The sequence below is a fragment of the Spirosoma sordidisoli genome, from assembly GCF_004138325.1.
Classification (GTDB): domain Bacteria; phylum Bacteroidota; class Bacteroidia; order Cytophagales; family Spirosomataceae; genus Spirosoma; species Spirosoma sordidisoli.
Genome location: NZ_SBLB01000003.1, coordinates 401,934 through 517,276, shown reverse-complemented (window position 1 = coordinate 517,276; position 115,343 = coordinate 401,934). Strand labels below are relative to the sequence as shown.

Annotated in this window: 109 protein-coding genes, 3 tRNA genes and 1 pseudogene (2 of these 113 cut by a window edge); 62 read left to right on the top strand and 51 right to left on the bottom strand. The window is 57.6% G+C overall.

The genetic code is table 11. The annotated features are described in order from the left end of the window. The 3 genes in view from EQG79_RS14075 to EQG79_RS14065 are tightly spaced (at most 12 nt apart) and all read right to left on the bottom strand, a layout consistent with a single transcriptional unit that may run on beyond the window. Positions 1-1,091: the 5' portion of an HlyD family efflux transporter periplasmic adaptor subunit gene (locus EQG79_RS14075; protein ID WP_129602010.1), read on the bottom strand. 253 nt of this gene lie to the left of the window's left edge; the window shows 1,091 of its 1,344 coding nt (coding positions 1-1,091); the start codon lies at positions 1,089-1,091; its stop codon lies beyond the left edge, outside the window. An 11-nt stretch (positions 1,092-1,102) separates the two neighbouring features. After that, positions 1,103-3,403 (bottom strand): peptidase domain-containing ABC transporter, encoded by a 2,301-nt coding sequence (locus tag EQG79_RS14070; RefSeq protein ID WP_129602008.1) that lies wholly within the window; start codon positions 3,401-3,403, stop codon positions 1,103-1,105. A gap of 12 nt (positions 3,404-3,415) precedes the next feature. Further along, positions 3,416-5,035, bottom strand: coding sequence for a vitamin K epoxide reductase family protein (locus EQG79_RS14065; protein WP_129602006.1), 1,620 nt, complete (start codon positions 5,033-5,035; stop codon positions 3,416-3,418). Positions 5,036-5,705: 670 nt separating this feature from the next. Here EQG79_RS14065 and EQG79_RS14060 point away from each other — a divergent pair. The 4 genes from EQG79_RS14060 (at position 5,706) to EQG79_RS14040 (ending at position 10,625) form a co-directional block, all read left to right on the top strand. Then, positions 5,706-6,458: an acetylxylan esterase gene (locus EQG79_RS14060; RefSeq protein ID WP_129602001.1), complete on the top strand. Its 753-nt coding sequence runs from the start codon at positions 5,706-5,708 to the stop codon at positions 6,456-6,458. Between the two features lie 135 nt (positions 6,459-6,593). Next, on the top strand, positions 6,594-8,033 hold the full coding sequence (locus EQG79_RS14055; RefSeq protein ID WP_077920083.1) for a family 43 glycosylhydrolase: 1,440 nt from the start codon (positions 6,594-6,596) through the stop codon (positions 8,031-8,033). 338 nt (positions 8,034-8,371) lie between these two features. Next, positions 8,372-8,926: a YfiT family bacillithiol transferase gene (locus EQG79_RS14050; RefSeq protein ID WP_077919687.1), complete on the top strand. Its 555-nt coding sequence runs from the start codon at positions 8,372-8,374 to the stop codon at positions 8,924-8,926. A 310-nt stretch (positions 8,927-9,236) separates the two neighbouring features. Then, complete coding sequence (locus EQG79_RS14040) at positions 9,237-10,625, top strand: DUF4403 family protein (RefSeq protein WP_129601999.1); 1,389 nt, start codon at positions 9,237-9,239, stop codon at positions 10,623-10,625. Here EQG79_RS14040 and EQG79_RS14035 read toward each other — a convergent pair. The 3 genes from EQG79_RS14035 to EQG79_RS14025 form a co-directional block, all read right to left on the bottom strand. Then, positions 10,594-11,262, bottom strand: coding sequence for a DNA-3-methyladenine glycosylase family protein (locus EQG79_RS14035; RefSeq protein WP_129601997.1), 669 nt, complete (start codon positions 11,260-11,262; stop codon positions 10,594-10,596). The two genes, EQG79_RS14040 and EQG79_RS14035, sit on opposite strands and share 32 nt — an antisense overlap. A gap of 38 nt (positions 11,263-11,300) precedes the next feature. Then, positions 11,301-11,741 carry a DUF882 domain-containing protein gene (locus tag EQG79_RS14030; RefSeq protein WP_129601994.1) on the bottom strand — a complete coding sequence of 147 codons (441 nt, stop codon included), beginning with the start codon at positions 11,739-11,741 and terminating at the stop codon, positions 11,301-11,303. Between the two features lie 83 nt (positions 11,742-11,824). Next, on the bottom strand, positions 11,825-13,012 hold the full coding sequence (locus EQG79_RS14025; RefSeq protein ID WP_077919683.1) for a hypothetical protein: 1,188 nt from the start codon (positions 13,010-13,012) through the stop codon (positions 11,825-11,827). 130 nt (positions 13,013-13,142) lie between these two features. Between EQG79_RS14025 and corA the strand changes: the two genes are divergently transcribed. Continuing rightward, positions 13,143-14,240, top strand: a complete 1,098-nt coding sequence (gene corA, locus EQG79_RS14020) for a magnesium/cobalt transporter CorA (protein WP_129601992.1) — start codon at positions 13,143-13,145, stop codon at positions 14,238-14,240. Positions 14,241-14,258: 18 nt separating this feature from the next. Then, positions 14,259-16,724, top strand: coding sequence for a bifunctional UDP-N-acetylmuramoyl-tripeptide:D-alanyl-D-alanine ligase/alanine racemase (locus EQG79_RS14015; protein WP_129601990.1), 2,466 nt, complete (start codon positions 14,259-14,261; stop codon positions 16,722-16,724). An 81-nt stretch (positions 16,725-16,805) separates the two neighbouring features. On the opposite strand, the gene EQG79_RS14010 is transcribed toward EQG79_RS14015, so the two are convergent. Both EQG79_RS14010 and EQG79_RS14005 read right to left on the bottom strand, forming a co-directional pair. Next, positions 16,806-17,486 (bottom strand): hypothetical protein, encoded by a 681-nt coding sequence (locus tag EQG79_RS14010; RefSeq protein ID WP_129601988.1) that lies wholly within the window; start codon positions 17,484-17,486, stop codon positions 16,806-16,808. Positions 17,487-17,579: 93 nt separating this feature from the next. Continuing rightward, complete coding sequence (locus EQG79_RS14005; protein WP_165358891.1) at positions 17,580-18,782, bottom strand: THUMP-like domain-containing protein; 1,203 nt, start codon at positions 18,780-18,782, stop codon at positions 17,580-17,582. Between the two features lie 112 nt (positions 18,783-18,894). Between EQG79_RS14005 and EQG79_RS14000 the strand changes: the two genes are divergently transcribed. Both EQG79_RS14000 and EQG79_RS13995 read left to right on the top strand, forming a co-directional pair. Continuing rightward, complete coding sequence (locus EQG79_RS14000) at positions 18,895-20,502, top strand: SulP family inorganic anion transporter (RefSeq protein ID WP_129601984.1); 1,608 nt, start codon at positions 18,895-18,897, stop codon at positions 20,500-20,502. 223 nt (positions 20,503-20,725) lie between these two features. Next, positions 20,726-22,339 (top strand): catalase, encoded by a 1,614-nt coding sequence (locus tag EQG79_RS13995; RefSeq protein ID WP_077919677.1) that lies wholly within the window; start codon positions 20,726-20,728, stop codon positions 22,337-22,339. Between the two features lie 138 nt (positions 22,340-22,477). Here the strand turns inward: EQG79_RS13995 and EQG79_RS13990 are convergent. From EQG79_RS13990 to EQG79_RS13980, 3 genes are all read right to left on the bottom strand, one after another. After that, positions 22,478-22,555: transfer RNA gene (locus tag EQG79_RS13990), tRNA-Val, on the bottom strand. Positions 22,556-22,568: 13 nt separating this feature from the next. Further along, a complete protein-coding gene (locus EQG79_RS13985) occupies positions 22,569-23,897 on the bottom strand; it encodes an MFS transporter (RefSeq protein ID WP_077919676.1) in 1,329 nt (442 codons plus the stop codon). Between the two features lie 12 nt (positions 23,898-23,909). Then, positions 23,910-24,719, bottom strand: coding sequence for a tyrosine-protein phosphatase (locus EQG79_RS13980; protein WP_240699353.1), 810 nt, complete (start codon positions 24,717-24,719; stop codon positions 23,910-23,912). Positions 24,720-24,909: 190 nt separating this feature from the next. On the opposite strand from EQG79_RS13980, the gene EQG79_RS13975 reads away from it, so the two are divergent. From EQG79_RS13975 to EQG79_RS13965, 3 genes are read left to right on the top strand one after another with little or no spacing between them, the layout of a single operon-like run. Continuing rightward, entirely contained in the window at positions 24,910-25,734 is an 825-nt protein-coding gene (locus EQG79_RS13975) for a WecB/TagA/CpsF family glycosyltransferase (RefSeq protein ID WP_236648595.1), read from the top strand. Between the two features lie 49 nt (positions 25,735-25,783). Further along, entirely contained in the window at positions 25,784-26,758 is a 975-nt protein-coding gene (locus EQG79_RS13970; RefSeq protein ID WP_129601982.1) for a glycosyltransferase family protein, read from the top strand. 11 nt (positions 26,759-26,769) lie between these two features. Further along, positions 26,770-28,011 carry a glycosyltransferase family 4 protein gene (locus EQG79_RS13965; RefSeq protein WP_129601979.1) on the top strand — a complete coding sequence of 414 codons (1,242 nt, stop codon included), beginning with the start codon at positions 26,770-26,772 and terminating at the stop codon, positions 28,009-28,011. Here the strand turns inward: EQG79_RS13965 and EQG79_RS13960 are convergent. The 8 genes from EQG79_RS13960 to EQG79_RS13925 all read right to left on the bottom strand — a co-directional run bounded on the left by EQG79_RS13960 (position 27,964) and on the right by EQG79_RS13925 (position 37,148). Then, entirely contained in the window at positions 27,964-28,842 is an 879-nt protein-coding gene (locus EQG79_RS13960; protein ID WP_129601977.1) for a glycosyltransferase family 2 protein, read from the bottom strand. The two genes, EQG79_RS13965 and EQG79_RS13960, sit on opposite strands and share 48 nt — an antisense overlap. Further along, complete coding sequence (locus tag EQG79_RS13955) at positions 28,814-30,217, bottom strand: hypothetical protein (protein WP_129601976.1); 1,404 nt, start codon at positions 30,215-30,217, stop codon at positions 28,814-28,816. Before EQG79_RS13955 ends, EQG79_RS13960 begins: the two co-directional genes overlap by 29 nt. Further along, positions 30,210-30,854 (bottom strand): acyltransferase, encoded by a 645-nt coding sequence (locus tag EQG79_RS13950; protein ID WP_129601974.1) that lies wholly within the window; start codon positions 30,852-30,854, stop codon positions 30,210-30,212. Before EQG79_RS13950 ends, EQG79_RS13955 begins: the two co-directional genes overlap by 8 nt. After that, on the bottom strand, positions 30,832-32,202 hold the full coding sequence (locus tag EQG79_RS13945; protein WP_165358890.1) for an oligosaccharide flippase family protein: 1,371 nt from the start codon (positions 32,200-32,202) through the stop codon (positions 30,832-30,834). Before EQG79_RS13945 ends, EQG79_RS13950 begins: the two co-directional genes overlap by 23 nt. Positions 32,203-32,207: 5 nt before the next feature. Then, positions 32,208-32,876 (bottom strand): sugar transferase, encoded by a 669-nt coding sequence (locus EQG79_RS13940; RefSeq protein WP_077919669.1) that lies wholly within the window; start codon positions 32,874-32,876, stop codon positions 32,208-32,210. An 11-nt stretch (positions 32,877-32,887) separates the two neighbouring features. Then, positions 32,888-35,236, bottom strand: a complete 2,349-nt coding sequence (locus EQG79_RS13935) for a GumC family protein (protein ID WP_129601970.1) — start codon at positions 35,234-35,236, stop codon at positions 32,888-32,890. A 10-nt stretch (positions 35,237-35,246) separates the two neighbouring features. Beyond that, complete coding sequence (locus EQG79_RS13930; RefSeq protein WP_236648593.1) at positions 35,247-35,975, bottom strand: polysaccharide biosynthesis/export family protein; 729 nt, start codon at positions 35,973-35,975, stop codon at positions 35,247-35,249. A gap of 702 nt (positions 35,976-36,677) precedes the next feature. Next, positions 36,678-37,148 (bottom strand): hypothetical protein, encoded by a 471-nt coding sequence (locus EQG79_RS13925; RefSeq protein WP_129601968.1) that lies wholly within the window; start codon positions 37,146-37,148, stop codon positions 36,678-36,680. 112 nt (positions 37,149-37,260) lie between these two features. Here EQG79_RS13925 and EQG79_RS13920 point away from each other — a divergent pair, with 112 nt between their 5' ends. The 4 genes from EQG79_RS13920 (at position 37,261) to EQG79_RS13905 (ending at position 43,140) form a co-directional block, all read left to right on the top strand. Further along, positions 37,261-38,907, top strand: a complete 1,647-nt coding sequence (locus EQG79_RS13920; RefSeq protein ID WP_129601966.1) for a T9SS type A sorting domain-containing protein — start codon at positions 37,261-37,263, stop codon at positions 38,905-38,907. Between the two features lie 34 nt (positions 38,908-38,941). Continuing rightward, positions 38,942-40,984 carry a thioredoxin domain-containing protein gene (locus EQG79_RS13915; protein ID WP_129601964.1) on the top strand — a complete coding sequence of 681 codons (2,043 nt, stop codon included), beginning with the start codon at positions 38,942-38,944 and terminating at the stop codon, positions 40,982-40,984. A 188-nt stretch (positions 40,985-41,172) separates the two neighbouring features. Next, positions 41,173-42,057, top strand: coding sequence for a hypothetical protein (locus tag EQG79_RS13910; protein ID WP_077919663.1), 885 nt, complete (start codon positions 41,173-41,175; stop codon positions 42,055-42,057). Between the two features lie 174 nt (positions 42,058-42,231). Continuing rightward, positions 42,232-43,140, top strand: coding sequence for a hypothetical protein (locus tag EQG79_RS13905; RefSeq protein WP_129601962.1), 909 nt, complete (start codon positions 42,232-42,234; stop codon positions 43,138-43,140). Positions 43,141-43,149: 9 nt separating this feature from the next. Here EQG79_RS13905 and EQG79_RS13900 read toward each other — a convergent pair whose 3' ends face one another. Further along, positions 43,150-43,575 (bottom strand): secondary thiamine-phosphate synthase enzyme YjbQ, encoded by a 426-nt coding sequence (locus EQG79_RS13900; protein WP_077919661.1) that lies wholly within the window; start codon positions 43,573-43,575, stop codon positions 43,150-43,152. Positions 43,576-43,582: 7 nt separating this feature from the next. Continuing rightward, on the bottom strand, positions 43,583-44,173 hold the full coding sequence (ruvC, locus tag EQG79_RS13895; RefSeq protein WP_077919660.1) for a crossover junction endodeoxyribonuclease RuvC: 591 nt from the start codon (positions 44,171-44,173) through the stop codon (positions 43,583-43,585). 50 nt (positions 44,174-44,223) lie between these two features. Here ruvC and EQG79_RS13890 point away from each other — a divergent pair, with 50 nt between their 5' ends. From EQG79_RS13890 to EQG79_RS13855, 8 genes are all read left to right on the top strand, one after another. Further along, entirely contained in the window at positions 44,224-45,189 is a 966-nt protein-coding gene (locus EQG79_RS13890; RefSeq protein ID WP_077919659.1) for a lysylphosphatidylglycerol synthase domain-containing protein, read from the top strand. A 13-nt stretch (positions 45,190-45,202) separates the two neighbouring features. Beyond that, positions 45,203-46,321: a glycosyltransferase family 2 protein gene (locus tag EQG79_RS13885; RefSeq protein ID WP_129601960.1), complete on the top strand. Its 1,119-nt coding sequence runs from the start codon at positions 45,203-45,205 to the stop codon at positions 46,319-46,321. A 97-nt stretch (positions 46,322-46,418) separates the two neighbouring features. Further along, positions 46,419-47,066, top strand: a complete 648-nt coding sequence (locus EQG79_RS13880) for a polysaccharide deacetylase family protein (RefSeq protein WP_077919657.1) — start codon at positions 46,419-46,421, stop codon at positions 47,064-47,066. Continuing rightward, entirely contained in the window at positions 47,053-48,093 is a 1,041-nt protein-coding gene (locus EQG79_RS13875) for a glycosyltransferase family 2 protein (RefSeq protein ID WP_129601958.1), read from the top strand. The genes EQG79_RS13880 and EQG79_RS13875 overlap by 14 nt, the downstream gene beginning before the upstream one ends. Beyond that, a complete protein-coding gene (locus EQG79_RS13870) occupies positions 48,080-48,895 on the top strand; it encodes a TatD family hydrolase (RefSeq protein ID WP_129601956.1) in 816 nt (271 codons plus the stop codon). The genes EQG79_RS13875 and EQG79_RS13870 overlap by 14 nt, the downstream gene beginning before the upstream one ends. A gap of 492 nt (positions 48,896-49,387) precedes the next feature. After that, positions 49,388-50,488, top strand: coding sequence for an asparaginase (locus tag EQG79_RS13865; RefSeq protein WP_129601954.1), 1,101 nt, complete (start codon positions 49,388-49,390; stop codon positions 50,486-50,488). A 64-nt stretch (positions 50,489-50,552) separates the two neighbouring features. Next, positions 50,553-50,642 (top strand) — tRNA-Ser (locus EQG79_RS13860). A gap of 43 nt (positions 50,643-50,685) precedes the next feature. Continuing rightward, positions 50,686-50,772: transfer RNA gene (locus tag EQG79_RS13855), tRNA-Ser, on the top strand. 91 nt (positions 50,773-50,863) lie between these two features. On the opposite strand, the gene EQG79_RS13850 is transcribed toward EQG79_RS13855, so the two are convergent. Beyond that, a complete protein-coding gene (locus EQG79_RS13850; RefSeq protein WP_129601952.1) occupies positions 50,864-51,427 on the bottom strand; it encodes a helix-turn-helix domain-containing protein in 564 nt (187 codons plus the stop codon). A 107-nt stretch (positions 51,428-51,534) separates the two neighbouring features. Here EQG79_RS13850 and EQG79_RS13845 point away from each other — a divergent pair, with 107 nt between their 5' ends. The 33 genes and pseudogenes from EQG79_RS13845 (at position 51,535) to EQG79_RS13690 (ending at position 68,149) form a co-directional block, all read left to right on the top strand. Further along, positions 51,535-51,807, top strand: a complete 273-nt coding sequence (locus tag EQG79_RS13845; RefSeq protein WP_129601950.1) for a hypothetical protein — start codon at positions 51,535-51,537, stop codon at positions 51,805-51,807. Between the two features lie 11 nt (positions 51,808-51,818). Continuing rightward, entirely contained in the window at positions 51,819-52,109 is a 291-nt protein-coding gene (locus EQG79_RS13840; RefSeq protein ID WP_129601948.1) for a hypothetical protein, read from the top strand. After that, on the top strand, positions 52,096-52,380 hold the full coding sequence (locus tag EQG79_RS13835; RefSeq protein ID WP_129601946.1) for a hypothetical protein: 285 nt from the start codon (positions 52,096-52,098) through the stop codon (positions 52,378-52,380). The genes EQG79_RS13840 and EQG79_RS13835 overlap by 14 nt, the downstream gene beginning before the upstream one ends. Before the next feature lie 25 nt (positions 52,381-52,405). Continuing rightward, positions 52,406-52,618 carry a hypothetical protein gene (locus EQG79_RS13830; RefSeq protein ID WP_129601944.1) on the top strand — a complete coding sequence of 71 codons (213 nt, stop codon included), beginning with the start codon at positions 52,406-52,408 and terminating at the stop codon, positions 52,616-52,618. Continuing rightward, positions 52,619-53,017 carry a hypothetical protein gene (locus EQG79_RS13825; RefSeq protein WP_129601942.1) on the top strand — a complete coding sequence of 133 codons (399 nt, stop codon included), beginning with the start codon at positions 52,619-52,621 and terminating at the stop codon, positions 53,015-53,017. Beyond that, positions 53,017-54,072, top strand: coding sequence for a DNA-methyltransferase (locus EQG79_RS13820; RefSeq protein WP_129601940.1), 1,056 nt, complete (start codon positions 53,017-53,019; stop codon positions 54,070-54,072). The genes EQG79_RS13825 and EQG79_RS13820 overlap by 1 nt, the downstream gene beginning before the upstream one ends. A gap of 12 nt (positions 54,073-54,084) precedes the next feature. Beyond that, on the top strand, positions 54,085-54,699 hold the full coding sequence (locus EQG79_RS13815) for a hypothetical protein (RefSeq protein WP_129601938.1): 615 nt from the start codon (positions 54,085-54,087) through the stop codon (positions 54,697-54,699). Positions 54,700-54,718: 19 nt separating this feature from the next. Continuing rightward, a complete protein-coding gene (locus EQG79_RS13810; protein ID WP_129601936.1) occupies positions 54,719-55,255 on the top strand; it encodes a hypothetical protein in 537 nt (178 codons plus the stop codon). Between the two features lie 2 nt (positions 55,256-55,257). Beyond that, positions 55,258-55,902, top strand: coding sequence for a hypothetical protein (locus EQG79_RS13805; protein WP_129601933.1), 645 nt, complete (start codon positions 55,258-55,260; stop codon positions 55,900-55,902). Further along, positions 55,902-56,402 (top strand): Rad52/Rad22 family DNA repair protein, encoded by a 501-nt coding sequence (locus EQG79_RS13800; protein ID WP_129601931.1) that lies wholly within the window; start codon positions 55,902-55,904, stop codon positions 56,400-56,402. The genes EQG79_RS13805 and EQG79_RS13800 overlap by 1 nt, the downstream gene beginning before the upstream one ends. Further along, positions 56,399-56,725 carry a beta barrel domain-containing protein gene (locus EQG79_RS13795; RefSeq protein WP_129601930.1) on the top strand — a complete coding sequence of 109 codons (327 nt, stop codon included), beginning with the start codon at positions 56,399-56,401 and terminating at the stop codon, positions 56,723-56,725. Before EQG79_RS13800 ends, EQG79_RS13795 begins: the two co-directional genes overlap by 4 nt. Next, on the top strand, positions 56,722-57,636 hold the full coding sequence (locus tag EQG79_RS13790) for a hypothetical protein (protein ID WP_129601928.1): 915 nt from the start codon (positions 56,722-56,724) through the stop codon (positions 57,634-57,636). The genes EQG79_RS13795 and EQG79_RS13790 overlap by 4 nt, the downstream gene beginning before the upstream one ends. Beyond that, entirely contained in the window at positions 57,617-58,000 is a 384-nt protein-coding gene (locus EQG79_RS13785; RefSeq protein WP_129601926.1) for a hypothetical protein, read from the top strand. Before EQG79_RS13790 ends, EQG79_RS13785 begins: the two co-directional genes overlap by 20 nt. A 314-nt stretch (positions 58,001-58,314) precedes the next feature. Beyond that, positions 58,315-58,620 carry a hypothetical protein gene (locus EQG79_RS13780; protein WP_129601924.1) on the top strand — a complete coding sequence of 102 codons (306 nt, stop codon included), beginning with the start codon at positions 58,315-58,317 and terminating at the stop codon, positions 58,618-58,620. Positions 58,621-58,624: 4 nt separating this feature from the next. Continuing rightward, positions 58,625-58,831 (top strand): hypothetical protein, encoded by a 207-nt coding sequence (locus EQG79_RS13775; RefSeq protein WP_165358889.1) that lies wholly within the window; start codon positions 58,625-58,627, stop codon positions 58,829-58,831. Between the two features lie 12 nt (positions 58,832-58,843). After that, a complete protein-coding gene (locus tag EQG79_RS13770; RefSeq protein ID WP_129601920.1) occupies positions 58,844-59,395 on the top strand; it encodes a hypothetical protein in 552 nt (183 codons plus the stop codon). Positions 59,396-59,772: 377 nt separating this feature from the next. Beyond that, positions 59,773-60,477 carry a Rha family transcriptional regulator gene (locus EQG79_RS13765; RefSeq protein ID WP_165358888.1) on the top strand — a complete coding sequence of 235 codons (705 nt, stop codon included), beginning with the start codon at positions 59,773-59,775 and terminating at the stop codon, positions 60,475-60,477. Continuing rightward, positions 60,474-60,806, top strand: a complete 333-nt coding sequence (locus tag EQG79_RS13760; RefSeq protein WP_129601915.1) for a hypothetical protein — start codon at positions 60,474-60,476, stop codon at positions 60,804-60,806. Before EQG79_RS13765 ends, EQG79_RS13760 begins: the two co-directional genes overlap by 4 nt. Before the next feature lie 12 nt (positions 60,807-60,818). Next, the gene (locus tag EQG79_RS13755) at positions 60,819-61,253 is read left to right on the top strand and encodes a hypothetical protein (protein ID WP_129601913.1); all 435 of its coding nucleotides are present in this window, start codon (positions 60,819-60,821) and stop codon (positions 61,251-61,253) included. Further along, positions 61,214-61,504, top strand: a complete 291-nt coding sequence (locus EQG79_RS13750) for a hypothetical protein (protein ID WP_129601911.1) — start codon at positions 61,214-61,216, stop codon at positions 61,502-61,504. Before EQG79_RS13755 ends, EQG79_RS13750 begins: the two co-directional genes overlap by 40 nt. A 12-nt stretch (positions 61,505-61,516) precedes the next feature. Continuing rightward, positions 61,517-61,717, top strand: a pseudogene (locus EQG79_RS31620) (hypothetical protein); the annotation flags it as partial. A 369-nt stretch (positions 61,718-62,086) separates the two neighbouring features. Beyond that, on the top strand, positions 62,087-62,533 hold the full coding sequence (locus tag EQG79_RS31285; RefSeq protein WP_240699352.1) for a hypothetical protein: 447 nt from the start codon (positions 62,087-62,089) through the stop codon (positions 62,531-62,533). After that, positions 62,520-62,807 (top strand): hypothetical protein, encoded by a 288-nt coding sequence (locus tag EQG79_RS13740; protein WP_129601907.1) that lies wholly within the window; start codon positions 62,520-62,522, stop codon positions 62,805-62,807. The genes EQG79_RS31285 and EQG79_RS13740 overlap by 14 nt, the downstream gene beginning before the upstream one ends. 3 nt (positions 62,808-62,810) lie before the next feature. Then, positions 62,811-64,334: a replicative DNA helicase gene (locus tag EQG79_RS13735; RefSeq protein ID WP_129601905.1), complete on the top strand. Its 1,524-nt coding sequence runs from the start codon at positions 62,811-62,813 to the stop codon at positions 64,332-64,334. 14 nt (positions 64,335-64,348) lie between these two features. Continuing rightward, positions 64,349-64,813 (top strand): hypothetical protein, encoded by a 465-nt coding sequence (locus tag EQG79_RS13730; protein WP_129601903.1) that lies wholly within the window; start codon positions 64,349-64,351, stop codon positions 64,811-64,813. A gap of 3 nt (positions 64,814-64,816) precedes the next feature. Beyond that, entirely contained in the window at positions 64,817-65,989 is a 1,173-nt protein-coding gene (locus EQG79_RS13725; RefSeq protein WP_129601901.1) for a beta clamp domain-containing protein, read from the top strand. Between the two features lie 2 nt (positions 65,990-65,991). After that, positions 65,992-66,276, top strand: coding sequence for a hypothetical protein (locus EQG79_RS13720; protein ID WP_129601899.1), 285 nt, complete (start codon positions 65,992-65,994; stop codon positions 66,274-66,276). A 56-nt stretch (positions 66,277-66,332) separates the two neighbouring features. Beyond that, entirely contained in the window at positions 66,333-66,713 is a 381-nt protein-coding gene (locus tag EQG79_RS13715; protein WP_129601897.1) for a hypothetical protein, read from the top strand. A 39-nt stretch (positions 66,714-66,752) separates the two neighbouring features. Beyond that, positions 66,753-66,956 carry a hypothetical protein gene (locus EQG79_RS13710; protein WP_129601894.1) on the top strand — a complete coding sequence of 68 codons (204 nt, stop codon included), beginning with the start codon at positions 66,753-66,755 and terminating at the stop codon, positions 66,954-66,956. Then, the gene (locus EQG79_RS13705) at positions 66,956-67,288 is read left to right on the top strand and encodes a hypothetical protein (RefSeq protein ID WP_129601892.1); all 333 of its coding nucleotides are present in this window, start codon (positions 66,956-66,958) and stop codon (positions 67,286-67,288) included. The genes EQG79_RS13710 and EQG79_RS13705 overlap by 1 nt, the downstream gene beginning before the upstream one ends. 15 nt (positions 67,289-67,303) lie before the next feature. Further along, positions 67,304-67,525 (top strand): hypothetical protein, encoded by a 222-nt coding sequence (locus EQG79_RS13700; RefSeq protein ID WP_129601890.1) that lies wholly within the window; start codon positions 67,304-67,306, stop codon positions 67,523-67,525. Further along, positions 67,512-67,964 carry a DUF1064 domain-containing protein gene (locus EQG79_RS13695; protein WP_129601888.1) on the top strand — a complete coding sequence of 151 codons (453 nt, stop codon included), beginning with the start codon at positions 67,512-67,514 and terminating at the stop codon, positions 67,962-67,964. Before EQG79_RS13700 ends, EQG79_RS13695 begins: the two co-directional genes overlap by 14 nt. Next, positions 67,961-68,149, top strand: a complete 189-nt coding sequence (locus tag EQG79_RS13690; protein WP_129601886.1) for a hypothetical protein — start codon at positions 67,961-67,963, stop codon at positions 68,147-68,149. The genes EQG79_RS13695 and EQG79_RS13690 overlap by 4 nt, the downstream gene beginning before the upstream one ends. Here EQG79_RS13690 and EQG79_RS13685 read toward each other — a convergent pair. Further along, positions 68,146-68,400, bottom strand: coding sequence for a hypothetical protein (locus EQG79_RS13685; protein WP_129601884.1), 255 nt, complete (start codon positions 68,398-68,400; stop codon positions 68,146-68,148). The two genes, EQG79_RS13690 and EQG79_RS13685, sit on opposite strands and share 4 nt — an antisense overlap. Positions 68,401-68,485: 85 nt before the next feature. On the opposite strand from EQG79_RS13685, the gene EQG79_RS13680 reads away from it, so the two are divergent. The 4 genes from EQG79_RS13680 to EQG79_RS13670 all read left to right on the top strand — a co-directional run bounded on the left by EQG79_RS13680 (position 68,486) and on the right by EQG79_RS13670 (position 70,233). Beyond that, positions 68,486-69,181, top strand: coding sequence for a hypothetical protein (locus tag EQG79_RS13680; protein WP_129601882.1), 696 nt, complete (start codon positions 68,486-68,488; stop codon positions 69,179-69,181). Positions 69,182-69,253: 72 nt separating this feature from the next. Beyond that, positions 69,254-69,517 (top strand): hypothetical protein, encoded by a 264-nt coding sequence (locus tag EQG79_RS30985; protein WP_165358887.1) that lies wholly within the window; start codon positions 69,254-69,256, stop codon positions 69,515-69,517. Next, positions 69,504-69,920 carry an HNH endonuclease gene (locus EQG79_RS13675; RefSeq protein ID WP_165358886.1) on the top strand — a complete coding sequence of 139 codons (417 nt, stop codon included), beginning with the start codon at positions 69,504-69,506 and terminating at the stop codon, positions 69,918-69,920. The genes EQG79_RS30985 and EQG79_RS13675 overlap by 14 nt, the downstream gene beginning before the upstream one ends. Next, the gene (locus tag EQG79_RS13670) at positions 69,913-70,233 is read left to right on the top strand and encodes a hypothetical protein (protein ID WP_129601878.1); all 321 of its coding nucleotides are present in this window, start codon (positions 69,913-69,915) and stop codon (positions 70,231-70,233) included. The genes EQG79_RS13675 and EQG79_RS13670 overlap by 8 nt, the downstream gene beginning before the upstream one ends. Positions 70,234-70,451: 218 nt before the next feature. Here the strand turns inward: EQG79_RS13670 and EQG79_RS13665 are convergent, their stop codons facing one another. The 21 genes from EQG79_RS13665 to EQG79_RS13560 all read right to left on the bottom strand — a co-directional run bounded on the left by EQG79_RS13665 (position 70,452) and on the right by EQG79_RS13560 (position 94,982). Next, positions 70,452-72,872, bottom strand: a complete 2,421-nt coding sequence (locus EQG79_RS13665; protein WP_129601876.1) for a hypothetical protein — start codon at positions 72,870-72,872, stop codon at positions 70,452-70,454. Between the two features lie 107 nt (positions 72,873-72,979). Then, positions 72,980-73,921 carry a PDDEXK family nuclease gene (locus EQG79_RS13660; protein ID WP_129601874.1) on the bottom strand — a complete coding sequence of 314 codons (942 nt, stop codon included), beginning with the start codon at positions 73,919-73,921 and terminating at the stop codon, positions 72,980-72,982. A gap of 28 nt (positions 73,922-73,949) precedes the next feature. After that, entirely contained in the window at positions 73,950-74,600 is a 651-nt protein-coding gene (locus tag EQG79_RS13655) for a hypothetical protein (RefSeq protein WP_129601872.1), read from the bottom strand. Then, entirely contained in the window at positions 74,597-75,586 is a 990-nt protein-coding gene (locus tag EQG79_RS13650; protein WP_129601870.1) for a hypothetical protein, read from the bottom strand. Before EQG79_RS13650 ends, EQG79_RS13655 begins: the two co-directional genes overlap by 4 nt. A 93-nt stretch (positions 75,587-75,679) precedes the next feature. Further along, positions 75,680-77,206 carry a hypothetical protein gene (locus EQG79_RS13645; RefSeq protein WP_129601869.1) on the bottom strand — a complete coding sequence of 509 codons (1,527 nt, stop codon included), beginning with the start codon at positions 77,204-77,206 and terminating at the stop codon, positions 75,680-75,682. A gap of 66 nt (positions 77,207-77,272) precedes the next feature. Further along, the gene (locus EQG79_RS13640; protein WP_129601867.1) at positions 77,273-78,319 is read right to left on the bottom strand and encodes a hypothetical protein; all 1,047 of its coding nucleotides are present in this window, start codon (positions 78,317-78,319) and stop codon (positions 77,273-77,275) included. A gap of 99 nt (positions 78,320-78,418) precedes the next feature. Then, positions 78,419-80,428 carry a hypothetical protein gene (locus EQG79_RS13635; RefSeq protein WP_129601864.1) on the bottom strand — a complete coding sequence of 670 codons (2,010 nt, stop codon included), beginning with the start codon at positions 80,426-80,428 and terminating at the stop codon, positions 78,419-78,421. Further along, positions 80,428-81,030: a hypothetical protein gene (locus tag EQG79_RS13630; protein ID WP_129601863.1), complete on the bottom strand. Its 603-nt coding sequence runs from the start codon at positions 81,028-81,030 to the stop codon at positions 80,428-80,430. Before EQG79_RS13630 ends, EQG79_RS13635 begins: the two co-directional genes overlap by 1 nt. A gap of 54 nt (positions 81,031-81,084) precedes the next feature. Further along, positions 81,085-81,957, bottom strand: coding sequence for a glycosyltransferase family 9 protein (locus EQG79_RS13625; protein WP_129601861.1), 873 nt, complete (start codon positions 81,955-81,957; stop codon positions 81,085-81,087). Continuing rightward, complete coding sequence (locus EQG79_RS13620; protein WP_129601859.1) at positions 81,954-82,391, bottom strand: N-acetylmuramoyl-L-alanine amidase; 438 nt, start codon at positions 82,389-82,391, stop codon at positions 81,954-81,956. Before EQG79_RS13620 ends, EQG79_RS13625 begins: the two co-directional genes overlap by 4 nt. After that, a complete protein-coding gene (locus tag EQG79_RS13615) occupies positions 82,388-82,909 on the bottom strand; it encodes a hypothetical protein (protein WP_129601857.1) in 522 nt (173 codons plus the stop codon). Before EQG79_RS13615 ends, EQG79_RS13620 begins: the two co-directional genes overlap by 4 nt. Position 82,910: 1 nt before the next feature. Further along, entirely contained in the window at positions 82,911-83,300 is a 390-nt protein-coding gene (locus tag EQG79_RS13610; protein ID WP_129601855.1) for a hypothetical protein, read from the bottom strand. A 33-nt stretch (positions 83,301-83,333) separates the two neighbouring features. Beyond that, the gene (locus EQG79_RS13605) at positions 83,334-83,981 is read right to left on the bottom strand and encodes a hypothetical protein (protein WP_129601853.1); all 648 of its coding nucleotides are present in this window, start codon (positions 83,979-83,981) and stop codon (positions 83,334-83,336) included. Positions 83,982-83,987: 6 nt separating this feature from the next. Next, complete coding sequence (locus EQG79_RS13600) at positions 83,988-85,919, bottom strand: right-handed parallel beta-helix repeat-containing protein (RefSeq protein WP_129601851.1); 1,932 nt, start codon at positions 85,917-85,919, stop codon at positions 83,988-83,990. Positions 85,920-85,944: 25 nt separating this feature from the next. After that, complete coding sequence (locus EQG79_RS13595) at positions 85,945-86,364, bottom strand: hypothetical protein (RefSeq protein ID WP_129601849.1); 420 nt, start codon at positions 86,362-86,364, stop codon at positions 85,945-85,947. A 5-nt stretch (positions 86,365-86,369) separates the two neighbouring features. After that, a complete protein-coding gene (locus tag EQG79_RS13590; protein WP_129601847.1) occupies positions 86,370-86,843 on the bottom strand; it encodes a hypothetical protein in 474 nt (157 codons plus the stop codon). 2 nt (positions 86,844-86,845) lie between these two features. Further along, complete coding sequence (locus EQG79_RS31220) at positions 86,846-89,416, bottom strand: hypothetical protein (protein WP_206445587.1); 2,571 nt, start codon at positions 89,414-89,416, stop codon at positions 86,846-86,848. An 18-nt stretch (positions 89,417-89,434) separates the two neighbouring features. Beyond that, positions 89,435-91,360: a hypothetical protein gene (locus EQG79_RS13580; RefSeq protein WP_129601846.1), complete on the bottom strand. Its 1,926-nt coding sequence runs from the start codon at positions 91,358-91,360 to the stop codon at positions 89,435-89,437. A gap of 1 nt (position 91,361) precedes the next feature. After that, on the bottom strand, positions 91,362-93,941 hold the full coding sequence (locus EQG79_RS31215; protein WP_206445586.1) for a hypothetical protein: 2,580 nt from the start codon (positions 93,939-93,941) through the stop codon (positions 91,362-91,364). After that, complete coding sequence (locus EQG79_RS13565; RefSeq protein ID WP_129601844.1) at positions 93,919-94,110, bottom strand: hypothetical protein; 192 nt, start codon at positions 94,108-94,110, stop codon at positions 93,919-93,921. Before EQG79_RS13565 ends, EQG79_RS31215 begins: the two co-directional genes overlap by 23 nt. Further along, positions 94,107-94,982 carry a hypothetical protein gene (locus EQG79_RS13560; protein WP_129601842.1) on the bottom strand — a complete coding sequence of 292 codons (876 nt, stop codon included), beginning with the start codon at positions 94,980-94,982 and terminating at the stop codon, positions 94,107-94,109. Before EQG79_RS13560 ends, EQG79_RS13565 begins: the two co-directional genes overlap by 4 nt. Positions 94,983-95,142: 160 nt before the next feature. Between EQG79_RS13560 and EQG79_RS31615 the strand changes: the two genes are divergently transcribed. Then, complete coding sequence (locus EQG79_RS31615; RefSeq protein WP_129601840.1) at positions 95,143-95,424, top strand: helix-turn-helix domain-containing protein; 282 nt, start codon at positions 95,143-95,145, stop codon at positions 95,422-95,424. Positions 95,425-95,447: 23 nt separating this feature from the next. After that, positions 95,448-95,861: a helix-turn-helix domain-containing protein gene (locus tag EQG79_RS13550; protein WP_129601838.1), complete on the top strand. Its 414-nt coding sequence runs from the start codon at positions 95,448-95,450 to the stop codon at positions 95,859-95,861. 7 nt (positions 95,862-95,868) lie between these two features. Here EQG79_RS13550 and EQG79_RS13545 read toward each other — a convergent pair whose 3' ends face one another. The 7 genes from EQG79_RS13545 to EQG79_RS13515 form a co-directional block, all read right to left on the bottom strand. Continuing rightward, the gene (locus tag EQG79_RS13545) at positions 95,869-96,240 is read right to left on the bottom strand and encodes a hypothetical protein (RefSeq protein WP_129601837.1); all 372 of its coding nucleotides are present in this window, start codon (positions 96,238-96,240) and stop codon (positions 95,869-95,871) included. 62 nt (positions 96,241-96,302) lie between these two features. Further along, positions 96,303-103,940 (bottom strand): hypothetical protein, encoded by a 7,638-nt coding sequence (locus EQG79_RS13540; protein WP_129601835.1) that lies wholly within the window; start codon positions 103,938-103,940, stop codon positions 96,303-96,305. Then, positions 103,940-105,541: a hypothetical protein gene (locus tag EQG79_RS13535; protein WP_129601833.1), complete on the bottom strand. Its 1,602-nt coding sequence runs from the start codon at positions 105,539-105,541 to the stop codon at positions 103,940-103,942. The genes EQG79_RS13540 and EQG79_RS13535 overlap by 1 nt, the downstream gene beginning before the upstream one ends. A gap of 21 nt (positions 105,542-105,562) precedes the next feature. Then, the gene (locus EQG79_RS13530) at positions 105,563-108,907 is read right to left on the bottom strand and encodes a hypothetical protein (protein WP_129601830.1); all 3,345 of its coding nucleotides are present in this window, start codon (positions 108,905-108,907) and stop codon (positions 105,563-105,565) included. Between the two features lie 49 nt (positions 108,908-108,956). Then, positions 108,957-112,670, bottom strand: a complete 3,714-nt coding sequence (locus EQG79_RS13525) for a hypothetical protein (RefSeq protein ID WP_129601828.1) — start codon at positions 112,668-112,670, stop codon at positions 108,957-108,959. Then, on the bottom strand, positions 112,648-112,911 hold the full coding sequence (locus EQG79_RS13520; protein ID WP_129601826.1) for a hypothetical protein: 264 nt from the start codon (positions 112,909-112,911) through the stop codon (positions 112,648-112,650). The genes EQG79_RS13525 and EQG79_RS13520 overlap by 23 nt, the downstream gene beginning before the upstream one ends. Before the next feature lies 1 nt (position 112,912). Continuing rightward, positions 112,913-115,343, bottom strand: the 3' portion of a protein-coding gene (locus EQG79_RS13515) for a right-handed parallel beta-helix repeat-containing protein (RefSeq protein ID WP_129601824.1). 1,793 nt of this gene lie beyond the right edge of the window; only the last 2,431 of its 4,224 coding nucleotides appear in the window; its start codon lies beyond the right edge, outside the window; its stop codon occupies positions 112,913-112,915.

Sequence of the window (115,343 nt, the reverse complement as noted above, 5' to 3'; positions counted from 1 at the left end):
TGGCCAACCTCTACTTTACCGGTACCAGGGGCAGCTACTGTGACAACCCCCACAAACGGCTGCTGGATGGCCGGCAATATAGCAAACAGTGTATCTGCCGTACGAACCGGTTGATCCTGGTTCAATTGCTTAAGGAAAAGGACTCTGCCGTCAGCAGGGGCCGTGAGCAGGTAGGTATGTTGCCAGATCTGCAGGGCATTCTCAATGCTGCGAATGTGCTGGTCGATCTTGTCGCGGTGGGCACGGGTCTGCTGTAAAAACTGGTGGGTTAGTTCGGAGAGTTGCTGGTTTTTATCCGTCAGGGTCAGGCGGTTTTCGACAATAATTTTCCGGAAACTTTCCCGTTCTTTCTTCTTTTGCAGATAGCTGTTTTCCATAGCCAGAAACTCCAGCCGGGCGTATAGTTTTTGTCGATACAGGGACGCATTTATCTGGTAGGTCTGGTCGGCATTCGTGTACTCTTGCTCAATGAGGGCTAGCTGTCGCTCGTTGAGGTCAATGAGCTGCTGATAGTCACCAATTTGTTGACGCAGTGTACGCGCCTGCTGACCGTAATAGGCATCGGTGAGCAGGCGTTTATAGTCCCGGTAACTTTTCACAAGCTGATTATAGTCTTCCTGCACATCGCCCAGCGTTGTGTGGTCGGCCAGTAGGGGTAACGGAAGAGTTGGGTCGTTCAGAAACTGGCGGGCGTCGGTTATGAACCGCCGTAATGCCGGTACGTTTTCCAGCCGGGTCGTATTTTCAATCTCGGCCAGTAGCGCTCCCCGCTTCACCATCGCATTGTCATGAACCAGGAGTGCCGTTAAGCGTCCATTGGCTTTGGCCAGCAGTTTGAGCGGAGGGCGTTCCGTCGTGATCAGTACCGTGCCCTGAATAACGTCTGGGTAGTGGATTAGCCAGGCCCCGGCCAGTAACAAAATCAGCGCCCCCAGGAATACGGACGTACCCCATCGTACAATGGACGACGGGGGGTGAGCGAGTACTTCGCTCAGCGCGTCTGACCGTCCGGCGGCATCATAAGTGACCCGGGCTGGCGGTTCCGGGGGCCGGGTTGATGTCTTTGCTGCGGTTCGGGGCGATGGGATCATATGCGTTTGAATCAATTTCCTAATTCGAGTTGATTTCTGACCAGATGAAAGTAGCCCTCCCGTCGGGCGGTCAATTCGGCGTGCGTACCGATTTCGGCAATACGACCCTTATCCATCAGGATGATCTGGTCGGCATGCTTTACCGTACTGAGCCGGTGGGCTACAACAATGACGGTACGCCCGCGGAAAAAGTCGTTTAAATTTTCCTGTATAATCCGTTCATTATTAGCATCCAGCGCATTGGTTGCCTCGTCGAGGAAGATGTATTGGGGATTTTTATAGACCGCCCGGGCAATCAGAATCCGTTGTTTTTGGCCCTGACTAAGCCCGTTTCCTTCTGCCCCAATTTTTGTGCTCAGCCCCAGGGGGAGTGTGTCGATAAAATCCTGCAGATTCGCAATGCGCAGGGCATGGCTCACGTTTGCCGGATCGGGGTACTCGTCGCCAACCGCAATATTCCGTAGTATGGTATCCGAAAAGATGAATCCATCCTGCATGACAACACCGCACTCCCTGCGCCAGGCCCGATGACTGATCTGGCTAAGCCGTAGTCCCGAGGCATTACCCGGCCGGGCGTTGGGCGTGGGCGATGCTGGTCCCTGAGCCGAACGCGATCGGGTGGTATGGGGCAATGGTTCGCCAATCAACACCTCACCGGCGGTCGGATCATATACTTTCAGCAGCAGCTTTAGCAGCGTAGTTTTTCCGCTACCGCTCGATCCGACAATGGCCGTTATTTTTCCCGGCGGAATACGCAGGCTGACTCCCTGGAGAACAGGCCCGTTGCCGGCGCCGGGATAGCTATACGTCACATCCTGTAGCCGGATACCTCCCCGGGCAGGGAGGGTGGTTACCAGCGGTGTATCGACCGGTTCCTCATCCGCTAACTGGTGAATCTCATTGAGTCGCTCCAAACTGATCTGCGCTTCCTGCCAGGATTGAGCAAACCGGATCAGCTGCTCAATGGGGCTGTTGAGCTGACCAATGATATATTGTACGGACAGCATGCCACCTAAGGTCAGGTTGCCTTCAATAACGGCCTGAGCGGACAAAAAAGTAATGAATATGTTTTTTCCTTCGTGGATAAAAAACGCCCCGGCTTGCTGATACTGGCTCAGCGCCAGTGTTTTAATCTGCACCCGATGTTGCTTTAACTGTAGCTGCTCCCATTCCCACCGTTTGGATTTTTCGCAGTTGTGCAGCTTTATTTCCTGCATTCCCTGAATCAGTTGCACCAATGCCCCCTGGCTCCGCGCCGACATATCGAATAAGCGGTAATCGATTTTGCGGAGTTGCTTCATGAAGAGCTTTACCCAAAGGCCATACAAGACGCTGCCCACCAGGAAGACTAAGAAAATGGTCGAGTTATAGGCCGCCAGCAGCAGACCAAAAACCACCAGATTCAGGACCGAAAAAAGGGTTGACAGCGTCTGGCCCGTCAGGAAATTCTCAACCCGCTGGTGGTCGCCAACGCGCTGCATGATGTCACCCATCATCTTGACATCGAAGTAGGACATGGGGAGCTTCATCAGCTTGATGAAAAAATCGGAGAGCAGTTGCAGATTGATGCGCGCACTGACATGCAGCAGAATCCAGCTCCGGATAAAATCGACAGTGGTCCGCCCGGCAAACAGCGCCAGCTGGGCAAAAAGTACCAGATGAATGAAACCAATATTGTGGGTATTGATGCCAACATCGACAATTGACTGGGTCAGGAAAGGAAGGATTAGTTGCAGGCCACTACCAACCAGCATGCCGAGCACTAACTGAATCAACAGAGAACGATATGGCCAGAGGTACCCGTACAGACGGCTAAAACCCACGGCTCCGGTGCGCGGTTCGTCATCCAGATCGACCAGGGCGGGCGTGGGCTCGATCAACAGGGCTACACCCGTTGCTTTCTCCGAACGGTCAGTGCCGACCCATCCATCCAGGAACTCTTCTTCTGTCAGTTCGAGTAGATCCAGCGCCGGGTCGGCCACAAACACGCGCCGTGGCGAAGCCAGCCAGCCCAATCGGCTTTTCTGGGTTCGGTAGACAACGATGAAATGATTCTGCTGCCAATGTACAATACAGGGCAGCACAGCTTTGTAAAAAAGTTGGTCGAAGGAAATCTTTACCGCCATTGTCCGAAAACCAAGCGCTTCAGCTGTCTCACTTATACCCAGCAGTGAAACGCCTTCCCGGCTCATATCTATTTTCTCCCGCAGGGATTGCAGGCTGTACTGCCGGCCATAATAGCGGGCAACCATGCGGAGGCAGGCCGGCCCGCAATCCATTAGATCGTACTGGCGAAAGAAAGGAAAAGCCATTGGTTCTTTCGATTAGTGAGTCAGAACGCCGGATGTCTCGCAACGGCTTATGACGTACCGCAGATGCACCAGTAAGTCGTTGATTGTAAACAAGTCGGGCAGCAATCGCCCGTTAACGAAAACGGATGGTGTATATTCTATTTTGGTCCTGTCACACCAAGCCATGTGCTGGTGGTGGGCCCTGGCAGTGTCAATGGTGGGATCGGCGGGATAAGCTGCCTGCAGTAGCTCAAAATCCTTATAAGTATACCACGAGTGCAAAGCCTCCTGGAGAATGGGCTGCCCGCTTAGTCCAATTAAGTGCTGCGCTATGCGATTGGAGTCGGAGTACTCCGGCCGGGTATTGCCGGCAAACCGCTCGATAACCCGTACCTCGTCGGGGTAGATAGCCAGTATCTTCTCTAGTATAGCGTGCGCATCGGCACAGGGTACACAGAAGGGATTACTGACAACTGTAATCGTAACGGGCGCATCCTGATTTCCCAACACCAGTTCGGCCGGCATTGTCTCCATGGCAACTACGGGTTGGGCGTCCAGCAAGGTAACAAACAGCGTATCGCTGCGTTTGAACCGAGCCAGCGCCCGTTCGGTCAGCCGGATGGTTCGCGTATGCTCAAGAAGAGGCTTAACAAAAACCCAGGTCAGGCTCACCAGTAGAAAAGCAGCGGCTACCAGCGGCAGACTTGCTACCGAAACGCTGGTAAAGGCCGTCCCATAGCCATTGGCTACCCAGCCGTGCAGGCCGAAAGTAAGCCAAAGGGTGATCTGCACAATCAGACAAAGTGTACACCATTTACGCAGGACGAACGCCTGATAGCTCACCGAAAAAATCGTATAGGGCAGTGCAGCAGCGTTCAGCCACGCCAGTGTGCTCACCACCAGCGCCCCACCCCAGGCCATTGCCAATAGGCAGCTACCAAAATAAACAAGCCCAATCTCGGCCATGCTGAACCAGCCAAACAGTTTTCCCGCTGGTGAATTAACGACCTGATGACAATCCGTTTTGGGACTGATACCGCATAGTTTTTTCAGGTACGAAAAAGCACTCTGGCTGGCTTCTTCGGACCAGAGGGCGACACACACGAAAAGACCGGCCACGTTACCCGCAAACAGCGCTAACCAGGACCAGGAGGGAGCCTGTATGGCGATCAACATAGCCAGCAAGGTGAGGGCGGTATAAAAGAACGGGCGCCGATATGATGCCTGCACTTCTTGCCGATGCTTAGCCTCGTATTGGCTCTCTCCCGAGGTTTTGTTGGCTTCGGTCAGCAGGCTGATCCCCTGCCAGCGCCGACCAAACGTCGCGATGGGCTCGCGAACCAAACCCGCCTGGGGATGAAAATAGACAATCTCAGCTCCCTGAACCTGGGTCACTACCACGTACTCCACCTCGTCGTTGGTGTCCAGCTGGGCAATAAACGGATAACTGACTTCCAGCAGGTGGCTGTCTGACAGGCAAACGGCCATTGTTTCGATGCCCCATTCACTAAAGACGTCGGTTAAACTCGCCAGGCTCGGAAAGGCAGGATGCGACTCAAGCGCCTGGCGAACAGTTCGGCGTGTTACCCGTACGTTTAGCCCTTCCAGCAGGTGTTGGACTACCTTGATTATATGCTGTTGGTTCGTTTCCATGATGAAGTGTCAACGGTATTGTTAGTCTCCTAATGTCGTCGTGAGGAAGTGCAGCCATCCACGAAAAGCAGCTGGCTGGTCAGTACTGATACTCAGAATACATTTACACGCTTGGGCAGGGATGGATGCTGGCCGCCTGCTAACCATACGAGCACCAGCCTGAGCAACCTGTTCTGTCTGGCTTGAATCGGTATGAGCTGCGGCCACGGGACCGCTTTCTGTAAAGGCTCTTTTTGCGAAGAAGCCCATCCGTTAGCCTGCGTTTCGTTTTCATTGCCGTTTTCAGTGGAGGATGACTACAAAAGTAGACTCCGGCAAAAGTGACAGCAATGAGCGTACTGTTTCAATTATAGGCCTTATGACTAGGCAACATATACTAGTCACTGGCAGATGTCGCTCAATAGCGCAAGGGTGTATAATGGCCTTGCCTTTTGTTGAATGGATGCAGGATCAACCCTGGCTCACTCATTTTCACCGTATCCAAGCCCTGTCGGCACACCGTACTGATTTGCCAGGAGGCTATGCTGTGCGTACAGATTATCATCGTATTGTCAGATAGACTTTTATGATGCTTTAACCCGTCTTCGTTCTGGTCGATTCGCTTCACTAAGTAGGTTTGGCCAAACTACGCTTACTGTAGAAACACGGACCCTTACCCGAGAAATCTGCTATGAATGGACTACGCAACCCCTGGCTGCTGGGGGTAACTCTGGTCGCTTTATCCACCTGCCAACCCGGTGGCTTTACCGCCTTTGCGCAGGGACCGGGTCAGCGACTTCCGCTCCCGCCCATACCGATAAAAGGCGATACGACCCATACGCTATCCCGACACTTCATACCGGCCTCTGCCGCCCAAAAAACACCGGACGCTAGGGGCTTTATTCAGCGGTGGCTGATGCTGGAACCCGTGAAGAAAGATATCGCCCGAAATAATATATTCACCGACAACTACCTCAGAACCACGTTTTCGGCCGATAACTTCTCCAGCGATTATGCCACCGTTCCCCGGTCTGGCGAAACCGTAAAGATGGGAACTCAGGAACTAAGGTGGTACGCGCTGGACAGCAAGGCTTTCAACGTCAATTTATACCATTTTACCTACGCCCTTAACAAGCCCAAATACGGCATACTGGTCTGGCTGGTCACGGTCATCGATTGCCCCGAAGAAATGCAAAATGTCCGGATGGCGGCAGGCTGTAATTCCGGCAGCATGTGGTGGTTGAATGGTCAGGAAGCCCTGCTGCTTTCCGGCGACCGGGACATGATTGCCGATAATGGCACCTCGGCCCGACTAACGCTGAAGAAGGGACGAAACATCATCCGGGGAGCCGTCATAAACGGGCCGGGTATGGCTAATTTCTGCGTTCGCTTTTTGGACGAAAAAGGGACACCCGTGAAAAACTTCCGAATTGGATCCGAGTAATTGGCTAACTGATGGCATCCATTTTTTGTCATCCTGATAATGGAAGGATTTACTTTCTGAATTCCCAGAGACCCTTCCGTCGGTATGACAAAAGCCCTTCTGATAAAACCCCATGGTAGTAAAACGAACCGCTTCATGAAACGAATGCACGTAACTGGCCTGATAACCTTACTTGTCTTATTGATAACGCAAACCGTACTAGCCCAGATCGGAAGACCGTTTATCCACGATCCATCAACGATCGCTGCATGTGACGGTAAGTATTTCACCTTCGGCACCGGCGGTGGCGGGTTGATCTCTGACGATGGCTGGACCTGGTACGGTGGTGGGGTAAGGCCGGGTGGGGGAGCGGCCCCCGACGTTCTCAAAATTGGGGATCGTTACCTGGTTGTCTACGGAGCCACCGGTGGTTCTCCCAGCCACAAAGGCGCTATTCTGACCATGTGGAACAAGAGTCTGGACCCTAAATCCCCTGATTTCAAGTACTCCGAACCGATTGTGGTAGCGACCTCCGATGGCTACGAAGAGAACGACGCCATTGATCCCGGCCTGATGCTGGACCCGACTACCGGGCGACTATGGCTCACCTACGGTACCTATTTTGGCTATACCCGCCTGATTGAACTAGACCCCAAAACCGGGAAACTCAAGGCCGGGAACAAACCGGTAGATGTAGCCATCGTCTGCGAAGCCAGTACGCTCGTCTACCGCGACGGCTGGTACTACCTGCTGGCCACGCACGGCAGTTGCTGCGATGGGGCCAACTCGACCTACAATGTGGTAGTGGGTCGATCTAAAAAAATAACCGGCCCTTACCTCGATAACGTAGGCCGAAGTATGCTGGAAGGGGGCGGTAAACTGGTAGTGGCTACCCGGGGAGGGTTGATTGGCCCCGGGCATTTTGGCCACATCATACTGGAGCAAGGAGTTGAAAAAATGTCTCTCCATTACGAAGCCGATCTGGAGCAGGGTGGTCGAAGTGTGCTGGGCATACTGCCGGTGGTTTGGAAAGACGGGTGGCCGCTTGCCGGTGAAAAGTTTAGAGAAGGTACGTATGAAATCGAATCGGTCCGACGAGGCTATGGTCTCGAACTGGCCGTTGATTTCACCCGAATGCCCGTTGTACGCGGCTTTGGCCAGCCCAGCAACGACCCCATAAAGCCCGTTCCGGCCCAGCAATTAGCCGATGTCGTGAAAAACTGGCCAACCGGAGAGATCAAGGTAAGAATAGGCGACTATATGGCGCGCCCCCACCAGAAATGGACCATTACCGATGCGCCGGATACCACCGGCTATCTGGGTGGACCCTATTACAAGATCGTGCTGGCCGGAACCGATCGGGCCCTGGCGGCTACTGCCGATGCCGAACTAACAACGGTACCGGCGTTTACCGGTGCCCCTGAACAGTTGTGGCGAATCGATCAACTGACAGACGGCAGTTACCGGATAATGCCTAAGATCGTGCCAAATTCAAAAAAGAAGCTGGCGCTGGTCTCTTCGGGAGATAGCACCCCGACACTGGCGGAATTCGATGTCAACAGCGATAATTCCAAATGGAATTTTAGGGAACACTAAGCCCCAAAAAGTGACAGCCGGTTGTTGGTTTGGGGCCCGCCAGTTGCCGTCAGCAGGCACCGTGGCCGGGCTATTTTCTTCTACAGGCTGCAAAAACCTGTCAGCTTGTCCACATGGCTTGCCTCGTCTATCAATGTGACCGTGTGCAGTTCGTAACAAGTTGATCGTACGACCATGGTAATCCAGTGCTAGCAGATTGATAAACTCTGTTGCTACGAGCCTGCATAGACTATAGACAACTTTTGGGGTATTCTGGTTAATATGATGCGGTTTCCCGATAAAAAACGTACTTCACACCCCCAGATACATGTGTCGACCTAACCCAGTTCAATTTAAAAATGAATATCGGATCATCTACGCAGGATTTTAACGCGCTTCGGTACCCGATCGGTACATTTACCTTCGGCCAGTCCTACAGTACTGCCGAAACCAGCCAGCATATCGTCGGCCTCGACGAGTTACCCATAAAGCTAACCGAACTAGTGGGAAAGTGGGGCGACGACCGGCTCGATACGCCCTACCGCCCCGAAGGCTGGACTGTCCGTCAACTGGTACACCACGTGGCTGATAGCCACATGAACGGCTACATACGAACCAAGCTAGCCCTGACCGAAGCCAATCCAACCATAAAACCCTACGAAGAAGGCGATTGGGCCACGCTGCCCGACTCACGGCTCGATATCGCGCCGTCGCTGGTTATTCTGCGTAGTCTGCACCAGCGCTGGGTGGCTGTGCTGAGCCAGCTCGACGAAGCGGGTCTGGCCCGTACGTTTTACCATCCCGGCAGCGGCTATACCTACACCCTCGCCGAGCAGGCCGCTCATTACGCCTGGCATAGCGAGCACCACTACCAGCATATCAACCGACTCGCCGAGCGCAACGGCTGGAAATGATTTTTATGAATGATGAATGATGAATGATGAATGATGAATGATGAATGATATTGATCTCAATCGCGTTTATCGTTTATCATTCATCGTTACAATCGCGTTGTCATGCAGGAGCTGATCATACTACTTTTGTTGGGACTGGCACTGGGCTATCTGGGCTGGCGAGCTTACCGGTCGGTGGCGGTAAAACAGGCTGGTTGTGGTAAAGGATGCGGTTGCGAAACGGATTCGGCGCCTAAAGTACTTATTCGGAAATAAAGACTACTTTTTTAGTAGGCTAACATTTTGGCAATCCGATGGTTTGTTGTAGCAAATGAATGCTCAACGGATCATCGGATTTATTGTTTTTGCGCTGGCTTTTAGCCTTTCGGTTAGCTGTAACCGGGTTCGGTCCAAAGCGCCGGCCCAGCAGGATTTTGAACCAGCCATACCTGATCCTATTTCGTATGTGGCGGGAGATATTACCTTCCAGATCAAAGACCTCGAACGCAAGATCAACCAGTCGCTCAACCCGGTGCTGGTTACGGAAGAAACGTTTGAAGGCAAGAAAGGGGAGGCCTGGCGACTACGGGTCGAGCGGACCGGTCCGGTACAGATTCGGTATGACCGACAGCGGGTGTATCTGTCGGCTCCGCTGAAAGTCTGGTACAGCAACCCCATCGGTCTCCGCAAGCACCGGAAACGACGAACCCTGTGCGCGCTGTCGGTCAATTTTGCATCGCCCCTGACCGTTGGCGAAAACTGGCGATTGGCTACCCGCTCGCGCTTCGAGAATTACCAGTGGATACAGAAGCCTACGGTGCGGCTGCTGGGTATCAGGGTCAACATCACCAAACTGGCCGATACAATCCTGAACAAGCGCAAGGCCGAGATAGAACTCGCCATCGACAAAGCCGTTCATAACGAGCTGCGGCTCGATAAACACATCCGAAAAGTCTGGCGCGACGTACAGAAACCCCTCCGGATTACGCGCAAGCCCGAGGAGTTATGGCTGATACCGCGTCCGTTCAGTGTGGCCGCAGCCCCGGTTTATGGTAACCGGCAACGTATTACAGTGCCGTTGCAGATCGCCTTCCGGGTCGAAACGCGCGTTGGTCCCCGACCGGTTGAGCTTGAGCTGGAAAAGCTGCCCCGGCTGCAACGGCGCAACAAGCTGCCCGGCGCATCGCGGCTGCAGGTGCTTGCGTTTATTCCGTATGCCGATCTGAACCGGGTGCTGACCCGGAGTTTGCCCGAGCGCAAGCTGGATCTGGCCGGCGGAAATATTACCGTCAAGAACGCTACCGTATACGGCAACGGACGGTCGCTGATTTTGCGAACCGACGTGCGGGGTTCCGTCAACGGTACGCTTTACTTCCGGGGCCAGCCGGCCTACGACACCCTCAACAACACGCTCAAAGTAGAATACGTTGACTTCGACGTCGATACTAAGGAACGCATTTTTGCCACGGCCGACTGGCTTCTGCACGACCGTTTGCGCGATACCCTCCAGGCCGCCATGGTCGTTCCGCTCCGGACCCAGATCGATCAGATTCCGGGCAAGATCGAAACCGCTTTTGCGCGCAGCAAAGGGGGCGAGAAAACGGCACTGGATGTAGACCAGTTTCGTATGGTACCCCAGCGCATCGTAGTCCGGCCCGACGGGGTGCAGGTCCTGATCAGTGTGCAGTCTAAGGTGCAGGTGCTGGTGAAACGGCTGTAGGGTTCCACCGCCAGAGGTAGCGGCTAGCGGTGGTTCGGTAGGGTCGCCAGGCGTCGGCAATCTGGTGAATGACCTTGTAGAGCGCCCGGCCCGTCAGCCCCTCCGTCTGTTCGGGGTACGCCCGGATAACCCGCTGGCGGATAACCAGATCGTCGATCGGAAATACATCGGGCCGGTCCAGTACGAACATAAGCAGCATCTCTACTGTCCAGCGGCCCACGCCCCGGATCGGCAGCAGGTATTGAACGATCTCTTCATCGGTCATCGGGTCCAGGCGCGCCCGGTCAAACGCCAGTAGTTCGGCCTCTTCGGACTGACCCGCCCGGCTCAGCGAAAATTCCGCCACGCTTCGGAGGTAACTGATCTTCTGGGCCGACAGCCCTGCTCCGCGCAGCTCGTCGTTTGGTTTGGCCAGCAGCGCATCGGCATGCGGGTACCCGTCCGGAAAGAGCGCCCGAAACCGGGTGAAGATGGCGTCGGCGGCTTTTACCGAGATCTGCTGCGAAACGATGCTTTCCAGCAGCGCCAGATAAACGTCGTCGGCGTAGTCGCCAAAAATTTTCGGGCTCGGCGTTGCGGCAATGATCCGGGCCATTACCGGGTCCTGGGCGAGATGAAGAAGGGCGGGGTCAGCCATGAAAAGCAATCGTTAGGGCCGGTAAAGATAGGGCCCGGTTAGTAATCCCAATGCCGGTGTTTGCCCGATACGTCGAAGTGGACCATGCGGGGGGCCGACTTATGATAAAGTCCCAGTCCGCCTTGGCTGGCCGGGTTTGTCTGGTCCAGTTTGTCCAGCAGACGGGCTACGATCTGCACATCGGCATCGGTCCACTTCCCGTCCCGGTTGATGTCACCTACCCAAATATCGATAGCCAGACCCTGCTGATGACTGCTTTTTTTAGCTGACAGGGGCATCAGCCGGTTCAGCCAGGGGGGACGGTAGCCCGATATCAGCCAGTAACGGGGCTGGTACCCGGCTTTCCGGAGGGCGCTGGCCAGCAGCCGCTCTTTAGCCCGAACGCTGGGAGATAAGTGGGCGTAACTGATGGACAGGTAGGCCACTGCCAGAGCAGCAACGACACCGACCAGTAGGCCGGCAGCTTGTACAATACGCATGGTGAACAGGGGTGTGGATGAACGTAAACGCAGTTACCAGTATCGAATTTTAAAAACTGGAAGCTATGTAAGCAGAAAGGTTGTTAGGGTTCCTCGCGGGCGTATCGGGTCCGGAGTCGGCGGGCAACATCGCTGGCCAGTTCGTCGCGCATGCTGCGGTACAGTTCCCAGCGCGACGGGGGGAATGGGTTGGCCGACAGGAGACTGCTTCCGTTAAGGGCCCGGTTGTCGCCACTGAACGATTGCCACTCGGTTACCCAGCTGCGGGTCTCCCAGACGGTGTCGTGCCAGCGTTCGCGGCCGGTCTGGGTGTCGAGGGCGCGCAGCCGGAGGGCGAGTTCAGCGCTGATCTCCAGCCGGTAGGTAGTCAGCTTACCCGACACTTTTTCCATGATGTCGACGGTGGTGGAGTCGTTGATTTTTTTCTCACCCACTTTGTACTCCTGATTGCTGTAGACCGTTGTCGTCGATGAAGAACGGTTTTCATCGTAGGAGTCGTAGTCTGTCACCTGCATCTGAACCACCTCATGAATGAGATAGCCGTCGCCCGCGGTTTCGGTGGGCGGGTAAAGTCGTACCAGAGGGGCGGGGATGTCGTTCTGCCTGAGCTCGTTAAAAATAAGTTTTTCCAGCTCGGCGTTGTCAGACGAACTGATTTCATTCGTCGGGCTGAGGGGTTCGACGACCACGCGCAGGATGGCGAACGGGAACGCATCAGCGGCCTTGCCCCGGGCCTGTCGGTAATCAGGTACCCAGTCGAGGGCTTTCTTATAGTTTGCATACGCATCCCGGGCCGCGAGCCGGTTCTCTTCCCGGTAGGCGAAAGCTTCTTCGGCCAGCTCGTAGCGATCTTCGGCAGCCAGTTGCCGAACCTCGTTCTGGCGGTCGGCATACGAGGCCGGATACGCCGAAAGCCAGTCGGCGCAGCTGCGGCACCGGGCTGCGTTATCGGTCAGGGTCTGGAGCTGCTCATACTCAGCATGAACGGCTTCCCAGCGAAACGGACCGGGCTCGCCGGGGCGGGGTTTATCGGCCGCCGACAGGCGCTGGATCGTGGTCTGGTGTTGCCGGTAGGCTCGTTCAAAAGCCTCTTTCAGAACCAGCCCGGCCAGCCGATGGCCCCGTTTGCTCAGGCCGGGGTTCTGGTTGAGCCGGAACGAAGCACGCTGCACGGCCAGATCGAACTGGCCGTGACGAAGGGCCGTCTGGCCGCTGCTACAGGCGGTAACCAGACCGGCAAGAATAACGATGAGTAAGGAAGGGCGGTGCATGGTCGTAAACTACGAATTTGTGTTCATTTGACCACCTACCAGCCGACTTGGTTTATCTTTGGGTCGTAAAAAATAAGGCAGTCACGGAGACGAGTCCGAAACGCAGGGAATCACGCGTAAACGCCCCTTTATGTCGAAACACCGACGGTACCGTTCGGCCGAGAAAATGCTCGGTACATCGCCCGGTACGCTTACCTACGTAGGCGAAGAAATTCAGCATGCCACCCGCATCAAGCGCATCGACTATAACAGCACCGATTACCACGTCGACGATAATGCGCGGCTGAGCGCGTGCCGCCTGCCCGCCGAAGAGATTCCGCACATCACCTGGATCGACGTCGACGGCATTCATGAGCCAAAAGTGGTGCAGCGGCTGGGCGAGCAGTTTCAGCTGCACCCGCTGCTGCTCGAAGACGTGATGAACGTGGAGCAGAAGCCTAAGGTTGACCTCTACGACGATACGCAGGCTAACGAGAGTATTGTATACGTGACTCTCAAGATGCTGCACCACAACCGGCGGCAGCAGGAAATCGAAGCCGAACACATCAGTCTGGTGCTGGGGAAAAACTTCCTGATCACGTTTCAGGAAGAGCGATCGATGGATATTTTTCAGCCCGTCATCGAACGGATCAAGGCGTCGTCGGGTAAAACCCGGCGGAACGGTCCTGATTACCTGATGTATGCGCTCATGGACCTGATCGTTGACCACTACCTGGTCATTACCGAGCGGATCGGTGAAAAAATGGACGAGCTGGAAGATTATATCGTGCAGCAACGGGCCAACCAGCAGACGCTGGCTACGCTCTACCAGCTGAAACGGGAGCTGGCCTATATCCGGCGGGTGGTCAACCCGCTTCGCGACATGCTGGGCGTCCTGCTGCGCGAAGAGTCGGACCTGATTCAGCGATCGACTATGCCGTTCCTGCGCGACCTGGCCGACCACGTGAACCAGGTTATTGAAACCCTGGAGTCATACCGGGAGCAGATTGCGGGGCTGATGGATGTGTACTACTCCATTGTAAACAACCGCATGAACTCGGTCATGAAGACACTGACGATTATTTCGTCGATTTTTATTCCGCTGACGTTCATCGCCGGTATCTACGGCATGAACTTCGATAATATGCCTGAATTACGCACCCAGACCGGTTACTTCTGGACGCTGGCCGGTATGACCGCTATCGCCGTGGGCGAGGTGATCTACTTTAAGCGCCGGGGCTGGATGTAATCAGAAGGGCATCTGCTTATGACACCAACCCAACATTCCATCCGGCCCGTTTGGCTCACCGACTCCCGACAGCTCGCCGGCTCGGCCGACGAAGCCGTTTTCTTTGCCATCCGTGGAAGCCACCACGATGGGCACGATTACATCCATGATCTCTACCAGACCGGCGTTCGTCAGTTTGTCGTGGAGCGAGGGGCGCTCAGCCCTGACCGGCGGGCCGAACTGATCAACTACCCCGACGCGGAGTTTATCGAGGCCGACAGTAGCCTGCACCTGCTGCAAAAACTGGCGGCCGAACACCGGCGGCAGTTTCGGATTCCGGTGATCGGCATCACGGGTAGTAACGGCAAAACGATTGTGAAAGAATGGCTGGCTCAGTTGCTGGCCGACGAATACGTAATTGCCCGAAGCCCTAAAAGCTATAACTCGCAGCTGGGGGTACCACTGTCGGTACATGAACTCAACGAGCGGCATACGCTGGGCATCTTCGAAGCCGGTATCTCGCAGTCGCACGAGATGGCGGCCCTCGAAGCTATTATCCGGCCTACCCTGGGGATATTCACCAACATCGGTACCGCCCACGACGAGGGCTTCCGGACCCGCAAACAAAAAATAGCCGAGAAGCTACGGCTGTTTATTCACGCCAGCTCGCTGGTATATTGTGTCGACTACAGCGATGTCGATGAAGAAATCCGGCTCCTGCTCAAAGCGGTGAACCCCGATATGCGTTTCATGACCTGGTCGCTGACCGGCAAAGACGCGCTCTATCAGGCTACCCTTACCGCCGATCGGTTGCTGCTGACCGGCCCGGCGGGTTCGTATGAGTTGCGGATACCGTTCACCGATCCGGCTTCGGTCGAAAATCTGATTCACTGTCTGGTGACGATGCTGACCCTGCGCCGGTTCGATGGGGACGCCCTTCAGTTGCGACTGAACCGGCTGCGGCCCGTATCGATGCGGCTGGAGCAGAAAGAAGGCATCAATAATTGCGAACTGATCGACGACTCGTACAACAACGACGTGGCGGGGCTAACGCTGGCTCTTCGGTTTCTGAACCAGCAAAGCACGCGGAGCCGTCGGGTGGTTATCCTGTCGGACGTATTACAGTCGGGCCAGCCCGAGGAGGAACTTTACGAACAGGTGGCGGGGTTGATCCGGTCGGGCGAGGTGGCCTTGTTTGTGGGCATCGGGCCGGTCATGGGTCGCTACGCCCGGTTTTTTGCCGACAACAGCCTGTTTTACGAAACTACGGAGGAGTTTCTGACCCAGTTCCGGGTTGGTGACCTGCGCGATAGTACGGTGTTGGTGAAGGGCGCCCGGCCATTTTCGTTCGAGCGTATCGTAAACCGGCTGCAGCGGAAAGTCCACGGAACCCTGCTGGAAATCAATCTCGACTCGCTGACTCACAATCTTAACTACTACCGCGAGAAAGTAGGTGCCGATACCCGGATCATGGTTATGGTCAAAGCCTTCGCCTACGGAAGCGGAAGCGCCGAGGTAGCTCAGCTGCTCCAGTTTCATCGGGTCGACTACCTGGCCGTGGCCTATGCGGATGAGGGGGTGTCACTCCGCCAGAATGGCATTACCCTGCCGATCATGGTGATGAATCCTGCGCCCGAAACCTTTGCCACGCTACGTGAATATGGGCTGGAACCGGAAATGTACAGCCTGCGCCTGTTGCAGGAGTGGGTGCGGTTCTTGAAAGACAGATCGGGGGGCGTGCCGGCCCCATTATCCGTGCCCTCTATTCACCTCAAGGTCGATACGGGCATGCACCGGCTCGGTTTTCTGGAGAGCGAACTGCCCGGCGTCATCGACTACCTGCGCGAGCACCCCGAGCTGCGGGTGGCTACCGTATTCAGCCATCTGGTCGGGGCCGACGAGTCGCAGTTCAACGCCTTTTCGCAGCAGCAGTACGAAACCTTCCGGCGGTGTACCGACGCGCTCGAAGCCGGTCTGGGGTATATGCCCGTGCGGCATTTGCTGAATTCGGCCGGTATCGTTCGGTTTCCCGATTACAAACTGGATATGGTCCGGCTGGGCATTGGACTGTACGGGGTAGAAGCCAGCCACCTGGATACGGCCGCGCTTCGCCCCGTTGGCCGACTCAAAACGGTTATCAGCCAAATCAAAACCGTTCCGGCCGGTGAGTCCGTCGGATATAGTCGCCGGGGGGTGCTGAACCAGGAGGCCCGGATCGCCACCCTAGCCATTGGCTATGCCGATGGACTGGACAGGCGGCTGGGAAACGGCGTTGGGCAGATCGTGGTAAACGACACCCGATGCCCCATTGTCGGCAATGTATGCATGGATATGGTAATGATTGACGTGACCCGTGCATCGGCTTCGGAAGGTGATGAAGTAATTGTGTTTGGCCCCGAGCTACCCATCGGCGAACTGGCCCGCCAGATCGATACCATCCCGTACGAGTTGCTGACCGGCGTCAGCGAACGGGTAAAACGGGTATTTGTCAAGGAAGGAAACTAACGAAAGCCCCGGGGCAGTCATGCCGGAGCAGCGGTTTATTGACTGATTGAACCTGTTTGTCGGCCCCGGGGAATCCTGCGTTTAGTTGGTCTTTTTGGCCTTGACGGCTTCTACGTTTTTCTTGCGGTTCTCGAGTTCGGTAAGGGCGCTGGCCTGCTCGGTTTGGTTGGTCTCGATGTCTTTCTTAAGCTGTTCGAGCTCTTTGGCGTTTTCGTCCAGACGCTTCAGCAGGCGCTCTTTTTCTTTGGCGTTGGTTTCTATCTCGCGCTGGAGCCGCTCCCCGTTGCGGACCGATTTCTGGTGGTTCTTCTGGGCTTCGTCGAAACCCGTCTGCGCCAGCCGCACCTCCTGATCATACTGCGATCGGCTCGAAAACTCTTTCAGCAACGTCTCCGCGGCCGCATAAGCGGGATCGCCAGCCTTCACAAAGTTGCCGCTTCCCAGATCGAAAGCAGCAAAAATGGTAGCCGAGGTTCTGGACGATTTTACCGTGCTGGTCAGATTGATGGGTTCGGGCGAGATGGCAGAAATATCCGCATTGGGAACCCGGTACGTACCCCGCGACGCTGACAGGCGCCCATAGCTCTTCAGAAACGTTTCCCAGTCTTTCTCGATTTGTTTGCCATCACCCTGGAGAGTCAGGTAGAGGCCGCTTAGTTTGGCTTTGTCGACGGTGGTTTCGCCCGCATAGATGGTCTGGGCGCTCAGCCGGGGCCCCGACAGTGTGATCAGCAGCAGGGCGAGTAACAGGTTCTTTTTCATTGGATATACAATCAGTGGGATGATATGTGGTGGCATTACCAGCAGGTAAGCCTACATGCATACGGTTCCGGTGGTGAAAATGTTCCGCCGGGGTCAATTCGCTTTGCGGCATACAACCAAACGCTTGTCGCCGTTGAGGAGGGTGGTGGCAAACAGGTACTGATCCCCACCTTCCTGCAGGCTCAGTTTTTTGCGTAGTTCGGCAACCGTCTGCGGAAAATTACGGACGGTCAGGTTCGCTTTCAGCCTCGGCACAACGGCCTGCAACGCCTTACGCTCGGCCCGGATGTGCTGCTCAACCCTGAATATACGACCCGGGAAATCGGCACGCAGCGTATCGCTGGTATACAGATGCGAGTGAGGGGCCAGTTTGAGGAGGCCGAAACGGGAGGCCACCAGCCGAAAGGCGCCGGCTTTCAGTACAGCTGCGTTGGGCTCGTACAAATAGGCCTGTGGGTCACCAAACTGAACCTCGGCGGTGCGCTCTTCCTGTCGCCGAAAACAAATGTGTATAGTATTATCTGATAATAAGTTAACAGCGTTAACCTCGATCAGTGCTTGATCTATAGGCTGACGGTCGACGATGAACAACACTTCTTTTACCTCGCCCTGTAAGGCAACAATATGAACGGCCCGTACGCCCTGTGCCGGGCCACTTAGCTGCCGGATCGTAGCATCGATATCGATCAGGGGTGAGGTTTTCAGCAGGATAGTACTGGCTTTGGTCAGCAGGCCGGCCAGCACGTCTGGTTTCGACAGATCCGGCTCGCAGTCGGCCAGCCGAACTACTTTACCGCCCTGTTCGTCGCGCCGGTGCGGGTCGAGATACAGCCAGTCGGCGGGTTCGCTGAGGGTCTGTACAACCACCAGTCCATTACCCGTCTGCACCGTTACATTGGTCAGGCCAAGGGTCGCCAGATTGCTGGCAGCCAGTTCGGCCAGTTCTGGCTGCTGCTCTACGTATATGACCGTACGTAAGCGCTGCGCGAAGGCCCAGGTGTCAACGCCCATACCGCCCGTCAGATCGAGCAGCAACCCGCCCTGAACCAGCGACGCCTTGTACCGGGCGGTGGCTTCTGAGGAAGCCTGTTCAACCGATAGGGCGGGGGGAAATACCAGTTCGTCGGTCTCGTACCAGGTAGGCAGTTTATACCGGGCTTTCTGACGGGCACTCAGCTGAGCGGCCAGCTTTTTCAGGTCCAGACCGGCGGGATTGGGGCGCAGCAGGAGCGCACTGATATCATCGGTTCGGTGTTCGCGGATGAACTGCTGTTCTTTTTCAGAAAGTCTGGTCAAAATGTAAGTCAGGATAAGTAATTGAGTAATTTTAACCTCTTTAGACAACATGCAACGTTATAGGTGTAACTGGCATTGACCGACCAGCCAGCTCCCCGAATCCGCCCTTCTTATGCAACGAGTAAGTCCAGTTCGTACGCTCACGAACTACAAATCAGCCTGGCTGCGTCAGGATATTCCCGCCGGTCTGTCCGTCTTTCTGGTGGCGTTGCCACTCTGCCTGGGCATTGCACTGGCATCCGGAGCTCCTTTGTTTTCGGGCCTGGTGGCCGGGGTCATTGGCGGCATAGTGGTTGGTCTGCTCTCGGGCTCTGAGGTCAGCGTCAGTGGGCCGGCTGCCGGGCTGGCGGTTATCGTTGCCGATGCTATTGCAAAAATAGGGTCTTACGAAGCATTTCTGGTAGCGGTCGTACTGGCTGGTCTTTTCCAGCTGGTCCTGGGGCTGATTAAAGCCGGTCGGTTCAGCGGTTTTTTCCCGGATAGCGTCATCAAAGGAATGCTGGTGGCCATCGGTATCGTTATCATTCTGAAACAGATTCCACACGCCCTCGGCCGTGACAATGATTACGAGGGCGAGTTCGAGTTTCAGCAACTGGCCGATGGGGAAAATACCCTGTCAGAAATATACCGGGCTATAGAAACGGCCAGTCCGGGCGCGGTTGTCATCAGTCTGTCATCGCTGCTGTTCCTGATCGGCTGGGAGCGGATCGCCGGGCGCAGTACCCGAACGTTCTTCAAAAACTTTCCGTCGGCGCTGGTGGTGGTTATTATGGGCGTGATGCTGAACGAGTTTTTTCGGATTAGTGTACCGTCCTGGTACCTGGGCGACACGGCCCATCAGCACATGGTCCAGATCCCGACTATCGCTCCGGGAAAAAACTTTTTCTCGATCTTCGATTTTCCCGACCTGAGCGCGCTGAGCAACCCGAGCGTGTATGCTATCGCGGCTACCATCGCCCTGGTTGCGAGTCTGGAAACCCTGCTGAACCTCGAAGCGTCGGACCGGCTCGATGCCCAGAAACGGGTGTCGTCAACGAATCAGGAGCTGATTGCCCAGGGTGTCGGCAATATGGTGTCGGGGCTGATCGGCGGGTTGCCCATTACCTCGGTGGTCGTACGGTCGTCCGCTAACGTGTATGGAGGGGCCCGCACCCGGATATCGGCCGTGCTGCACGGGGTGCTGCTGCTGGTAGCGGTCTTTCTGGGTGGCCCGCTGCTGAACCTGGTGCCGTTGTCGTGCCTGGCCGCCGTGCTCATTATGGTTGGCTACAAGCTGGCCAAACCCACTATCTTCAGGAAGAGTTATAAAGATGGCTGGAGCCAGTTCATCCCCTTTATCGTGACGGTGCTGGGTATTGTCTTTACCGATCTGCTGAAGGGCATTGCACTCGGAACCGTTGTAGGCATTATCTACGTACTCTATACCAATTTTCAGTCTACCTTCCGGCTGGTGCGCGAGGGAAATCAGGTGCTCATCCTGGTCGAAAAAGACTTGTTTTTCTTGAGCAAGCCCCAGCTGAAAGAAGCGCTTGGGAGCCTGCGAACGGGCGACCAGGTTGTTGTCGACGGACAAAAGGCCGCGTTCATCGATCACGACATTTATAACATGCTGTATGACTTTCAGGATGTTGCTGCCGCGCAGGGCATTCAGTACGAGCTACGCGATGTGAACCTGAGCACCCGGCGCCGGCCGCGCGAGGAGGTACTGGTTAATCACTGAATCATTCCACTACACGTGCTGAACAAAACGCCCCGACTTGCGGAAAGTCGGGGCGTTTTGCTGGTGTCCGGTCAGCATAGCACCGCTGTATACCCCTCCGGCACGAAAATCTTGCCGGGTTTTGGGCTCTCTATCAGGACAATAGCTATAAAATTCGCAACTAGGTCAAACACCCTTTATAGTCTGGTGTTTTAATAGAGAGTAAAGTATAGCCTTTGAACCCATGGAAGCACAACATCAAAGCGGCAACGGTCATCCAACGAATGGTCAGTCAGCGCAGAACGGCAGCACCGATGATCAAACCCTGACAACCCGGCAGGGGCATCCCATCCGCGATAATCAGAATACCCGTACGGTCGGCAGCCGTGGACCAACTACGCTCGAGAACTACCAGTTTCTGGAAAAGATTACCCATTTTGACCGGGAGCGTATTCCGGAGCGGGTTGTTCACGCCCGGGGAGCGGGCGCCCATGGGTATTTCGAAGCCTACGGAACCGTTGGCGATGAGCCCGTTTCGACCTATACCCGGGCCAAACTGTTTCAGCAGAAAGGAAAGAAAACGCCTGTATTCGTACGTTTTTCGTCGGTGATCCACGGTGGTCATTCTCCCGAAACGCTGCGCGACCCCCGCGGTTTTGCTACCAAATTCTACACCGAAGACGGAAACTGGGATTTGGTGGGTAATAACCTGAAGGTGTTTTTCATCCGGGATGCTATGAAGTTCCCGGATCTGGTCCATGCTTTTAAGCCCGATCCTGTAACGAATCGGCAGGACGGCGAGCGTATCTTCGACTTCATCAGCAACACGCCGGAAGCGATGCACATGATCACGTTCCTGTTTTCGCCCTGGGGTATCCCGGCCAACTACCGGCAAATGCAGGGGTCGGGGGTGAACACCTACAAGTGGGTCAATGAAGCGGGTGAAGCCGTACTGGTTAAATACCACTGGGAGCCAAAACAGGGCATCAGAAACCTGACGCAGGAGCAGGCTGAACAGATTCAGGGTAAGAACTTCAACCACTCGACCCAGGACCTGTACGATGCGATCGAGCGGGGTGAATTTCCGGAATGGGAGTTCTGCGTGCAGATCATGAGCGACGACGAGCATCCCGAACTCGACTTCGACCCGCTGGACGATACCAAGCTCTGGCCAACCGACCAGTTCCCTTTCCTGCCGGTGGGGCGTATGGTGCTGGATCGAAACCCGGAGAATTACTTTGCCGAGGTCGAGCAGTCGGCCTTCGGAACCGGGGTGCTGGTCGACGGACTCGACTTCTCGGACGACAAGATGTTGCAGGGCCGGACGCTGTCGTATTCCGATACCCAGCGGTACCGGGTGGGCGCCAACTACCTGCAACTACCCATCAATGCGCCGAAGAAACGGGTGGCGACCAACCAGCGCGACGGACAGATGGCCTACCATGTTGATACGGCCCCGGGCCAGAACCCGCACGTCAACTACGAGCCTTCGTCGCTGGGTGGCTTAAAAGAATCAGCGACGGTTGGCCCGGATCATACGCCCTATGTAGCGGGAAACCTGGTGCGGCAGAAGATTGAACGCACCAACGACTTCAAACAGGCGGGTGAACGGTATCGCCTGTTCGAGGACTGGGAGCGCGATGACCTGATCAATAACCTGGTTGGAGCGCTCAAGCCGGCGCATAAGATCGTACAGGACAAGATGATCGAGCTGTTCACGAAATGTGATGAGGACTACGGCCGTCGGGTCGCCGAAGGACTTCGTGAACCCAACAATGGCCATGCCACCCCAACGGAGACGCAGGCCGAAGGCGTTCGTCAGGCCGCCGAAGAATCGCAGTCGGCCCAGCCTTATTAGATGATTAGAAGAACTTACAAACCAGGCCCGCGTACAATTCTGTACACGGGCCTGGTTCGTATCGTGGGCCCGCAGTTGGCTACTGGAGTCGCCAATGGAGTACAAAAAAACTCGAAAGCGGATTGCTCTCGAGTTCTCTGGTAGGAAGTAGCGGGCTCGAACCGCTGACCTCTGCTCTGTCAAAGCAGCGCTCTGAACCAACTGAGCTAACCTCCTTCGTGGAGCAAATTTACAAAAGTTCTGCTTTTTCTAATGAGCTCCGGTAGATTTTTTGCGACGGAATCCGCCACAGCAGCACTAACCCGATGACAAACAGCACCAATAGGGCCAGCACAGAATTTCGCATGCTGCCCGTTAGTTGTTCGATCAGGCCGTATAACAGCGTGCCCAGTACGATCGATGACTTTTCGGTAACGTCGTAGAAGCTGAAATAGGAAGCCGTATCGGTCGTGGCCGGAATTAGTTTGGAGTAGGTAGACCGCGAGAGCGACTGCACCCCGCCCATCACCAGGCCTACTACCGACGCCAGCGCGAAAAACTGCATTTCGGTCTGCACCGAATAGGCGGCTGCGCAGATACCGATCCAGATCACAACCGCTACCATCAGCGCATACGTATTCCCAATCCGCTCCGACAGTCGCGAGAACCCGTAAGCCCCCGGAATGGCAACCAGCTGGAGTAGCAGAATCAGGATAATCAGGCTCTGTCCTTCCATTTTTAGCTCGTCGCTGCCGAAGATGGTGGCTACATACATCACCGTCTGTACCCCCATGTTGTACACGAAGAAAGCCAGCAGAAACCGTTTCACCATCGGCAGCATCTGTAGTTCAGAAAATACCTTTCTCAACTCTTTAAATCCATTGAGCAGGTAGCTGCCGCCCGCCGACGGATTGGCCACAGCTTCTTTCCGGACACCGTCGGGCAGGCGGCTGAAGGGAATTTGCGCGAACCCGATCCACCACAGGCCAACGGTCAGGAAAGCCAGGCGGGACGCCATGCCTTCGGAAATATTGCCGAACCAGTCGCGCTTCAGGATAACGACCAGGTTGAGTATCATCAGTAACACACTGCCGATGTACCCCATCGAGAAGCCCCGGGCGCTGACCCGGTCATAGCGGTCTTCAGTGGCAATATCGGGGAGGTAGGAATTGTAGAAGACAATACTGCCACTCCAGCCAATCAGGCTCAGCCAGAAGCAGATAACGGCAAAGGTGGTGGTGTCCTGGGTGAAAAAATACAGTAGACTACAGCTAATGGCACCCGTGTAACAGAAACCTTTCATGAACGCTTTCTTCCGGCCGCTATAGTCGGCTATCGCCGTGCAGACCGGCGATAGCAGGGCGGTGAGCAGAAATGCGGCCGATACCGTATAGGAAAACAGCACCGAGTTTTTGATCGACATGCCCAGAAAATCGATGACCGGGCCACCGGCTTCGTTGAGTGCCGTTGCCGAAAAATAAACCGGGAAAATACTCGATACGATGACGAGCGAGTGAACAGAGTTGGCCCAGTCGTAGAATGTCCAGGCAGTGAGGGTTCGAGGATCGTTCTTTTGCATAGGGTGAGGTAGTCAGCAGAGTGATTCAGTGGGTGGGATGCTGGACAGCCCCAGCAGGCTCTGGTTGCGCAGCGGCTGTTGTCGAAGCTGCTCATAGTCGGCCGACGCAATGAGGGTAGGCAGTATAGCCAGATCGGATGGACGATGGGCGTCGGAGCCGATGAAGTCAACCCATTTTTGCCGGAGCATTCGCTGCGCCTGCGTCTTTACCCGTCTGCCATATCGCCCGGTCAGCGAGCCCCAGTTGAGCTGGAACAGGCACCCTTTCGACCGGAGTTCATCCAGCGTTTTCAGCTGGTCGTGGTAGTAGGTATACCGTTCCGGGTGGGCCAGCACCGGCTGATAGCCCTGAGCCAGCAGGTGAAACAGAATCTCGTTCAAAAAATGGGGCGCCGAGGCCCAGCCGGTTTCGAAGAGTACATACCGCTCCGGACCGAAGCTGAGCAGCTGATCGGCATGAAGCAGGTCGAGGAAAAGATCATCGACCAGATATTCGGCAGCCATATCGATGGTAAGCGGGAGCTGATGATCGGCAACCAGCTGGCGCAGAGAAGTCAGACCCGTCAGCAGGGTGTCCCGGGTGTTGGGGAACCAGTCCTGGCTGACATGGGGCGTTGTGATTACATGGCGGATCCCGCCGGCTGCCAGCTGCTGTAAACAGTCGAGCGCCTGCTCCGGCGTCGATACGCCATCGTCGACACCCGGTACCAGGTGCGAATGAATGTCGGTTTGCCAGAAACAGGTCGTTTCTGCAGGGACATCGCCCTGCCAGCCCGGAAACAGGGACCTGAACTGGCGTAGCAAGCTATGTAGAGAATTCATTACCTGAAGCTGGTGGATACGCAGCACTGACCATACAGTCTGTAAATGTACAGCTAAACCGGTACCAAACGACTTTCCCGGTCAGTCAGGCCAATCCGCAGGCCCGATGATCCGCGTCTCAGGGACAGGCGTTGTTACATCCGGTCTGGTTTTACGTCTGGTTAGTACAGGTGTAAACCAGGTACCGATCATGAAAGCTAACCTTACCCAGGTAATGCCAGCGCCCAGCCCCCGACATAAGGTCGTTGGCCTGACTATTACGGCCTGTGGATACGACCAGTTTATCGACCAGGTGATCGACGCGGCCCGGCATCGGGAGTCAGGATACGCCTGTTTCGCAAATGCCCACATGATCGTGGAAGCCGCCCGTAATCCAACGTTCAGGCAGGCGGTTAACCGGTCGACCTGGACGCTGGCCGATGGGGTACCGCTGACCTGGGCGCTTCGCTGGCTGTATGGAATCCGGCAGGAGCGGATCACGGGCCTCGACGTACTACCTACCTTATTTCGGGAGGCCGACCGGCATCAACTGGCCGTGTATATCTACGGATCCACCGGCGAGGTGCTGGCCATGTGCAACCGCTACTGTCTCCATCATCACCCTACGCTACGAATTGTCGGTATGTATTCACCGCCTTTCCGGCCGCTCAGCCCGGCCGAAGAAGCGCAGGTAACGACTCAGATCAGTTTGTCAGGGGCCCAGCTCGTTTTCGTGGCGTTGGGATGCCCCCGGCAGGAGGCCTGGATGGCGGCCCTGTCGGACCGTATACCGGCTGTCCTGCTTGGGATTGGTGGAGCGCTCCCGGTAACGGTTGGTTCGCAGAAACGGGCACCCCGCTGGATGCAGCGATCAGCCCTCGAATGGTTATATCGATTCATGCAGGAGCCGCGCCGGTTGTTTGCCCGCTACGCCGTTACCAACACCCTGTTTCTTTACTACCTGGCCCAACAGTGGTACCGGCAGCAACGGCCCCTCCCGGCTGATCCGGCTGAATTGACAGACAGCTACCTCTAGCCGACCAGTCTGTGCTGGTTGCCCTGTATTCCCCAGTGATCAATTACGTATGCCTGCCCCGATAATCTTATTCGCCTACAAGCGTGCTCACGAGCTTCAGCGAACGCTGACGGCTTTGCAGGCCAACCACCTGGCCCCCGCGAGTGATCTATACGTCTTCGTGGATGGTCCCAGACTGGATGGTCCCCGACTGGATGGTCCCCGACTGGATGGTCCCCGACGGACCGACGAAGCGGCCAAAGTAATGGCGGTACGCGCTCTGCTGGATGGCCTGAGCGGCTTTCGAACCATTCATCGGGTGTACAGTGATCACAATAAAGGCTGTGCCAACTCCATCATTGCCGGCGTTACGGAAGTACTCCGCAAGTACCCCTCAGCGATCGTGCTGGAAGATGATATCGTGACCAGTCCTAATTTTCTGGACTACATGAATCAATGTCTGACCCAGTACGCCGACACGCCTTCGGTTTTCTCGGTAGGCGGCTACACCTTTCCATTTCGGCAACCCGCCGACTATACCGACGATGTTTATTTCTTTGGCAGAACCTGCGCCTGGGGCTGGGGAATCTGGGCCGACCGCTGGCACCGGGTCGACTGGGAACTGACCGACTTCGATGCGTTCATGGCCGACCGGCGGGCCAGGCAGGCGTTCAACGCGGGCGGGACTGACCGGGTCCGGATGCTGCGCCGGGCGTATACCAAAGCCATCGACGCCTGGGATATACGGCTGTGTTACAGCGAATTCAAGGAAAAGGGGCTGACCGTATACCCGACCGTTTCGAAGACCCTGAACATCGGCGTCGACTCCATCGACTCAACCACCGAAGTCATTTTTGACCGGTATAAAACCCCGCTCGATGCGGGGCAGCAGCGCTACTTCCGGTTACCCGACCGGGCCGTACCTAATTGGTTCTATACCCGTCAGTTTCAACGGAAATTTAGTATACCGGTGCGTATCCTGAATAAAATCCGGACCTGGCTGACTATAAACCCTATTCGTCGAAATCGCCGGGTTACCAGCTAGTACCGAGATCCATGCGGATATTGCTCATCCATAATTACTACCAGCAGCCGGGCGGAGAAGACGCTGTTTTTGAACAGGAAACTGCTTTGCTCCGCGAAGTGGGCGTCACGGTAGAAACGCTCACCTTTACCAACGAAAGCTTTGACGGTACCCTGGTTCGTACCCTGCGCTCTGGAGCAAAGGCGCTGTATAATACGCAATCGGGCAAACGGCTCGATCAGGTGATCTCTCAGTTCAGGCCCGATCTGGTTCATATCCATAACCTGTTTTATACGGCTTCGGCGTCGGTGATTCGGGTGGCCCGCCAGCGTACGGTGCCGGTGGTGATGACGTTGCATAACTACCGGCTGGTGTGCGTGAGCGGACTGCTGATGCGGGAAGGCCGCATCCCCTGCGAAACCTGCCTGACCCGGACCGTTGCGCTGACGGGTATTCGTCACGCCTGCTTCCGCCAATCGTACCTGCAGTCGGCCCAACTATCGCTGACAACCCTGTTACACAAGCTGACAGGGGTCTGGCGAAGTGTCAATCGATTTGTCGTGCTGACGGAGTTTGCCCGTCAGAAAATACTTCAGTCATCGCTGAAACTGCGACCCGATCAGGTCGTGGTAAAGCCCAATTTCGTAGCCGATGTAGGCGCGGCTGATGTTGAGCAACGACAGGCTTTCTTTTTGTACATAGGCCGCCTGTCGGCCGAGAAGGGTGTTGCTGTGTTGCTCGACGCGGCACAGTCGCGACCCTTCCCGCTGCGTATTCTGGGCGATGGGCCGTTGGCAACGGAGGTGATCCGGGCGGCTGCCACTCATCCGACGATCGACTACCGGGGGTGGCAGTCGCGCACGGCGGTCATCGACGCGCTGAAGACCTGCCGGGCGCTGATCGTACCATCTGTCTGGTATGAAGGATTGCCTACGGTCTTGCTGGAAGCGTTTGCGGCCGGTACCCCCATTATCTGTTCTGACCAGGAGAACCTGAATCAGATCGTAACGGACGGCCAGACCGGGCTTCTGTTCAAAACAGGAGATAGCGACGACCTGATTCGGGCTGTCGGTCAGCTAGATACCCAACCGGAGCTGCGCCGGAAGCTAGCCCGGCATAGTCGTCTCGAGTACGCCCGTTACTCGAAAGAGGCAGCCCGCGAGGCCATAATCCGATTATATACCGATACCATTCAGTCGGCAGGAGGCAGAACGTCTGCGGAGTGGCTACCGCCGGAGCCGCCGGACCAGGTAGCCGCCCAGAATCCGGCCTAAGTCTGCCATCAGAAACAGGGGGACGTTGGGGGCATGGAGTCGGGCAAAGTGATACCGTATGCGTAGCTGTACCGGCGACCGCACCGAAAACAGGCTATCCCAGAACGAGCGCCATGACCTTGCCCTGTCCATCGACAGGCCGGTCGTTTCGGTATGTTCATATACCAGGCTGTTGACCGATACCCACAGCGGAAAGCCAGCCCGGCGTGCCCGAATCGAAAAATCAAGATCAGCGAGGTACTGCGGAAAATGGTGCGCATCGAAAAGCCCGACCGTCGAGATGACCGACCGATGGATCAGCATACCCCGACCCGGCAAGCTGTCGGAGTCAATGGCGTGCTGGTTCGTGGCTTTCAGCTGGCTAAGCTGGTTCCGGTACGTGGTTCGCGCCAGATCAGTGAACCGGGCTGTGAACCAGTTCAGCCGGGTTCCAGCGTAGAGGAGCTGATCGGGTTGATGGATATTCACGGATATGGAGCCTACCACACAGGGCTTATGGTTCTGCCAGGCATGTACCAGGCTGGTCAGGTAGTCGGGAGGCACCTGCGTATCGTCGTTGAGGGTTAACACAAAGGCGTCGGCATCGGCAGGCATCCGGTCGAGGGCGTACTGGATACCCAGATTCGTAGCGCCCGCCCACCAGAGCGAGCCGGTCCCCGAAAGTACAACCACCTCCGGAAACTCGGCCTGGATCATGGCTGACGTGCCATCAGTAGATCCATCGTCAACGACCACCACGGTAAAGTAGGCGTACGTCTGCCGGTACAGACTCGCCAGACACTGCTGGGTGTAGGCCTTCCGGTTATGTACGGGAATGATAATGTAGATCACGGCTGTAGTAAGCAGGAGACGGCTCGGCCGGGGAAACGGGCAACGCAAACCGGGGTAGTCGCGGGCTAACGAGCCGGATGAGGCCGTACAGGTAAAGCAAAACACACAGGCAACCCGCTGTTACGGAACTTTGTCCAAACACCGTCAGCACCAGTAAGGAGAAACTGACAATTTGCAGAACAAGGGTTGATTTCCGGCTGACCGTTAAGAGCGAATACGCCAGCGCACTGACGGCATAGCCGAAACCGGTAATAACCAGCAGGCCATAAAATCCGTACGCAAAGTATAACTCCGATGTCAGGCCTGTCCGGATGCCGAGGGTGTTACTGGCGTCGAATAACTTCATAAACGAAAAGGCACTATCCTTAGCCACCAGCGCTGATTTGTCGAAGCCCGCCAGTTTCAGCACCGAGGAGTTGATCAGTGAGCCCAGGGTGCTGGCTGTCAAATCATAGCCGGGTATCTCTCCCGGTCTAAACTCGTTAACGGCACGGATATATTCCCGAAACTCGACACCCAGCGGGAAGCCCTCGGTACCGGTAATCGACATGGACATATTGCCCAGGCGGAGGCTTTGCAGCACGGCGTACAGCAGCACGGCGCTGGCCAGCATGATTACCGACTTGAGATTGATTGCAACCCGACCCGCCAGCACTCTGTCGTAGGCGAAAATAGACAGCAGCGAAACGAGCAGAAACAGCCGTTTACTGTCGATCGTCATGATAAGTACCGCCCCAACTACGGCAACCAGCCAGGCAAACCGGGCGGCTTTGTGGTCAGCGCGCTGGAAGCGATCGTACAGCAGAACCGCCGACACGCAGTTGAAAAAGCCGTAGTTGTAAACATACCCGTAGTCGATCTCGTACATTTTATCCGTAAAGTCGCTTCCGGAAAGGATCGGGATATACCCTACGTGGTTAATGAAATCAGCGAACCAGAGCAGAGGGAAAAACAGGAGTGGGTACTCCAGCCATGTCAGGTCGTTAAAGAGGGGGCGGCCGGTTTGTTGAGCCGAAGCCGGTACCTGTTTGACAGGGGTCAGCTGGTCATGGACAAGCATACCCAGGCTCAGGCAACTGAGGAACAGGTTGTAAATAATACAGCCTTCGTCCATGGCGATGTAGTAGGGATTGACCGCGTAGTAGGTCAGGATTTTTACCTCGCCAACAAACAGCCAGCCTATCCATATGAGCAGGAACCCTTTCGTAAATCGATTCTTAAGATGAAAGACAACGAAGATGGGCACAACCAGGAGCGTATGGCTGAGCAGAGATGGGTATATGAAAGCCTCCCGGTAGCCAAATCCGAGTTGATACACAACGGGAGTCAGCTGGGCCATCAGGAAGCAGAGGACCATCAGCAGCAGCTTATTCATAGATCAATGGTACCTGTAGTGAACGGATGTGCCGGGCCGGGTTGCCCGCCCATAGCTCATAGGGCGGAACGTTCCGGGTCACCACCGCGCCGGCGCCGATAATGGCGTGATCACCGATGCAGACGCCTTTCAGAATGGTGACGTGCGCACCAATAAAAACCTGGTTTCCTATATGTACCGGAGCGGTACTGGCCAGGGCGTTATCGGCGCTGGTACCCCGCTGTCGGGCGTCGAGGCTATGAAAATCAGTATCATAAATCACGGTATTGCCCCCGATGCTGACATCGTTGCCAATGACGATAGACCGGTGGCACACCAGCGCTGTTCCGCTCATGCCAACGCGGTCGCCAATGCGGATTGTACCGCCCAGATCAGCAATGAACAAGCAGGGTTGCTGGCGGCCGATGCGGTTATGGTTCATGCCGTTGTTCAGCATCAGCGAATGCCCAATGGTCAGGCGGCAACCCTCGTTGATGTCAACGATCGGAATGCCGTAGCTTTTCAGGCCGGGCCCTATCGTGGCCCCGTTGATATAGAACCGCAATCGGGTCAGTTGCTGACCGCCCCAGCGCCTGACCCGCCGACGAACAAACCGGACAGCCCGGTAGCCGAGTCTAATGACTGAGAAGATCCGCATAAACAGAGGGCTGGGCTCGGTTATGAATAAAACGCCGGTACTGACCAACGCAGACGATCAGCAGAAAGCAGTTCCAGATTGTACCGGCAATTACCACACTGGCGGGTCCGGCCTGAGCATACCGAAACAGCAGGTAGTTGAGGGGTACATACAGGACGGCCCCAATCAGCGACGCCCGCACCAGCGGGCCAAGTTGCCCGGCTCCGTTGACGAAGTAGTTGTAGTTGCTCAGAAAAATAAAACTGATCACGTAGGCGGTTAGCCACCCGCACAGACCTACCGGAATCGGAATTTTGGGGCCAATCCAGAACGCAAACACGGGCTGGGCAACCACGAACATCAGCAGCGCGAGCGCAGCCATAGCCAGACTGAGCCGGTTAAGACGGCGCATGGTCTCCTGAATCCAGTCTATGTCCTGTTTAACGCAGGCATCGGTAAAAGCCGACCAGTAGGGGGTGATCACAATACCGTACAAAAAAGTCAGCAGGCTGAAGTACTTGTTGGCAATGCTGAACGGGGCCACGTGGCCGGAACCCAGAAAAAAGGAGATAAACAACCCTCCCGACGTGAATACGAGCACACTAATTAGCTGCAGAAAGAAAAACTGGCCGCTGACATTTAGCAGCTTACCGGTTAGTTCGAACCGGATATGGCGAAAAGCGGGGCGGACCCGGGCATACTGGGTACGGAAAAAATAGACCGACGCCAAAGCGAATACGAGCAGTGGTACGGTGTTGGAAATGTGAGCGATGAGTAGCAGAGAGGGCGTCGACATGACAGAAACCAGATAGATCAGCACGACGATTAGCGCATTGATCAGCAGCATGATGCGGGCTACGGTGGCGGTTCGCTGGTCGGCCAGGAGAATGGAATTGATCGGCTTCAGAACTAACTGAAGGCTGAAGCCGATCAACGTGTACGTAATAATAGCGTTGATGCGGGCGGGCTGATCGCTGGTGATGTGCAGCAGTGTGGTCCAGTCTACTAGCCCGGGCGCCAAACCAAACAGCAGGCATAAACCCAGTGCGCAAAGGGCTGAAAGAAAGTAAAGGGTGCTGATGTGCTCCCGGGCGCTGGTATCATCGCCATGATTGAAAAAGAGCACGAGGTTGTTGCGCAGGCCATTGCCGAAACTGACATCGACCAGGCTAAACCAGCTGGTCAGAAAGGTGATGGTCATCCAGATACCAAAATCATTGACGGGAATGTACTGAACCGTCAAAGTGACCGTAACGAAGCCGATCAGAACACTGGCTCCCTTTAGAAAAATGGATTCAATAATGTTTCGATACACCAGCAGACTACGGGTATCGATGCGGTTTATACGCTGGATGAAAAAGCGCTTCATCGACATCAGAACGCATCGGTATTACCCGTAAACATGGCCGCCAGCGTCTGTAGACAAATAGACACATCGAGCAGTGGAGAGGCTTTCTGGATGTAGAAGCGGTCGTAACGAACCCGATGCTTCATCATGAGCGGGTTCATTACCGCCCCCCGATAGCCACGAACCTGGGCCAGCCCGGTAATACCCGGTTTTAGGTCATACCGGCGAGCGTATCCGGGTAGCTTATACCAGTACTGGGCATCCAGTTCAATCGGGTGGGGGCGGGGACCTACCAAACTCATATTGCCCAGCAATACGTTCAGAAACTGGGGGATCTCGTCCAGATTGGTTCGGCGGAGCAATCGGCCCAAAGGCGTAACCCGCGGATCGTCGGGAGAGGCCTGCCGGAACGGATGGTTATGCCGGGGGGCAATGAACATAGTTCGGAATTTATAGCAGTGAAACTGACGCCCATTTCGACCCGACCGGATTTGCACAAACAGAGCCGGACCCGGTGAGGAGAGGATAACGGCAAGGCCAATGATGGGCATGAGCCAGCTCAGCACAAAGACGATTATGAACAAGCTGATCGTGAGGTCGAATACCCGTTTTCCCCAATAGCCAGACGAGCGGGTATCGGCGTCAGCAACGGCATGGCGCTTTCGGGAGTAGGTTTTTATCGTATCAGTAACCATGAAGATCGAGGTTAGGCATTGAGTTTAAACCGACTTAAGAATGTCTTTTTCTTCACCGCTTCGTACTGGTACCGGTCGCTGTTGTAGCCACCGTAGCTGTAGTAATTGGCGGCATCATTCCTGACCGCATTGAGTACGATGTTGAGTTTGTTAAATCGTTTTTCGCGGTACAGCGACTCCACCATCTTGAGGCAGTTTTTGGGGGTTACATCATGCCGGACGATGTAGAGGGTAGCGTCGGCAAAAGGGGCGATGAGCTGCGCGTCGGTAACCAGGCCGATAGGGGGCGCATCGATAAGGATATAGTCGAAATGCTGGCGCAAATCATGAATCAGCTTTTCGAGCCGGGGGCCTGCCAGCAGTTCCGAGGGGTTCGGAGGCAGGGTGCCGCTGGTGATGATCCAATAATTTTCGTTGTTGGGCAGCGGATTAACGATTTGTTCCAGGGTTGTTTCGCCGGTTAGGTAGTCGCTTAGACCCAGTCCGTTGGGGTAGTTAAGTGATTGGTGCAGGCGCGGTTTCCGTAGGTCCATCTCCAGAATGACCGTACGCAGGCCCATCAGTGCCAGACTGGCCCCCAGGTTGAGCGAGATGAACGACTTGCCTTCACCCGAAATACTAGAGGTGAACAGCAGTACCTGACTGCCACCCCGACTGTTTCGCAGGTAATTCAGGTTGGTGCGCAGGGTTCTGATCTGTTCAGCAATGACCGTTTTGCTGCGGGCGCCCACTACCAGCGCTTCTACCTGTTTCTTCCGGACAATCTCCCCAAGAATCGGAACCTGCGTCCCCTCCTCAACATCTGACCGGCGGATGACGCGGTTGTTGATGGCATCATATACCGAGAAGGCCAGTACGGGCAGCAGCAAGCCCGCCAAACCGAAAAGCAGATAGATCAGCTGCTGATTGGGTTTTACCGGTTTCGTATCCGTGCGGGCAACGTCAACAATACGCGAGTCAGAAATGACCGACGCGTAGGATACCGCGGTTTCTTCACGCTTGCGCAGCAGGTAGGTATACAACTCGTTCTTGATAGCCTGCTGACGGGTAATGTTCATCAACGTCCGTTCTTTGGCCGGAATCGTGCGGATGGTGCCTTCCAGTTTCCGGTTGTTGGCCTGAAACTGTTGCTGAGCGCTACTCAGCATATTCCGCATGGTGCTGACGTTTTCCGAAATGCTGGTTTTGAGGGATCGGAGCTGGCTGTTGACGGTCTGCATCAGGGGGTTCCGCTCCGAGGTGGTGCGGGCGAGGTGTTCGCGCTGGGTTTCCAGCTTGGTGAACGACTCAATCAGGGCCAGCAGGGTAGGGTCGGTAAGGCCCAGCGTGGCGGGGGTACCGCTGCGGTATTCGGGCTGGCTGTTGATGTAAGTTTCGATGTCGCGCAGGGCTTCGAGCTGAATAGTAACCTGGCTTAGGTTGGCGTCGTTCTGCTGGGCCGTTTCGAGAAATCCTTTGGCCTGCGTGCCCAGATCGGTAATGCCCTGCGACGATTTGTATTGTTCAACCCCTTTCTCAACCGTTTGTAGTTCGCCGGAAACCAGTTGCAGCCGGTCATCAATGAAATTAAGTGTATTGGACGCGACCCGGTTCTTATCCAGAATGGATGCTTCCGTATACACATCGATCAGGCGGTTCAGCAGAGCCTCTCCTTTCTGAGGAACCCCCGTTTCGATGGTCAGCATAATAACCGTCGATGCTTTGCTGGTCGGTTCGGCCTTCAGGAGTCGCAGCAGATCGGTAACTACCCGGGAGCGGGGGTTTACCTGCACCGAAATGGGTTCGGTACGAGCCGAAACCGGCTGGGGACAAAAAAAACGAAGTCGACCGTAAGGCGTCTGTACACTGGTATTCAGGGGATAGGTGTGGTCGTCGAGCTGAATGCTCGTTGCGTTCAGAAACGTAATCCTGAACGGTTCGTCGCGGTATAATTCGGCTGTGGGTTGTTCAACAATCAGCCGGACGGGTGTCCACTGGTATATTTCGCGCTGGCCGTAGGGCGTATCCTTAAAATAACTGATTTCCAGGTTGAGCTGCTGAACTACTTTGTCCATCAGGGTGTAGGACTTCAGAATTTCGATTTCGTTTTCGACTACTTTTTTGGGAGCGAAAATCTCCAGCTCTTTAAGGATGTTGTCAGAGTCGAGCCCTTTTTTTTCATCTTTAATGAGCAGGCTGGCCTGACTCCGGTAAACCGGTTGCTTGAACCGCAGGTAGATAAAGGCCACCAGGAGCATGAGGCTCACTGCAAGCGCGAACCAGTACCAGTGCCGCAGGTACCGCATCAGGTGCGCACGGAGGGCATTATCGGTATCCATAACCTGATACGGAACGTATGAATACGGAGCAGTTTTCGACATAACTGGTGGGTTAATAGCGACCGGTGAATATGATGGCGATGAAGGACAGGGCGCTCAATACCGCAGGTACCAGTAGGTAGAAGCGATCGGCATTGGCAACGCGGGCCTTGCCAGGCTCAACGTAGACGATATCATTGGGATGCAGATAATAATAGGGGGATCGGAACAGGTGGCGCTGGGTCAGATTGATGCGCGTGAAGGTTTTGCGGCCGTTTTCATCCCGAATTACCAGCACATTATCCCGACGTCCATAGATCGTAGCGTCGCCGGCCAGGCTCAGCGCTTCGATAATGGTTATCTGGTCGTTTGGAATCGTAAACAGCGAGGGACGAGCCACCTCGCCGAGTACCGAAATGCGGAAATTTTGATTTCTGACGTTGACAGTCGGCTCCTTGAGATAGGCGGTAAGCTTCTGCCGGATCAGCGCGCTGCACTCCGCAACCGTCAGCCCCGCTACCGGCACTGTACCGACGAGCGGTAACTCGATAGTGCCGGCAGGAGACACCAGGTAACCCGCCATCTCGGGCAGACCGGCTGGGGTGCCTGGCTGAGTACGCCCATTGTTTGTCTGCATGAGCGAGTAGGGGTTGAAGAAGCTACTGGCCTCCTGATTCAGGCTACTCACCTGTATAGCGAGCACATCGCCGGGCCCCAGCCGGGGAACGTAGGTTTCTGCCGCCTGGATAGCACTCTTTGCGCCCGAGTCATCCTGGAAATAAACGATTTGTTTGGGAGACACACAGCTGCTACACAACCAGACCAGACTGATAAGGCAAGCCGAAACCATACTCAGCCGAATAAAGCTATCTATTTGATTGGTCTGACTAAAAGGGTAAAACATTCTGTGAATGATAAGTAAGTAGGCAGTAATACACCATACATAGCTTCGTTAACTTTTTAGCCAGTAGAAACGGATTTGTTCTGGCTGGATAAGGTGGTAATGAACGACTTGCGTGATGCGTTATTCGGCGGATTGATAAAGTTGGCGGCTACAGAAATACAGGCCTTGCAAATGTTATACCAGTCGATTAAAATAGTTTGTTATGTTTCTCATCGCTGCAGCGTGTTTTGCTCAATTGGTGAGACGTTATTTTTAGACAGGGTAACTTTATAGATAGATCGTTTCTCGCTGGAAAAAAAATAGCAAAAGGCTTATCTAGAGATATAATTGGGTGTACGCCAGAAAGTTATTGCATAATGGTAGGTCGATGGATTTGCTTGCTTTGGAAGAATTATTGAAAAGAATACAAGTGATATATAATCTAAAGAGTAAGGTGGATTGAGGCAGAGAGGGATAAATAAAAAATAAGGCGTCGAACTATATTGAGTTCGACGCCTTATTTTTTGGGTGTTAATTGAGGGTAGATAGGGTGCCAGCTGGATAATTAAAAATGCGGCTGTTTTACAAAAATATATTTTAAAATATAGGATATATTATACCTTATAAAGTTGGTATAAATTCAAGATTAATATCGGCGTCTTTACCGTCGACAGGCGCTTTCTGGCGAAGAATTAATTTAGTTCGATTCAGCTCGACAATTGGGAAATTGCCGGTAAAGCCCGTTACAACAACATCGATAGACTTACCGTCGGGGGCCAGCGTCCAGGTTCCTCCGTTCACGACCGTATTGGATTGGTTGGGGTCCAGGGCGCGCACGGTACCGTTCGACCGGAACTGCATGTTCAAATTAAAGAGTACCTGGGTGGCCAGATTCAGTCGGCCAACGGTAATATTCTGGCCGTCTACCGTTGTCACACGGTTGGTACGCCAGTTATTGGCAACCAGCAGGTCGGCCTGCGCACCGGAAGGGGTGGTCCCTTCGTCATCCTGGCAAGCGGTCATTCCTGCGCTCAGCAGGCTGATTAGAACGATGAACCGAAGTAGTAGGGGAGAAACTTTGAACGTTTTCATGCTGATAAAATGAATAGGGCAGCGAAATGAAATAAACCTCTTCTTCCTATAGAACGAGTAAACGGGGCTGGCCTGGGGTTAAAATTCAGTAGTTTTGCTCAAAACTCAAGCAATGCGCGTCCGAATTGGCTTTTTCTTACTGTATGCTCTGTTCTGGGCGGGTACCAGTAGTCCGGCACGAGCCCAGCAGCAGTGTGCTGACCGGCTGACGTTCACGCCCGTTAGCCAGCCCAATCGGATTGAGTGGGACAAGTTTCCGGCCTTCTCCCTGCCGTTTCCCGTTATTTATGGCGGCCCACGCTTTGGCGACACCAAAGGCAGCCCGCTTCAACACGGCTTCAGTCATATCGATCAGATTGCCGACAGTGAATTTGGTACGGTGGTTCAGCCCCGGCAGCGGGCCATCGTCTATTACGGCGTAGCCAGTCTGGCCAATCAGCCCTGGAGCGAGATCGACAGCCCCTGGGCAAATGACCTGACGGCCTACCGGGCCAAGTGGAATCAGTGGCTGCTGGATGTGTCGGGTGGGCAGCGCAATGCGGCCGGTAAGTACGTCATTCTGGCCGACCGGCTGACGCTGGATGTGGAGCGTATTGCTGAAACCGATACCCGGATTCTTCGGCTTAAGCAAGACAGTCGGGTACCCGCGCAGTACCGCAATCTGTCCGATGCTGCCTTTGTAGCGGCCTACAGGCTGGCCATCCGGAATCTGTACGCCGAAGCCGCACGGTATCTGCGCCAGAACGCCGACCTGTCGGCCATTCAGGTTAGCAGCTATGCCGATACGCCCATCCTGAATACCTACCTGAATGTGCCGACTTTCAGCTGGTCTGACTGGACAACCAACCTGAGCCGGGTCAACTTCCTGGTCAAAGATTCGACCGAACAGCGGGTCGGTGGACCCTTTTATGAGCAGCTTACTACGCTCTCGCCATCGGCGTATTATTTTTACGATTATCCCAACGCGCTGGCTCCGGATTACCTGGCTTATCTGCTCTTCCATGTAGAGGTCAACCGCGCCTGGAGCAACAAGCCGGTAGTGCCCTGGGTCTGGCTGCGCTACCACGATACGTCGAACAGCCCGATGCAGTTTATTCAGCCCTTTATGGCCGAAGCAACCGCCATCTTTCCGTTTTTCTCCGGTGCGGCCGGGTTGTGGCTTTGGGAAAATCCATCGCTCGAGCGTACCAGAACCGATACCTACGCGGCCTACGAGCATTTTACCCATGGCCTCTACCGGTTGTCGCGCTTTGCTGACCAGTTTCAGGGGAATTATGAACTGGTCATCGAGACCCCCGCCCGCGACCTGATGGACCGGCAGCAACCAGTTTGGCGCGGGGTAGTGAAAAACAACACCATACTGATTGCAGCCCAGAATCCCTATGCTACCGACGGAGCCAAAACCAGCCTGACCGTACGCTATAAAAACACCTGGCAGCGCACCATCGAACTGACGGGCCGCGACGTCTATCTGTGCCGCTTCGATATGGGGGTGGTCACGGCCGGCGAGCCGGTTGCGCCTGCGGTCGAGGTGTTCCCGAACCCGACCGCCACGGAACTAACCGTTCTGCTGAGTCAAACACCCGCTGCCGCTACGGAGTTGGTACTACAGACCACCGCTGGCCGGATAGTAAGCCGGCAGCCAGTGCGGACCGCCCGCGAAACGATGAATGTAGCGGCCCTGCCCGCGGGTCTGTATGTTTTACGGATTACCAATGAATCGGGTAGTCAAACCCGAAAGGTGATCATCACCCGATAACCGGCGGAAGTGACCGACCGCTTCGCCCAACGCTATGCCGAATCAACTTCAGTACGAAACCAGTCCTTACCTGCTGCAGCACGCCAACAACCCGGTCGACTGGTATCCGTGGGGTGAAGAGGCCCTCAATCGGGCGCGCGACGAAGACAAACCCATTATTGTCAGCATCGGCTATTCGGCCTGCCACTGGTGCCATGTCATGGAGCGCGAATCGTTCGAGAAAGAGGTTGTGGCCCGGGTCATGAACGAGAACTTTATCTGCATCAAGGTCGATCGAGAAGAACGCCCTGATGTCGACGCTATTTATATGGACGCCGTCCAGGCAATGGGTGTACAGGGTGGGTGGCCCCTGAACGTGTTCCTGATGCCCGACGCCAAACCGTTTTACGGGGTAACCTACCTGCCTCCCCAGAACTGGGTCAACCTGCTGGGGAACATCAGCGACGCCTTCGCCGAACACCGCGACGATCTGGCCAGATCGGCCGAGGGCTTTGCCACCGAACTCAATCTGTCCGACGCTGAACGGTATGGGTTGAAAGAGGCTGACCCCCTCTTTGCGCCCGAAACCCTCGACGGATTTTACCGGAAAGTGGCCGTTAAAGCCGACGATGAAAAAGGGGGTATGCGCCGGGCACCCAAGTTTCCGATGCCCAGCATATGGCGGTTTCTGCTGCGTTACTACGCCGTTTCGGGCAACGAAGGAGCCTTGCGCCAGACTACCCTCACCCTCGATCGAATGGCGCTGGGCGGCATATACGATCAGCTGGGGGGCGGTTTTGCCCGCTACTCGACGGATGGCGAATGGTTTGCGCCCCACTTCGAGAAAATGCTGTATGACAACGGGCAGTTACTGACGTTGTATGCCGAAGCCTACAGCCTGACCAAAAAGCCACTCTACAAACATATCGTTTACCAGACCATCGCCTTCGCCCAGCGCGAACTGCTTAGTCCAGAGGGCGGCTTCTACTCAGCGCTCGATGCCGACAGCGAAGGGGTAGAGGGGAAATTCTACACATTTACCCCGGCCGAGCTGCGCGAAACGCTGGGGACCGATTACAGCTGGTTTGCCGATCTGTACACCAGCACAGACGACGGAAACTGGGAGCACGGCCGCTCGATTCTGCACCGCACCGAAACCGACGATGCCTTTGCCGAACGTATGGGCTGGTCGATGGCCGATCTGAATGTGCGGCTGGATGCGGCCCACATCCGACTGATGCGGCTGCGCGACGAGCGCGTCCGTCCCGGTCTGGACGATAAAATCCTGTGTTCCTGGAACGGGCTGATGCTGAAAGGGATGGCAACTGCCTATCGCGTATTTGGCGAACCTGAGTTTCTGACGCTGGCGCTTCGGCTGGCCTTTTTCCTGCTCAGAAACATGCGCGACGCCCGCAATGGTCGGCTCTGGCACACGTACAAGAACGGCCGCGCCCGACAGGCTGGTTTTCTGGACGATTACGCGGCCGTGATCGACGGGCTCCTGGCTCTCTATCAGGCCACGTTTACCGAAAGCTGGCTGCAGGAGGCCGATCAGCTGACCCAGTATGTGCTGACCAACTTTGTAGACGGCAATCAGACCGATGGCGCTGATGATCTTCTCTATTTCACCGACAAAAATGGCGAAGAGCTTATTGCCCGCCGTAAAGAGCTGTTCGATAACGTGATTCCGTCGTCGAACTCGATGATGGCCGAAAACCTGTACACGCTCAGTCTGTTGCTGGATCGCCCCGCTTACGCCGACCGGTCGGATCGCATGCTGGGACGTGTTCAGCCGTTGGTACAGCAGAACGCCGATTACCTGACCAACTGGGCCGCGCTGTTCGCCCTCCGCACCAAACCGACCGCCGAAGTGGCCATTGTCGGCCCCGATGCTGACCGATTTCGGGCCGAGCTGGACGCGGCTTTCTATCCAAACAAAGTCCTCTGCGGTACCACCGGCCGAAGCGAGCTGCCTCTTCTGCACCAGCGTGGGCCGGTAGATGACCAGACCACCGTTTATGTCTGTTACAACCGCGCCTGTCAGTTACCCGTTACATCGATCGATGCGGTATGGGGGCTGCTGCATCAGGTACAATAACTACCAACAGGTAAGTATACCGGTCAGTAAATCAGGTAAATAAACTGATTTTTATCATGGCATACCGTTTCAGCAAGTAAGTACATTCGGCTGGTAATCAGATCAAAGAGAGCTACATGAAGCGTTCCTGGGAACGATAGGGTAGCTTCTCACGGGTCCCATTACCTGTTTAGAACCGTCCTACAAGTATGAACACTACCATGATTTCCAGGCCTATTAAACGCTATCTGGGCTTTTTGCTGCTGCTGGGCTGGCTGGGCTGCACCGACCATCGCGATTCAGGCGTATCGCCTGGGTCGGCCGCTGTTCGGTTACGGGTCAAAACACTGACGCTGGATCTTCCCGATGGGCTGGCTAAAGTCAGCGCGTTCAGTTACGACCCCCAGGGGCGGCTGAGTGCCATTAAGACCTACCAGTCGCCCGACAGTACCGTCTCGGATGTCGAGTACAGCAGGTATCAATATGACAGTCAGAACCGGCTAGTCCAGTTGCGGCATGAGGTAGTCAGGCGGACCGATACGGGTAAGCCCAATCCCGTAGAGCAATACACCTATACTTACAATGGGCTGGGCCAGGCCGAACAACTGGCTTACCTGAATGGGTTTACGCTGACGCTTAATTACAATGCGGTTGGTCAATTGATCAGCAGCCAGCGGGAGTATACATTCCGGAGTTTTCGGCTAACGGGGGCCGACTCGTTTACTTACACTGGAAATAACGTGACAGAAGTAAACAGCAGCCGCTTCTTCACTACAACCACACGCTCAACCAGATCGTACCGATACGACGATAAGATCAATCCGTTTTATGGTGTCTTTATCATTCCGGCTCCCTACCCGGAAGGGTTTGCCGACCCCGTAATAAAGCCCACGATCAACACGTATTTTGGCGGGCTCGATAATCTGCTCAATTTAAACCAGAACAACGTCGTCAGCGAAACTTCGACCTTTAGCGGAACCCTGAACTACGAGTATCAGTACAATGCCAATAATCTGCCCATATTACGTCGGGTTGTGAATCCGAACAATGGGCAGGTGCTGGAAACGCTGCGATTCGACTATGAAACCTACTAGATTGATTCGTCCAGGTACCGGTGGTTAGTACTTATGGGGCATGATGAGCTAAAAATACCTAAAGAGGTATGCGAGATCTGCCCTGACGTATAGCTAGCGAGCGGTAATAAGTGACTATTTAATACCGGTTACCTTTCTGCTTCCTATAACTTTCTTTACTCTTCTAAACCAACCATGAAAACACATGAACTACTCAGCTATTTAGTCCTGCCACTCCTGGTAGGCTGGCTGGCCGCCTGCAATGATCATGTTAATCCGTCTACACTGCCCGGTTCGGCACCTGGGCGGTTGCGGGTTAAAACCATTACACGGGAATCGCCCAATAACCCAACTTCGGTTAGTGCGTTTCAGTACGATGGGCAGGGACGGCTGGTACTGATTGTCGGCTATTTTTTGCCCGATAGCAGTGCGGCACCGGTCGAAAATACGGTTTATCAGTATAATGCCCAGAACCAGCTTACCCAGGTTCAGCGGACCACTGTCAGGCGGGGAAGCGGGTCTGAGACCTATACTCTGAACTACAACGGAGCCGGGCAGGTATCCGGACTCGTGCACCAGCCATCCACGTTCAGCCTGGGACTGAGCTATCTGCCAAACGGCCAACCAAGCGGTTATTCCAAAGGTATATCGGTGGGAGGCCTGAGTTTCAACGGCGGGGGTGGATTCACCTTTACCGGCTTCAACCTGACGCAGACCACGGAAAATTATAATGTAATTCGGTTAGGAGGGCCTTCTATCCCGGTTGCTTCCCGGTCTTCCAGCACAAACTACGCCTACGACGACAAAATCAATCCATTCTACGGGGTGTTTATTATTCCTGCACCAGGCCTGTTTGGACCTTCGCCTGTTTCGGGATCGTTTGGACCCTACTATACCTTATACGGAGGAGTCGATAATCAGTTGAACCTGAGTCAGAATAACCCGACCCGCAAACAGGAAAACGTAACAAGTTCATCATTCGTTGGGGACATACAAACAACCTACACGTACACCTACAACCCATCATACCAGCCCATCAGCCGGGTGTCAACCGTTAGCAGTGCCATAACCGAAACGCTGACTTACACCTACGAATTGTACTAAAAGGCACCGCTACCCGCCCCAGGCAGTCAGAACCAGGGAACGGGAACCACCATAATCACGGTGCTCACCCAGGTATATACCCTGCCAGGTGCCCAGATTTAACCGCCCGTTCGTGATCGGAATCAGGACCGAATGGCCCAGCAGCGCGGCTTTCAGGTGAGCGGGCATGTCGTCAGCGCCTTCGTAGTTGTGCCGGAAGTAAGGCGCATTTTCGGGGACAGTCCGGTTGAAAAAACTTTCGAAATCCTGCCTGACGGTGGGGTCAGCGTTTTCGTTGACGGTCAGGCTGGCCGAGGTATGCTGGATGAAGACCTGCAGCATACCCTGGTTCAGCTGCCCGAGTTCGGCGGCAAACTCGCGTTCAATGATGCGGGTAATCAGGTGGAAGCCGCGCGGAAAGGCGGGTAATGATATAGTCCGTTGAAACGTAGCCATACAGTTGCTACATAATGCGCTCCGAGTTCTCGCTGACGAAGGCGCCCCAGGCCCCTTTTTTGTTTTTCTTGCCCGGCGCTACGGGTAAGGCGTTCTCGTGAAAATGATGGCAGACGGCAATGGCCAGCGCGTCGGTAGCGTCGAAGAACTGGGGGTTCAACTCTTCCTTGAGCAGGTGGCCGACCATATGGGATACCTGGTCTTTGCTGGCATTCCCGTTTCCTGTTACCGACTGTTTGATGCGCCGGGGAGCGTACTCGACAATCGGAATATTGCGCGACAGAGCAGCCGCCATAACGACCCCCTGCGCCCGGCCCAGCTTCAACATGGCCTGTACGTTCTTGCCAAAAAAGGGATCCTCAATGGCCATCTCGTCGGGCTTGTGTTCTTCAATAAGCCGAATGATGGTTTCGTATAGTTTCTGAAGCTTCAGCTGGTAGGTACTATATTTGCTCAACTGAACAACGCCATACTGAATCATCCGCATGACGCCCCCCTGCACCGAAATGATGCCGTAACCGGCCACCTGGGTACCGGGATCAATGCCTAGAATGATCTTCTCGGGCAGTACAGTGGCATTTTTTGCGGTGATGATCATAACAGGTGTCGGCGTTGTGCGTTTCACAAAGTAACGTCTTCTTATACGTTTTGTCGCTTAAACCATCTAAAAAAATCGTACTGGGGCTAAAAATCGCCATCCTGGCTGGTCTTTTAGCCTACATAGTCCATGTTTTGAAGCGACAACCGTTCGACTGGAGTCTGATCCGCACCTCCTGGCAATCGGTTGAGGAACCGGGCTGGTGGGCGGCCGGTCTGCTGCTGCTCATTCCGGTCAACTGGGGACTGGAAGCGCTGAAGTGGCAGATTCTGCTCCGGCGGGTTGAGCCAGCCAGTTTCTGGGCTGCCTACCGGGGCGTGCTGGCGGGGGTTACGCTCGGCTTTGCGTTGCCGATGCAGCTGGGCGATACGGCCGGGCGGGTGTTGTCATTACAGACCGTACAACGGGGCGAAGCGGTCGGTGCTGCGCTGGTGTCGGGCGGTATGCAGTTCTATGTTGCGCTTATCTTTGGCGCGTTTGCCTGGGCACATCATATTCAGCTGGTTCCCAACCGGGCCAATGCCGCCGGGCAGGCTCTGCTGGTCGTGCTGCTGGGTCTGGTGGGGCTGGGCGTGGTATTCGGGCTGGTTCGGTCCCGGCTGCTCGGGTGGCTGGCGCGCCGGGCTGCGCTACGCCGGTGGGCCCGGTACTGGGCCGTAGCCGGACAGTATACTGACCAGGAAATCGGCCTGGCGCTGGGTGTGGCTGCGCTGCGCTATCTGGTTTTTTCGGTGCAGTTTTTTCTGGCGCTACGGCTGGTGGGACTCACGTTACCGGCCCCCATAGCGACGTCAGGCATCGGGGTCGTTTACCTGGTCAAAACCATTACCCCGGCTTTTAACCTGCTCAGTGATCTGGGCGTTCGGGAGGCTGCGTCGCTCTGGACGTTTGCGCCGTTCGAGGCTGCAGCGCCGGTACTGGTTACAGCAACGCTCACCCTGTGGGTGGCTAATCTGCTTGTGCCCGTGCTGGTCGGTCTGATCTGGGTCTGGAAACTAAAATGGTCTGTCTCCTAAACATATCCCATCTGTGCTTGTTTTACTCGCTGCCAGTGCCACCTATGCCTGTTTTGCCCTGCTGCTCTGGCTGACCTGGCTACGGATTCCCCTGCTCGCGCCAGCGGCTTTGCCCATTACAGGCCCCCGCATCACCGTCATTATTCCGGTCCGGAACGAGGAGGAGAACATCGGGCGTCTGCTCGATGATCTGGATCGGCAAACCTACCGGAGCTTTGAGGTCATCGTAGCCGACGATGCGTCTGTCGATGGTACGCGCGATCGGGTACAGGCGTATGCATCGGCGGCTACCTATCCGCTCCGTCTGTTGTCCCTGATTGATAACGGGTCGGCATCGCCCAAGAAGCGGGCCATTCGTCAGAGTATCGAACAGGCCACCGGCGAGCTGATCATGACTACCGATGGCGATTGTCGGGTAGGGCCCGACTGGCTGGCTGCCTATGCCGCTTTTTACGAACAGACGCGGGCAAAAATGCTATTCGGTCCAGTCACCTTTACAACGGATACGCGCCTTTTTGACTCTCTTCAAACAGTTGAGTTTTCGAGTTTGATCGGGTCGGGCGCCTGCACCCTGGCCCTGGGGCAGCCTACCATGTGCAATGGGGCTAACCTCTGTTACGAGAAACAGGTCTTCTACGAGGTGGGCGGGTTTGCGGGTGTCGATCATCTGGCTTCCGGAGATGACGAGTTTCTGATGCACAAGATTGCTGCCCGGTATGCGAAGGGGGTGCGGTTTCTGAAAAGCCAGGCCGCCATTGTGCAGACTAACCCCCACCGATCGTGGCGGGCGTTTTATAACCAGCGCAAACGCTGGGCCAGTAAGTGGCAGGCCTACAACAGCCTGATTCCGACGCTGCTGGCCGTCTGTGTGTTTATCTGGAATGTAACCCCGGTCGTAGCCGTTGTCGGCTGGTTACTCAATTTTTTAAACGCAAATACGACTTTACTCGTTGTAGGGCTGAAGGTCGTAACCGAGTTTTTGTTTTTACGGGAGGTTCTTGTTTTTTTGCAAAAAAGGAGGTCAGTACTGTACATCCCGCTGACACAACTGGTGTACCCATTCTACGTAGTTTTTTTCGGGCTGGCTGCGCAGGGAAAAGGCTATCGATGGAAAGGCAGAGATCTGAACTAGCAGTTTGCGGTATCCGGTTTACGGTGGACTGACGAATAGGTAATAACGGGGCTAGTCCCTCAAACCGGGTACTGTTCACCACAAACCGAACACTATTTTGTCTTTCTTCCTGCACAAGTCAAACTTTTTACTTCGAACGATTTACCCCGAATTCTGGTGGAAAATCGACGAACCGGCCGAGCCAACCATCTACCTTACGTTTGATGACGGACCCATTCCCGATGTGACGGAATTCGTACTCGAGCAGCTCGACAAGTATGCCGCCCAGGCCACGTTTTTCTGCATCGGGGATAACGTCAGAAAGCACCGCGACATTTTGTATCAGGTGCTGGAGGGCGGCCACATGGTCGGGAATCATACCTACAACCACCTCAACGGCTGGAAGACAGACGATGCGGTCTATCTGGAAAATATTCAAAAATGCCAGGAGCAGCTCGGTGTCGAAACTGACCTGTTTCGGCCACCCTATGGCCGCATCAAGAAGACGCAGGTTGCCCAGGTCATGGAGAACTATTCCGTGATCATGTGGGATGTGCTGACCGGTGATTTTGACCAGAGCCAGCCAGCCGACGTATGTCTGCGCAAAACCATTCAGTATACCGAACCGGGCTCCATTGTCGTTTTTCATGACAGCCTGAAAGCCTGGCCAACGATGCGCTACGTGCTGCCCCGGATGTTGGCCCATTTTGCCGATCGGGGCTTCAGTTTCCGGGCTGTTCCGCAACCCGTTTATGCTGGCTACTGACCCTGATCCTGTACCCTACCCGGCAGCTTCTGCCAGACCCAAGCTAGCTATTCTCATTGCAGCCCGCGACGAGGAAGCCGTCATTCCCGCTTGTTTACAGGCTATTTCCCAGCTTCAGTATCCAGCCGGAACCGTTACTGTACTGGTCGGAAACGATCAGTCGTCAGACCAGACGGCTGCGCTGGTTCAGGCCTTTGCCGCCCGCCAGTCAACCCTTGAACTGATCAACATCGAGGCATCCGTTGCCGGCCTGCGCGGAAAGGCCAATGTGCTGGCTCAGCTGGCCCGACACTCGACGGCCGACCGGCTGTTTTTTACGGACGCCGATACGCAGGTGCCCCCCGGCTGGCTCGAGGGCATGAGCCTTGCCTTTACCAGGTCGGTAGGCATCGTAACAGGAGTGACGCTCCCCGATGGCCCCCGTCTGTTTCATAAGCTGCAAACCATTGACTGGCTATATAACCTGACCCTGACCCACTGGCTGAGCTACGCTGGCCTGCCCGTTACGGCCATGGGCAATAATATGGCTGTGAGTCGGGAGGCCTACGAGGCTGTTGGGGGGTATGAAGGCCTGCCGTTTTCGGTGGCCGAAGATTTCGCCCTGTTTCAGGCCATTGTGAAAAAAGGGTTCAACTTCCGCAATCTGCTGGACGAACGAGTGCTGGCCACGACAAAACCGGTCGACACATTCCGGGATTTTCTGCACCAGCGAAAACGGTGGATGCGGGGGGCGTCAGCGCTGCCTGGCTGGATGGTGGCCTTACTGTATGCACAATACCTGACGCTGCCGCTGCTTGGTTTGCTGTTCTGGCTGTCGCCCGGCGTGGCGGTGGGGCTGTACATAACCCGGCTTTTCGTGCAGACAGCGGTGCTTTCGTTTGGATTGAGCCGCCTGCGCCGAACCCACTTATGGCCCTATGCGTTGCTGTTTGACGTATACCAACTCCTGATTGGGCCGTTGTCGGTCGTTTTTTACTGGCTGCCGACGCGCATCAACTGGAAGAACCGATTTTATGACGCTTATTGATACCCACGCCCACATTTACGACCCGCAGTTTAACCCGGAAGCCGGTGGCGTTGACGAGATGCTGACTCAGGCTACCTCACAGCAGGTAAGCCAGATATGGATGCCCAACTGCGCCCGGGAAACCGTGGCGGGACTGATGGCCCTGGCCGAACAATACCCCGACCGATGCCTGCCGATGATGGGCCTGCATCCGGCCTACGTCAACGACACCGTCGATGACGAGCTGGCTTCGGTTGCCGCCTTACTCAACCAGCACGCATTCATGGCCGTGGGGGAGATAGGGCTTGATTTTTACTGGGACATGACATACGTCGACCAGCAGTTTATGGCTTTCGAAACACAGCTGCGCTGGGCCGCCGATCAGCAGTTGCCGGTGTCGATGCATACCCGGTCCGGTCACGATCGCAACGCCTTTGCCGAAGCAGCTGACCTGATCGAACGGCTGGCGCTGCCCGGTCTGACGGGTATTTTCCATTGCTTTGTCGGTACCCTCGACGAAGCCCGGCGCGCTACTGAGATGGGTTTCAAGCTCGGTATCGGCGGGGTGGCTACGTTTAAAAACGGAGGCCTGGATAAGGTTCTGCCCCATATCGGCCTGGAACATATCGTTCTTGAAACCGACAGTCCTTACCTGGCGCCCGTACCATACCGCGGAAAACGCAACGAACCCGCCTACATCCGGCTCATTGCGCAGCGCGTTGCCGATCTGATGCAGATCAGCATCGATGATGTTGCCCGCCATACCACCGTCAATGCCCAGGCGCTGCTCCCCGCTCTTTACGCCAACCTTCTGCCAAACTGAGAGCAGACAGGAGAGCTACCGGTCGTTGGCCGCCAAGCCAGTTAGGGCTTGTGCTGCCAACGTCTGCTTTAGGAAACGTCACCAGTAATCCGCTGCTGGTGACCAGCTGCTGCCCAGGTACCTGGCAAATACATCGGCAAAAACGGCATCCAGTCGCATACGAAACGAGTCAGACTGAAGCGGTATGGTAGTTTTTCTGAGTTTGAAAAATGATCAGGTGCTGGGGTAGGTTTCGCACAAAGCCGACAGTCACCTCCCGGACGTCGCCGGCATGGTCGAATCCTAACCCAGGCCCATAGTTTACCCGGAAGAAAGGCAACAACTAGCAAGCCTATTTCAGGAGTATTTTGATTTTTGCTAACTTCAATCTGTATCCAAACCTCGGGCAGGCTGCCTGTTGCCCGCTCAACATTAAGCAGGTGACGGATGAACCTTGCCAGCCTGTATGTCGGTTCGATTGCGCTATATGAACGCTTCTTCGCATCTTTGGCGATGACTTATAAAACTGTACGTCTATCTCCGAGTGTAGATCGGAGCGCCGATATGCCGAACCGGTCGGTATTGGTAATTTATACGGGTGGTACGTTTGGCATGGTATACGATCGGAAAGCCAGCCAGCTCATCCCCTTCGATTTTGAGCAGGTGCTCGATCGCGTACCCGAACTGAACCGGCTCGATTTTGACATCACGATCGTGACGCTGCATCAGATCATTGACTCGTCGAACATGACGCCGGCAGTCTGGGTTGAACTGGCGCAGCTGATCGAGACAAACTATAAGGACTACGACAGTTTTGTGGTACTACACGGTACCGATACGATGTCCTATACGGCTTCGGCGCTCAGTTTCATGCTGGTCGGTCTGAACAAACCGGTAATCCTGACCGGGGCTCAGCTACCCATTGGGGTGGCCCGTTCCGACGCCCGGGAAAACTTTCTGACGGCGCTCGAGATTGCATCGGCCCAGGAAGATGGTGAGCCGCTGGTGCCGGAAGTCTGCGTGTATTTTAACTCGTTTCTGCTCCGCGGCAACCGATCTACCAAGCGGGAAAGTGTGCAGTTCAACGCCTTTGTATCGGAAAACTATCCCCATCTGGCCACTGCCGGTGTCAGTATTGATTACAATCGACCCTATATCCGGTCGTATCAGGCCCATGAGTCGCTGAAAATCCGGACGGTGCTCGATCCGAACGTAACCATTCTAAAACTCTTTCCGGGCATCACCCAACCCGTTGTCGAATCCATCGTGAACATACCCGGTTTGCGGGGCATCGTGCTCGAAACATTCGGGGCGGGGAATGCCCCAACCGACATCTGGTTTCTGGACACACTCAAAGCGGCCGTAGAGCGGGGTGTGCTGGTATTCAACGTGTCGCAGTGCGAAGGGGGTAGGGTAACCCAGGGTCGTTACCAGACCAGCCAGCAGCTGCAGCAGATCGGCGTGGTTAGCGGAGCCGACATAACGACCGAGGCTGCGATCACTAAATTGATGGTACTGCTGGGTCGTGAACACGGTTCGGATGCCGAAGCCATAAGCCGCCTTCGGACGTTACTGGCGCAACCCATCAGCGGAGAAATGAGCGACGATCATTGATTTTTTTAGGGTCAGATCTTGCGTCATTACGCGCTAACATGCATCTTTGCACTCCCAAACGAATAGAGAGCTGCCGGAGTGGTCGAACGGGTCTGATTCGAAATCAGAAGTACTCGCAAGGGTACCGGGGGTTCGAATCCCTCGCTCTCTGCCAAAGACCACAGAAATCAGCAGGCCCGCTTGCTGATTTTGTATTTAGAGAGGTGTCCGAGTGGTTGAAGGAGCACGCCTGGAAAGTGTGTATGCGGGTAACCGTATCGAGAGTTCGAATCTCTTCCTCTCTGCCTATGTGCAGAAATACCCGCTAACAATCAGCACGTTAGCGGGTATTCGTTTTTTCAGGTATAAGCTGGTTATAATCAGCCCGGCTCTGGGCTAGTCCAGACTCATCCGTTCGACGATCTCCTGCACGGTGACGCCAACTGTCTCGGCGTACTTCTCAATGTGCGAGGGGCTGATCTGGTTGTCGTCGCGCTCAATCTTGGAGATCGCCTGCTTGGTGATGCCGATCCGGTTAGCCGCGTCGGTCTGGCTGTAACCCTTGAGCAGCCGCTTCTCTTTGAGCCACGCTCCCAGGCTCATACCCGGCTCCCCCGAGGGCAGCACCCGCATGGACGCGGGCTGGGTAGCCGGAAAGAAATAGACGACCGGCGTTTCGGTCGCCACGCATATGGCCTGTATCTCCTGGGCGGTGAGGCTGTGCGCCCCCCGCTCACTCTGACGAATGACATCCACCGACAGACCCGTCAGGTCGGCAAAGCCGGCGAAGTCCAGCTTGCGCTTGAGCCGCAGGTTCTGCAGCAGGGTGCCCCGCAGCCGGTCGTCGGGCGAGGCTGGTTTACGGTATCGCCTGACCGTTTCCGAGCCAGTGGCTTGACTTGTATTATCAGCCGGTTCGCTGGTGGTCTTGTCGTGAGGAGGAGAGAGGTCTTCGTTCATTATTTTTTTCTATTCTGGTTGACAGCAGTTGACACAATGTAATAATTAAATGTTACATTTGAGTATCCGTTTGAGTAAGCGGCAAAGTAAACACCAATCCAGAATATATGAAAGGCATCCCCCTACCCGCCGAGGAGATTGACCGGCTCAAGGTGCGTCTGGGCAAGACCAGACGGGGTATTACTGGCGTGTCCCGGCTGGGAAAAGTCACCAGAAAAACCATCCATCGCACCTTAAATGGTGAGCCGGCGAAAGACGACACCGTTAAAAAAATATATGACGGTCTTCTCCTATTAGAGACAGTAGAAGCCAACGAGGTTTCGCTTAGACTCTCACGGCTAAAAAAAATAAGTCCGCAGTCAACTTCTGTCAACCTATAATCCTGTACTCTATGAACGCCACAAACCCGTTTCCATCCATCAACCTATCGCTTTCCATTGTCCGTGGCCCGGCCACCAGCAGCCAGACTGAGCTGGTCTTACTGGCCCTGCAGGCCTACCAGCGGGAGCTGCTATGCACCGCCGAGAAGAACCTTCACGATCCCGCCTACCACGCCGAGCTGCTGCGGGAGATGGACCACGTCGCTGACCTCATCAGCCAGGTCCACATTGAGATATTCGCTGTCATTGGTCAGCTGGCTGCCAGCCAGGGCATCCTACCCGTGTGCCATGAACAGCAATAGCCTGATCGTATTAAGCCCCCAGCAGGCGGAAGCGATGCTGGGGGCGTCGGTTGACCGCATCATTGCCGAGTACAACCAGAAGCTGATCGAAGCCCAGAGCCGGGAGCGTTGGATCACCCTGGATGAACTCGCCAGACGGATGAGTCTGTCCGAGCCGGTGGTCCGGCGGTGGCCCCTGCCCCGCTACGAAGAGGGGGCCAAGATCGTGCGTATCAAATGGGGCGACGCCCTGGATTATGTCGCCAGCAAATCCCGCATCAATAAAAAGTAATCGTCAACTTAAATCAACCCGCACAATGAAGACTACAAGAAACGATCTCGTTACACCTGTCCGTGTCAACACACAAACCTATGGCGGCCTGACCAAGCGAGAGTACTTCGCAGCCGCAGCCCTGCAGGGGCTACTAGCCAACCCGGAACACGCACACATAGAGTTCGAGGCATTTACTGCGGACGCCGTGAGACTGGCCGATAAACTTATAGATTCTCTCAATCAAAAAATTAATTAAATGGTATCTACTTTTTTTGAGGATGCGGTTGATACCGCCCTCTTCGATGCTGGTCTGCTGGATCAGATCGAAGCAAAGGCCAGACAAGTTAACCTCACTAACCTGCAGGTGACTCGCCTTGACTTCACCCGATCACCCTTCGGGTTGTTTGTCCGCTACCGTATCCACGGCACCACGTATGGCTACCCGACCGGCGTAGACGACGACGGGGATATTGAGTACGGCGAGATTGAGGTAGACCAGGAAGCCCCCATCTGCCTGCCCACTAACCTGACCGTTGACGAAGCCGCCCGGCGGGTTGCTCACCTGATCATCCACGCCCACATAGGGGCCGAGGAGAAGGACACCAACGACCGCGACATCCTGGACACCGAACGCTATCTCATGCACTTTCAGTAATGCAGATAAATATTATTCATAAAGTAGATGCAAAGGCTGGGTTCGCTATGCTGCCAGACAATAGCGTTGACTGCATCGTCACCTCGCCACCCTACTTCGGACTGCGCTCGTACTTGGATGATGACGACCCCGATAAGCACATGGAGATCGGCCTTGAAGAGTCGCCGGCCCAGTATATCGCCCGGATGGTTGATGTATTCCGGGAAGCCCGGCGCGTACTCAAGAAGACAGGGACGTGCTGGATAAACATCGGCGACTCCTATGCCAACGATGGCAAGTGGGGTGGACACACAGGAGGGAAACATGCCAAAGCTCTACATGACTCTCCCATCGGACGCAATAAACGATACACCGGACTCAAACCAAAAGACCTGATGATGATTCCACACCGGCTGGCGATAGCCCTGCAGGATGACGGGTGGTGGGTCAGACAGGATATTGTGTGGCACAAAAAGAACCCGATGCCTGAGTCGGTGACCGACCGTTGCACGAAAGCCCATGAGTACATCTTCCTGCTGTCAAAGTCAGCTAAGTATTACTTCGACCATGAAGCTATCAAAGAGCCGGCGGTGGTAGGGGCGAACGGCTCTGTGTTTCACACGGGTAAAACAGGCATCCATCAACTGGGCCGGGCCAGTGTCAAGCCCCGAGCCTCTGGCAATAAGAGTCACAAGTATGTCTCTGTCCATGAGCAATTAGATACGGAAGAACACAGAACAAAATCGGGTCTGCTTAAAATATCTGATGTTGCCTATGAAAAACGCAACAGGCGTTCGGTGTGGTCTGTATCCACGAAAGGATTTGCTGATGCTCACTTCGCTGTCTTCCCGGTAGAATTGATCAAGCCCTGTATTATGGCGGGATGTCCTGCGGGCGGTGTAGTGGTAGACCCCTTTATGGGAAGCGGCAGCACGGCGATTGCCGCCCGGCTGACCAAGCGAAATTACATTGGCTTCGATCTCAAGCAGGCCTATGTAGACATGGCCGACGCCCGGATACTGAAAACCCTGGGCCCGATTGATCACGCAATTAAACCTAGAGTATTAACCCTTTAAACATTCCTTTCCATGCGTCAACTTTTGGCAACCCTCTCTTACGGAAGCCCGTCTGCCTGGCCTGCCCCTGCCTACGCCCTGGCCACAGCCCTGTGGCAGCAGACCGAAACCCTCTACGGTGATCTGCATATGGCCGACGACCCACTCCTGACGGCTATCGTAGACTTCGCCGACACGCCCCGCTACATGGATGCGTCCATGACGGCTATCGACTGCATGAACGCCCTGATCCACCTGACCCATCCCGATGGCATCTGCTGTCTGCTGCTGATGGGTGACGCCGGCAAGGTCAACACCTGCGATCAGTTGGGCTTCACGATCCACTTCATTGATTGTCAGCAGAAAGCGTACCGAGTCTGGATGGAGCGCACCCGCCGGCTGTGCGCCATGATTCAGGTGGCCCAACATAACTACACGGCAGCGGTATCCAACTGGCTGGATCAGGATGATGCGCCCCTGCACGGTGACCTGCTGCGCTGTAGTCTGCAGATGCAGCGGCTGCTTAGTCTGGGTAGCCGGTGGCTGGACGACGAGCAGATCGACGCCGACTACTACGTGGCGTACCTGCAGCGGCTGACCCAGCAGTACGGGGAGCCCAGAAGTATCGGCGATCTTATTGAGATGTAGTCAACCTATATCAACTACTATGAAAACGATACAGGTAAGTGATGAGTTGTTCGACACGCTCAAAGAGATCGCCCAGGCGGTCGCCACGCAGAGCAACAGGGGCACAGCCACGCCCTATCTGTTCCAGATACAGACCGACGAAAAGGTTTGGGTGCCCAACCTGAACGGCGACCATCAGGTGATCGTAAGCCTTGATGATCATACGGAAGTTGGCCCTTTCGACCATAAGACAGTGGCTAAGCTGGCCAAAGAGAATGGCGTCAAGCGGCCCGACTGGTATAAAGACTTGAGAACTGGATGGTCGGTGTACGAATCCGACAGTGAAGAGTGGCTGGAAAAGGTGGGTTGTCTGCGGGATTCGTATTCAATCAAGCACAAGTATCAGAACGCCTTCTTCACTGAGGCTGGGTGTAAAGCCCACATCAAAGCCAACCACTACCACTACGACAACCCCCGCGATTACCTCAACCACGCCTTCCGCAACCCAGAGATGGCCGCCGTCTTCGCGTTGCTGGCCGCTATCAACGAGCAAGTTTCTCAACCACAAACCCCCTGATCATGGAAGCACAAACCATAGCCCCGACCGAAACCCTGCATACCCAAGATAGACAGCACAGAAACGAACGGTCGCTGGCAAACTATTCGAGTTTCCTGGCCGACATTAAATCACAGCTCGCCAAAGGTGAGTGGGTATCCCTGCCGATAGATGTGGTTCACGAAATCTATGGCGTCTCGAAGTCAACCCTTCGGGTGATGGCCGAACGCAAGTGGATCATCCGGCGAAAGATAAAGGGCGGCACATTCCTGTACATGCGAACCAGAGAGCTTGACCGGCTGACCCCGCAGGTTCTCCGGTTGGTAGTCAACAATCACCTGCTGGCTATTAATGAGCGTCATGTAATTAAAAAGAATCTGACCCTGCCGGCAGATGCTGCCGAGACACCGCCTGTCGAGCCCGTTGCTGAGTCGCCACAAGCCCAGCCGGATACGCCTATAGAGGAGCCAGCCGAAAAGCCTGCGCTGGAAGCCTACTTCGTCATGGTGCTGCCCGTCAACCGGGTTATCAATCAGGTGTTCCGGGAGTACGACAAGGCTGTATCCTGGATAGAGAAGAAAGGTTCTGTCAACACAGACTACGCGATCTGCCAGATGAAAGAGTTCGTATCAACAACCCTAACGTTAAACCGAAAGCCAATCCAGTAATGAAAGAACTAAATGTATTGTCAGCACCGATCACGTCAACAGAAATTGAATGGCGGGTGCAGAGCCAGACCAAAGATGCCCAGAAGATTATCGTCGTCCCTTACATCACGAACCGATGTGTGATGCAACGCTTCGATGATCAGTTCGGATGGGAACGCTGGCACAATGAAATCAAAGAGGTAGACGGGGGCTTCCTGTGTACCATCAGCGTCGTGCTGGATGGTGGCGAGATCGTCCGCAAGACGGATGGTGCCAGCCGCACCGGGATCGAGCCCATCAAGGGTGGTATCAGCGATGCCATGAAGCGATGCGCCGTGCAGTTCGGGCTGGGTCGTGGCCTCTATGACTTTCCGAAAGTATTCATAGAAACCAAAGACAAATACATTCCAAACTGGGCCATGCCGCTGCTGGACAAGATGGTTGATAAGATCAATGCCGGCGGCACCGTGCGCGAAGTAGTCGTACTCAAAGAAGAACACGCCAAACAACAACCAAAATGAAAAAGGGAGACATCGTATTTGTATCGGGCATTGTCAAGGACGGACTCAAGGCCATCCCCATTGACAACGTCGGCCCCAAGTATATCACGCTGACCATCGGCAGTCGGCTGGTCAAGTTTTACATCGACACACTGTATCAGGTCACCAAGTACTCGGCCACGTACCGCATCTACACCACGGAGCAGGCCTACTACGATGAGGCAGAGAGAAACACATTGACCTCGGCCATTGCAAACAAAGCCACTCAACGGGGCCGGACCAATCAGTTGCCATTAGAATCCCTGCGTACCATCAACAGCATCTTAGACAGCGTCACCCCATGAGCACCGTCAAATTGAATCTCTTCGCCGACTGGGCGCACTATCTGAATCAGGTAGACAACCGGCAGGCCCACCCGTGGGAACCCCGCACCTTTTCGTATCCCGACCCCTTCGGACCCCAGCAACTCAGAGACTTGGGTAAGCTGCTGCTCAATGGCTGGTCAGCCGAGTACGCCCTGCGCATCACGCCCGTTGTCAACGACGATCAGTACCTGAAATCGTCCCTGCACTGGACGTTCCCCCAGGCCTACTACGCTGTGCTGTTTACGTCCCGAGCCCTCTTGATGGTGCGGGGCTACTACGTCAGCAGTGAGGGGTTGATCGCAAAACGTATAGCCTCGTTCGTTCAGCGCAGCTACTACCCCGTCTCGCTGGGTGTGTATGTGGGTGGCTTTCCATCCAACTACCCGGCCCACAGCTTCCGGACCAGCCGGCTGCAGCGGGCCGAAAAGCAGGACGAAGTGGTCGAACTCTACCGCCAGTGCAGAGGGGTGCAGTTTAAACGGCGGGTCAGCGACATCCAGAGTAACCCAAAGATTGCGCTGCGCAACCAGCTGTCAGGTACATTGTTCAATCTCAACACCATGCCCGATGCAGAGAAGAAGCAGGTGAGCAAGGGGCTGAACCACACCACCTTCTTCGACGTGCTGGCCCGCCTGCGCATCTCATCGACGGAGCGCAGCCTGGAAGAATGGGTCCATAACGAGGGGCTGGACATCAAAGCCTTTCATGCCGACCTGGTTTCCATCGTGGAGAAGATCAACCGGGTTCACGAAGCCTACGTGCTGGCCGCTGTAGGGCATGAGAACTACGAGCGTATCGTCAGCGACCTGCCCAGCTACCTGCGCGACAGCTTCGTCCGGGACAGAACAATAAGCACCTGTCAAACTATCTATGAACGCGAATCTATTTGAATCCCAACTTCGGGTGATCCTGCTGGGTCCAGTGTTGACTTGGTCTAGCGAGGGTGACGAGCCGGTGAGTCTGGTTCGCACCAACATACTGCACACCGCCCTTTGGAAAGCCGAGCGCGATGATGATGGTAGCCTGATTACGGCAGGGCAGGAGCTGCTGATGCAAATGCTATGGAACTCCAACAACGACAAATGGAGAAGCCGTCAGTTCTTCCGAGTCAACAACCTGTTCGCGCAGCATAATCCAAAAGACCACCGCGTATTCATACGCCCCACCCGTCAGTCGGGGGTATCTACCATCTACGTGCTGGCCCGATTCGGCTGGGAGTGGGTGGGTATCAAAGCCAACATAATCCAGACATAGCCATGACGACAGCACGATTAGCGTACACCAGCACCCAGAAGGCGCGTAAGGAATACCCTTGCAACGCCTGCGAGTGGGTTTCTTTATGCCCACCAGAGGCGTTTGAGTTTGTTTCGTTCGCCGACCGGCGACTACTGGTAAAGTTTCTGCGCCATAATAAGGGCAGGATACTGCCAGGGGATATGTACCAGCGGCAAACTCATTCGGTGGACGGCGAACTCTTTACCATCTGTGTCCATCCGGATGTAGACAGAATTGCCAAAGAGCATGAGATGTATCCAGTAGACAGAGGATAAGTTTAAACCAGCACACCCATGACCGCCGATGAACTCAGCGAACTCGCCCCAGGCACCAGCCTCTACATTCCGGGGGCGACCGACGTAACGCACTGGATACTCGACCGACGGGTATTGGGCCGTGACTACTACACGGTCCTGTTCCCCGACGGTGACGACGGTAAGCCCATCACCAAGAAGCCGCACTACCTGCACCTGATTGATCTGCTGGAAGCGCAGACGGAAGAGGTGGTAGCCTGGCAGATGGTGCGGGATGAGGTGATCAAGAATTTGGAGACGATCAATAAACGAATCGAACTACTAACCAACCAAGCCAATGAATAGCACAATGAAAACTATACGGCGGATCGGCATTGTCCTGGCCGCCCTGCTGGTGTCTATCCCGATACCGTACCTGTTCTTTTCCTTTATCCAGTGGAACCCAGATGTATCCACATGGCACAGGGTCACGCGATTCTTTTTTCTGATCTTCGTCTTTATAGACCTGGTCATTACGGTATCCGTTTACATAGCAATCAAAGAGCGTAAATTTTAACCAACCAATAATATGTACCAGAATATGATGACAGTCAACACAGGCTCAGTAAAAGCGTATTCGGATGAGCCATCCCCAAAGCAATCACCATCCACGCCATCAGTATCCCCGGAGGATGTGTGCAAACTCGGCTTTGTTTACCTGTTTGAGTCGGTCAATCCCGAGGATGTAAAGCGAATCATGCTTACCGAACAGGGCATGGCCCAGTATCCACACGCCCTGGCCCGAGAAACCTCAAAGAACCTCGCCGTCGTTGTCTTTGGTGTAGCCAAGATCGTATTCAAAAGCATACTCACAGGGAATAGGGATGCTACATTTGGCGGCTTACAAATGGTAACCTGCGAGGAGGTAGCTGGCGTGGTGGGGATGTTTCATGGCGATGTGTATCAGGAACTACACAGCCTCACGGACATGGGGGTTCTCCACCAGATTTCGGTTCATTCTGAGCGCGAGCAAGTAGGGGTGGAGCTGTTCTTCTTCCCGCACCAGCACGCCATATTCCCTGACGAGAAGTGGTTCGCCCAGCTTAAAGCCGAAGCAAGGGTTGAGGGTAAGCCGTATTAAATAGTAAACTTTTGTCAACTAGTTTGGAACTATCTTTTCGGGCCGGTTTGTTGAGTGGGTAAGGGTTATTACAAGTTGACGCTCAAGAGGAATGTATTCTATGGTAAAGCCCACTGTCCCTGATGGTGGGCTTACTTAACGTCCTCGTCAACTTTTATCAACGTAACAGTTGCCCCCGCATCGACTGGCACTCGATGGTACATAGACAGCAGGACATTAAGAGGTAACCCCTCCAATGGTATGTAGACGGTCGCTGTCCCGTCTTGCGTCGCCAACGCAACATACCATTGGAGGGGTTACCTCTTTTATTTATCAACACGATGAAGTCCACAGCACCACAACCAGCAGGCCAGTCATCTACTGGCCCGGTTCGCACAATGAACAGCTTGGAAATAGCCGAGCTAACCGGAAAGATTCACAAGAACGTTATCCGAGACATTAGAACCATGCTGCGTCAGCTAAAGGCAGCAGCAGCGGACGGCTCAACTTTGAGCTTTCATTGTGAATCAGGGTTTTATGTTAGCGAACAGGGAAAGCAACTACCCTTGTATTGGCTGGACAAGAACACGACAATAACCCTTCTGTCGGGTTACGACGTAGTGGCCCGGCACAAGATCATCCAGCGTTGGCAACAACTCGAAGAGGAGCGAAGCCAGGTATCAGAAAGCCCAGAGGTAAAGCAGCTGTTGGTCTTTACCCAGCGACCCAAGCAGATCGCCAACAGCAAAGAAGTGAACAGCTACAACTTCTCGCAGGGTGGAAAGGATCAGGCTATCGCCTACAACCGGGCCAACTGTTTCCACCACACCGGCAAGACCCCGCACGAAATACTCCACTGGGCCAAAACAAAAGGCGTACCGTCCAAGCACCGCACCTCGGCCAAAGAAGTCATCCGTACATTCAAGCCAGCTGTGGCCTCCTCAATGGCTCTCGCCGACGACTTCTGTAAGACTGGCCGGATCGGCATTGACGAGGCCTCAATCATCTGTAAGACCCACGCTCTGCCACTGTTTCAGAAGATGCAGGAGCTGGGCATCACCGAGGCTCCAAAGCCAGTACCACAACTTAAACAAGCACGATGATGGCTACCGCTGAGAAATCAAAAAATCCCCTGCAACTTTTTATTGACCCGAGCCAGTTAAAGGAACTCTCGCTGGTTGAGTTGAAAATACTGGAAGAGTATGTTGACGGTCAACTGGATCGGTACTATCAGAAAAGTAAGCAACAAGAAATCATGCCGAACGCGGCCAGCCACGCCCTTGATGTCATGGACTTATTCGAGGTGGCTTCCGAAGTGATCGGCGATGCGTATCAGGAAAAGATTCGCACGTATGTCAGTGTCAAGATGCCGGACGGAAGAGATGCCGTCGAGACATACATACCCGAAGAGGGAGAAGAGACACCTTTTTAATCAGCCAACTCCATGAATGACTACCAAAGGTTCTTCCAGATTCTCAAAGAGAATGAAGCGATCATAAGAGAAGAAGAGAAGCTATCAGCCGAAGAACGTTTCCATTCTTTCGACATTCACAAAAAGGTCTGCTCTTCATTTCATCTGTGCTTTAGGTCGGGCGATATGATCTACAGTCATGGCCCTTATGAACTCTTTAGACTGGACACCGAAGACATCCAGTATCTGGTCAACAAGTACCAGTCCAAACTGGTCGAAGAGTTCCTCGGGGAGATGGACAGGATCAAAGAGAAGTACGGGTCGGTAGGCGTTACCGATGTGTCTGCCCCGCCACCCCTGATCGTATCGCCACCACCGCCCCCCATCCCCAGACAACCCGATTCACCCACCGAAGCCCCACTACAACGATGGCTACGTCAACTAAAGTCAACCTTCCGGATAAGCTGAGCCGGTTCGTCATTGCCAACGCTGGAAGACCGGATGCCACCTCGCTGCACATGGCGACGTACTCGGCCCTGTTGTACTTCGTCATCCGCGAGGTGGGCTCCACCTTTGATGTGGACAGCATGGAGCTACGAGTTGTCGCTGGCTTGCGATCTGCCGACGAGATGACCCTTACCCTGGACTACCTGACGAAAGCGTCTCACATCGCCTACAGCAAGCTGCCTCACAACAAGCTGCGCATCACCATCCTTTAATTAGTTAACGCCATGAACAAGGGCTTATTCATTCCACAGGAGATTTTAACCAACGATGCACTGAGTATGACTGAGCGCGTTGTCCTCTCGCAGATTGCGTACCGGGCCGCTGGTAATGGCGGGGTATGTTGTGACACAAATGCGATGCTGGCCCAGCAAACCGGCGTCGTACACAGTAGCTCCATTAGTCGAATCATTAACGACCTCAAAGAGTACGGCCTGATCAGTATTAACCAGCCCGATAACGCCCGCCACATTGAGGTGGAGCCGTCCATAGCAGTTCTGTTTTATGCGGACGATCAGCAACCCGAACCCCTGCAGATGTCTGTCGCAGCCTCGCCGGCAAATGCCGTTTCTACCATGACGGGAAGTGGACTACCCTTAACAAATAGATTACCCCCCCCTAAACAATTTGTTAAGGGGGGTAATAACAAAATGTTAAGGGTAAACCCTAATCTAAATGTTAAGGGGGGTAATCTAAATGTTATGGAACCCTTAACAAATTGTTTACCCGCATATATAAGGAATATAAAAAGTATAAAAAGAAAAAAAAGAGTAGTAGTACAAGAGGTAGATAATAAGATGGAGACATACCCGCAGGTTAGTCCGTCTGCTGCTGCTGCTGCTGCTCTTGTCAACCCAAGTCAATCTCACTATCAACCCGGCGACGTGCCGGCGTTTGTTAGTCAGCACCGGGAAGCCATAGCAACCGATCCGTTTGCGGTAGCCGAAGGGGAGTGGTGCCGGATCAGCGGACTCCCCTGTACCAGAGAGCAGCTTTACAAACTACTGGCAATCCTGTTTCGGGGCGAGAAAGCCGACCTGTTTTTCAAAAAGTTTAAAGCCCCATTCACCGACTTTGTGGACTGCTTCGTCAACGAACGCGCGATCAACAACACCTTCAAAGACCGATCACAGGTCTTTCGATTCTTCAACCTCTACGCGACCGACAAGCAGGTTGAGCTGGTAAAAGCCAGCCAGCCCAGCTATTCGCACCGCATCGACTTTGGCAGCTATGAATACAAGTGAGCCCCAGCCAACCCCCGATCTCTCCGAGACGCACCTGATGATGCTCCACACCAGACGGGTAACCTACTCCGATCTGCAGCAGTGGCAGGAAGTATGCAACCGACGGGAAGAAGCGGGCCTCTATAACTTCCCGCCACCGCCCTGGGCGTACCAACCCTACGGGCTACTCAAGCCAACACCGGACATGCACTTTGACTACGCTACCGTCCGCGCTACCATCACCGACGAAGATATGCAGGAGCAACTGCTGCTGCTCCACTACAGTAGCTACTAACCTATGACCAACTACCTGATCGACAAAATTCCACCCCAGGATAGCGACAGCGAACTATCCCTGCTGGGTAGTCTGCTGGATAAGCCGGCCCGGCTCTTCGATGTACGGGCCATACTGGATGAGGGAGCCGTCTTCTACAAGGAAGACCATCAGCATCTCTACCGCATCCTGCTGGCTATCGCTGATGAGGGCAAGACCATACGGCCCATCACCATCATCCAGCATCTGAGATCATCCGGCACTGACGCGCTGCTGCACCGGCTGCCACCCCTCGACCAGCTGGCCAACCGGGCAATTGGTCTGGCCCACATGGAAACGGCCATCCATCTGCGTGAGCTATACGTCAAGCGCATCGCCATCTCCCAGGCGGCCGAGCTAATCCGGGACGCCTACAACAACGAGTCATTTGATGCTATCATCCAGAAGGCCAAAGACCTGACCACGGCGGTAACCAGCGGCACAGCATCCCGCCACGTCAGGGGGATGAGCAAAGTGATCGACAGCACCCTGGCTCACATCGAAGCCGCTGCCAATAGCCCTACCGGATTGTCCGGCGTAAGCTCCGGATCGGATAAGCTCAACCGGATTACAGGGGGGTGGCAGAGTAGCGACTCGGTGGGGTTTGCCGGTCGGCCCGGCGCAGGCAAGACACTGGTGCTGCTCAACCTGGCCAAAGAAGCCGCCATTGCAGGGACACCGACAAGTTTCTTCTCGCTGGAAATTTCCGCCGAGCAGTGTACCAACCGGCTCATCTCGTCTATCTGCGGGATTCCATACGGTGCGCTCATCAAAGGGCGACACAAAGATCATTCGTTCTCCGCCGAAGACTGGAAAGCGATACGAGAAGCCGGTGACTACCTGCGGACGCTGCCCATCTACTTCGATGAGAGTGGCAGCACGGACATCAACGACATCATCTACTCGGCTTACGATATGCAGCAGCAGTTTGGGTGCGGCCTTACGGTACTCGACTACCTGCAAAAAGCCGGCGACCGAAAGGTGAAGGGCAGCAAAGCCTACGAGGTTGTCTCTTCTGTCAGCGGAAAAATTAAAGACGCTAACCTCAAGATGAAGTCTCCGTGGCTCTGGGGGTCGCAGCTATCCAGAGGTATTGAAAGCCGCGACAACAAACGACCACAGCTTGAAGACCTTCGGGAGTCGGGCAAGATTGAAGAGGATGCTACCATCATCGTTGGGCTATACCGGGACGACTACTACAAACTGCGCCGGGCAACCGAAGATGTCAAGAAAGGGGCCATGTTCGTGCCACCCATCTTCGACTACGAGTTCGAGATGGACTTTCTCAAATACCGAAATGGTGAGCCTGGCGTAGCCAAACTATGGTGCGATGTAAGGACTGGTCAGTTCGCCGACGAGCCACCCCTGATCCCCGTCAAGCCCGAAGAGCGCGAACTAAACCCGGCCGCCCACCGGCCTAAGTGGGTGCAGCAGTACCCGGCGAATGGCGCATTGTCTTTCCCCGATATAGCCCGTCAGTTAGCCCCTGAAAACGATACCCCATTTTAAACCAACCAACCCCTATGGATTACATCAAACAACTCACCGAGTTACAGCAGCAGATCGGCTATAAGCCGGGCAACAACGAACCCGTCGCCTTCCTGGGTTTACTGGGCGAGGTCGGCGAGGTGGCCGCCGAAGCGGACGTATCAGCCAGAAATGAATTGATCAGCGAGGTAGAGGGGCTATCCATGCTCGAACGGGAGATATACCAAAAGAAGCACATGCTCAGATTCTATGCCGCCGAAGTTGACGCCCTCAAGAAACAGGTTAGAAAGGATCGTGCGTATAGCAACGGACTGGTCGTTGAGATAGCCAACGAAGAGGATTTTAAACTTGAGCTGGCCGATGTGTTCTACTACCTCAACGCCATCGCGTCCTGCATGGGCATGACCCTGAACGATCTGGCCAAACTCTCCTACGAGAAGGTGATGGCCAAGCGGGCGACCATCGGCCCCGAGATACTGTCCAACCCCGAAAGCAACTAGCCCATGCCGATCGCAATCCAGACACAGTGCCTGACCATCAACTCCGAGAAGCTGCGCTCCGCGCTGGTGCCATTCTCCAAGATCATCAAAGACAACCCGGCCATCCCCGTCCACGCATCCGTGCTCATCCAGGTGGATGGCTTTGCCGACACCTACATCCAGATCGTCGGGGCCAGCGACATCATGCGCCGGGTCGTGCAGCTACCCATTGACGAGACAGACTCTCAGGACGCCTTCGCCTGCTGCATCGAATACCACCCGCTGGTGCGTGTGCTGGCGTCGATGACCAGCCAGCCCATCACCATCGACTACGACGGCACCTCGGCCAAACTAACCAGTCTCCACGGCACCGTAACCCTGCCGGCCTATCCCGCCCGTGACTTCACCAATCCCAATACGGTGGATCGGGAGTCGCTGACCTTCACCGTGCCGGCGGACATGACCTATGCGCTGGGCGAAGCCATCAAACGCGCCAAAGCCTACACCATCAACGATGCCCTGCGGCCCGAGTTCTCCGGTGTCTGGCTCTCGCCCGACCCCGAGAGTGGCGGCTGCCGCGTGGATGCGGTCAACACGGAGATTTGCTACTACGAATACGTGGACAGCATCGAAGTGCCTGGCACGTTCCTGATACCGGGCTACGCCCTGCCCGCCTTGATGCCCCTGCTCAAGTGGGAGATGGAAGTCGTTATTCAGGTGGGTAAGTGGATTCACTTCGAGGCCGGTGGCGAGACGATCTCCGTTCGTCAGATGGAACATTCTCCCTACAACCCAACGCAGATATGGGATTATTTCTACGCCAACCAGGAGAACGACATCACGATGGTCGGCAGTAAAGACCTGCTGGAAAATATGCTGCTGCGGATCAAGACGCTGCCGGCGGATCACCACGACGGCGACCACATCGTCGCCTGGGAGAACCAGAAGGACATGACCTATCACTACTCCGACTACCACGCCGAAGAGATCATGCCCGTCACCTACGAGGGGCCGCTCAACAGCCGGCCCAAAGGGTTCCGGGCCAGTCGTCTGCTGGCTGCTCTGTCCGCCTTCGAGGGCGAGGTGCAGCTACAGACCCAGAGCGATGCGCCCGGCCGCGCTGTGTTCATCACCTTTTCCAAACCAAAAACCAAGACGATGGCGATGATCATGCCTATCGTATTAACCGGACGATGACCATGCACAAGCAAATTAACCTCCTTGAAATCGTTGTGGGATTCCTGCAAATAAACCCGCTGATTATTTCCTTTTCCCGGTATCACCTACAAGTTGTGCTACTACAGATAGACAACACTGTACCGAACGATCAGGGGCTTCCCGAAGAAACCAGATGGCAGATACTCCATATGCATTGGTATCTTAACCGATCGTCATGGCAGTCGGTGATTGCCGACTTCTACGTGATGGGCCGCTACTTTAGCTGGCGAAAAAACAAAGCAAACGGTGACGATTTGCCCTTTTGAAACGAGTATATTTGATACTGAGTCAACCTTTGTAAACCAGATAACCAACCAACACAATGCCGATTATAACCAACATCAATCCCGAGCATCGAACCATCTGTCAGATCGCCAGCTTCGGGTCGAACGACATTCTCATCGGACGATCCGGATCAAAGTCGCAGGGGTTCTATGACAGCATCAACCTCATGCAGGCCACTGAGGAAGAGATGAAGCAGGTCAACGAAGCCGGACTGCTGGATGTAACAACTCCGCAGCTTAATGACATGATGGATCAACGAGATATGATTCACATTCGCTTTGAGACGAAAGAGTCGTTGGCTAAAGTGATTCGACAACTCACCGAGATACACGACGATATGCCCGATGGGTATGTATCCAAATACAGAACGTTCACCATGACGCTTGAGCAGCCATCTGGCTCATCGGATAAAGAGTAGCAATCAATCGAACCAGTTACCATTTAACCAATCAACACAATGCCAGCGAATCAGTTAGAACTCCCCATCAAGGGCGAAGCCCAGGTCCGCCCCGTTAATTTCCAGCAGCCGCGTATGGTTAATCCGCGCATCTCCTGCCGGCTCACCGGCTCCATCTGCGACCGCGACATCGAAGCGTCCATCTCCGCGCTGTTTGACAAGTACGGCTACAACCTCGCCAACGTTTTAAACACCCTGCTCTAATGGCCCTGAAAACGTATAGTCTTCGCCCGTACATCATCTCGTCCGGTGACAATGCCAACACCTTCGATGTAGATGCAACGCGAAAGAAAGTGCTTGGCGAATTGATAGAGATTGAGTCCAATGACTTTCTCAACAACCCCGTGGCGGACGACGTTGACGAGGAGAATCACTGGTATATGGATACTTTATCAGAACGGGTGTTGACCGCCATAGATACGTGGAAGCCAACCTCAACCGCCGAACAGGTACTGGCTGCCTTTTATCTTGGCGCAACGCTCGAAAGAGTTACTTCCATACTCAAAGCCTTTATCGCTGAACAGCAGTCAACTTAAATCAACGCACACACCATGACCGGGTTTGTTTATCTCTTCTGCTCCTCATCGGCGGGGCTGTTCGTACTCTTCTTCCTGCTGGGTGTCGCCTACGCCCTGATGGCCGCCCTGTTCTGGATGGCTTACGACGACTGTAAGTTGCCTCGTCAGACTGCGTCGGCCCTGTTCTGGCCCGCGCTGGTACTCTCCGACTTCGTCACCCTGATCATCAGGCCACGTAACCATGAGCGAGGATAGAGAAACCTACACACCCCAGCAGTATCAGGATTACCTGCGCCAGCAAACCACTGGCGCAGGTAAGAAAACCAAGTACGGCAATACGCACATCAAACGCGAGGGGCACACCTACGACAGTATATCCGAGCACCGCTACAAGGGTAAACTGGACATGCAGGTTCTGGCCGGTGAGATCGCCAGCTATGATACGCACGTCGTTATGCCCTTGATCGCCGAAGGTGGGGGGCTCGTAGGCTACTACGAGCTAGACTACCTGGTGTACTTTCACGATGGACATCAGGAATGGCACGATGTCAAGACGCCAGTGGGTGCCAAGAACCTTCTGTTCCAGTGGAAAGCCCGTCACGCCAAAGCGCAGTACGGTGTCACTATCGTCCTGATCGACAGCAAAACCATGCAACCCATGCAGCCCACTAAAAAGACACGCAAAAAGAAATGACCAGCAAGCAACGCGCCGTCCATGCCTACCGGCAGATGACCGGCTTCAAATCCCCCGAGACGTTCGGCGGTCAGCCCAGAGACTACATCATCCGCTGTATTCAACACGCCATCGACAGCCACGTAGCCGACCGGCAGGTTAACGCTTCGACCTACATTCATCCGTCAACCGGCCGACCCGCTTAACGATACCCCCGCCAGATTAGCAGCAGCAGCCCCGTTGCCAATGCCGTGCCTGTCACCCACACATGCCAGGTGTAGAGGAAATTGTATGCCGTGGTCGGGCTCAGGTTGTAGGCGATAGCATGGGTGATCGGGAAGAGGATCAGCAGCGTGGCCGCCGACAGGATGATGCGGTAGGGCAGGGACAGATTCATGGCCGGAAGGGTTTCGGCCGCAAAGAAAGTAACCAGTTTAATCAATCGCCAACATGCCATACCAGCGAGGACCACCCCATCCGCACGTATCAACTTTTGTCAAGTGTCTATTTCAAATCAAACCAAACAATCAAACAACCAAATCGTGAAACAACTCATTCTTATTCTCGCTCTCCTGTTTGCTTTCTCCTGCGAAAAAGCCAACGAACCCAAGTCTAAGCCCGATTACAAGCGACCTAAAACTAAGTCGGAACTGTTGCAGGCCGTCGCCGATGGTCGCGCCGTGAAGGTTGACCTTAGTGCCAAGACAACTACCAACAAGTCGGCCCGTCCCGCCCAGGAACTCCCTGCCGAAATCGTTGGCAGCTGGCGGTTTGTTGATTGGTATGCTACCGAGGAATATATCTACACCCCCGGATACGCCAAAAACAAGGCCCAGTATAAGTCGATGTTTCCGTTAAGCTGCATGTTCGACTTTGTCTATTTGAGCATCCAGCCGCCCGTAGACGGCCGGTACTACATTTCGCACATGACGTTGTGCTCTGAGCCGGGGAGCTATATTGACCCGGTGTGTGGCGACTCCGGACTTCGGCGCATGGTACTGCCCAGTCAGCAAAGCCCCATCAGCCATATCTATAACACCATCCCCGGCTCTCCGAACCTCACCTACCGGACCAACAACAACCATGATCCGGCCTGTGGGTTGTACGGTATTACGGTCTATATTTTTTATGGCCCCAACAATCAGCCGACAATGTACTGGGTACACGAAAACGGGCCAACGAACAGCATCATGGTTGCCTACTTTGAACCAGGCACACCGCCGGGCGGTTGGTATTAATCGTCAACTGTAATCAACCTGCGACGGGCCGGTCATCTTTTTTGCCGGCCCGTCGTTTTAACCACCCATCCCATGCACCTTGAATTTAACGGACTCGAAGGCTTCATGCTCTTCATCGTTCTATGCACCATAGCCGGGGTTGTCTGTCTGGCTATACTCTACGCGGGCCTGTCGGCCATAGCCCGGCTTCTGCTGTGGTCACTTGACGGGCCAGTCACCCGTATCATCTCATACGCCGGCCTGTATCACACACTGGTTCGCTATGCCAGACTGCGCATCAGACACCGGCACCGGGCTAGAAACAAGAACCACTACAAAGACTATGGCAATCGGTAAAGCCCTGCGACAGAAGGTGTATCAAAAGTGTGGCGGACGGTGTGGGTACTGCGGAGAGTCCATTAAGGAAAACGGGTTTCAGGTGGATCACATTATCTCCCAGCGAAACTTCCTGACCCATATCGTCAACAAGTGGCAGGTGCCAGACTACTTACTACACCTGACTACGGACGATGTTAACCACATTGACAACCTGATGCCCGCCTGTAGGGTCTGCAACAACTGGAAGAGTACCAACCCTATTGAGTTCTTTCGATCTGAAATCCAAGATCAGATCAAGCGGGTTAACAGCTATAGCTCAAACTACAGGATGGCAAAGCGGTACGGCCTTGTCGAAGAAACACCAAAGCCTATCGTCTTTTATTTTGAAACAATCACAGTAAACCAACCAACCAATGACTAAACTAACCAACTGGCGCGAAGTGCGCGACCTGCTGAATACCATCACCGACGACAACATACTTGACAGCCCCATCCACTGGGAGAAGGGAGAGTCGGGCGGAAATACCGTTGTGTCAGTAACAAAGGCAGACTGGTATCTGGACGAAGAAGGCTATCAGGAAGCCGAAGGGTGGGATGAAGAGATTAGTGGGCCACTTCCGGAGAAGCCGGCCATCTATGCGGGCACCCCGTTCATTGACCTTGAGACTTCATCGTTCCCCGGCGTTCCTTCTAAAGACGAACAAACCAACGCCGACCGGGCGAGAAACGGATGATATGAGACGAACAGAACTAGTGCCGTACCGGGTAACCTATTGCGACTACTGCGGTAAGGAAATAACAGACGGTTCGCACACTATAGTAACCACGCTGGCGGGGGATGAATTGCATCTTCACGATGCATACGTAGAAGACGAAAACGAAAACCCGCTCCCTAATTGCGCGAAAAAGGCATTGGCTGAACGATATAAATTTCCTTCGCCTACCTACGAATTTAGCGGGCGTCCACTGGCACCACCTCCGGCTGCGGATTAGCCATCTCTTCCTGGGCCGTCAGGCGCATGGCGTCGCGCTTGACGGCTACCTGGTTGCCCACGTCGAACTTGTCGGCGTCGTGCTGCAGCTTGCCTTCCTGACGCATTGCCTCGAACTCCTGTTTGAGCTTTTCCACTTCCAGCTTCCACTGCCCGGTGATGTTGGCCACCTCTATCGGAGCCTGCGCCCTGGCCTTTGCCGCTTCGGCCATCGCCTGCTGGTTCTCCGCCTGCATCTGCTTGATCTGCCCTTCCATCCGCTCGTAAGCCGATAGCCCGTCTCTGACGATGCTGAGTACCTTGTAGGGGTTATCCGCGTAGTACATGGAGATGATCTCTCTCAGGCCGACCTGACCGCTCGACATGCCCTGCTGGGCGACGTTCATCAAAAACTCCTTATCCCTGGCGGCCTTCATCGAATCCGACAGGTAGATGCCGTAGTCGTAGCTGTTTATCTCCTCGGCCAGCCGCAAGGTCTTCACACCCCCCTCGCCCAGCAGGATGCGCTTGCGACCCTGCCCCGCCCAGACATACTTGCCTAGGTTGACCATCACCTCAAGGCCTTCCCGCACAAACTCGGAATGAGCCGCAAAGTGCCGCTGCGAAATCAGCGTACCCTGCAGCTTGGCCATCTGCGTCTGGCCCAGTGCCTCGCGGTTGGCGAAGAGTCCTTTCATGGCCGGCGTCACCCCAGTCATGTTGTCGTACATATCCCGCAGCGTGGCGGCCAGGTTGAGCAGGTGAACCACGTTGTCGTTCAGACTCAGATCAACGGTGGTCATGTGCTTGTAGCTTTCCTTCGTGGGAGCCCCTGACGTGCGCTGGCTGTTGATCACCAGCACCCCGATCTCGTTGGCTTCGATGAGCATCTGGTCCACGCTTGACCCTTCCGGCACCTCGCTGGCGTCGATCACCAGTGTCTTCATGCCCGACAGGGCGACGAGCTTGCGGAGCTTGGTCATAATGTTGGTGTGCAGCTCGTAGAGCGGAACACCTTTGGTGACCAGACTCTGGCCCGGCTGGAAGTGGGCGATGATGGGATACTTCACATTGGCCCGCTCCCCCTGCCGTCTGATCTGCCCCGGCGCGGGGCGTCGGTAGATCAGGTGCTCACCGCCCAGCCGCACCGACTCCCACAGTTCGACGATGGGAATGGTGTGGATCGCCCGCCCCTGCGCCTTCTGCACCTCGGCCTCTTCGTCGGTCAGCCGGGTATAGAGTACCCGCTCGGCCTCGTCAAGCTGCCGCTTTCTGAACTTTTTGACCTGCTCGTCGCTGAGCTCCAACCCGTCCAGGGTCAGGGCGAACTTGAGAAAGCGCACCAGCTTAACGTAGATACGGCTTTCGAGCAGGGCCGGCGTGTCGCCATTGCTCACGTAGGGCAGGGCGTTTCGCAGCGACCAGCTCGTCTGGGCTTTGGGCCCGGCTACCGCAGCCGGCTGATCCTTCATGCCGTTTTCCAGCCAGCTCTTAAACGCCTTGAGCGTGTCTACCTCTTCCATGTAGCCGCCGTACTGGGCCACGCACTGGGTCGCCGGCAGCATCCGGAAGATACCCCAGCCGTCGGCCTGGTCCGCCTTCTCAATCTCGGCCGGTCCCAGCCAGGCGACTTCGTTGCCCGTCAGCCGGTCCACCCGGAGCTTGCCGTTCTCAATGCGTATCTCCATCATCTCGGCGTTGACCACGCCGAGATCATCGAAGCAGTTGGCCAGGATGCGTTCGAGCCGCGTCTCCTCGCTGGCGGCCTTGAGCATGTCGTAGGTCACCGACGCGATCTCTTCCTTCTCCGTCAGGGGGGCCATGACTTCGTCTTCGTTATCGGGCACGAAGATCGACGGGTCGGTCAGGCCCGGCTGCAGGTCGGTGCCGGTCGCCTGGCTGGCCTGCTGGGCAGCGGCCCGCAGAAAGCCTTCGGCTCCCATCTGGGCTACTTTATCCAGTGCCCGCTCGGAGACTTCGGGGTTGAGGATGTCCACGCTGTAGCGCAGTGGCGACTCGGCCAGGATACCGGCCAGCACCCCCAGGTTGGTCGAATAGAAGTCGGCGGCCTGTAGCTGCGAGAGGCCCGCCTGTCCGAAGGGAGCCAGGATGTCGGCGTGGTCGGCCTCGTCGGGCGTACCGTTGACGCGCTTGTAGTTTTTGAGGGGGTTCCGCGCAAAGGGGCCGGTGCCGTTGGTGTCGTTGCGATACAGCCAGCGCGAGGAGAGCCAGTCGTGGAGCCGCTTGAAGAGGGCGTCCAGCTTTCGCTCGTACTCGGCCGAGCCGGGCTTTCCTTCGGGCACCACCAGCAGGGGGTAGTCACCGAAGTCATTGGCTTTGTCCGACGCGACGGTCTGGTAGGGGTTCTGGTAGGGGGTGATAACCGATGGGTTTGGCTGCATGGCGAAGGGGGGAGAAAAAAAGATGCCGGCGGCAGGCAGCGTCGCTGCTACCGTCCGGCATCGGCCAACCAACCCTGGGCGCAGGGATACCCACGCCCAGGGTACTCTTATGCGTTAATCGGTGTGGATGAAGCCAGACGCGACAGGTAGGCAGCCTGCGGCTCGGCTCCGGTAAGGATGCTGATCGCCTTGTCGAAGTCGCTGGGCGGGATGGCTCCCGTACCCGTACCTGATCCCGTGCCCGACTCGGTCGTCGCCAGATCGAACAGCAGCCAGATCGACGACGGCTGCAACGCTTTGGCTCCCTGCAGACCATCCCGTCCGCCGATGAAGCCCGCATTGGCCAGGTCAATGTGTTCGTAAGCCACCAGCGAGATGACCTTGTAGGTCTTACCCGTAGCAACCTGCGCCGTGGTGTACGAGCCGGCCGGCATGATGTCTTTCAGGGTCGGGCCGGTAGCGAACTCGGCGCGTTGCTCGGTGATGACCGTCTCGTCGGTGAAGCCGTCGCCTTTGGTGACCGTGAAGCCAAGCCCCGGCTTGAGCGAGGTGAGCCGCACCTTCGTTGAGCTGGCCCCTTCCGATGCGGTGACGATCCGTTTGGGGTCGCGGTTGATCTCGGCGATGATCTTGGCCGCTACGTTGGCAGCGGTGGTGTTGGTCGTGCCCAGATCGACGCTGTAGTCTTCCCGGTAGGGGTACTCCTGGCGGCCTTCGTGGCGGAAGAGCGAGAGCGAGATCAGCCCACCCGTTGCCATTGCCACGGCCTGGATGTCTACCACGCGGGCGACGGAGGTAGCCGAGGTGGTCACCACGACGCTATCCTCTTCGATGTCTTTGTACTTAAAGCGCAGCTTGTTGCCCAGCTCGTCGGTAGCCACGACCACACCCCGCGTCAGGGCGATGGAGCTGGCTGCTCCCGTGCCCAGGATGATGGCTCGGTCAGGTTTTACCGCCGGGTCAAGGGCTGGTATGAGCAGGTCTGTGCCGTCGTAGACGAGCGATCCGGGTATCTGCGGCCCGTGGGCGAACTCTGTGATATTGGCCATAGCGGTAAGAAAAACTGGTGTGGTTTATTTAAGTCTGGGTTTGCGCCTGACGCTGCCAGGCGGGTGTGTTGTCCTGTTGGTGCATGAGCCACTGCACGGCCCGCTGGATGATCTGCTGCTGCTGCAGTGGCCCCACGCCCGTCCACAGATCGTCCGGCTTATTTGCTCCGTCCGGCTGGGCGGGTTCGACCACGAACGAAACGCGCCAGGACGAAGGCGGTGACTCGCTCAGCAGGGTGACCTGCAGGGCCGGCTCACTGCCCGGCTGCACATTGGGCTGCCCCATCACGTAGAGCGGCTGGGCGTCGGTCGCCCGCCCGAAGGGGTTGCGCATCGTGCGGGCCAGCGCGTCGCGGCTGACGGGCCGTACCGCCACGAACGTACCCGCCGAACCCGTCTGGGGGTCTTTCCAGCGGCACTCTATCGACAGGAGCCGGACGAGCCCCTTGAACTTATCCGCGCTCATGTCGATCACCGTGCCCTCACCCGTCACAATCCGGGTGATGAGTCCCAATGATTCGCGGCTTTCGCCGTTGCTCTCCGCTGCCGACAGCTCCTGCCGGAGCCAGTCGCGCTGCGCCTGCTGCAAGGCCATGTCGATCTCTTCCTGGTTGTACCAGGGGCGTCCTTCCTGCGAGAGAAAGAACGTGATCCGATCATGGGCTTCCATCCAGGTCATGCTGCCAGGGCTTTTTCGAGTAGTTCAGCAACCAGTGCGTTCTCCGACAGCATCGCTACGGCCGTGCTTTCCGAGTTGCCCAGAAACATCTGTCCGAAGTAGTAGCCCTGCTTGCGCTCTCCCTCGGCGGTACGCTGGTAGGAGATGTGCGATTTATCTTTACCCCGCTTGAATAGGTCGTTGACGTTGACGCCCGTTGACCCACCGCCCAGCTTCGAGGCATCCCCGACACTCGTGGTAACCGTATCGACGGGTGGTGCCTGCCGGCGCAGGGGGGTGGTGCTGGCGAAGTGTCTGCCGTTGCGCAGCTTGAGGTCGGTGAACAGACTACCATCGCCCATGAGTTTGGCCCGCATGGCTTCTTCCGTCGTCGCCAGAAACTGGTCGTTGTAGGTGTACTGCCCGTCGCGGTGGATGATGAATCCGGCCTCAAGACCTTTGGCGACCTCGATCTGCACCTCCTGATCTTCGGCGTCCAGCAGATCGCGGACCCGCTTGGTGTCTTCTTTGATCTTACGCAGCACGAAGTATTTTACCTCGGTATCCAGCCGTCCTTCCATCCGGCCAAATCCCAACACACGGGCCAGGCTCTGCATCATCTCGGTGGACAATCCTTCGACCTTGCCGTATAGCTCAGCGACGAGCAGGTGATGGCTGATGCCATCTTCGGCCAGCAGCCGGCTGTCGATAATCTCAATCTGCACACCGGGGGGCAGCTTCGAGGGTATCATCGACTGCGCCTTCTGCAGTGTCTCTAAGTTGTGGGCGTGGTGCGGCAGGTCGATGTCGATCTTGATGACACCACCGTCGCCGATTTCAAGGTCTACTTCCTCAAATTCGCCCGTGGCTGTCCGGCGTCCGTCGGTGTAGTACCACCGCTGGTCAACGCCATCTTCGCCGGGAGCCATGAACGCCCCCAGGCTGCACGGGGCGAACCGTTTGATTTGGGGGTTTAAACTCTTTCGTCTGAGCTGAACTTCGTGCATTGTCGTACTGGATTTGGGTTGGTTAAATACGGGGCCGACACTGGCCGGCATCGGCCCCGCTATGCGTCGTCAACTTGCGTTGACTATAGTTGACTATCGGTACACCAGCAACCGGGCGAACTCGGTTGGGTTGGTAACGATCAGCATCTTCTGGCTGAGCAGATGGAACTGCTCGGCATCCCGCGAGGTGCCCACCAGGTTAGCATACTCCGACAGCCCATCCGCCGAGGCTTTCGACAGATTGTTGGACAGGTAGCCGGTCACGCCCTGGATGTGGCTGAACACCAGCGAACGGTTGATCTGCTGGCCGTTGACCGTCTTACCCTTCGAGAAGAAGCGGATGTTGGTCTTGCCGTTCGACATCATCCCAATCGGCATGAAGTACATATCGAACGACTCGGCGTTGAGAGCAACCCCGTTGTAGTTGATCATGCGCGATTTGGCGGTGATGTCGCCCATGCTGTTGTTACGCACGAACTTGATCTTGCCCATGCCGCCAATGATCCACTCCGAAAAGCGAAGGCCGACAACGACTTTGCCTTCTGAGTCTGGCGTGCGCCACACCTGAACGCCCGAGCTGGCCTGTAACTCGGCCATCACGTCCTGGAAGACGGCGTCCGCCCCGATGCCACCCATCACGACCATTTCCAGGAAGTCCTGGTTGTTCCAGTGGGCCGACATATAGGTGATGATATTCTTCACCTTGTTACGGATAGACGATAGCGAATCCTTCGGGTCGTAGCATTTGGTGTACGCGCCGTCGAGCTGAGCAATAAGCCCATCACCCATCATCACCTTCTTCGAGCCGTTGGTTTCGTTGATGTTGAAAATCTCGCCCGTCTCAAAGTTGATGTTGCTCTGACCGTAAATGTGATCCAGTTCACAGTGCCGCTGGTGGAAGTCGAGCAGCGAGGTTGTTGGGCTCCGCAGGAACTCGGGCAGCCAGCCCCGGTAGGTTTTCGTGCGTCCACCCGAGTTTGGTATCTCGCGGGTCGTCTCGAAGATCGTTACTTCCGAGAGGGCGTCGCCCGTCAGGTCGGCGTCGTGGCGGTGAGTAGACATCGCCTGCTTGTACTTGTCGCCCGTCCCGTAGTACATCGGGTGGCCCATGTGGGAGCCCTCCTCGTAGTTGGCCGTCTGGTAGTTGGCCGCCCGGTTGCGCTCGAAAAGCCACGACGGAGCTTCGTGTTCCGTGTTGTTGCCCACGATCCGACCCCGGTAGCGGACGATACCGTTGGCGCGGGGAGAGCCGTTGGTCTGCAGGTGTAACAGGGTCCGGCCGTCTTCGAGCCGCAGCTTGGCCCCGGCGCGGAGCCAGCCTTCGGTCAGGTCTACCTCAATGTCGTTGCCAACCTTCGGTGTACCCACGATGCCGTCGATGTAGATGGGCTTTTCGGGTAGGTTGTAGACCTCCCAGCTCACCTGGTTGCTACCCAGCACCTCTTCGCCCTGCGACTCGGGATAGATACCCTGGAAGAGCGTCGTCAGAGCCAGGTTGTTGGAAGCAAACCGGCTGACGATAAACTCCTGCAGCATCTGCGGCTGCCGGGCGAGGGCCAGTCCCAGGAAGGGCAGGTCCAGTGTGCCGGCCCCGAACTGTTGCTTGATAATCTTTGCCATATTCTGTTAGATAAAAAGTGGTGTGGATAGAAAGCCCTCACACGGTAGCCCCGAGGCCACATTGGTTTAGTTGTTCGAGAAAAAGTCTTCGTCGCTTTTGGCGATCTGGCTACCCTGCTGGGGTGCGCCGTAGCCTGAGCCTACGTTCAGTGTCGTGTTTTCCAGACTCCGGTACGCCGACGACTCCCCGCGCTTGAGCAGGGCGGCTTCGTAGCGTTTGGTGTACTGCTCCCGCAGCTTGGGGTGGTAGCGCAGGGCTACGTCCAGCAGGGCGTCGGCGTTTTCTTTTCCGTACAGCGTCTGGGCCAGCTCACCCGAGAAGATGAACCGCTTGATCTCGTCGCGCACCCGCTGCGGATACGCCTGCCCGTCCGGGCTTTTGGCTCCGTCGATGTGCTGCTCGATGGCGGCAATCTGCTGACGGGCCTGCTGCTCGGCCTGCTGCTGCTGCTGACGGGCCTGGGTCACGATCTGGTCGCGCTGCTGCGTCCGCTCCTGGCGGTAGTACCGCTCGGCTTCTTCGAGCCGTCCGCTGTCTTCGAGTTCGAGGAGTTTATTCTCCACGAAGTCCGGGCCGTTGACCACCGGGTCACGGAAGCGGGCCGCGATCTCGGCCCTGAGAAAGTCTTTGCCCGTCAGGGCGAGGTGGCTGTTGAGTTGTCCCAGTTCGTCGGGCATCACCTGCACCTGACTGGCGGTGTACTGATCAACCGCCCGCTCCCAGGCCTCCGGGTCGGCGGGTAATTCGTTCAGACCCAGCCGCTGGGCCAGCCGGCTCAGTACGGGGTTGGCGTCTACCGGGGCCGGTGGGGTAGTCGTTGGCGTGGCGGGCGCAGCCGGAGCTGCCGGAGCTGCGGGGTCTTCCCACTCGTCACCCCATCCGTCGGCCGGTGGTGTGGCAGGCTGGGCCGGATCGGCGGGCGGTGTTGCCGGAGCCGGTAGGGTAGTCGTTGGCGTGGCGGGTGCAGCCGGCGCGGCTGGCGGTGTTGCCGGAGCGGGTGCCGGACTGGCTGGGGCCGCCTGTCCACCGGGGGTTGCCGGGGCTTCTGCCGGCAGGTCGTTGGAGAAGAAGTCCTCGGGCGTCTGGGAAAGCGTGGATGCAGTTGCCGTCATGGCGAATCAGTTTTGGGATTGTTGGCTCCCAAAAGTAGTCGGCACCCGCCCCGCGAATGTTGACAGCCCCCCTGTCAAATGTGCGTTGACAAGGGTTGACTACGCCACCCGGCGCATCTGCTCACGCATCCGGCGTATGCCGTCGAGCCGGGAACCCGATTCGCCGTTCAGGCCGGTGTCCTGCAGACCCGTCATCCTGGCCAGCAGGGGCGAGTAGCCCGTGCCGATCTTGAGGCCGAAGCCTTTGGCGTCGGCTTCCGTGCGGATGGGGTGGTCCTTGATGATGTCTTCGGCGTGCAGGGCCAGGTGAGCGGCCGAAGCCACGTCGTCGTTGGTGGACCGGAAGTTTTTGAAGCTGTCCAGGATGCGCTCGAAGTAGCAGCGGCTGGCACCGCCCGCGTCGAACCAGTCCTGGGCCAGCATCTGCTGGTGGGGGATCGTCCGCTCGTCGTTGCGGATACCCATCTTGCCGTTTACCCAGATCACCTGATCCTGCAGGTTGTTGCGCTGCAGAAAGTCGGGCAGAAACTTGTCGTTGTTTTCGATGATGGCTTTGCCGTTGGTGAACCAGAGGGCTTTGTGGAGTTCGCGGGCGAAGACGTGCCGGTCGTGGCGGTCTTCGTAGTAGGCCACGAACAGATCGTTCTCAAACTGCTTATCCACCTTGCGCCGTTTGATGACGATACTCTGCAGCGAGTCGTCGTCGCTCACCTCTTCCCGCTCTTTGTCCAGGTACACGTCATCGACGCCGAGAATGTCCAGGCCGGGCAGGTCACGGCGGGGAAAGCCGTCGCGGTAAAAGTGCCACGACCCATTGGGGTCTTCGGTGAAGTCCACCCGGATGTGATTACCCAGTACGTCGTTGACCCAGTCCAGCCTACCCCGGATGATCCAGTGTTCGGTGGGCCACTGGCGCAGAAAGAACACCTGCTCCTGGATGATGTGGGCTGGGTAGCGGCTGCGCACGGGCGGGTTGAAGCACTCCTCGGGCGTGAGGGGGTTCTCCTGCATTTTGCCATAGTAGCCCATCACGTCGCCGACGTTGAGCAGCGCATCCCGCTCGGCCCGATACTCGGCTTCGGCCGCCTTGATGTCGGAGACGCCCGTAAAATAATCAAAGTAGGGGGGGGCTACCCAGCCCGCGCTGACAAACAGCCGACCCCAGCCCCGCACGTCGGCCTGTTTCCAGAGCGTCTTATAATCTTTCGATTCGTTACTGATGGCATCCGACGTGCCACCCGCCAGCAGGGAGCCGTGCTTGTCGAGGCCTTCGCGCAGCGCATCTTCGGTAGCGATCACGCAGGCCATCGCGTTGCGGTACTTGCCGATCTCATCCAGGAGTACCCGCTTGAGGTTTCTACCCCGCAGGCCGCCGGGGTTTTTATCCAGCTCCCGAAAGATAATGGTGTTACGCTCCACGTAGCCCGTCAACTGACCGTCGGCGTCGTAGACCGCTTCGCCATTCGACAGCTCGCCCTCTTTTTCCGTGTAGAGGGTGTCGTGCTTAAAATAGCTGGGCAGCGAGTTGTACGCCCCCTGAAAAATGCGCTGCCCTTCTTCCCGGCTTATCTTGCTGTCGTAGCCAATCGCTACGTGGCTGGCCGTATCGAAGCAGAAGTCGTGCAGAAACACCCCGCAGTGGGTGATGTAGGACCAGTGTTTGCGTCGCCCTTTGGTGACGATGCCGTCTCTGGCCATCGAATACGCCTGGGCTTCGAGGCTGTATATCCAGTTGAAGATGCGGTGGTCGGAGTCCGAATACAAGGGTGCCATCCGCTTCCGGCCCCGCTTCTTGTCCTTGATCTCAACCTTGACGAAGTTGAGGTAGAAGTAGTAGGCCGGGGTGAAGTACTTCGGCGTCTCGCCCTCGGCTTCGTAGGTCCATCCGTATTTGCAGCGGTAGAGCTGCGTCTGCCACCAGATCGCCCGCTCGGTGCCTACCTCACCTTCCTCGGGCGGGTCGGGAATGGGAGCCTGCAGGACGGGCCGATACTTGACCTGCACACTGTCAGGATGGGTCAGGTAGTCGCGCTCGACCGGGCGTATCCTGTCGTATTTGCTGGGCAGGCCAGCCTTTTGTTTTTCCCGTTCGAGACGACGCGACTTCATTATTTCCAGGGGTTGATGGGTTCGCCGGGGGCGGGTAGCTCGGTGGCAACGAACCGCTGGCCGGGCTGTATCCAGCCGATGGCTTCGAGGAACTTGCGCTCCACGGTAGCCATCCGGCTTTTCTGGCCTTCTTTGGTGAGCAGCTTGCTCAGCAGGGCCACCGTGTTCTGGCTGCCGCCCATGCCGTACTCCTCTTCCAGCACCGACCGGCTGGCGTACTGGTCGTAGCGCAGCAGCAGAAACCAGATGACGTACCGCGCTGCCTTCTCGTTGTCGTTACCCAGACTGCGGGTGTTGACGCCGTGATCTTTCCTGGGATGGCCCTTCTGCCAGGCGCGGCTGGCCGAGTAAAGCACCCATTCACTTTCCAGCTGGTACTCCGCCACGGCGATGTCGTGCAGCAGCTGCCGCCTTTTGTGGAACTGCAGCCGCAGCAGCACGGTACTGCCGGCCTCTTCGGCCAGGTAGGCCAGTAGCTGGGAGAGTTCACTTTCCCGGTGTTCGAGAAAGGCGATCCGCTCGGAGAGAAACGTCAGCGCATCGCGCTGATCGTCGTCGGCGAGAGCGGGTTTGGGTACTGGCTGGGGGAGCACGTCGGTCATGGTCGTGATGGTTGGCTCCCGAAAGATACAACAGTTGACAAAAGTTGACAAGTCCTACTGTTGCAGGGCAACCTGCCGCGCCGACACCGCCGGCCTGGTGATGCTGACCGTGCGCTGCAGCACCGTCTCCACCGGGATGCTGTGCAGAGCCGAGCAGCCCAGGTCGTCGCACGGTTTTCGCCAGCCCCGGTCACCGCGCCAGGCGCAGGGCGAACAGGACGCAGAGGGAATCACCCCCTGCACGTCGGTATGGGAAAAGACCTGCAGCGGACTCAGCTGCGCCATCACCGCGACGGTCGGTGTGCCCAGCAGCCCGGCCGCGTGGGCGAGGCCCGAGTCGTTGGCCACCACCGCAGCCGCGTGTTCGAGGCATCCCATCACCCAGGACGGGTGCATCCCGAACCACCAGCTGGCACCCGTATGCTGAAAGGGAGCCATCTTCTCTTCGTTGCTGTCGAGTACCACTACATGAAAGCCCGCTTCGCCCAGCCGGATCGCCAGCCGGACCCAGTGCATCAGCGGCCACGCCCTGGACGAATACGCCGAGAAGGGCGACAGCACCACGTAGGGCGACAGGCTCGGTTCCAGCACAAACGGCAGCTCGGTATGGTAGCGGGGGCGAGCCGGCCGCACCCCCTCAATAACGTACTGGCGGCCGAGGTTGGTGCAGTAGTGCTGCTTTCTGGACTGGGCGTAGTGGAGCTGCGCGTCGTAGCCCTCGTTCATGTCCGGACCCATTGGCTGGTTATCCAGATGAGGAGCCAGCACCAGGTTGGGATGGGAGAACGACGCCAGCCAGCTGGGGTGTCTGGTGTGAAAGACAACGGTGTTGCCCTCGCCCCCCTGATCGGCGAGTCCGCAGGCTGCGTACAGGCCCGACACCGAATCGCCGAGGCCACCGGCCGACACGTAACAGGGGAAGTTCATAGCAACTCGGGGGCGTGTTTGGTCAGAAAGTCGCGCACCGAGAACGACGGGCAGGACTTGTAGCCCGGCTTACCCGGCACCAGGAAGTCGCGGTGCCCCACGATCCGGGCAGCAGGGTACTTCTCTTTGTACTCCCGAAGCAGCCGGAGCTGCGTAGCGATCTGAGCCGGCGTCCGGTTATCAACCGCCACTCCGTTCTTGTTGACCCCGCCGATATAGGAGATGTGGATGGATCGGGCGTTGTGGTTCTTTACGCCGTTGGTCACCACCTCGTCTTCGGCCAACCGCACGGCTTCGCCGTCGGCCTTGATGAGTATATGGTAGCCAACCTGTTTCCAGCCGAGGCCGGTCTTCCACCAGTTCTTAATCGCGTCGATGGTCTGGCTCTGCGGACCAGCGGTGCAGTGGAGTACGATATGATCAATCTGTCTCATGGGTGTGGTTGTCTATGGGTGGAGTCTTTCAGCATTGCCTTGATGGAATCCAGGTCGCGCCGGGTGGTGTCCATCTTGTTCATTATCTCCTCTTGGTTGGAGAGGGATTCGGCCTGCCGCGCACTGTTCTGGCTGATCTCGTAGATCACGTACTCGATCAGCAGGCCAGCCCCCAGGATGACGGCCCCCACCAGCAGGGAGCCCACCACAAAGCGGACCCGCTCTTCCAGGGTCATCGGCTGGCGCATGTAAAGGGTTAGTCCGGTTACGCTGAGCCACAGTAGCGACACGACCATCGCGGCCTCCGCCCAGGGTAGCAGGGGCGGGGCGCGGAAGATACTCAGCGACACCCCCAGCAGCGACACCGACAGCAGGGCCGTGCCCGCCCGGACAGTCCAGGGAAAGCGCATCTCGCGGCCGGGCTCGTCGCCCATCATGCCGACCAGTACAGCGAGGCCGACGGCACCCAGCAGGGCACCGATGGCTGTAATTACGGAGAGGAGGTGTAAGGTGTCCATGTCAGTTCGGCGGTGTGTTGTTGGTTTTACCCGGAAAGAGTCGCTTGATCTCGCCGATCAGTTCGGTGAATACGACCTTGACGATCTCAGAAAATTTCATGTCGCGCAATTCGCCCAGCTTCTTCTCCACGATGGAGACGAGCAGGCTGCTGAACAGACTCAGCAGGAACGCAATGGGCATCCCCATCCAGAGCGGCAGCTTGAAGCCCCACAGGGCCGGGGCCGTCAGGGCCATGCCGATGCAGAAGCCCGAGAATAGCTCCTTCGCGCTGGCCACGAACGTCAGAGCCTCGCCCCGGAACAGCCGAACCAGCGCACCCACGAAGGCGCATAGCACAATCAGTACGTCCAGGTACAGGGGTATCCTGGTTATCAGCAGTTCCTCTCTCACAGGTTGAAGTGGTTTTGCACATGGCGTTGAGGGTTAGTCGGGTCTGGCCAGTTTACGTTCGACGCGACGCGCCTTGCGGTCGCAGCTGCAGAAGAGCCAGTGGTGGCAGTCTTTGAGCGACTGCTGGGCTTCGAGCAGGGCGGCTACCTGCCCCCGGTAGATCGACACGCCCCGCTCGTTGGCGTCCCTGGTGTCGCGCAGAAAGCGGTATTCCAGGGCCATGCGGGTCAGGCCCGCCTGCCGCGCCGAATCATACACCGAATACCCACTCCCCGTCAGCCGGGCAATGGCGGTCGCCAGGGCTGGCTCGGTGGGGTAGATCGGACTGGCGGACGAGTCGAGGCCCGTGTCGCGCAGGATTTTCCAGACCGTATCCACGCGGGCCGGGCCCGGTAGCCAGGCGACCTTGATCTTGATGTTGCGCTTCTCGGCTTTCCACGCGCTGTCGGTGCGGGCGTAGTCGGCTTTCGCCAGGGAGATCGTTCGCCCCTTGACGAGCGTGTCTTTGGCCAGCGATACAACCGAGCGGGCCAGGCTGTCGCTGCGGTCCTGCTGGGCGGTGAGCTTTTGCCCGTTGCGGTTGCACTGGTAGGTGGCCAGCATGACCCAGACCAGCAGGGCGAGGCCGATGACGATGGGGTTTTTAGCCACCCACAGGCCGATGCGTTTGAGAATGAGCATATGCGTTTAGCTTAACGTTACCGATTTGAGTGTGCCGCCCTTGTTGTAGTACAGCTTTACGCTACCATCGCTGGTGTTGTCAACCAGCCGCCATGACTTGTCGGGGATGTCGGTCGTGGACGGTGCGCCCGCTTTTTCCAGAACGGAAGGAATCATATTCCCGCCAGCCCGTACAAAGTCGGACCCGACTTCCAGGTTGGGCTTGGTGACTGACGAGTCGTAGATGAGCGTACCCGTGGGTGTTGACGAGCTAAGTGCCAGCGTCGTGACCGGCGTTGACTGAACGGTCTTGATGTAAAACACCCCAACCTCCATATAGCTGTCAACCACGGCGTACAGGGTAGTGGAGTTGTCGGCGTTCTGGTAGGCGACAACTTTACCGGGTGCCCCGTTGTCGCCCTGGCAGATTGCGTTTGCTATGAACGCATCCCGCTGCCCGACGTTTATCGTCAGTACCTTTTTGGCGTTGCTTGAGTAGCCCCCCAGCGCGACCTCTACAATACTGCCGTCGTAGCTGGCCCCCGATGAGCCGGGCAGCGTGAGGATGGGAGCGTACTGAACGCCTGACCCTGTCGTTACCGCCGACAGTTTCAGGTCACTCACCGTCATGGCTCCGATGTTTGTTCTGGCCTGGACTTTCTGCCCGCTTGACAGGGATTGACTAGCCCCATACGCCACCAGGTTGGTGCCGTCTCCGTTGGGCAATATGTCCGCCAACGCCTGTCGCTTCTGAATATTCCCGAAGACCTTGTGGTTGGTGACCGTATTGGTCAGGTTGTAGGCTCTGGTGTTGGTCAGGTTCAGGCTTGGGAACGAGTCAATGATATTGTCTGTGGACAAAAAGCCATTGACATTGTTGGCATAGATAGCATCCCCTTTGTTTTTGAGAATATTGTCCGTAACAAAGACATTCTCAAGCGTACCCCCGTCGCCATTGATGGCGATGTTGGTGTTGGTGGGGTTGGCTGAGTAGTCAACGATCTGGTTCTGCGAGATGAGTACATCGTAGAACTGGCTGCCGGCCCCCATCTGCAGGATGATGCCGTAGTTGGTGTACGACTCTATGCTGTTCTGCTGGATAAACAAGTCAACCGTCTGCGCCCCAGGGGCCAGCGTCATGTTAAAAGCAACGCCATTCTCTACTCCGTTGTGAGGCAGGAATTTGTTTTTATAGACCATCAAGCCACCGGATGAGCGGTAGAAAATCGAAGCCAGGCTGTTGCCGCAGAACTTATTCTTCTCAATGATGCTATCCCCGCCGTCCGGGTGTGGCTGATTCTCTACCCAGACCCCATACCGCCCCGCCAGAAACCTGTTGTTTTTGATGGTCTGGAAGGCCGCGTTGTGCAGGTGGATACTCTGCTGGCAGTTCAGGAAAAAGCAGTTGTCAATGACGGAATAGCTATTGCCACCTGTCACGTACATGCCGCCGGTATTCAGGCCATAGCTGGGCGGTGACACCATGAACACGTCGCGCAGGCAGGTCTGGTTCAGCGTGTCGATCACAAAGCAATACGCATCATCTTCCGCCAACGCAAACACGCTCCGGTTGCTGTCGCCGAAGATGGTCAGCGAATTATTGATCAGCACGTTGGCGATGTAGATGTCCGGTCCGCCCGGCACGTAGAGGCTTCGTCCGGTGGCAATGCAGTAGTTGACGGCCTTCTGTACCTGGCTGGTGGCATTTTGCCCCGACGGCACGGTAATGTAGTCGCGCAGGTTGACGGCCTGCTGCACCCTGGCCCGCCATAGCCCTGACCCCTTTCCCGTTGCGCCCAGGGTCAGCACACCATCCGGAGAGCCGCTTGCCCCCTGGTCATACGTGTAGGCCCGACCCGAGGCCAGCATGGCGCGATTGACCAACCCCTTATAGGCCGACAGGGCGGTTTCGTCGTCAAGTATGTGGTAACCCCTTAGTTGTTTCGTGTGAACTCCCATCGGTTTGGTTGCGTAGTGGTGAGGATTAGGCCGCCGGGTAGGCGCGGTACGAGACGATCAGCACGTCGTCGGTGTCGAGCGGATAACCCAGCACCGTCGGGTTGACGTACAGACTGTCGCCGGCCGCCATGTTGGCCAGGGTGCGGGCGGTCGCGCCCGAGTCGGCCGAGAAATAAAACGCGCCGGTCTTGACGCCGTCGCCCACGACACCGCTGCTGTCACCCCCGTTCACGTTGATGACGGGCAGGGAAAGGGGTTTGTGGGCCAGGGTGCTGTTGGTGGCTTTGGCCGCGTCCAGCGTGGCGACGATGGCCGGGTAGCGCACCGTGCGCTGGACGTTGTTTTTCAGAAAGTCACCGACGGTGCCGGCGGCTGGGCTGACCAGCTCACTGGCGGGCAGGAGGGCCGATACGGCCTGGGCGATTTGTTTACCACGGACGGGCATGGGCTCTATGGTTTTAAGGTGAGTGTATCGTCGGGGTCGAGTGTACAGAATCCCGAGTAGGTCAGCGTCGGCGGAGCGATGGTGTACTCGTCGCTACCCAGCAGCACCCCGTTGAGGTAGAGCGACCGGCGCGGCTCTTCGTTGACCAGCGCAAAGCTGGTCTGGCCCACCGTGGAGATGGGGATGTCCACGGGTTCAAGCACCCCGCCCGAACCGCCCACGACACCGGCTGTCGTCCAGTCCTGGCTGTCGAGGTAGCGGTACTGCAATGTGCCGCTCTGCACCCGCAGCTGCACCCGCAGGCCCAGCCCGTCCACCAGATCGGGCAGGGGGGTGGGGCCGGGGCCATCCGGCAGGGGCGGGTCGGTGGTCAGAAAGCGCAGGTCGGAAATGCCCAGCCCCAGCTGCTCGGCCAGGGCGTAGAGCTGACCCATGAGTTCCGCCTTCGAGGGCTCAATGGTAATCGTGGAGGTGTCCATAGTTAGTTGCCTGGGTTGATGGGTCCGACGTAGTCGAGTTGCATGGTTTCGTTGCCCACGCGGGTCACGCGGGGTACGGGGTTTCCGATGCATATTTGCACGAACACACCCGTCTGCTGCCACCGCTGGTTGGTGCTGACCGTGATGGCGTAGGTGCGGGTAACCCCGTCGCCGACGACCGTAAAGGGAATCTGGTTCAGGTCGATGTCGCTGGCCGTATCGCCCGGCCGGCGGAAGAACAAACACAGGTTGGTCAGGCCGGTAACTTTGCCCCGCACGTAGATGGTCGAATAGTCGCTGGCCTTCCACGCCCCTTTGGGTGACCAGAACCGGCCGAAGCCGATATTGCTCTCAAGGGGGTGGCCGTTGTTTCTGATCTTGCCAATCGTGCAGGTGTACTTGCCATCCACGAATTTGGCCGGGCAGCTGGTGCCGTACCAGTTGTTGGCCTTGCCGGGGCCGAACGTCCAGCCGAAGGGCAGCGGGTTGATGTTGGTTGCCTTGCGCCACGCCCTAAACTCATTGAGGTTGCCGACGTAGACGTAGCCCGTAAACCCGTAGCAGTAGGGCAGATCGCCCATCACGCTGGTCATGTTGGCGTTGATGTAGCTGCTGGCGTTGGTGTCGGCATTGCCCCAGCGACCCTGAAACTGTTTACCCCGGAAGCCGGTGCTGTAGGGGGTGACGATGAATACCCCTTCGTTGCCGGCCCCGTTGAGCGATCCGATCCAGTGCTCGGTGCCGAAGAACTCGCCCGTGTCGGTCTGGTTATCCTGTCCACCCCCTTCGGTGGGCGATACCGTCGTGATCTCCTGCAGGTTGCCGTCTGTCAGCGGGGCATTGCCCGTGTACAACAAATGCCGCCACAGGTCACCGATGGTGTAGCAGAAGATAAACTCTTGGTCGCGGCCCTCGAAGAGCATCTGCACGTCGTCGCGGAAGTTCTCGAAGATCGTATAGTAGCGCAGGACCGGCCCTTCCAGCCACCACCAGGCGTGTATCTTGCACTTACCCAGGATGCCCGACATCGCCCACTGGTAGGGCTGGGTGACGGTATGGATGTATTCAACGCCGTTGACAGTACGCCGTTCGTAGTGCAGAATCGGGCTTCTATCCAGAGCCCCCCGGCTGCCCCCCTGTACGGGGTTCCAGCCCGTGTCGTCGGAGCGCATGGAACTGTTCTGCTCGTTTTCGTAGTAGGGGTTTGGGCTCAGGCCCGTCTGCTGATTGACGGGTCCGCCATCGGGGAATCCGTAGATCGAAAAGCCGCCCGACCGCCCGGTATCGGGGGAGAGTACGCCCTCGAAGATGGAGCTGTCCTGGAAGCTGGTGTTGACCCAGTTGGGGCCATTGGCTTTGCGGAGCGTCTTGAGGCTGGCTCCCACGGCCCGGCCGAAGCCGGCGACGATGGTGCCGTTACTGAGGTACTGCTCGGTGTTGCCGGTCGGCCACGACTGGTACTGGTTGGCACCGGGCGCAAAGGGTGCGTAAGCCAGCAGCGAAGCCACCGTCGGCCCCTCCACAAAGCCACCCGCCGGCAGCGGCAGCTGACCCGATCCGCTACCTGTACCCGATCCGGATGCACTGCCCGAGCCCGACGAGGTGCCCGACGCGCTACCCGAGCCGGTTCCGCTCCCCGTGCCGGAACCCGTACCCGAACCACTACCGGCCCCCACGCCCGCCACCAGCAACGGCGTGGGGGTAGAGGTGTTGGTGGCCAGGTGTTCCAGAGAGTATGTCTGGCCGGACTGGTTTCTAAACGTGAGCCGCACCCTGACGTTGACCGGGATTGGCCGGAACTGGTAGTCCTGGGTGTAGGCTCCCTGGCCCTGCACTTGTCCGGCGGGGTAGAAGACGCCCGAGAACAGCAGGGGGTTATTCTCGTTGTTGAGCGTCATGGCGATGCCATCGGTGCGTTCAATCATCATCTGCACCGGCCCCGGCGAGGCTACCTGCACGACGTAGTAGGCCGAGTGGGTGTAGCGGACGTTGAGCCACGACGGACCCACCGGCACCCCGGCGGTGCCCGACGCGCTGCCCGATCCGATGGCGGCATTGGGGCCGGCCACGACCCAGCGGCTCAGCGGCTGCGGGGTCCAGCGCACCCAGAACTCCTGACCCGTGGTGAAGTTGAGAAAAGTCACTTCGACTTCCTGCTGGGGTACACCCGAGCCAACCGTCACCGTAGGCAGAAAGCCCCACTCGCGGGTGAAGGGGTTCTGGTTCGCCAGCGGGCCGGGGGGGTAGTACGTACCCGCCGTCAGCGACTGGCCGCCACCCGACTGCATGACGAGGGCCGCGTTGCTGACGAGTCTGATCTTGGCGCGGATGTCCACGCCGGCCGCCGGGGCGGCTTCGATGATCAGGGCGCGGGTGGCCAGGTCGTAGGTCTGCCGGAACGCCAGCAGCCATCTGGGCATGGGAATGTCGAGCAGCACCGGCAGGGCTGGGTTGGCCGTGCGCCGGGCGGCTGCCTGCGCGGACGTTTCCCCGTCGAGCATGGTCACGAAGGCGTTGTTCGCGTCGGTGAGCGAAGCAGCTTGGTTGGTATTGGTGCGCTGATAGCGTGGCATGGCGTTGACAAAAGTTGACTATGAGATGATGCGGGGCACGTAGCCGGGCCGTTCCCAGCCGGTTGGTGTGTTGGGCACCGCTTCGTAGGTCTGGTTCGTATCGCTGTCGCGGACGAAAAACTCGAAGATGTGAACCGACGGGCCGCGCAGCTTACAGCGGAACTTGTTGCCGTTTAGCAGCCCACCCGGCACCCGGACCTGATCGGTGCGCTCGGTCGTCCAGCCCTGGTTCATGCCGCCCGCGATAAGTACATGCCAGCCGCCCGACACGGCCTTGTAGCGCAGCATGAACGAAGGCTTCTGCACCCCGAAGCTGCCCGCGTTGTAGTTGTAGGCGTCAGTGCCCGAATAGGCCGACCAGCTGCCCGTCTCGTTTATCTGCACCTCGGGGTCTTCTACCAGCGTCGAGCCGGTATAGTACCGCTCGTAGGGCTGCATCCGCTTACGGGCCTGGTGGATGGCCGTAATGGTGTGCATCTCATGCTTGTAGTAGTTGGTGTTGATGATGGGGAAGCGGACACTCTCGGGGGCGAAGTTGAAGGGGAACATATGGAAACCCCAGCCTTCGTCGTTGCCGGCGAAGAAGCGCGTCACGCAGTAGAAGGCGTCCATCTCGTAGGGCTGCTGCCACACCTTTGGGGTGTCGAACTTGTTGAGGTCGGCATACAGGATGCTGCTCTGCAGGTGGGTGTGGGGCACCCTGAATATCTCACCGCCCTGGTTGGCCTCGACCCACTGACCGGCCACGATGCCGGCCGCGTTGGCTTCGTACATGGGTTCGACCTGCCGTTTGAAGGGGCGCACGACGCCCTGGCGGGCCAGCATCCGCTGCCGGTTGAGCTGGATATAGCCCTTCTCGTCGGCGAAGACGTGGCGAACGCCCATCTTCGACCAGATGTAGGGGTAGTTCTGGGTGTGGGGCAGCTTGTTGACCCAGATGTCGATAAAGTCCTGGCGCACCGGGACGTCGAAGTAAAAGTCGTAGTAGTAGCCCGTCACGAAGTCTTCGTAGTCCCACTGGTTGCCGGCCATCGTATAGGTGCTGGTGCCGCCCCCCGGCCGGTTGAGCGTGATCACGTTGCCCGATCCGCCGATGTGGTTGACGTTACACGCTCCGTCGGTGAAGACGCTGTTCCCCGTGGCAAAGTCGATGCGCGGCTGGCCCTGGTAGGGGCTGGCTCCGAAAGACACCTTGAGGCCGGGGTAGCCTTTCTCTCTGGCGACCAGCAGCAGCAGCGTCATCCGGTTGGCCCGGCGCGTGGTGAACTCGCGGTCCCACTCAGCTGGCCCCTGGTTGTGCAGCTGCTCTAGGGTGCGGGTGACACCGTCCTTTTCGCAGACAATCGAAAGGCTCTTCGCCTGATCCCAGGTTTTGGCCCAGTGGCCACCCTGCCCGTACACATCGCGGCCCCAGCCCAGGCTGGTTTCGATGTTGAAGATGGCGTACTTGATACCCACGTCGATGCCGTAGCCCAGCGCGGGGATGTACTGCCATATCTTTTGAAAGTACGTCTGCAGGCTTGACTCGTACACGCCCGGCCCTTCGAGTTCCTTATGGCAGGTGGACTCGGTGATATAGAGCATCCCTTCCCCGAAGGTCAGGGCTCCCTTCTGGGCGTCGTCCATCGTCGGCGCGTTGAACAGGTTTATGCCCAGTGCCTTGCGTTCGGGCACCGTCTTGCCGTCGGTGAAGTCGATGGCGCAGGTGAAGTTGGGGTGGTAGTAGTCGCCCACGCCGAACTGCTGCGGGTTGAAGACCTGCACCGGCTCTGGCTTGTAGGGGGCCAGCGACCGGATGCCGATACGCGCCGGGGTCATGGACGAAGGTTCGGGGATGAGCACGTCGTACACCCCTGATCCCGCCACCGATTCGGTATAGTAGCGGAACTCCCCGGTCGGGGTGCCGTTGCTGCCGAGTACCTGTTTTTTGATTCCGTTTGGCATATCAGTACGTGAAAACGTCTACAAGAATTTCGTTGGCCTGGTCGCCACTGTAAATGATCTTAACCTGGTTGAGTCCCAGCCCGGCCGCCGAGAAGTCAACCGACAGGAAGGGCAGCGTCTGGCCCGCCTTGCGCAGCTGAAAGGTCGTCGTGCCGCCGAGGGCGGTGAGGTAGTCGCCCACCGACGCGCCGTACTCGTACTGGTACTGGAAGTCCTCGAAGCCGGTGGGGCGGGCGTCGGTAATGGAACCCGACTCGCCACTGTAACCGACCGGCAGCCACAGGCCCAGCGGTGACCAGAAGCCTTCCATGCCCAGGTTACCCGAGGTGGACGCCGAGCGCATCAAAAACATCGGCGTGTTGCCAGGCGTGCGCCAGATGGCGACCTGGTTGACCGACGCGGGGGGTGCCGCCGAGCCGGAGCCCGACGAAGACCCAGACCCACTACCGGAGCCCGAACCCGTACCACTGCCACTACCTGAACCGCTGCCCGATCCCGATCCCGATCCCGAGCCGGATGCGGTGGGGTCCGAGGTTTCTATCGGGGTGCCGATGGCGTAATACACCGGGCCGCTACCCGAGCCGCTGCCCGTACCGGACGACGAGCCCGAGCCCGAGCCCGAGGTTTCCCGTGAGTCGGCCATCACCCTGGCCGCGCCGTCGGGCGTCGGCAGCGAGACGGTGATCTCGTCACCGCCGTTGGCGTTACCCAGCCAGAGCGTATAGAGCCCACGCGGTTTGGCCGGCAGGGTCAGCTTCTTCTGGTAGGGCAGGGCCAGGCTGTTGTCGATGACAAACTGGGTCGGCGGGGTGGCTCCCGACGTGTTGCACGTACCGGCCGGCGTGATGAACGCCTGGGTGACGGCTGCGTTGTCGTTGATAAAGGCCGACAAAGCCCGGTTCGCCGAGCTGATGCTGAGCAGCAGGTTCGGAACCGCAAAGCCGGTGCGGCTGATGGTCGTAACCGGAAACTCAATGTTCGCGCTGCCGGCGGTATTGGTCGCCACCAGCCGGTAGGTCGCCAGGCCGGCCGCCGTCGTGCGGATGCCCATCTGCAGGTAGCGCACCAGCACGACCGATCCATCCGGATTCTCTTCGGTGGCGACGCTGAGCTGTAAGCTGTAGTCGCTCGTCGGCAGGGGGATGCCAATGCCGCCCGAGCCGGCCAGTTCCAGCCGGAACGCCGTCGGGTTGCCGCTGAACACCTCGTCAATGGGAATGAAGTAGGTGAGGATGTCGGGCAGGGCAAACTTGCGGATGGAGCCGAAGTTACAGCGCACCGTCGGGGCTCCGCTGCCCGATGCCGAACCGGAACCCGACGAGGAGCCCGAACCGCTGCTGCTGCCTGAACCTGTTCCGCTACCGGAACCCGTACCCGAGCCAGTGCCCGAGCCAGTGCCTGACGCGGAGCCGCTACCCGTACCCGAGCTGCTGCCCGATCCGCTGCCGGCGAGGGGGTCTTTGCTGGCCGTCAGGGTGCCCTTGTCAGTAACGACCGACACGCCAACCGCCCCGCCCACGTTGGGCAGTTTCTTTTCCGTCATGCCGCCGGTCAGGCTGCTGCCGCCCCGGCTCCACTGGATCGGCTCGGCCAGGTTACCCCCCGTCACGCGGACGGCAAACCAGGTCGTGTTGTCACAGAGCGGATAGGTCAGCAGCGTCAGTACCGGCAGGGGTACTTCGCTGAGCAGGCCGGCAAAGAAGCCCGTGCCCAGCGCGTAGAGGGGGCGCACCGGCACGTTGACCGTCTGGCCGTTCCAGCGCAGGCTGACGAAACCCGTCACCTTGCCCTGAAACCCCCGCACATCTACGACGCCCGGTGCCACTTCGGTCATGGCGATGCCGGCGTCGGCGGTGAGGGCCGAGGCTACCAGCGTAACGCCCAGCGGGAGCACCAGCTGCCAGCGGTTGAAGGCGCAGCCGGCGGGCCGGTTGACGTAGGCACCCAGCCGCGTGGCGGTCAGCGACCCGGTCGTGGGGTGTACTTCGATGGCCCAGACGCCCGCCCCGTCGGCGTGGTCGGCCCGGACGCGGAAGTGATACCAGTCGGCCCTGGCCCCGCCAGCGGTAGAGAACGAGAAGATGGGCGTCGTGGCGGCCGGCTGGTAGCTGTAGCCCCCGTCGCGGGACACCGACCAGCTCAGACCGGACGTTTTGCCGGCGATAGAAAAGGTGTAGTCCACCGTCTTTCGGCAGTCGGCCAGTGTGCCCGACACGTCGGCCGACGCGATGAGCTGCAGTTCCTGGGGTTTGGGGCAGGTGCCGTCGGGCATCCGCTCCCAGCCCAGCGGGCCGAGCAGGTTGGGGTCGGGCCAGCCCACGGGGGGCGTCGGGCCGCTGCCCGATCCGGAACCCGACGAGGAACCCGAGCCACTACCGGAGCCCGAGCCGGCACTGCGCCGGGCGATGAGTTCGAGCAGTCGGCGGAAGTACTGCACCGTGGTTGCATCCGCCGGCTTGGGGCAGAGGTCGGGCTCCACGGGCGTCAGCTGAATGGGGCTGTAGGCCGGGGCGCAACCGTCCGGCTCTCCGCACTTGGCGCAGGGTTTGTCTGGGTTGTTATCGGAGCAGTTGCAGGCCATAACCAGTTTTTTGTTGCGCCCAGGCTAGTGCCTCGGCCTGTTGATACGGGGTCTGGTAGCGTCGGGCCGAGTAGGCGACGACGACATCCAGGTCTTTAGTTTGCCGGCCTTCCTGAATGATGTAGGCCAGTATGGCGGGCCATGACCCGTCCGCAAGCAGATCGTTCATGTGGCCGGGCTGATGTGGTTGATGGAGTCCACCAGCTGATGCAGCCGCAACATCTCCTTCTCCGCCGTGAATACCGACAGGTGGGAGATGGCGGCTTCGAGGGCCAGCAGCCCCCGGTCAGCTAGGGTAAATCGGTTGGTCATCGTCTGACGGTGCTGGTTGATCTGGGGCAGGTTCGCGCTGTCGTAGGAGAGGCTGGCCGCGATATGGCCCAGCTTAAATTCCAGGCTCCGGCTGATGAGCTGGGTGAGGCTGGTTCGACCCACGACCGCTTCGACGGAACCCGTCATGCTGGCGGTCGGATCGGCGAAGGTCTGCTCGGCCAGGATCGGCGCACTGGCTACGATCTGACCTGCCCCGTTGATTTCGCGCCACTCGGTAATGATCTGGGGCGTGGCGTCGAGTTGCCACAGCCGGCCGGATGGGGTGCTGACGACCAGTGACTCGGTGTTGATCCAGGCTCCGTCGCTGCGCACCCAGAGGGTGATGCCCGTCTGGGCGGGGCGCGTCAGGCTGTAGGAATACAGCGGCCGGGCCTGCCCCGCTTTGGCTTTGACCAGCATCGTAAAGATGTAGACGCCATCGGTGGGGGCAAAGGGAACGATGTAGGTTGGGGTGGAGTCGGCGGGGTCACGCTGCAGCTCATATTGGCCGATCTCGTCACCCGTCCGGGCGTTGGTAACCACCAGCAGGACGGCGGACTCGGCGCGGGTGGGATTGAGTCGGTTGGACGGCAGCGACTGACCCGCCGGAGCCGGCGGCCACCAGCCACCGGGATTGTTGGTAGCGTGGTAGTCGCCCGTCAGGTCGCTGAGCTTCATCCCTGCCTGGGAGCCGCTGCGCTTGAGGATGGAAAACCGGGGCGTGAGCATGGAAGCAAAACTAGATGCCCGCGCCCCGGCTATGTTGACAGCCCCCCTGTCAAAAGATTTTCAACAAATGCCAAACGGGGAACTATCCAGTCGATCATTATGGTTGCGTAGATAGTTGATTTAAATTGATATTAGTTGACAACCAAAACAAAATAAAACAATGCACGATATATTATTATCGCCACTCAGAGTGGAGGATTTAACCAAAATAATCAACGCGGCTGTTAAGTTAGCGATGCAAGAATACCAACAGACTAACACGCCTAGTCCTGTTAGCGACATTATAGGTATTCGGGCTGCAGCAGAGATTACCAGGCTCAGCCGAGCTAGGGTTTATGCTTTGGTAGCTCAACGAAAAATACCTCACTTTAAAAGGGGCAATAGACTTTCGTTTAAATCATCGGAATTGTTGGCCTGGATGCAAGAAGATAGGAGGGATTAGATACAGAAAAGACGTACTAGCGTATGAATGAGCCAAACGAAGAACAAGATATTGATGACCCGATAGACGAGGGTAGCACTTTAGCCGACCGGATGCAGTCGGGTGGGCCGGGCTGGTCAAGCGAAGCCAGTAACGACAATGTAGATACGCCGGCCTTTGAAGTAGAGGAGATCAACATACCGGGTGAGTTGCTGCCGGGTGGTGGGCTGCGGCTATCTAATACACCTGACGCCATGCCGGAGCTGATCACATCCCTTAGGAAGCTTCGAGGTATGACTCAGGCCGAACTAGGGGAGGCCATCGGCTATCCGGCTCCCGTCATTGGCAACATTGAACAGGGTAGGCGCAAGTTGGGGTTGAAGACGCTGGGTGATCTATTCAATGCGCTGGGTGGTGATCTATACATTGAGTACCGTGAGAAGCGCATTGAGGACTAAAAGACTCTTATTTATCCCACCAGTACTTGTAATCGTAGTAGTCAATCCCTCCGTGCCAAGAGCAAGTGCCTCGCCCCGTGGAGGGACTTCTCCATCCATCTTTACACACGCAGCCGATAAACTCCTTCGTTCCCTCAGTTACCGAAATAAATAGAAAGGAAACAATTACCAGCATTGCACCATACTTCTTGTATTTGTTGTATGGCGTTGGCATTTGATACAGCAAATAAATAAAGCCAATTGGACCGTACATAATTGCTGGAAACGAGTAGTCAAAAAAATCAAATAGATTCATTTTTTTGAACTCTCCCTCTTGCCATAGGTAAGCCGTTGCTACCGAAAAGGACAGGATTCCAAATAAAAACCAAGCCTGCAACATACGTAAAGGGGCGTTTAGTGATGCAACGCACACCAAAAGCCACTCCGCTATGAATACTACCCTTAGTAGGGAGATGAGCGAATGCGTTTCTGGTCTCCACCCGTCGGGGCGTCGCCACTGATTACTTCAAACCCAGTGTAGCTAGTCGGCTCTTTTCTTATCGCCTTCTGCGGTAGTTGGTTGTTGATCTGAATATTAATCTGCCTAATAACTTCTTGAGGAATGCCGCCCACCTCCGCTCCCGAACGGAGCAGACTCTGTATTTCTTTGTTGAGTTGCTTTTCGTAGTCGGCTTCATTTTTAAACTCACCGAACGGCCCCACAAATCGAATCAGGGACACGGCATGGAAAAAGAACTTACCAACGCCATTGAGGCCGGTCTCCGTAAACATCTCATCCGCCCACGGCTTGTCTTGCAGGGTGGCAATTGCCCCACCAACAAGCTCATTGGCAATGGGCGGCAGGTACGTGGACAGCGTCTGTGACGCCACATCCCAGAAATATTCGTCCGTTTCTGTTTTCCGCTTTTCTTCATCGTCGGCCAATAAGTTTCTGACGTACTTTGCCAGCGCATTGATGGCTGCGGTAATGGCAGGAATAATGACCGCGTTCAAGCCCAGTTGAAGGGCTAATCTACCCCTGGCTTGCGCCTTGAGGGTAGGGTCGGTAGCCGCGCCGGCTTCCAGAATACGCTGGTAAGTGGTGTTGGAAATCTTGGCAGCCTGCCCCCGATACATATTCATCATTCTAGCCACCGGGTTGTCAATCATCTGGATGGCCGCCCGGTCGGTCTGATCGTAGGTCTGGTTGGAGTAGTAGAGAGCCCCCACCGCCCGGCGGGCCGCGTCCAGCCGATGCTCCTCGGGCGAAGCCGTCGGCATGGTGTCCTGCGCCTGGGCCAGTGCCGCCCGGTAAAAAGAGGCCACGACGGCCTTGTCCGCCCGCTGAATGGCAGACAATCCATACTCTTCAATAAAGCCCCTCATTTTCTGACCAATCCGCTTGGTTCGGGTCGGATTTTGACTATACTGTTGCCATGTGTCAAAGTCAACATCCGGCGTGGCTTCGCCCAGCAGACGCCACAGCAGGACGTTGGCAGCTTCCCCGCCCGGTAGCTGGGCGACCTGACGCAGCTCCTGCTCGGCCAGATCAAAGTCGGTCGGGCTGCCGTTATACCACTCGGGTTTGCCGCCCCGCCCGATGAGTACGTAGCTCTCGCCGATCATCTTGCCGTAGTGGGGCATCTCGGTCCATAAGTATTTACTGTCAATGAAACCTGATCCAAAGGCTGCAATATAGCCAGTGGTCTGTTTGAGACCTACTGAAAAGTTAGTAGCAAACCGACTAATGGTCGCTCTCTTCATTAGATTTCCCACACTCAGTCCCATTATAGAAACCGCGTACTGGTTGCGGCTGACATGGGGTTTGCCCAGCCGGTCCATCGCCGTCAGCCAGGCCGACTCCGGCCCGCCCGTACCGCCGAGCCCTACCGACTTCCAGTAGTTTTTCTGGTTGCCGGTATAGCCGTTGGCCTGGGCTACGTGCAGCCGCTCCATCTCGGCGTACACCGGCTGGTACTGCACGTAGCTTTCGGCCTGCCTAGCGTAGCGTTCCACCACCGCCGTAAAGGGCTCTACGATCAGCCGGGACGGAATACCCGTGCGGCTTTGCAGCAGACCAACATCCTCAACGGTCTGGCTGACACTGCGCCGGTTGATTTCTTTCTCGTCGCGGATGGTGCGCAGGGGGAAGTATTCGTTGTAGAGCCGCAGGCTGCCGCCCGTCGAGGTCTGGTAGGTGTCGGCCACCACCGGGGCGAAGCCGTCGCGCATCGTCCGCCAGGTGTCCAGCATCTGCGTCAGGGTGGGGTCGGCATCGACGCGGGCTTCCAGGTCGCGCAGCTCGTCCAGACTCAGCGCAACGCTGAGCGTCTGCGTGTCGTCGTCGGGCGAGATCATCTCGAAGACGGGTGGGGTAATGCGCGTCTCTACCCCGTTCACCAGTTTCCTGCCGCCGTTGGTGTTGGCCATGATGGTCTTGTGCTGGGCCACGATGGTCAGCACCCGGTCCACCGGAATGTCGATACTGCCCGCCTGTCCGTTGACGACGGCGGTGGTGGAGAATCGGGGCACATCTTCTACCGCCGTCAGGGAGCGGTGCGTCGTCAGCCCCCGGCCGGTTTCGTAGAGGGCGTTGAGGGCGTCGTGCTTGATGACCTGCAGACCCGCCGTGCGGTTGCGCGACGCATCCAGCAGGCCGATCAGGTTCTTGGCCGTTTTGCTACCCTCGCCGTACACCAGCCGGGCGAGGTTGCGGATGTCCATCGTGTAGGCTGCGGTGCGCAGGGCGGCATACAGCTTGCCTTTGTAGAGTTGGCGGGCCGTATCCACGTCGGCCTGCTGGGCGGCCAGGTCGGGCGCGACGCGCACCATCTCCCCGGTATCGGGGTCGGGCGACGCCCAGCCGTACTGCAGCAGCTGATCCTGCTGGTCTTTACTGAGTGTGTGCTGGGCCAGCCAGTTGTTGTCGATCACCGCCGGCAGTGGGCCCGTGTGCAGCCGGGCCCGGTCGGGGGCCATGTCCAGCTGCGCCGACAGGTCGCCGATCTGCTCACTGGTCGCCAGCGAGAGGGGTAGTCCGGCGAGGAGTTCTTCGGCACGGGCGTCGGCGAAGGCGTCCAGGGTCGTCTCGGGCGAAAGGGTCAGGCCCAGCTTCGCGCCGATCCGCTTCATCATCACCCGCAGCCAGGTGGCGAACCGCTTAGCGATAGTGGGCCGGGTCATGGCGGCCCCGCGTTCGCCGATGGCGGTAACCAGGGCTTCTTCGAGTAGCTGCTCATCGCTGAGCCCCCGGCCGGCGTAGGTATCCCGCACCCGGCTTTCGTACTCGCTGCCCCGCACCAGGTCCAGACCCGACTGGTAGAGGTCGGGCATCTCGGCTTTGGCCAGGGTGGTGTAGACGTGGCCAAATTCGTGGATGGGCGCGTCGGCGGTGGCGTAGTCGGCGTTGAGGTAGACGACCCCGTCCCGAACGCTGCCCAGTAACCCCTCGCCGAAGCCTTCGGTCATGGCCTCGTTGGACAGTATCTCGACCCGCACCCTCGGAAAGGCGTTGCCGAGCCGGCTGGCCATCGCTTCAAGCCGGGCCCGGCCGATGGGGTCAGATGTCAGCGTTCGTCCGTCGGGCACCCGCTGCTCCCGGATCGTCGGCAGCCGCTTGGGAATGGCTTTGTCCACCAGTGCCTTCGCCTGGTTCTGCTCGGCCTCGCTGGCTTCCATGAGCTTGCTGGCCAGGATCGACCGGCGTTCTTTGGTAGCCACGACGTACACGTCGGCAATGACCTTGCCGTCGGCGGTGGTGTTCAGGGCCGCCACGCGGACGAGGTAACCTTTCTTGCCGGCTCCCGGCAGCGTATAGTTTTTGTAGTAGCCTTCGACGGCAACGTTTTGGGCCGCGACGGGTTCACCCACCGAGGGGGTAGATGGAGCGGCCACGGCGGCTGCGTTGGCTTCGTGGATGTTGGCCGGCAGCGTCAGGGAGCGAACGCCCCGCCCGTCCCGCACGGCGTCGAGGGGGTAGGTGAACTTACCTTTCTTACCCAGTCGGTCGCGGTTCACCACCACCTGCCCGTCTTCGGTGAAGCCAATGATCTTGGCCTCGAAGGGGTTGGTGCGGCCCACCTGCACATCCATGCCCACCGCAGCTTCCACGGTCGAAGACCTCACGGACAGGGGCGTGGCTGCTCGTCCGCTTTCGGCAGCGGCCAGTTCGAGATCGGTAGCGTCCATGCCGTCCAGGTTGATGTCAGCCATGCCGGACGGGGGAGTAGCCGGAGTCGTCGTCAGCCCCCGGCCACGGGCGATGAGGGGGTCAATCTCGGCCCGGCGGTTCTGGTAGATCACCTGATCGCGGGTGTCGGAGCGGCCTTCGCGGATGCGGTCGGCGATGCCCTGCGCCAGTTCGGGCGTGAGCAGGAAACCCGACGGGTCTTGCCGGAAGGCGCGGTAGTCGCTGTCGGAGACGGGCTGGTTCAGCGCGTCCGGATTCCCAACGGGAGCCGTACCGCCGTCTGGATTTGCTGGCGCACCTGGTTCTGCAACTGCTCCGTCCGCAACGCTACCATCGGGCTGATCGTTGCCAGCGACTGCGACAGCCGGCTCAGCACCTGCTGGCGTTGGGTCGGCGGCAGGCGGTGCAGCTGCCGGTTCAGGTTGAACAGCAACGCCTGCATCGGCAGGGAGCGGATCGCTTTGGCCCTGGCCGGGTTCTGCCACTGCACCGGGCTGGTCTGTATTGTCGGCGGGGTTTCCGGCCGGGGTTGTGGACTCTCCATTGTTGGTTTGGGCTAATTCATAAAGCGTGGTAAGCACTTCGTTTACCTGGTACAAGCCGGGTATATTTTCGTCAATATAGCGACCCAGCACCTCGGCGTCGGATGCGATCAGGCCGTCGCCTGGGCGCATGGCTTCGAGCTGAGCCGCTACCGACTGCACGACCGAGCTGGCCGCGCCGATCTCATCGGCGGTAAAGCCTTCACCCTGCGCCTGCACGATCTGCGCTACCGTATCCGACGAATAGACCGCGTCGAACAGGGCGACAGCCTGGTTCATGCGCTGCTGGCCTACGGGCGTCAGCGCGTCGGGGTCGGTGGCCGACTCGGCGGCTTCGGCCTGGGTGTCGGCGATGGCTTCTTCGATGGCCTGACCAACCACCGGCCCCGGCAGCGCACTCATCTGCGCCTGCAGATCGAGCACCTGCAAGGCAGAAAGCACATCGCCCTTGCGGATGGTCCGCTCGACACCTTTGCTGTCCACCAGCTTCACGCCGAAGAGTTTGCCGTTCTTGTCGTAGGCGAAGGCGTCGGCCAGCACCTGCCCCTCGGGCAGCGTATAGGGCAGGCCGTTGATCAGGACGATGCCGTTCTCGGGGTCGTAGGCTACCGGCCCGTTTTCCAGGATAGACTGGGGATCGGCCGCCGTGGATACGGGCTGGGGCGAATCGGGCGTGGGTGAGGGACTGGTCGGGTTTGTTTCATTGGCGGGGGCAGCGGTCAGGCCGCGCTGATCGGCGATGAAGTTGATGTAGTCGCGCAGGGGCCGCTCGTCGGCGGCCACGGTACGCCCCTTGAAGCCGTCGCGCCGACCCAGCAGGGCCGCGTCCGGCAGGGCGTTGATGGCGGCTACCGTCGTCGGGCTGAGTTTGGCTTCCAGCCTGGCGCGAAGCTGGTTGGTCTGGGCCTCGCGCCGGGCGTTGGCTTCCTGCTGCAGAGCCAGCTCGGGATCGTAGCCGCCGATAAAGCCGTTGTCGGCGTCGCTCAGTAGCTGCTCCATGTCGTAGGTCTGGGACGTAACCCCGCCCTCACCCGGCATCGCCAGGGTGATCGTCGGCACCTGACCGTCCTCGCTGCTGACGGCGTCCACGCGGATAGGGTCGGCGATGCCCGACAGCCGGACGAACTCGCCGGGCTGGTAAGCCGACAGCGGTTTGATCTCGGCGGTGACAAAGCCGGGCTCCTCGGCGACGGTGCGCGGATTGGCGACGCTGACCGATGGGGGAGCCATGTCGGCTTCGTTGCGCACAACGACTTTACCGGCGGGCAGGGTGACGGGTACGTCCGGCTGACCATCTTCGGTCGGCTGGCTGATGGTGACCCGCTGACCGTCGGCGGAGATGTCTACGATAGAGCCGGACACGGGCCCGTTCTCGCCCTGTCCGCTGGCCAGCATCCCCACGTCCAGCCGGTCGATATGGCCCAGCCCTTCCGAGACGGCTGTGGCCTGGCGGCCCGTCAGCAGTCCGTCCACCTGATCGGTGAGAAAGCGCATCCGGCGGTCATCTTTGGCCCGTTCGCTGTCGCTGTATCCTTCGGGCAGGGCCGCGTTGATCTCGGCGATCCGGGCGGCAATGTCGATCTTATCGTCACCCTGGGCCGCTGCGTACTGTTCCTGCAGGGCAGGTAGTTCGTTGGCGACCGCTTCGGCGGCCATGATCCGGCCGCTGACTTCGGGGATGTGATTGCGGGTGATGTCGTAATACTGATACCGCTGAAAGGCGGTCGTGTTCGGCAGGCGCGAGAAGCGCATGGCCACGTCGATGAGGTCGGCCGCGTTCTGGCGTATCTCTTGCCGCGCCTGGGGCGATAGGTTCGGCTGACTGTCCAGGCCGTCCAGCATCGGACTCAGCCACTGCTGCACGTCTTCGACGCCCTGACCCTCGCGGATGCGCTGGTCGATGGCCCCGAAGAGCGTTGGCGTCATCGCGCCCGAGTTATGGAACGTATTGAGAAAGCCGCCCACCGCTGCGCCCATCGACATGGAGCCGATGATGTTGTTGAGCACGCTGTTCATGGACTGGTCGAACTGCCCCTTGCCCGTGGCGGCATTGGCCCCAACGGTGTTGTTGAAGATCAGCTTGGCGAACTCTTCGCCCGCCGACTGCAGCCCTTCTTCGTAGACCCCTTCTTTGATGACCCCTTCGAGGATGTTGGCCGGGGCCGCCTTGATGCCCCGCATCAGGGCGTTGGTGGTGGATTTGGCCGCCTGACGCAGCGAGGCTTCACTGACGCCCGCCCGCAGTTCGGCGAGGCCCGCCTTGATGGCCGAGTCGCGGATGCTGCGGCCGGCTCCCGCGAAAAAGTTCTTTTCGATGCCGAGCCGGCTTTCCATCACCCCCATGACGGGAGCCAGCAGGCCAGCAAACAGGCTCGTCTCGGTAGGCGAGAGGCCAGCAGCCCTGGCTTCTTCGGTGATGGGGCGAACCATCGAAACGGTGGACGACAGCGTAGAGAGGCCCATCTGCGTCTGGCGCAGGCGAGCTGTCAGGACGCCCGCTTCGGCCAGATCACCGGCCAGCTCGGCGGCCCGGATGAGTTTGGGAAGCTGGCCGATCCTGGCGGCTCCCAGCGCGGGGGCCATTGCCGAGATGGCGGTGAAGAGTCCTTCGCCCAGGGCCGCCCCGGTGCCTTCGTCCAGCGCACCTGTCCACTCGACGCCGTCGTTATACGACAGCAGCGTCTTGGGATCGACGGCGAACTTCACCTGTTCGAGTCCGTTGTTGATAAACTCGCTGACCGAGCGTAACCGGTTCAGCACCGCGTCGGACTTACCCAGACCGAGTGAAGACTGGCCGATCTGCTGGTCGGCCGCGTCGAAGGCCTGTCCGAACCCTTCGGCGGTGCGGGGTACGTCGCCCCTGATCACCTGACCGGCGGCCATCATGCCGGCTTCGATGCCGCGCTCGGCCCCGAGTACCGTCTCGGGCAGCTCAACAACGCCCTGCGCCAGCGACACTAGCCCGTTCCACAGGCCTTTGCCTACGCCCCGCGTGGTGGCGGCCAGCCCCGGCTCGGACGGCGGGGCGGTCTTAGGGCCGGCCAGCCGCTCGGCCCCACCCGGCAGAAAGGCCGCCCGGTTGATTTCGGTGCCGGCGATGCGGCCCAGCTCTTCGAGCTTGGGCATGAACTGATCGACGTAGTCCGGCCCTTTGGCAACGGCATTGTTCCAGCGGTTCATCACCTGGTCGTAGGTGCCCAGTCCGTTTTGCTCAATGGCTTTGGCGACGCCAGCCACCAGCGGATCGTTGCGTTTGTAGGCGGGCGGGCTGCTGCGCACGGGCGGCATATCACCGCCGAAGCTCAGCGAGTCGGCCGGGCTGGCAGCCGCTGCGGGCTTTCCGTACTGCGAAGGGGGTAGTGGCTGCATCAGTCTTCGTTAAGGAGTTGCTGGACGTAGGTTCGGGTGGTGGGCTGGTCGGGGCCGTCGTAGCCCGTGGGCTGCATGGCCGCAGCGCGGGGGTTGGGCGACCCGAAGGGGGTCAGATCGGTCAGGCCCGCTCGGGTGTTCATGCTGGTAGAGACGGGAATAAACACGTCCTGATTGAATTTGGTTGTGCCGTCGGCGGCCTTGAGGTTGACCTTCGCCTTGACGGCCATGATGGGCACCCCGGCCGGACCACCGAAGCGGGCCGCCGGCAGCTGGATGATGCGGCTGGGATCAATCTCGGTCACTTCGCGCAGGATGCCGTCTTTCATCGGGATGACCTTGCTGCCGTCGGCCGAGATCACCGCTGGCCCCGTCACCGTCTGTCCACCCCCGACGCGGTACATCACCTGCCCCGGCGTCACGGCATTGACCTTTATGGGTTTGTCCTGTGGTATGGCCGGATTGTCGGCGTTGGTCAACTCGCGGGCGTTCTTATCGTCGTAGCCCAGCGCGGCCAGCAGGGCGTCGCGCTCCCCGGCCACGATACCGCTGCGCTGGGGGAAGGAAAGGCCCGACTGGCCCGGCACCTGGAACCGCTCGTTGAAGCCCGTCGTCGAAAACAGTCGGTCGTAGTAGGACGGCAGACCCGCGCCGGGCACTTTGGCTTTGGCGGCCGCTTCTTCCTTTCGTGCCTTTTCACGGGCAGCGCGGTCGGCCCGGCGTTCGCCGATGTCCTGCGCCTGGAACCGCTCGGCCTGGTTGAACTTCATCTTCCACTGCTCGTTTTCGATGGCGTCCTGACGGAGCTTGTAGGGGTCGGGCTGCTTCATGCCCCAGTTCACCCCGCCCTGATAGCGGAGTTTGTTGTCCACGTAGTCGCTGGCTTGGGCGGGAGAGAGCCCGTCATTGAGGGCTTCTCGGTAGATGTCTTCCCTTGAGGCCGGCACGGGCGCGTAGCCGATGTGGTTGCCCCGCTCGTCCTTGACCGACAGCCCCCACTCGTAGCCGGGCTTGGTGCCTTTGGCGATCCGGTCGAAGACATTCTTGGGCGGCTCATAGCCACCGGCATAGGGCAGGTCCGGCCGATCCCCGTTGGTAAACTGGGCGAAGGCCGTGTCCATGTCGCCCAGGGCCAGCTTGCCATCCTGCTTGTCTTTGAGCCAGAGGGCGTAGTTGGTTTTGTTCTGCTGGGCCTGCTGCAACTCCCGGCTGGTGGTGAGCATGGTGTTGAACTCGCCCATGAGGTAGTCGCCCTTCTCGCGCCGGAACCTACGCACGTCGCCCTGGTATTCGTTCTTGATGATGTCTTCGACCTTTCTGCGCCAGGGTTCGGCGAACTGGTTGTAGAGCCGGCTGGCGTCGGGGCCGAGCAGACCCATGCTGCCGATCTGGTTGTTGGTCTTTTCCAGGTCCACGATGGCGGCCTGCCGTTCGGCGTTCTGCTGCCGCCACACCTCGTTGAGCTGCGACTGGAAATACAGCCCGGCCTGCTGATCCGCCCTGCGCTGGGCCAGATTCTCGGTCGGCATCAGCGCAGCCGCCAGCGTAGGAGAGGGGGCTGAGTTGGGGTTAGGGGCAAAGCCGGGCGTTATGGGTGTCATCGGTGTGAATCAGTAGGTGGATTACTTTTTGCCGAAGCTGGTGTTGATACCAATCGGCGCGGAGAAGCCGGCGAAGGGCGCGTTAGCCGACTGCTGGTAGCCCTGACCCATCTTCGCCATCTCGGCCTGCAGGGTCTGGAACGCCGAGCCGGGGCCGTAGGTCTGGTTGTAGCTGAATCGGTTGCCGATCTGCTGCAGGTTGGCGACCATGCTTTTGGTAAAGGCGTCCCGGCTGTTAACGGCGTTGTTGTAGGCCAGCGAATAGTTCTGGTTGTCCTGCGCCATCTGCTGACCCACCGCCTGTCCGTAGACGCCGAGGTTCTGCCGGCGACGATCGGCCGCTGCCAGTTCGAGGTTGAGTCCGGCGTCCAGCGTGTTGCGCCCCGCCGTACCCAGAGCCGACAGCACGGCCGCTCCGCTGCCACCGCCCCCCACGACATCGGCGATGCTCTGCACCTGCCGGTCGTAGCCCGAGCCGATGGCCCGCTCGGCCGCTGCCCGCTCCGACGGCAACAGTCCCTGATCGGCGCGGGCCGACACTTCGTTGAGGTAGCTCTGCCAGGCCGGGGTGACCGTCTGGGTCGGCAGCTTTCGGTTAGCCCCAATGGCCGAGCCGATAGCCCCCAGCGCATCCATGCCGATGCTGGCCCAGTCGCCGACGCCCATCTTCGCGGATGGGGCCGATGCGCCCGCCGATCCCGTCGCCTGGGTAGACAGGGAGCCGATGGCTTTCTGCGCCTGATCAATGGGTTTAATGGTCGGGGTGAAGGGGGTAGACGGCCGCTGGGGAACGATGGGCTTGGCCATGTTGATGGGTGATATCGGGTTGAGCATCCGCGTCCAGTAGGCCGGGTCTTCGCTGACCCCGCCCTCCCAAAACGCCTGCGTCTGGTCGGGATGGGTCGCCCGTTCCTTTTTGATGAAGTTGCCCAGCTCGGCAGCGGTGCCGCCGTCGATGAGCCGGTCGATGGTCTGTTTGGCTTTCTGATCGAAGATCAGCTCGCCGGCCCGCATGAGTCCGTTCACCTGCCCCGTCGTCTGGTCCACGATGAGCTGGTCTTCCTGCCGGCTGCCGGGGCTATACTGTCGAACTTGACCGGCAACGGGTCCGCCGATACCGGGTAGTGCGCCACCCTTGTAGGCAGCGAAGGTCGTCTGATCCTGGGGCATATCGTTGCTTACGGTTTTGTTCATCAGGTCAATAATCTGCTTTTCATCCAGCACCTGATTGAGTTCTTCGTTCAGTCTAGGGACCACCTTATTTACTAGCTGTCGATAAAGCGACGGGGTCACGACCTGTCCCGGCTTGAGGTTTCCGGCCCGGCGTAGTTGCATGATCCGGGCGTGAACCTCAACAGGCTTGGTGAGGTAATCGTCTTTGGACGCCTTTGACGAGCTATGGACCGCCTGCCGAATTAATGCTTCGGAGGCCGCCCAGCCAGGTGTTATTGCCTGACCCGCGCCAAGTCTGGTTATGGTTTGGTCGCCCATAGCCCGCTGCCATTGATGGGTCGCTTCGTGCGCGGCATGTGTGTCGGCAGCAAATCCTTGTGTGCTGGGAATAAAGCTGCTATCTACCTTTGATTGGTAGAATGCACCAACGTCTGCTGTGTTCCCCTCATATATCCGGTCAAACTCTTCCTTCGACTTGACGATAACTGGATTGGCAATCCGGCTGGCAGCAACCGCGTCTTCCGGTCGAAGCCCGGCCCGACCCATAGCTGCTGACTGACGTATCCAGTTTCGTACATAATCAGTCCCTTTTTGGGCATTCTTCTGGTACAGACGCTCCGGCTCCCCTTTTGAGAACGTCTGGGGGGTCTGATAACCTTCGTTGGGTCTCTTGAATAAACTAACAGGCCGGGACGTTGCTGTTTGGTCCGTGTCCGTGCGTGCGACATTGTCAGGCAGGTCCATTAGCGGCATCGGGTTAGTTCGGCGGGGTGGCGCGGATGTAGTCGCAGGGGGCGGGGTGGACGATGGCCTGGTGGCGGATCGGTGGGCGGGTGGCGATGCCGACTGGTTTATTCGTGCCGCCAGGTACTGATCTGCCTGTTGTGGAGATACACCCATACGAATCAACTCATCCCTCGTGGGAAGGCGGGTGCCTCCCGGCGGCTGATAAACACCACCCTCGGCAGCAGCAAAGAGTGTGGGATCGGTCTGGGGCTGGTCATTGCTGACCGTCTTATTCATCAGATCAATGATCTGCTTTTCGTCCAGTACCCGATTCAGTCCACCCACGGCGTTCGGGGCATACTGCTCGGCCGACCGCTTTACTTTCTGGTACAACTCCGGGGTGACCACCTGCCCCGGCTTGAGGTCGGCCGCCTGCCGCATCTCCATGATCCGCGAGTGAACCTCAATCGGCTGGGTAAGGTAGGGGTCTTTGCTGGCCTTCGAGGAGCCGGCAACCGACTGGCGGATCAAACTCTCCGAAGCCGCCCAGGCAGGATTGGTAACCGACCGCTGACCCGGCCCGGACAGGCTGCGATCTCCCATCATGTCCTGCCACTGGTGAGTAACCTCATGGGTGGCCGCTGACTGGATAACCAGCGGATCGGCGTTGGGTCGAAGGATGGCTTCTTTGGTCATGGGGTCGTACTGCCCACCTGAGTCGTTGCCGGCACTGACTGAGTTGTAGGCAGCGTTGGTGTTCATCACCGTCGGGGTGTTAAGCAGCCCGGCGTAGACCGCGTCACCGGGGCGAAGCCCGGCCCGGCCCATTGCCGCCGACTGCCGCACCCAGTTGCGCACGTAGTCGGTGCCGTCGCGGGCTACCATCTCCTGCGACATCTGGGTAAACTCGTCGGCGGGTTTGGTCACGCTGTTGACCGCCTTGCCCAGTCCACCTGTCGTCTGGCCAGCCAGCATCGGCCTGGCTACTGCGGTGCGGTCGGCAGCCATCGTCGCCCCTTTGCCGGGACCGTAGACGCCACCACCGGCAAACGCCTGCAGGTACGACTGCCCCGCCATCGGCGTCTGGCCGGGATCGGCTGCCAGACCCGTCACGCCCGACGCCGACATGGAGAGCCCCCGTTGGATCAGGGCGGGGTTGCCTGTCACACCACCCGCTACCCCCAGGGCGACCCCGCCCACCGTCTTGAGTTTCCCCAGCCGGTTGTCGAAGTCGTCGGCGATAGTGTTGGCCACGTCGGTCAGGCCGGCGTTACGGGCCGTGTTCTGGGCCGCTGCGTTCTGGGCCAGGTTGAAGCCGGGTATCCAGCTGCCGATCTTACCGAAGGTGTTCTGGGTGCCGTCTTCCTTGTAGCCCGTCAGGCCCAGCATGGCCTTATCCCACCCCTTCGCCACCGTCGGCGGGGTCCAGTAGGTTGTCAGGGGCGTAGAGGTGGAGAATGTTGCCATTGTATGTGTGGAGTTATCAGCCGAAAGTTAGGTTGATTTTAGTTGACTTTCAACTGCGATAGAGTAGTCGGCCCTCAATCTCCGAAAGCAGCAGGGTCGGGTCGGCGGTGGGCGTCATGGTGATGCTGATGCTGATCCACTCGCCGTACATGCGGTAACTCTGACTACGCCCGCGCAGGGGGCCGAGCAGTCGGCCATCCCGAAAGCGAAACCGCCCGTCCGTGTCCGGCGTCAGGGTGACCTGCTGACCCATGCTGGACTCCACATCAATGGCTTCGATCCAGTCAGGACGCAGGCCAATGAGGATGTTGTCGAAGTACAGCGGCTGGCCGGGCTGGGGTACGTGCCGGTAGCGCAGCACGGGCCGGCTGTCCGGGTCTTTCCCCATCCGAAAGAGGCTGCTGCCGTCGGGGCTGGTGACCAGGACGTGGCCGCTGATGGCCCATGCCAGCCCGTTTACCCAGTCGTGCCAGGCGACAAAGGCGTTGGCCTTCTCGCTGTAGCTGATGCGCTCACTCGCGCAGAGCAGATGCACCAGTTCGTTCTCTTCGTCATAGACCACCGAGAAGGCCGACAGGTCCGTGTTCTGCAGGGCGTCATGCAGACCGTCCCGATCCGAGAGACAGTCGATGCCCGCCTGGGAGAAGCGGTAGAACTTGCCATTGCGCCGGTCGAGCCAGTAGAACGCCCGGCTGGTGACAACGTAGTGGCTCACCGCCTGCCAGCCAATGCGGCTCGTCAGCGTATCGGCTCCGGAGATTTCAGCCCCCGAAGCCTCGCCGATCTGCAGGGGTTTGCCCGTGGCGTCGGTGATGAGCTGCCGCTCGTTGACCCGCACCTTGCTGACGGCCCGGAACTGACCCGCGTAGAGTTCGCCGAACAACACGGCAAAGCCGGTGACGGGGCCGTTCTCGCCTTCGAGCAGAAACAGGTTTGGAGCCGGTATGCGTCGGTAGGCGTCCAGCCGCTGGCCGTCGCTTTTGACCTGCGACCACGCCAGTCCCTGTGGCCACCGCCGTTCGAGCCGGATGTCGGCCGGCAGCGGCTGAAACAGCCGGACGGTTTCTTTACTCTGCAGCCCCTGGTTGACGTTCCAGTCTTCGGGCTGAAACACGTTGATGGCCTGCCGGTAGCCGCCACCCCCGCCCCCCGTAGCTTCGATAGTCGGCATGGTGCCGACGTGCTTATATGTTCTGCCGTAGCGCAGGGCGTGGTTGAACTTACTCTCAATGACCGTAAAGATGCCGTGCCCGTGGCCTTCGGTGGCTATATACCCGCCAACCGGGGCGTAGTAGGGCAGCATCCGGGCCATGTCGATCAGGGGCAGGTAGGTGTCGCCACCCCAGACCTCTACCTCATCGAAGCGGTAACAGGCTTTGCCGCTGATAAACACCTGCGGCACCTCGCCCAGCACTATTTCGGTCAGGGGCTGGAAGTGGTTCGTCCACTGGAACGTCTGGTTCTGGCTGGCCGCCGGGGGCGTGTTGACTTCGAGGTTGACGATGGCGTAGCCGGCGGGCTTGGTGGGGGATTCGCCCCGGTCCACCAGCGAAAAGCCGTCTACTTTGAGCAGGTAGCCCGGCGTCTGCTGGGCCAGCCCCGCCGACGAGGTTACGCCCGGCGAAAAGACCAGGCTCTGGTCGTCGGCGTAGAACTTTTCAAGCGTCTGGTTGAGCACGGTCTTGTACGCCTGGCGGATGTTGGTCGTCTCGCCGGGGTTGGGCCTGGACCGGGCCGCCGGGCGCAGACTCAGGGCCGACTTGCCGATGTAGCGGTACGCCTTGACGTAGTGCTGGCGGTTATCGCCGTCGAGCTGGCGGACGTGGTTGCTGTCGTCCGGCCCGTGCATACTGCCCAGCAGCCGGAGCCGGGTGCCGGTGGGCGGGTTGGTATCCAGACTTCCCTCAACCATCAGATCGGGGGAGAGAAAGGTCATCCAGCCCGCCAGGTGGCGATAGACCGCCCCAGCCTTCGCCGGAATGTCGTTGAACAGCCCAAAGCCGTCACTCGTCGGCTGGTCGGTGAGGTGGTTGGTATAGCTGGGGATGGAGACGATGAACTTGTCGCGGCCACCCTGCTCCCAGAGGGCGGGCAGGGCGATACCCTGGGCTTTGATGCGACCCGACGGGTTGCCCCGCACGATGGCGAAGCCCGATACCTGCTGGCGGCCGGCCGCGTCGAAGACCATCTCGACGGGGATGTTGATGCCCGACACGGACAACCCCATCGGCCGGGCGACAAAGCCCATGCCGAGGGCCGTGCCCAGATTACGGGCAGCGGTGGGCGCGTAGGGAAAGGTGCCGTTGCCGGCGGGGTCGTCGTAGCGGTTGGGTGCGGCAAACGTGCCAATGGGCCAGGCGAATGTCGGCTGACCGATCATGTCGAAAAGGACCAGGGCGTAGGGGTAGCTCTCGCCCCCGCGCAGACCAACCCGGCTATGGGCTACCTGCACCCCTTTGTAGTCGCGGTAGTCGGCGACGATGGGTTTGGTGCGCGTGGCTATGGTGCCGTCCTGGCGTTTGTAGGCCGACTCGGTCAGGGGCGGGTCGTTCACCGCCTGCTTAAAGGTATAGGCCAGTCCCAGTGTCCGGTTGGGGGAGGTGGGAAAGCCGCTTTCGTCCAGGGGCATATCCACCAGCTTGGGCGAGAGCGTCACGGTCTGGGTCGGCGGGTCCAGCGGCATCGACAGGGTCAGATCACCCAGGATCAGCTTCTGCTTGTGCAGCGTCATCACCCCGGCCTGACTGACCACCTGATCGATCTGACTGAGCCGCGCCAGCGATACGGTCGTACCGAGGCCGGCGGGCTTATCGTGCGTCAGCCGCAGCAACTCGGCGGGCCCAACGGAGGGCCGCTCGGGTACGGCCCTGCGGTCGGCGATGACCAGGTCGGACCAGCTGCTGCCGTCGGCTGAATAGCTCATCAGCAGCTCGGCTTCTTCCCAGCGGTCGTCCGGCTGATCGACAATGATGTGGATGGCGGATTTGGTGGACACCCCCGAGGCTTCCATCTGTACGGGCTTGGTCAGGTCGGGCTCGCCCATATCCTGGCGGAGCGTCAGGGGCGTAGAGAGCGGGAAGGGGGCCGACTCTACCGATCCCGAACGGTAGCGGTAGCTGTAGCGGTAGAAGCCCGACAGCAGCGACCCTTCTTCGGTGGTCTTTTCAAACATCGGCGTACCCCACAGCACCGCCGGCTGCAGGGCAAACTGGTGGACGCTCCACCGCCGGGGGTAGTCCTGGGTGGACAGGTGGTGCGGACTGCCGAAGGCGTCGTAGCCGTCGGCCAGCGTCAAGCAGCGCGGCTCGTTGACCCCGTCGTTCCAGTAGACCCGCATCAGGCTTTCGGTTTCGGTTTCCAGCCGCGTCTGCAGCTTCACCCCGGCGGGCAGGTTGAGCTGCGCCCCGGCCGGATCGCGCCGGTCATCGAAGAGCACCTGCGCCGAGGCCGTCAGGCCGTCGATGTTCAGCGTCAGCCGGGCGATCAGATCGCGGGCTACGCCGGACGGGCGGTTGGGATTGGTCAGAAAGGCGAGGTAGTCGCCGGAGGCAACCAGCCCCTGCAGGCCGACGAGCCGGTACGACGCGGGCAGACCCGTCACGGTGACGGGTCGCTCGGGCTTTTCTACGGTCAGGGCCATGCCGCGCCCGTCACCCGTCAGGCCCAGGTACAGACTATGGGCGTACTGGTAGGTGCCGGGGGGAGTAAGCAGGGGGGCAAGGTCGGACGACATGCCCTTTTCAAAGGTCTGGCGATGGCGCATCGGCTTTGGGTTCGGTGGCTATAGATACAGTCTGTTCGGTATTGACGTTGATCGGGTTTTTGGGCAGGGAAAAGTAGCCAATACCGGACAGGCCTACCCGGAAAACGATCAGCACCAGTGCTACCCAGGGGTAGTCAGACACGGCAGATGCGCCGGCCGCAGCTTCGACCATTCGCTTGGCAACTTCGACAACGCCGATCAGTCGCCGGTCAAGGATAAAGTATTTGGGCGTAGCTTCCATGTCAGCGTCCGATGGTTATATACGCAAAGCGATAGGTCGTGGCGGCCGAAGGGGTGGCCGCCGTTGCCAGCGAGAAAGCCGACGTTGTCTCTCCCGTCGTGTATGCGGCCAGGGTTGTGCCCTGCGCCCCGGAGACGACGACGATAGGCGCATTGGTTGCGTAAGCGGACGGGAACGTAACGGTTGCCAGGGTTCCTGCGGCCGGGGAGCTGCCCGTGGTAATGGTAATTACTCCCGCCGTTGCTGTACCTACGACCGATACCGTTGGTGTGGTGCCCGCTCCGGCCCCGGCGGTAATTGTTGGCGTCAGGCCTGCCCCATAGACTGCACTCGCCGAGATTGATCCGGCGAGTTGTGCAATATCCCGGCCATTGTCGGTTTGCGTCCCGATGAGGACACGGTTAGTCGGCGTGGTGGTCATGGTAATTACGCCCATATTGTACAGGCGCGTGAACCCATGTGTCCATCCTGACAAACTCTTTGATGCCTGACCAATAGATAGTACCCCGGCTCCTGCCCCCAGTGTGCCCGTGATATATCGTAGCCCCACCGTCGCGTCATTGCTTCTGGCAGACCCAAACTTTAATTCAAACCGGGTCTGGCTGCTGTTGCTGTTGGTGAGGAAAAACTCACTGGCATCAACTGAGTTCAAGAAATGTCCATCTCCGCCTGACGTGGTGTTACTGGCCATTTTAAGGCCCGTACCCGCGTTGTGAGAAATGGACGGGTCGCCCAGCATAATCGTATTGCTGACGTTAGCCAGCTCCCGCCAGCCTGTATTGCCGGATAGCCCCCCGGCTTTGTAGTGCAAAGCGGCCGCGCTAGATGATGTGTTGCGATAGATCGACCCCACCGGAGCTGAAACAACCCCGTTGGGCGACCCGTCGCCAATCCTGTCCGTTCCGACCGGCGAGAGTTCAATCCACGTACCTGGGCTACCCGATGCTATACATATAAACCCTTCCGGCTGGCCGAGTTGAGGAGCCGGATTGAGCAGCTTATCGCCAGCACGCCAGTTACCCGCTGTTGGGGCTGAACTGCCGTTGAAGGTTCTAAGCGAAAACATACGCTTCCCGGCCCCGATGATGTAAGGTGTGCCGACTAAATCTGAAATCTCATTGTTGAGTATTTCAGAATCGGTTGACTGGTCGTTGACGTATATGCCCCGCGTGAAATAGCCGTCAATGAAATTGTTCGTAACCCGAAGCCCTTTGGTCAGCACCCGGTCAGAAAAGCTAAGATACTGCCCGATTGCGGCATACTGCCCTGACCCCATTTTACCCTTGAAGATAAAGGTGTTGCGATCAATAGCCACCTCGTCCAGCAGACCCAGCCCGGACGTGCTGACAACCACCCCGCCTGACTGCCAGTGGGTCGCATTGCTGTAGGCGGCCGTGCGGTAAAAGTAATTATCCTCAACCCGAAGATGCCGACCCGTCAGGTTGATAATCTGAATAGGTGAGTTGACCGACGTAGAGAAAAATTTATTTCCCCGGATCACAATATTGGTGTTTCCCCGGCCAAAGCTGTTCCCCGGCGATGCCACATTGACCGATACAACACTGCCCCCGCTAACCGTAGCGGTCAGAACCGCCCCGCCCGTTTGCAGACCGCCGTATTCGTCCAGGATGACGCCGTTGTCTTTTGCTGTTACGGTAGGGGCACTGGTGTAGTTACTGCCCCCCGACACGACACTGACCGAAGCTATACCCAGAATAGGGGTGGCCGAAGCTCCACTACCCCCACCGCCCGAAAAAATGATACTGGGCTCGTAGAGGTAGCCGTCTCCCGCGCTGGTAACGACGACAGAGGTAACTGTTCCGTTGCTGATCACCGCTTCGGCCGTTGCACCGCTACCGTCTACCGCAGAAACACTTACGGTTGGTGCGCTGGTGTAGCCGCTACCGCCCTGATCAACTTTTACAGCCACGACTTTCAGTGTTGCTGTGGCCTGGGCACCGCTGCCCCCACCACCCGAGAAAATGATATTGGGGCGGGCGCGTGACCCCCGGATAGAAATAACCCCATTGGCCGCGAAATCCTGATTGGTAAATACGTTGTTCTCAATAACCCAGTTTTGCAGGATCGCGTTATAGCTGGTATTGATAGCCGCCATATCAACCCCTCCGGCTACCGTCTGTATGCCGTTGCCGATTATCTGGTTGCCTGAAACCAGGATATTTTTATTGGGCACGGCGTAGTTGTCAGATGGAGACAGCGTGATAAATGTCCGGTTGTTTTTGGATACGTTATTGACAAACGAGCAGTCTTCCAGCTTGGCGATCTCGGTAAAATACGCCGTCTGGTTGCTGACGGTGTTGCCTTCCAGCACCACGTTTTTGCTGGTCATCACGCCCAACCCCCTGGTTCCGCTGTCAACAATATTGCCCGACACAACCCCGTTGGTTACGCCGTGCAGCTCTAAAGGAATA

Bases quoted from the DNA above. Each gene is read 5' to 3' on its own strand.
- EQG79_RS14070 (WP_129602008.1), bottom strand. From the start codon at position 3,403: ATGGCTTTTCCTTTCTTTCGCCAGTACGATCTAATGGATTGCGGGCCG.
- EQG79_RS14065 (WP_129602006.1), bottom strand. From the start codon at position 5,035: ATGGAAACGAACCAACAGCATATAATCAAGGTAGTCCAACACCTGCTG.
- EQG79_RS14060 (WP_129602001.1), top strand. From the start codon at position 5,706: ATGAATGGACTACGCAACCCCTGGCTGCTGGGGGTAACTCTGGTCGCT.
- EQG79_RS14055 (WP_077920083.1), top strand. From the start codon at position 6,594: ATGAAACGAATGCACGTAACTGGCCTGATAACCTTACTTGTCTTATTG.
- EQG79_RS14050 (WP_077919687.1), top strand. From the start codon at position 8,372: ATGAATATCGGATCATCTACGCAGGATTTTAACGCGCTTCGGTACCCG.
- EQG79_RS14040 (WP_129601999.1), top strand. From the start codon at position 9,237: ATGAATGCTCAACGGATCATCGGATTTATTGTTTTTGCGCTGGCTTTT.
- EQG79_RS14035 (WP_129601997.1), bottom strand. From the start codon at position 11,262: ATGGCTGACCCCGCCCTTCTTCATCTCGCCCAGGACCCGGTAATGGCC.
- EQG79_RS14030 (WP_129601994.1), bottom strand. From the start codon at position 11,741: ATGCGTATTGTACAAGCTGCCGGCCTACTGGTCGGTGTCGTTGCTGCT.
- EQG79_RS14025 (WP_077919683.1), bottom strand. From the start codon at position 13,012: ATGCACCGCCCTTCCTTACTCATCGTTATTCTTGCCGGTCTGGTTACC.
- corA (WP_129601992.1), top strand. From the start codon at position 13,143: ATGTCGAAACACCGACGGTACCGTTCGGCCGAGAAAATGCTCGGTACA.
- EQG79_RS14015 (WP_129601990.1), top strand. From the start codon at position 14,259: ATGACACCAACCCAACATTCCATCCGGCCCGTTTGGCTCACCGACTCC.
- EQG79_RS14010 (WP_129601988.1), bottom strand. From the start codon at position 17,486: ATGAAAAAGAACCTGTTACTCGCCCTGCTGCTGATCACACTGTCGGGG.
- EQG79_RS14000 (WP_129601984.1), top strand. From the start codon at position 18,895: ATGCAACGAGTAAGTCCAGTTCGTACGCTCACGAACTACAAATCAGCC.
- EQG79_RS13995 (WP_077919677.1), top strand. From the start codon at position 20,726: ATGGAAGCACAACATCAAAGCGGCAACGGTCATCCAACGAATGGTCAG.
- EQG79_RS13985 (WP_077919676.1), bottom strand. From the start codon at position 23,897: ATGCAAAAGAACGATCCTCGAACCCTCACTGCCTGGACATTCTACGAC.
- EQG79_RS13980 (WP_240699353.1), bottom strand. From the start codon at position 24,719: ATGAATTCTCTACATAGCTTGCTACGCCAGTTCAGGTCCCTGTTTCCG.
- EQG79_RS13975 (WP_236648595.1), top strand. From the start codon at position 24,910: ATGAAAGCTAACCTTACCCAGGTAATGCCAGCGCCCAGCCCCCGACAT.
- EQG79_RS13970 (WP_129601982.1), top strand. From the start codon at position 25,784: ATGCCTGCCCCGATAATCTTATTCGCCTACAAGCGTGCTCACGAGCTT.
- EQG79_RS13965 (WP_129601979.1), top strand. From the start codon at position 26,770: ATGCGGATATTGCTCATCCATAATTACTACCAGCAGCCGGGCGGAGAA.
- EQG79_RS13955 (WP_129601976.1), bottom strand. From the start codon at position 30,217: ATGAATAAGCTGCTGCTGATGGTCCTCTGCTTCCTGATGGCCCAGCTG.
- EQG79_RS13950 (WP_129601974.1), bottom strand. From the start codon at position 30,854: ATGCGGATCTTCTCAGTCATTAGACTCGGCTACCGGGCTGTCCGGTTT.
- EQG79_RS13945 (WP_165358890.1), bottom strand. From the start codon at position 32,202: ATGAAGCGCTTTTTCATCCAGCGTATAAACCGCATCGATACCCGTAGT.
- EQG79_RS13940 (WP_077919669.1), bottom strand. From the start codon at position 32,876: ATGGTTACTGATACGATAAAAACCTACTCCCGAAAGCGCCATGCCGTT.
- EQG79_RS13935 (WP_129601970.1), bottom strand. From the start codon at position 35,236: ATGTCGAAAACTGCTCCGTATTCATACGTTCCGTATCAGGTTATGGAT.
- EQG79_RS13925 (WP_129601968.1), bottom strand. From the start codon at position 37,148: ATGAAAACGTTCAAAGTTTCTCCCCTACTACTTCGGTTCATCGTTCTA.
- EQG79_RS13920 (WP_129601966.1), top strand. From the start codon at position 37,261: ATGCGCGTCCGAATTGGCTTTTTCTTACTGTATGCTCTGTTCTGGGCG.
- EQG79_RS13915 (WP_129601964.1), top strand. From the start codon at position 38,942: ATGCCGAATCAACTTCAGTACGAAACCAGTCCTTACCTGCTGCAGCAC.
- EQG79_RS13910 (WP_077919663.1), top strand. From the start codon at position 41,173: ATGAACACTACCATGATTTCCAGGCCTATTAAACGCTATCTGGGCTTT.
- EQG79_RS13905 (WP_129601962.1), top strand. From the start codon at position 42,232: ATGAAAACACATGAACTACTCAGCTATTTAGTCCTGCCACTCCTGGTA.
- EQG79_RS13900 (WP_077919661.1), bottom strand. From the start codon at position 43,575: ATGGCTACGTTTCAACGGACTATATCATTACCCGCCTTTCCGCGCGGC.
- ruvC (WP_077919660.1), bottom strand. From the start codon at position 44,173: ATGATCATCACCGCAAAAAATGCCACTGTACTGCCCGAGAAGATCATT.
- EQG79_RS13875 (WP_129601958.1), top strand. From the start codon at position 47,053: ATGCTGGCTACTGACCCTGATCCTGTACCCTACCCGGCAGCTTCTGCC.
- EQG79_RS13870 (WP_129601956.1), top strand. From the start codon at position 48,080: ATGACGCTTATTGATACCCACGCCCACATTTACGACCCGCAGTTTAAC.
- EQG79_RS13865 (WP_129601954.1), top strand. From the start codon at position 49,388: ATGACTTATAAAACTGTACGTCTATCTCCGAGTGTAGATCGGAGCGCC.
- EQG79_RS13850 (WP_129601952.1), bottom strand. From the start codon at position 51,427: ATGAACGAAGACCTCTCTCCTCCTCACGACAAGACCACCAGCGAACCG.
- EQG79_RS13845 (WP_129601950.1), top strand. From the start codon at position 51,535: ATGAAAGGCATCCCCCTACCCGCCGAGGAGATTGACCGGCTCAAGGTG.
- EQG79_RS13840 (WP_129601948.1), top strand. From the start codon at position 51,819: ATGAACGCCACAAACCCGTTTCCATCCATCAACCTATCGCTTTCCATT.
- EQG79_RS13835 (WP_129601946.1), top strand. From the start codon at position 52,096: ATGAACAGCAATAGCCTGATCGTATTAAGCCCCCAGCAGGCGGAAGCG.
- EQG79_RS13830 (WP_129601944.1), top strand. From the start codon at position 52,406: ATGAAGACTACAAGAAACGATCTCGTTACACCTGTCCGTGTCAACACA.
- EQG79_RS13825 (WP_129601942.1), top strand. From the start codon at position 52,619: ATGGTATCTACTTTTTTTGAGGATGCGGTTGATACCGCCCTCTTCGAT.
- EQG79_RS13820 (WP_129601940.1), top strand. From the start codon at position 53,017: ATGCAGATAAATATTATTCATAAAGTAGATGCAAAGGCTGGGTTCGCT.
- EQG79_RS13815 (WP_129601938.1), top strand. From the start codon at position 54,085: ATGCGTCAACTTTTGGCAACCCTCTCTTACGGAAGCCCGTCTGCCTGG.
- EQG79_RS13810 (WP_129601936.1), top strand. From the start codon at position 54,719: ATGAAAACGATACAGGTAAGTGATGAGTTGTTCGACACGCTCAAAGAG.
- EQG79_RS13805 (WP_129601933.1), top strand. From the start codon at position 55,258: ATGGAAGCACAAACCATAGCCCCGACCGAAACCCTGCATACCCAAGAT.
- EQG79_RS13800 (WP_129601931.1), top strand. From the start codon at position 55,902: ATGAAAGAACTAAATGTATTGTCAGCACCGATCACGTCAACAGAAATT.
- EQG79_RS13795 (WP_129601930.1), top strand. From the start codon at position 56,399: ATGAAAAAGGGAGACATCGTATTTGTATCGGGCATTGTCAAGGACGGA.
- EQG79_RS13790 (WP_129601928.1), top strand. From the start codon at position 56,722: ATGAGCACCGTCAAATTGAATCTCTTCGCCGACTGGGCGCACTATCTG.
- EQG79_RS13785 (WP_129601926.1), top strand. From the start codon at position 57,617: ATGAACGCGAATCTATTTGAATCCCAACTTCGGGTGATCCTGCTGGGT.
- EQG79_RS13780 (WP_129601924.1), top strand. From the start codon at position 58,315: ATGACCGCCGATGAACTCAGCGAACTCGCCCCAGGCACCAGCCTCTAC.
- EQG79_RS13775 (WP_165358889.1), top strand. From the start codon at position 58,625: ATGAAAACTATACGGCGGATCGGCATTGTCCTGGCCGCCCTGCTGGTG.
- EQG79_RS13770 (WP_129601920.1), top strand. From the start codon at position 58,844: ATGTACCAGAATATGATGACAGTCAACACAGGCTCAGTAAAAGCGTAT.
- EQG79_RS13765 (WP_165358888.1), top strand. From the start codon at position 59,773: ATGAACAGCTTGGAAATAGCCGAGCTAACCGGAAAGATTCACAAGAAC.
- EQG79_RS13760 (WP_129601915.1), top strand. From the start codon at position 60,474: ATGATGGCTACCGCTGAGAAATCAAAAAATCCCCTGCAACTTTTTATT.
- EQG79_RS13755 (WP_129601913.1), top strand. From the start codon at position 60,819: ATGAATGACTACCAAAGGTTCTTCCAGATTCTCAAAGAGAATGAAGCG.
- EQG79_RS13750 (WP_129601911.1), top strand. From the start codon at position 61,214: ATGGCTACGTCAACTAAAGTCAACCTTCCGGATAAGCTGAGCCGGTTC.
- EQG79_RS31285 (WP_240699352.1), top strand. From the start codon at position 62,087: ATGGAGACATACCCGCAGGTTAGTCCGTCTGCTGCTGCTGCTGCTGCT.
- EQG79_RS13740 (WP_129601907.1), top strand. From the start codon at position 62,520: ATGAATACAAGTGAGCCCCAGCCAACCCCCGATCTCTCCGAGACGCAC.
- EQG79_RS13735 (WP_129601905.1), top strand. From the start codon at position 62,811: ATGACCAACTACCTGATCGACAAAATTCCACCCCAGGATAGCGACAGC.
- EQG79_RS13730 (WP_129601903.1), top strand. From the start codon at position 64,349: ATGGATTACATCAAACAACTCACCGAGTTACAGCAGCAGATCGGCTAT.
- EQG79_RS13725 (WP_129601901.1), top strand. From the start codon at position 64,817: ATGCCGATCGCAATCCAGACACAGTGCCTGACCATCAACTCCGAGAAG.
- EQG79_RS13720 (WP_129601899.1), top strand. From the start codon at position 65,992: ATGCACAAGCAAATTAACCTCCTTGAAATCGTTGTGGGATTCCTGCAA.
- EQG79_RS13715 (WP_129601897.1), top strand. From the start codon at position 66,333: ATGCCGATTATAACCAACATCAATCCCGAGCATCGAACCATCTGTCAG.
- EQG79_RS13710 (WP_129601894.1), top strand. From the start codon at position 66,753: ATGCCAGCGAATCAGTTAGAACTCCCCATCAAGGGCGAAGCCCAGGTC.
- EQG79_RS13705 (WP_129601892.1), top strand. From the start codon at position 66,956: ATGGCCCTGAAAACGTATAGTCTTCGCCCGTACATCATCTCGTCCGGT.
- EQG79_RS13700 (WP_129601890.1), top strand. From the start codon at position 67,304: ATGACCGGGTTTGTTTATCTCTTCTGCTCCTCATCGGCGGGGCTGTTC.
- EQG79_RS13695 (WP_129601888.1), top strand. From the start codon at position 67,512: ATGAGCGAGGATAGAGAAACCTACACACCCCAGCAGTATCAGGATTAC.
- EQG79_RS13690 (WP_129601886.1), top strand. From the start codon at position 67,961: ATGACCAGCAAGCAACGCGCCGTCCATGCCTACCGGCAGATGACCGGC.
- EQG79_RS13685 (WP_129601884.1), bottom strand. From the start codon at position 68,400: ATGGCATGTTGGCGATTGATTAAACTGGTTACTTTCTTTGCGGCCGAA.
- EQG79_RS30985 (WP_165358887.1), top strand. From the start codon at position 69,254: ATGCACCTTGAATTTAACGGACTCGAAGGCTTCATGCTCTTCATCGTT.
- EQG79_RS13675 (WP_165358886.1), top strand. From the start codon at position 69,504: ATGGCAATCGGTAAAGCCCTGCGACAGAAGGTGTATCAAAAGTGTGGC.
- EQG79_RS13670 (WP_129601878.1), top strand. From the start codon at position 69,913: ATGACTAAACTAACCAACTGGCGCGAAGTGCGCGACCTGCTGAATACC.
- EQG79_RS13665 (WP_129601876.1), bottom strand. From the start codon at position 72,872: ATGCAGCCAAACCCATCGGTTATCACCCCCTACCAGAACCCCTACCAG.
- EQG79_RS13660 (WP_129601874.1), bottom strand. From the start codon at position 73,921: ATGGCCAATATCACAGAGTTCGCCCACGGGCCGCAGATACCCGGATCG.
- EQG79_RS13655 (WP_129601872.1), bottom strand. From the start codon at position 74,600: ATGACCTGGATGGAAGCCCATGATCGGATCACGTTCTTTCTCTCGCAG.
- EQG79_RS13650 (WP_129601870.1), bottom strand. From the start codon at position 75,586: ATGCACGAAGTTCAGCTCAGACGAAAGAGTTTAAACCCCCAAATCAAA.
- EQG79_RS13645 (WP_129601869.1), bottom strand. From the start codon at position 77,206: ATGGCAAAGATTATCAAGCAACAGTTCGGGGCCGGCACACTGGACCTG.
- EQG79_RS13640 (WP_129601867.1), bottom strand. From the start codon at position 78,319: ATGACGGCAACTGCATCCACGCTTTCCCAGACGCCCGAGGACTTCTTC.
- EQG79_RS13635 (WP_129601864.1), bottom strand. From the start codon at position 80,428: ATGAAGTCGCGTCGTCTCGAACGGGAAAAACAAAAGGCTGGCCTGCCC.
- EQG79_RS13630 (WP_129601863.1), bottom strand. From the start codon at position 81,030: ATGACCGACGTGCTCCCCCAGCCAGTACCCAAACCCGCTCTCGCCGAC.
- EQG79_RS13625 (WP_129601861.1), bottom strand. From the start codon at position 81,957: ATGAACTTCCCCTGTTACGTGTCGGCCGGTGGCCTCGGCGATTCGGTG.
- EQG79_RS13620 (WP_129601859.1), bottom strand. From the start codon at position 82,391: ATGAGACAGATTGATCATATCGTACTCCACTGCACCGCTGGTCCGCAG.
- EQG79_RS13615 (WP_129601857.1), bottom strand. From the start codon at position 82,909: ATGGACACCTTACACCTCCTCTCCGTAATTACAGCCATCGGTGCCCTG.
- EQG79_RS13605 (WP_129601853.1), bottom strand. From the start codon at position 83,981: ATGCTCATTCTCAAACGCATCGGCCTGTGGGTGGCTAAAAACCCCATC.
- EQG79_RS13600 (WP_129601851.1), bottom strand. From the start codon at position 85,919: ATGGGAGTTCACACGAAACAACTAAGGGGTTACCACATACTTGACGAC.
- EQG79_RS13595 (WP_129601849.1), bottom strand. From the start codon at position 86,364: ATGCCCGTCCGTGGTAAACAAATCGCCCAGGCCGTATCGGCCCTCCTG.
- EQG79_RS13590 (WP_129601847.1), bottom strand. From the start codon at position 86,843: ATGGACACCTCCACGATTACCATTGAGCCCTCGAAGGCGGAACTCATG.
- EQG79_RS31220 (WP_206445587.1), bottom strand. From the start codon at position 89,416: ATGCCACGCTATCAGCGCACCAATACCAACCAAGCTGCTTCGCTCACC.
- EQG79_RS13580 (WP_129601846.1), bottom strand. From the start codon at position 91,360: ATGCCAAACGGAATCAAAAAACAGGTACTCGGCAGCAACGGCACCCCG.
- EQG79_RS31215 (WP_206445586.1), bottom strand. From the start codon at position 93,941: ATGGCCTGCAACTGCTCCGATAACAACCCAGACAAACCCTGCGCCAAG.
- EQG79_RS13565 (WP_129601844.1), bottom strand. From the start codon at position 94,110: ATGAACGATCTGCTTGCGGACGGGTCATGGCCCGCCATACTGGCCTAC.
- EQG79_RS13560 (WP_129601842.1), bottom strand. From the start codon at position 94,982: ATGCTCACGCCCCGGTTTTCCATCCTCAAGCGCAGCGGCTCCCAGGCA.
- EQG79_RS31615 (WP_129601840.1), top strand. From the start codon at position 95,143: ATGCACGATATATTATTATCGCCACTCAGAGTGGAGGATTTAACCAAA.
- EQG79_RS13550 (WP_129601838.1), top strand. From the start codon at position 95,448: ATGAATGAGCCAAACGAAGAACAAGATATTGATGACCCGATAGACGAG.
- EQG79_RS13545 (WP_129601837.1), bottom strand. From the start codon at position 96,240: ATGTTGCAGGCTTGGTTTTTATTTGGAATCCTGTCCTTTTCGGTAGCA.
- EQG79_RS13540 (WP_129601835.1), bottom strand. From the start codon at position 103,940: ATGCAGCCACTACCCCCTTCGCAGTACGGAAAGCCCGCAGCGGCTGCC.
- EQG79_RS13535 (WP_129601833.1), bottom strand. From the start codon at position 105,541: ATGACACCCATAACGCCCGGCTTTGCCCCTAACCCCAACTCAGCCCCC.
- EQG79_RS13530 (WP_129601830.1), bottom strand. From the start codon at position 108,907: ATGGCAACATTCTCCACCTCTACGCCCCTGACAACCTACTGGACCCCG.
- EQG79_RS13525 (WP_129601828.1), bottom strand. From the start codon at position 112,670: ATGCGCCATCGCCAGACCTTTGAAAAGGGCATGTCGTCCGACCTTGCC.
- EQG79_RS13520 (WP_129601826.1), bottom strand. From the start codon at position 112,911: ATGGAAGCTACGCCCAAATACTTTATCCTTGACCGGCGACTGATCGGC.